The sequence below is a fragment of the Haloplanus salinarum genome (genome assembly GCF_009762275.1).
GTDB lineage: Archaea > Halobacteriota > Halobacteria > Halobacteriales > Haloferacaceae > Haloplanus > Haloplanus salinarum.
Window position 1 is genome coordinate 57,672 of sequence record NZ_CP034345.1, and the last position, 111,212, is coordinate 168,883.

Annotated in this window: 113 protein-coding genes, 4 tRNA genes and 1 pseudogene (2 of these 118 cut by a window edge); 63 read left to right on the forward strand and 55 right to left on the reverse strand. The window is 68.0% G+C overall.

All coding sequences use genetic code 11. The annotated features are described in order from the left end of the window. Positions 1 to 580: the 3' portion of an MBL fold metallo-hydrolase gene (locus tag EI982_RS01530; RefSeq protein ID WP_157687814.1), read on the forward strand. 182 nt of this gene lie to the left of the window's left edge; 580 of the gene's 762 nt are visible here — the last part of the coding sequence; its start codon lies off the left edge, out of view; it ends in the stop codon at positions 578 to 580. Here the strand turns inward: EI982_RS01530 and EI982_RS01535 are convergent, their stop codons facing one another. From EI982_RS01535 to EI982_RS01545, 3 genes are read right to left on the reverse strand one after another with little or no spacing between them, the layout of a single operon-like run. Further along, on the reverse strand, positions 581 to 1,063 hold the full coding sequence (locus tag EI982_RS01535; RefSeq protein WP_157687815.1) for a hypothetical protein: 483 nt from the start codon (positions 1,061 to 1,063) through the stop codon (positions 581 to 583). Between the two features lie 41 nt (positions 1,064 to 1,104). Next, positions 1,105 to 2,193 carry a DNA topoisomerase IV subunit A gene (locus tag EI982_RS01540; RefSeq protein ID WP_157687816.1) on the reverse strand — a complete coding sequence of 363 codons (1,089 nt, stop codon included), beginning with the start codon at positions 2,191 to 2,193 and terminating at the stop codon, positions 1,105 to 1,107. Beyond that, positions 2,190 to 4,598, reverse strand: a complete 2,409-nt coding sequence (locus EI982_RS01545) for a DNA topoisomerase VI subunit B (RefSeq protein ID WP_157687817.1) — start codon at positions 4,596 to 4,598, stop codon at positions 2,190 to 2,192. The genes EI982_RS01540 and EI982_RS01545 overlap by 4 nt, the downstream gene beginning before the upstream one ends. Before the next feature lie 257 nt (positions 4,599 to 4,855). Here EI982_RS01545 and EI982_RS19080 point away from each other — a divergent pair, with 257 nt between their 5' ends. Then, positions 4,856 to 8,461: a DNA gyrase subunit B gene (locus EI982_RS19080; protein ID WP_157687818.1), complete on the forward strand. Its 3,606-nt coding sequence runs from the start codon at positions 4,856 to 4,858 to the stop codon at positions 8,459 to 8,461. Further along, positions 8,458 to 10,929 (forward strand): DNA gyrase subunit A, encoded by a 2,472-nt coding sequence (gene gyrA, locus EI982_RS01555; RefSeq protein ID WP_157687819.1) that lies wholly within the window; start codon positions 8,458 to 8,460, stop codon positions 10,927 to 10,929. The genes EI982_RS19080 and gyrA overlap by 4 nt, the downstream gene beginning before the upstream one ends. A gap of 114 nt (positions 10,930 to 11,043) precedes the next feature. Here the strand turns inward: gyrA and EI982_RS01560 are convergent, their stop codons facing one another. Further along, positions 11,044 to 11,985, reverse strand: coding sequence for an NAD-dependent epimerase/dehydratase family protein (locus EI982_RS01560; protein WP_157687820.1), 942 nt, complete (start codon positions 11,983 to 11,985; stop codon positions 11,044 to 11,046). Positions 11,986 to 12,107: 122 nt separating this feature from the next. Here EI982_RS01560 and EI982_RS01565 point away from each other — a divergent pair, with 122 nt between their 5' ends. After that, positions 12,108 to 12,641: an Rrf2 family transcriptional regulator gene (locus EI982_RS01565; protein ID WP_157687821.1), complete on the forward strand. Its 534-nt coding sequence runs from the start codon at positions 12,108 to 12,110 to the stop codon at positions 12,639 to 12,641. 46 nt (positions 12,642 to 12,687) lie between these two features. Here the strand turns inward: EI982_RS01565 and EI982_RS01570 are convergent, their stop codons facing one another. From EI982_RS01570 to cdd, 4 genes are all read right to left on the reverse strand, one after another. Beyond that, positions 12,688 to 13,866, reverse strand: a complete 1,179-nt coding sequence (locus EI982_RS01570; RefSeq protein WP_157687822.1) for an NAD(P)/FAD-dependent oxidoreductase — start codon at positions 13,864 to 13,866, stop codon at positions 12,688 to 12,690. A gap of 59 nt (positions 13,867 to 13,925) precedes the next feature. Then, positions 13,926 to 14,729: a nucleoside phosphorylase gene (locus EI982_RS01575; RefSeq protein WP_157687823.1), complete on the reverse strand. Its 804-nt coding sequence runs from the start codon at positions 14,727 to 14,729 to the stop codon at positions 13,926 to 13,928. 82 nt (positions 14,730 to 14,811) lie between these two features. Then, a complete protein-coding gene (locus tag EI982_RS18885) occupies positions 14,812 to 14,943 on the reverse strand; it encodes a hypothetical protein (protein WP_257627319.1) in 132 nt (43 codons plus the stop codon). 122 nt (positions 14,944 to 15,065) lie between these two features. Further along, positions 15,066 to 15,479, reverse strand: coding sequence for a cytidine deaminase (gene cdd / locus EI982_RS01580; protein WP_157687824.1), 414 nt, complete (start codon positions 15,477 to 15,479; stop codon positions 15,066 to 15,068). An 80-nt stretch (positions 15,480 to 15,559) separates the two neighbouring features. On the opposite strand from cdd, the gene EI982_RS01585 reads away from it, so the two are divergent. Next, entirely contained in the window at positions 15,560 to 15,775 is a 216-nt protein-coding gene (locus EI982_RS01585; protein ID WP_157687825.1) for a DUF8142 family protein, read from the forward strand. Here EI982_RS01585 and EI982_RS01590 read toward each other — a convergent pair. From EI982_RS01590 to EI982_RS01620, 7 genes are all read right to left on the reverse strand, one after another. Further along, positions 15,772 to 16,356, reverse strand: a complete 585-nt coding sequence (locus EI982_RS01590) for a GNAT family N-acetyltransferase (protein WP_157687826.1) — start codon at positions 16,354 to 16,356, stop codon at positions 15,772 to 15,774. The two genes, EI982_RS01585 and EI982_RS01590, sit on opposite strands and share 4 nt — an antisense overlap. Before the next feature lie 46 nt (positions 16,357 to 16,402). Then, positions 16,403 to 17,767: a short-chain fatty acid transporter gene (locus EI982_RS01595; RefSeq protein ID WP_233255264.1), complete on the reverse strand. Its 1,365-nt coding sequence runs from the start codon at positions 17,765 to 17,767 to the stop codon at positions 16,403 to 16,405. A gap of 138 nt (positions 17,768 to 17,905) precedes the next feature. Next, positions 17,906 to 18,601 carry an AMP-binding protein gene (locus EI982_RS01600; RefSeq protein ID WP_157687828.1) on the reverse strand — a complete coding sequence of 232 codons (696 nt, stop codon included), beginning with the start codon at positions 18,599 to 18,601 and terminating at the stop codon, positions 17,906 to 17,908. Beyond that, positions 18,602 to 19,762, reverse strand: coding sequence for a molecular chaperone DnaJ (gene dnaJ, locus EI982_RS01605; RefSeq protein WP_157687829.1), 1,161 nt, complete (start codon positions 19,760 to 19,762; stop codon positions 18,602 to 18,604). A gap of 51 nt (positions 19,763 to 19,813) precedes the next feature. Continuing rightward, positions 19,814 to 21,730: a molecular chaperone DnaK gene (dnaK, locus tag EI982_RS01610; RefSeq protein ID WP_157687830.1), complete on the reverse strand. Its 1,917-nt coding sequence runs from the start codon at positions 21,728 to 21,730 to the stop codon at positions 19,814 to 19,816. Positions 21,731 to 21,892: 162 nt separating this feature from the next. Next, positions 21,893 to 22,498, reverse strand: coding sequence for a nucleotide exchange factor GrpE (gene grpE, locus EI982_RS01615; RefSeq protein ID WP_157687831.1), 606 nt, complete (start codon positions 22,496 to 22,498; stop codon positions 21,893 to 21,895). A gap of 45 nt (positions 22,499 to 22,543) precedes the next feature. Beyond that, positions 22,544 to 23,284 carry a proteasome assembly chaperone family protein gene (locus EI982_RS01620; RefSeq protein WP_157687832.1) on the reverse strand — a complete coding sequence of 247 codons (741 nt, stop codon included), beginning with the start codon at positions 23,282 to 23,284 and terminating at the stop codon, positions 22,544 to 22,546. Positions 23,285 to 23,386: 102 nt separating this feature from the next. On the opposite strand from EI982_RS01620, the gene cofD reads away from it, so the two are divergent. From cofD to EI982_RS01645, 5 genes are read left to right on the forward strand one after another with little or no spacing between them, the layout of a single operon-like run. After that, positions 23,387 to 24,379, forward strand: a complete 993-nt coding sequence (gene cofD / locus EI982_RS01625; protein WP_157687833.1) for a 2-phospho-L-lactate transferase — start codon at positions 23,387 to 23,389, stop codon at positions 24,377 to 24,379. After that, entirely contained in the window at positions 24,379 to 25,152 is a 774-nt protein-coding gene (locus tag EI982_RS01630) for a tRNA-dihydrouridine synthase (RefSeq protein WP_157687834.1), read from the forward strand. The genes cofD and EI982_RS01630 overlap by 1 nt, the downstream gene beginning before the upstream one ends. Further along, positions 25,149 to 26,018, forward strand: coding sequence for a triphosphoribosyl-dephospho-CoA synthase (locus EI982_RS01635; protein WP_157687835.1), 870 nt, complete (start codon positions 25,149 to 25,151; stop codon positions 26,016 to 26,018). Before EI982_RS01630 ends, EI982_RS01635 begins: the two co-directional genes overlap by 4 nt. Continuing rightward, the gene (locus EI982_RS01640; protein ID WP_157687836.1) at positions 26,015 to 26,623 is read left to right on the forward strand and encodes a DUF447 domain-containing protein; all 609 of its coding nucleotides are present in this window, start codon (positions 26,015 to 26,017) and stop codon (positions 26,621 to 26,623) included. Before EI982_RS01635 ends, EI982_RS01640 begins: the two co-directional genes overlap by 4 nt. Before the next feature lie 24 nt (positions 26,624 to 26,647). Next, the gene (locus EI982_RS01645) at positions 26,648 to 26,842 is read left to right on the forward strand and encodes a 30S ribosomal protein S17e (RefSeq protein WP_157687837.1); all 195 of its coding nucleotides are present in this window, start codon (positions 26,648 to 26,650) and stop codon (positions 26,840 to 26,842) included. 61 nt (positions 26,843 to 26,903) lie between these two features. Here EI982_RS01645 and EI982_RS01650 read toward each other — a convergent pair whose 3' ends face one another. The 9 genes and pseudogenes from EI982_RS01650 to EI982_RS18890 all read right to left on the reverse strand — a co-directional run. Beyond that, positions 26,904 to 28,463, reverse strand: a complete 1,560-nt coding sequence (locus EI982_RS01650; protein WP_157687838.1) for an ATP-binding protein — start codon at positions 28,461 to 28,463, stop codon at positions 26,904 to 26,906. An 84-nt stretch (positions 28,464 to 28,547) separates the two neighbouring features. Beyond that, on the reverse strand, positions 28,548 to 28,802 hold the full coding sequence (locus EI982_RS01655; protein ID WP_157687839.1) for a DUF8022 family protein: 255 nt from the start codon (positions 28,800 to 28,802) through the stop codon (positions 28,548 to 28,550). A 1-nt stretch (position 28,803) separates the two neighbouring features. Then, positions 28,804 to 30,348, reverse strand: a complete 1,545-nt coding sequence (locus EI982_RS01660) for an acyl-CoA carboxylase subunit beta (protein ID WP_157691036.1) — start codon at positions 30,346 to 30,348, stop codon at positions 28,804 to 28,806. Between the two features lie 67 nt (positions 30,349 to 30,415). Further along, positions 30,416 to 31,834, reverse strand: a complete 1,419-nt coding sequence (locus EI982_RS01665) for a sodium-dependent transporter (protein WP_157687840.1) — start codon at positions 31,832 to 31,834, stop codon at positions 30,416 to 30,418. Positions 31,835 to 31,899: 65 nt separating this feature from the next. Next, complete coding sequence (locus EI982_RS01670; protein WP_157687841.1) at positions 31,900 to 33,237, reverse strand: sodium-dependent transporter; 1,338 nt, start codon at positions 33,235 to 33,237, stop codon at positions 31,900 to 31,902. 70 nt (positions 33,238 to 33,307) lie between these two features. After that, positions 33,308 to 34,015: an SDR family NAD(P)-dependent oxidoreductase gene (locus tag EI982_RS01675; protein WP_157687842.1), complete on the reverse strand. Its 708-nt coding sequence runs from the start codon at positions 34,013 to 34,015 to the stop codon at positions 33,308 to 33,310. Between the two features lie 83 nt (positions 34,016 to 34,098). Next, a complete protein-coding gene (locus tag EI982_RS01680) occupies positions 34,099 to 35,106 on the reverse strand; it encodes an NADPH:quinone reductase (protein WP_157687843.1) in 1,008 nt (335 codons plus the stop codon). 55 nt (positions 35,107 to 35,161) lie between these two features. Continuing rightward, on the reverse strand, positions 35,162 to 36,391 hold the full coding sequence (locus tag EI982_RS01685; protein ID WP_157687844.1) for a P-loop NTPase: 1,230 nt from the start codon (positions 36,389 to 36,391) through the stop codon (positions 35,162 to 35,164). Further along, positions 36,388 to 36,555 (reverse strand): annotated as a pseudogene (locus EI982_RS18890) (HEAT repeat domain-containing protein); the annotation flags it as partial. The gene EI982_RS01685 and the pseudogene EI982_RS18890, both read right to left, overlap by 4 nt. 110 nt (positions 36,556 to 36,665) lie before the next feature. Here EI982_RS18890 and sucC point away from each other — a divergent pair. Both sucC and sucD read left to right on the forward strand, forming a co-directional pair. Then, entirely contained in the window at positions 36,666 to 37,811 is a 1,146-nt protein-coding gene (gene sucC, locus EI982_RS01695; RefSeq protein WP_157687845.1) for an ADP-forming succinate--CoA ligase subunit beta, read from the forward strand. 82 nt (positions 37,812 to 37,893) lie between these two features. Continuing rightward, a complete protein-coding gene (sucD, locus tag EI982_RS01700; RefSeq protein WP_157687846.1) occupies positions 37,894 to 38,763 on the forward strand; it encodes a succinate--CoA ligase subunit alpha in 870 nt (289 codons plus the stop codon). 106 nt (positions 38,764 to 38,869) lie between these two features. Here the strand turns inward: sucD and EI982_RS01705 are convergent, their stop codons facing one another. Then, positions 38,870 to 39,712 carry a M14 family metallopeptidase gene (locus EI982_RS01705; RefSeq protein WP_157687847.1) on the reverse strand — a complete coding sequence of 281 codons (843 nt, stop codon included), beginning with the start codon at positions 39,710 to 39,712 and terminating at the stop codon, positions 38,870 to 38,872. A 159-nt stretch (positions 39,713 to 39,871) separates the two neighbouring features. Here EI982_RS01705 and EI982_RS01710 point away from each other — a divergent pair, with 159 nt between their 5' ends. Next, positions 39,872 to 41,059, forward strand: coding sequence for a hypothetical protein (locus tag EI982_RS01710; protein ID WP_199243693.1), 1,188 nt, complete (start codon positions 39,872 to 39,874; stop codon positions 41,057 to 41,059). A 2-nt stretch (positions 41,060 to 41,061) separates the two neighbouring features. On the opposite strand, the gene EI982_RS01715 is transcribed toward EI982_RS01710, so the two are convergent. The 3 genes from EI982_RS01715 to EI982_RS01725 form a co-directional block, all read right to left on the reverse strand. Beyond that, entirely contained in the window at positions 41,062 to 41,265 is a 204-nt protein-coding gene (locus tag EI982_RS01715; RefSeq protein WP_157687848.1) for an FmdB family zinc ribbon protein, read from the reverse strand. A gap of 56 nt (positions 41,266 to 41,321) precedes the next feature. Further along, positions 41,322 to 41,867, reverse strand: coding sequence for a DUF8528 domain-containing protein (locus EI982_RS01720; RefSeq protein WP_157687849.1), 546 nt, complete (start codon positions 41,865 to 41,867; stop codon positions 41,322 to 41,324). Positions 41,868 to 42,189: 322 nt separating this feature from the next. Continuing rightward, positions 42,190 to 42,984 (reverse strand): helix-turn-helix transcriptional regulator, encoded by a 795-nt coding sequence (locus EI982_RS01725; protein WP_157687850.1) that lies wholly within the window; start codon positions 42,982 to 42,984, stop codon positions 42,190 to 42,192. A gap of 213 nt (positions 42,985 to 43,197) precedes the next feature. Between EI982_RS01725 and EI982_RS01730 the strand changes: the two genes are divergently transcribed. Continuing rightward, positions 43,198 to 44,181, forward strand: a complete 984-nt coding sequence (locus EI982_RS01730; RefSeq protein WP_199243789.1) for a DMT family transporter — start codon at positions 43,198 to 43,200, stop codon at positions 44,179 to 44,181. Between the two features lie 705 nt (positions 44,182 to 44,886). Here EI982_RS01730 and EI982_RS01735 read toward each other — a convergent pair. Next, positions 44,887 to 44,960, reverse strand: a tRNA-Thr gene (locus EI982_RS01735). An 11-nt stretch (positions 44,961 to 44,971) separates the two neighbouring features. After that, a complete protein-coding gene (locus EI982_RS01740; RefSeq protein WP_157687851.1) occupies positions 44,972 to 45,457 on the reverse strand; it encodes a GNAT family N-acetyltransferase in 486 nt (161 codons plus the stop codon). A gap of 283 nt (positions 45,458 to 45,740) precedes the next feature. Between EI982_RS01740 and EI982_RS01745 the strand changes: the two genes are divergently transcribed. From EI982_RS01745 to EI982_RS01760, 4 genes are read left to right on the forward strand one after another with little or no spacing between them, the layout of a single operon-like run. Then, positions 45,741 to 46,685, forward strand: a complete 945-nt coding sequence (locus EI982_RS01745; RefSeq protein WP_157691039.1) for a branched-chain amino acid ABC transporter permease — start codon at positions 45,741 to 45,743, stop codon at positions 46,683 to 46,685. Then, the gene (locus tag EI982_RS01750; RefSeq protein WP_157687852.1) at positions 46,682 to 48,076 is read left to right on the forward strand and encodes a branched-chain amino acid ABC transporter permease; all 1,395 of its coding nucleotides are present in this window, start codon (positions 46,682 to 46,684) and stop codon (positions 48,074 to 48,076) included. Before EI982_RS01745 ends, EI982_RS01750 begins: the two co-directional genes overlap by 4 nt. Then, positions 48,069 to 48,893 carry an ABC transporter ATP-binding protein gene (locus EI982_RS01755; RefSeq protein ID WP_157687853.1) on the forward strand — a complete coding sequence of 275 codons (825 nt, stop codon included), beginning with the start codon at positions 48,069 to 48,071 and terminating at the stop codon, positions 48,891 to 48,893. The genes EI982_RS01750 and EI982_RS01755 overlap by 8 nt, the downstream gene beginning before the upstream one ends. Continuing rightward, the gene (locus EI982_RS01760) at positions 48,890 to 49,633 is read left to right on the forward strand and encodes an ABC transporter ATP-binding protein (RefSeq protein ID WP_157687854.1); all 744 of its coding nucleotides are present in this window, start codon (positions 48,890 to 48,892) and stop codon (positions 49,631 to 49,633) included. The genes EI982_RS01755 and EI982_RS01760 overlap by 4 nt, the downstream gene beginning before the upstream one ends. Here EI982_RS01760 and EI982_RS01765 read toward each other — a convergent pair. From EI982_RS01765 to EI982_RS01790, 6 genes are all read right to left on the reverse strand, one after another. Continuing rightward, a complete protein-coding gene (locus EI982_RS01765; protein ID WP_157687855.1) occupies positions 49,630 to 50,934 on the reverse strand; it encodes an ABC transporter substrate-binding protein in 1,305 nt (434 codons plus the stop codon). The two genes, EI982_RS01760 and EI982_RS01765, sit on opposite strands and share 4 nt — an antisense overlap. 78 nt (positions 50,935 to 51,012) lie before the next feature. Further along, positions 51,013 to 51,327, reverse strand: coding sequence for a DUF5785 family protein (locus tag EI982_RS01770; RefSeq protein WP_157687856.1), 315 nt, complete (start codon positions 51,325 to 51,327; stop codon positions 51,013 to 51,015). Between the two features lie 493 nt (positions 51,328 to 51,820). Then, positions 51,821 to 51,904: transfer RNA gene (locus EI982_RS01775), tRNA-Ser, on the reverse strand. 50 nt (positions 51,905 to 51,954) lie between these two features. Then, the gene (locus EI982_RS01780) at positions 51,955 to 52,710 is read right to left on the reverse strand and encodes a DUF2064 domain-containing protein (RefSeq protein WP_157687857.1); all 756 of its coding nucleotides are present in this window, start codon (positions 52,708 to 52,710) and stop codon (positions 51,955 to 51,957) included. A 105-nt stretch (positions 52,711 to 52,815) separates the two neighbouring features. Beyond that, positions 52,816 to 53,457, reverse strand: a complete 642-nt coding sequence (locus EI982_RS01785; protein ID WP_394352056.1) for a uracil-DNA glycosylase — start codon at positions 53,455 to 53,457, stop codon at positions 52,816 to 52,818. Between the two features lie 73 nt (positions 53,458 to 53,530). Next, positions 53,531 to 54,559: an Mrp/NBP35 family ATP-binding protein gene (locus EI982_RS01790; RefSeq protein WP_157687858.1), complete on the reverse strand. Its 1,029-nt coding sequence runs from the start codon at positions 54,557 to 54,559 to the stop codon at positions 53,531 to 53,533. Between the two features lie 159 nt (positions 54,560 to 54,718). On the opposite strand from EI982_RS01790, the gene moaA reads away from it, so the two are divergent. The 15 genes from moaA to EI982_RS01865 all read left to right on the forward strand — a co-directional run bounded on the left by moaA (position 54,719) and on the right by EI982_RS01865 (position 63,015). Beyond that, on the forward strand, positions 54,719 to 55,726 hold the full coding sequence (gene moaA / locus EI982_RS01795; protein ID WP_157687859.1) for a GTP 3',8-cyclase MoaA: 1,008 nt from the start codon (positions 54,719 to 54,721) through the stop codon (positions 55,724 to 55,726). A 168-nt stretch (positions 55,727 to 55,894) separates the two neighbouring features. After that, a tRNA-Ser gene (locus tag EI982_RS01800) sits at positions 55,895 to 55,979 on the forward strand. A gap of 17 nt (positions 55,980 to 55,996) precedes the next feature. Then, positions 55,997 to 56,524, forward strand: coding sequence for a 30S ribosomal protein S13 (locus EI982_RS01805; RefSeq protein WP_157687860.1), 528 nt, complete (start codon positions 55,997 to 55,999; stop codon positions 56,522 to 56,524). After that, positions 56,521 to 57,048 carry a 30S ribosomal protein S4 gene (locus EI982_RS01810; RefSeq protein WP_157687861.1) on the forward strand — a complete coding sequence of 176 codons (528 nt, stop codon included), beginning with the start codon at positions 56,521 to 56,523 and terminating at the stop codon, positions 57,046 to 57,048. The genes EI982_RS01805 and EI982_RS01810 overlap by 4 nt, the downstream gene beginning before the upstream one ends. Beyond that, positions 57,045 to 57,437: a 30S ribosomal protein S11 gene (locus EI982_RS01815; RefSeq protein WP_157687862.1), complete on the forward strand. Its 393-nt coding sequence runs from the start codon at positions 57,045 to 57,047 to the stop codon at positions 57,435 to 57,437. The genes EI982_RS01810 and EI982_RS01815 overlap by 4 nt, the downstream gene beginning before the upstream one ends. Before the next feature lie 4 nt (positions 57,438 to 57,441). Beyond that, a complete protein-coding gene (locus EI982_RS01820; protein ID WP_157687863.1) occupies positions 57,442 to 58,191 on the forward strand; it encodes a DNA-directed RNA polymerase subunit D in 750 nt (249 codons plus the stop codon). Between the two features lie 133 nt (positions 58,192 to 58,324). Further along, a tRNA-Leu gene (locus EI982_RS01825) sits at positions 58,325 to 58,409 on the forward strand. Positions 58,410 to 58,429: 20 nt separating this feature from the next. Continuing rightward, the gene (locus tag EI982_RS01830) at positions 58,430 to 58,780 is read left to right on the forward strand and encodes a 50S ribosomal protein L18e (RefSeq protein ID WP_157687864.1); all 351 of its coding nucleotides are present in this window, start codon (positions 58,430 to 58,432) and stop codon (positions 58,778 to 58,780) included. After that, positions 58,777 to 59,214: a 50S ribosomal protein L13 gene (locus tag EI982_RS01835; protein ID WP_157687865.1), complete on the forward strand. Its 438-nt coding sequence runs from the start codon at positions 58,777 to 58,779 to the stop codon at positions 59,212 to 59,214. The genes EI982_RS01830 and EI982_RS01835 overlap by 4 nt, the downstream gene beginning before the upstream one ends. Continuing rightward, a complete protein-coding gene (locus EI982_RS01840) occupies positions 59,208 to 59,606 on the forward strand; it encodes a 30S ribosomal protein S9 (RefSeq protein ID WP_157687866.1) in 399 nt (132 codons plus the stop codon). The genes EI982_RS01835 and EI982_RS01840 overlap by 7 nt, the downstream gene beginning before the upstream one ends. Before the next feature lie 12 nt (positions 59,607 to 59,618). Next, positions 59,619 to 59,810, forward strand: a complete 192-nt coding sequence (locus EI982_RS01845; RefSeq protein WP_157687867.1) for a DNA-directed RNA polymerase subunit N — start codon at positions 59,619 to 59,621, stop codon at positions 59,808 to 59,810. Further along, the gene (locus EI982_RS01850; RefSeq protein ID WP_049936586.1) at positions 59,807 to 59,986 is read left to right on the forward strand and encodes a DNA-directed RNA polymerase subunit K; all 180 of its coding nucleotides are present in this window, start codon (positions 59,807 to 59,809) and stop codon (positions 59,984 to 59,986) included. Before EI982_RS01845 ends, EI982_RS01850 begins: the two co-directional genes overlap by 4 nt. Beyond that, a complete protein-coding gene (eno, locus tag EI982_RS01855) occupies positions 59,983 to 61,188 on the forward strand; it encodes a phosphopyruvate hydratase (protein ID WP_157687868.1) in 1,206 nt (401 codons plus the stop codon). Before EI982_RS01850 ends, eno begins: the two co-directional genes overlap by 4 nt. Continuing rightward, entirely contained in the window at positions 61,185 to 61,958 is a 774-nt protein-coding gene (gene rpsB, locus EI982_RS01860) for a 30S ribosomal protein S2 (protein WP_157687869.1), read from the forward strand. Before eno ends, rpsB begins: the two co-directional genes overlap by 4 nt. A gap of 85 nt (positions 61,959 to 62,043) precedes the next feature. Next, a complete protein-coding gene (locus EI982_RS01865; protein ID WP_157687870.1) occupies positions 62,044 to 63,015 on the forward strand; it encodes an Rv3626c family coenzyme F420 biosynthesis-associated protein in 972 nt (323 codons plus the stop codon). 2 nt (positions 63,016 to 63,017) lie between these two features. Here the strand turns inward: EI982_RS01865 and EI982_RS01870 are convergent, their stop codons facing one another. The 4 genes from EI982_RS01870 to EI982_RS01885 all read right to left on the reverse strand — a co-directional run bounded on the left by EI982_RS01870 (position 63,018) and on the right by EI982_RS01885 (position 65,939). Continuing rightward, entirely contained in the window at positions 63,018 to 63,245 is a 228-nt protein-coding gene (locus EI982_RS01870; RefSeq protein ID WP_157687871.1) for a DUF8527 family protein, read from the reverse strand. Beyond that, positions 63,245 to 63,622: a nuclear transport factor 2 family protein gene (locus tag EI982_RS01875; protein WP_157687872.1), complete on the reverse strand. Its 378-nt coding sequence runs from the start codon at positions 63,620 to 63,622 to the stop codon at positions 63,245 to 63,247. Before EI982_RS01875 ends, EI982_RS01870 begins: the two co-directional genes overlap by 1 nt. A 63-nt stretch (positions 63,623 to 63,685) precedes the next feature. Further along, complete coding sequence (locus EI982_RS01880; RefSeq protein WP_157687873.1) at positions 63,686 to 65,338, reverse strand: NADH-quinone oxidoreductase subunit D; 1,653 nt, start codon at positions 65,336 to 65,338, stop codon at positions 63,686 to 63,688. 10 nt (positions 65,339 to 65,348) lie between these two features. Then, positions 65,349 to 65,939: a methyltransferase family protein gene (locus EI982_RS01885; RefSeq protein WP_157687874.1), complete on the reverse strand. Its 591-nt coding sequence runs from the start codon at positions 65,937 to 65,939 to the stop codon at positions 65,349 to 65,351. 83 nt (positions 65,940 to 66,022) lie between these two features. On the opposite strand from EI982_RS01885, the gene EI982_RS01890 reads away from it, so the two are divergent. Then, positions 66,023 to 66,691 carry a helix-turn-helix domain-containing protein gene (locus tag EI982_RS01890; protein ID WP_157687875.1) on the forward strand — a complete coding sequence of 223 codons (669 nt, stop codon included), beginning with the start codon at positions 66,023 to 66,025 and terminating at the stop codon, positions 66,689 to 66,691. Here the strand turns inward: EI982_RS01890 and phoU are convergent, their stop codons facing one another. Beyond that, entirely contained in the window at positions 66,692 to 67,375 is a 684-nt protein-coding gene (gene phoU, locus EI982_RS01895; RefSeq protein ID WP_157687876.1) for a phosphate signaling complex protein PhoU, read from the reverse strand. It abuts the gene before it with no gap. Between the two features lie 193 nt (positions 67,376 to 67,568). Here phoU and EI982_RS01900 point away from each other — a divergent pair, with 193 nt between their 5' ends. Beyond that, positions 67,569 to 68,807 carry an RNA-guided endonuclease InsQ/TnpB family protein gene (locus EI982_RS01900; protein WP_157687877.1) on the forward strand — a complete coding sequence of 413 codons (1,239 nt, stop codon included), beginning with the start codon at positions 67,569 to 67,571 and terminating at the stop codon, positions 68,805 to 68,807. Between the two features lie 149 nt (positions 68,808 to 68,956). Here EI982_RS01900 and pstB read toward each other — a convergent pair whose 3' ends face one another. From pstB to EI982_RS01920, 4 genes are read right to left on the reverse strand one after another with little or no spacing between them, the layout of a single operon-like run. Then, a complete protein-coding gene (gene pstB / locus EI982_RS01905; RefSeq protein ID WP_157687878.1) occupies positions 68,957 to 69,832 on the reverse strand; it encodes a phosphate ABC transporter ATP-binding protein PstB in 876 nt (291 codons plus the stop codon). Positions 69,833 to 69,838: 6 nt separating this feature from the next. Next, positions 69,839 to 71,437: a phosphate ABC transporter permease PstA gene (gene pstA / locus EI982_RS01910; protein ID WP_157687879.1), complete on the reverse strand. Its 1,599-nt coding sequence runs from the start codon at positions 71,435 to 71,437 to the stop codon at positions 69,839 to 69,841. A gap of 1 nt (position 71,438) precedes the next feature. Next, entirely contained in the window at positions 71,439 to 72,398 is a 960-nt protein-coding gene (gene pstC, locus EI982_RS01915; protein ID WP_157687880.1) for a phosphate ABC transporter permease subunit PstC, read from the reverse strand. A gap of 54 nt (positions 72,399 to 72,452) precedes the next feature. Further along, on the reverse strand, positions 72,453 to 73,460 hold the full coding sequence (locus tag EI982_RS01920) for a PstS family phosphate ABC transporter substrate-binding protein (RefSeq protein WP_157687881.1): 1,008 nt from the start codon (positions 73,458 to 73,460) through the stop codon (positions 72,453 to 72,455). 308 nt (positions 73,461 to 73,768) lie between these two features. Between EI982_RS01920 and EI982_RS01925 the strand changes: the two genes are divergently transcribed. Next, the gene (locus tag EI982_RS01925) at positions 73,769 to 74,770 is read left to right on the forward strand and encodes a phosphate uptake regulator PhoU (RefSeq protein ID WP_157687882.1); all 1,002 of its coding nucleotides are present in this window, start codon (positions 73,769 to 73,771) and stop codon (positions 74,768 to 74,770) included. Positions 74,771 to 74,860: 90 nt separating this feature from the next. On the opposite strand, the gene EI982_RS01930 is transcribed toward EI982_RS01925, so the two are convergent. Beyond that, entirely contained in the window at positions 74,861 to 75,232 is a 372-nt protein-coding gene (locus tag EI982_RS01930) for a 30S ribosomal protein S8e (RefSeq protein ID WP_157687883.1), read from the reverse strand. A gap of 91 nt (positions 75,233 to 75,323) precedes the next feature. Here EI982_RS01930 and EI982_RS01935 point away from each other — a divergent pair, with 91 nt between their 5' ends. Next, positions 75,324 to 75,803, forward strand: coding sequence for a DUF2240 family protein (locus EI982_RS01935; protein ID WP_157687884.1), 480 nt, complete (start codon positions 75,324 to 75,326; stop codon positions 75,801 to 75,803). Between the two features lie 97 nt (positions 75,804 to 75,900). Here the strand turns inward: EI982_RS01935 and EI982_RS01940 are convergent, their stop codons facing one another. Then, positions 75,901 to 77,007: a guanosine monophosphate reductase gene (locus tag EI982_RS01940; protein ID WP_157687885.1), complete on the reverse strand. Its 1,107-nt coding sequence runs from the start codon at positions 77,005 to 77,007 to the stop codon at positions 75,901 to 75,903. A gap of 98 nt (positions 77,008 to 77,105) precedes the next feature. Here EI982_RS01940 and EI982_RS01945 point away from each other — a divergent pair, with 98 nt between their 5' ends. After that, the gene (locus tag EI982_RS01945; protein ID WP_157687886.1) at positions 77,106 to 77,480 is read left to right on the forward strand and encodes a DUF7993 family protein; all 375 of its coding nucleotides are present in this window, start codon (positions 77,106 to 77,108) and stop codon (positions 77,478 to 77,480) included. A 6-nt stretch (positions 77,481 to 77,486) separates the two neighbouring features. Here EI982_RS01945 and EI982_RS01950 read toward each other — a convergent pair whose 3' ends face one another. Continuing rightward, entirely contained in the window at positions 77,487 to 78,140 is a 654-nt protein-coding gene (locus EI982_RS01950; RefSeq protein WP_157687887.1) for an HAD family hydrolase, read from the reverse strand. A gap of 101 nt (positions 78,141 to 78,241) precedes the next feature. Between EI982_RS01950 and EI982_RS01955 the strand changes: the two genes are divergently transcribed. Continuing rightward, complete coding sequence (locus EI982_RS01955; protein ID WP_157687888.1) at positions 78,242 to 79,480, forward strand: DNA double-strand break repair nuclease NurA; 1,239 nt, start codon at positions 78,242 to 78,244, stop codon at positions 79,478 to 79,480. A 178-nt stretch (positions 79,481 to 79,658) separates the two neighbouring features. Here EI982_RS01955 and EI982_RS01960 read toward each other — a convergent pair whose 3' ends face one another. The 4 genes from EI982_RS01960 to EI982_RS01975 all read right to left on the reverse strand — a co-directional run bounded on the left by EI982_RS01960 (position 79,659) and on the right by EI982_RS01975 (position 82,322). Beyond that, positions 79,659 to 79,997 (reverse strand): DUF7113 family protein, encoded by a 339-nt coding sequence (locus EI982_RS01960; protein ID WP_157687889.1) that lies wholly within the window; start codon positions 79,995 to 79,997, stop codon positions 79,659 to 79,661. 150 nt (positions 79,998 to 80,147) lie between these two features. Then, the gene (locus tag EI982_RS01965; RefSeq protein WP_157687890.1) at positions 80,148 to 81,098 is read right to left on the reverse strand and encodes a LipP1 family hormone-sensitive lipase; all 951 of its coding nucleotides are present in this window, start codon (positions 81,096 to 81,098) and stop codon (positions 80,148 to 80,150) included. A gap of 145 nt (positions 81,099 to 81,243) precedes the next feature. Continuing rightward, the gene (locus EI982_RS01970) at positions 81,244 to 81,768 is read right to left on the reverse strand and encodes a hypothetical protein (RefSeq protein WP_157687891.1); all 525 of its coding nucleotides are present in this window, start codon (positions 81,766 to 81,768) and stop codon (positions 81,244 to 81,246) included. Further along, positions 81,765 to 82,322, reverse strand: coding sequence for a DUF7344 domain-containing protein (locus EI982_RS01975; protein ID WP_157687892.1), 558 nt, complete (start codon positions 82,320 to 82,322; stop codon positions 81,765 to 81,767). The genes EI982_RS01970 and EI982_RS01975 overlap by 4 nt, the downstream gene beginning before the upstream one ends. Positions 82,323 to 82,562: 240 nt before the next feature. Here EI982_RS01975 and EI982_RS01980 point away from each other — a divergent pair, with 240 nt between their 5' ends. The 5 genes from EI982_RS01980 (at position 82,563) to EI982_RS02000 (ending at position 86,806) form a co-directional block, all read left to right on the forward strand. Next, entirely contained in the window at positions 82,563 to 83,084 is a 522-nt protein-coding gene (locus EI982_RS01980; protein WP_157687893.1) for a hypothetical protein, read from the forward strand. 14 nt (positions 83,085 to 83,098) lie between these two features. Further along, the gene (locus EI982_RS01985) at positions 83,099 to 83,692 is read left to right on the forward strand and encodes a DUF1102 domain-containing protein (RefSeq protein WP_157687894.1); all 594 of its coding nucleotides are present in this window, start codon (positions 83,099 to 83,101) and stop codon (positions 83,690 to 83,692) included. A 126-nt stretch (positions 83,693 to 83,818) separates the two neighbouring features. Beyond that, positions 83,819 to 84,343: a hypothetical protein gene (locus EI982_RS01990; protein ID WP_157687895.1), complete on the forward strand. Its 525-nt coding sequence runs from the start codon at positions 83,819 to 83,821 to the stop codon at positions 84,341 to 84,343. Beyond that, complete coding sequence (locus EI982_RS01995) at positions 84,344 to 85,945, forward strand: right-handed parallel beta-helix repeat-containing protein (protein ID WP_157687896.1); 1,602 nt, start codon at positions 84,344 to 84,346, stop codon at positions 85,943 to 85,945. It begins immediately after the preceding gene. 279 nt (positions 85,946 to 86,224) lie between these two features. Next, on the forward strand, positions 86,225 to 86,806 hold the full coding sequence (locus EI982_RS02000; protein ID WP_157687897.1) for a hypothetical protein: 582 nt from the start codon (positions 86,225 to 86,227) through the stop codon (positions 86,804 to 86,806). Positions 86,807 to 86,864: 58 nt separating this feature from the next. On the opposite strand, the gene EI982_RS02005 is transcribed toward EI982_RS02000, so the two are convergent. Continuing rightward, the gene (locus tag EI982_RS02005) at positions 86,865 to 87,344 is read right to left on the reverse strand and encodes an archaellin/type IV pilin N-terminal domain-containing protein (protein ID WP_157687898.1); all 480 of its coding nucleotides are present in this window, start codon (positions 87,342 to 87,344) and stop codon (positions 86,865 to 86,867) included. Positions 87,345 to 87,523: 179 nt separating this feature from the next. On the opposite strand from EI982_RS02005, the gene EI982_RS02010 reads away from it, so the two are divergent. The 8 genes from EI982_RS02010 (at position 87,524) to EI982_RS02045 (ending at position 97,516) form a co-directional block, all read left to right on the forward strand. Next, positions 87,524 to 89,032 (forward strand): CARDB domain-containing protein, encoded by a 1,509-nt coding sequence (locus EI982_RS02010; RefSeq protein ID WP_199243694.1) that lies wholly within the window; start codon positions 87,524 to 87,526, stop codon positions 89,030 to 89,032. Positions 89,033 to 89,037: 5 nt separating this feature from the next. Next, the gene (locus EI982_RS02015) at positions 89,038 to 89,892 is read left to right on the forward strand and encodes a hypothetical protein (protein WP_157687900.1); all 855 of its coding nucleotides are present in this window, start codon (positions 89,038 to 89,040) and stop codon (positions 89,890 to 89,892) included. Positions 89,893 to 89,966: 74 nt separating this feature from the next. After that, positions 89,967 to 91,124 (forward strand): signal peptidase I, encoded by a 1,158-nt coding sequence (locus EI982_RS02020; RefSeq protein WP_157687901.1) that lies wholly within the window; start codon positions 89,967 to 89,969, stop codon positions 91,122 to 91,124. A 50-nt stretch (positions 91,125 to 91,174) separates the two neighbouring features. Next, positions 91,175 to 92,338 carry a DUF5305 domain-containing protein gene (locus EI982_RS02025; RefSeq protein ID WP_157687902.1) on the forward strand — a complete coding sequence of 388 codons (1,164 nt, stop codon included), beginning with the start codon at positions 91,175 to 91,177 and terminating at the stop codon, positions 92,336 to 92,338. A 46-nt stretch (positions 92,339 to 92,384) separates the two neighbouring features. Further along, positions 92,385 to 94,205: an ATP-binding protein gene (locus tag EI982_RS02030; protein ID WP_157687903.1), complete on the forward strand. Its 1,821-nt coding sequence runs from the start codon at positions 92,385 to 92,387 to the stop codon at positions 94,203 to 94,205. 186 nt (positions 94,206 to 94,391) lie between these two features. Beyond that, on the forward strand, positions 94,392 to 95,462 hold the full coding sequence (locus EI982_RS02035) for a zinc-binding metallopeptidase family protein (RefSeq protein ID WP_157687904.1): 1,071 nt from the start codon (positions 94,392 to 94,394) through the stop codon (positions 95,460 to 95,462). A gap of 157 nt (positions 95,463 to 95,619) precedes the next feature. Next, positions 95,620 to 96,108 (forward strand): 50S ribosomal protein L11, encoded by a 489-nt coding sequence (locus EI982_RS02040; RefSeq protein ID WP_157687905.1) that lies wholly within the window; start codon positions 95,620 to 95,622, stop codon positions 96,106 to 96,108. Positions 96,109 to 96,184: 76 nt separating this feature from the next. Further along, on the forward strand, positions 96,185 to 97,516 hold the full coding sequence (locus EI982_RS02045; RefSeq protein WP_157687906.1) for a nickel pincer cofactor-dependent isomerase, group 22: 1,332 nt from the start codon (positions 96,185 to 96,187) through the stop codon (positions 97,514 to 97,516). Between the two features lie 14 nt (positions 97,517 to 97,530). Here the strand turns inward: EI982_RS02045 and EI982_RS02050 are convergent, their stop codons facing one another. Then, complete coding sequence (locus EI982_RS02050; protein ID WP_157687907.1) at positions 97,531 to 98,631, reverse strand: NADH:flavin oxidoreductase/NADH oxidase; 1,101 nt, start codon at positions 98,629 to 98,631, stop codon at positions 97,531 to 97,533. Positions 98,632 to 98,781: 150 nt separating this feature from the next. Between EI982_RS02050 and EI982_RS02055 the strand changes: the two genes are divergently transcribed. The 3 genes from EI982_RS02055 to EI982_RS02065 are packed head-to-tail and all read left to right on the forward strand — an operon-like array spanning position 98,782 to position 103,529. Further along, positions 98,782 to 100,371, forward strand: coding sequence for a COG1361 S-layer family protein (locus EI982_RS02055; RefSeq protein ID WP_157687908.1), 1,590 nt, complete (start codon positions 98,782 to 98,784; stop codon positions 100,369 to 100,371). Next, on the forward strand, positions 100,372 to 102,723 hold the full coding sequence (locus EI982_RS02060) for an efflux RND transporter permease subunit (protein WP_157687909.1): 2,352 nt from the start codon (positions 100,372 to 100,374) through the stop codon (positions 102,721 to 102,723). A gap of 2 nt (positions 102,724 to 102,725) precedes the next feature. Continuing rightward, positions 102,726 to 103,529: a universal stress protein gene (locus EI982_RS02065; protein ID WP_157687910.1), complete on the forward strand. Its 804-nt coding sequence runs from the start codon at positions 102,726 to 102,728 to the stop codon at positions 103,527 to 103,529. Here EI982_RS02065 and EI982_RS02070 read toward each other — a convergent pair. Further along, the gene (locus tag EI982_RS02070; protein ID WP_157687911.1) at positions 103,526 to 104,221 is read right to left on the reverse strand and encodes a molybdenum-pterin binding protein; all 696 of its coding nucleotides are present in this window, start codon (positions 104,219 to 104,221) and stop codon (positions 103,526 to 103,528) included. The genes EI982_RS02065 and EI982_RS02070 overlap by 4 nt on opposite strands. A gap of 187 nt (positions 104,222 to 104,408) precedes the next feature. Here EI982_RS02070 and EI982_RS02075 point away from each other — a divergent pair, with 187 nt between their 5' ends. The 8 genes from EI982_RS02075 to EI982_RS02110 all read left to right on the forward strand — a co-directional run. After that, positions 104,409 to 105,485 carry an extracellular solute-binding protein gene (locus EI982_RS02075; protein WP_233255266.1) on the forward strand — a complete coding sequence of 359 codons (1,077 nt, stop codon included), beginning with the start codon at positions 104,409 to 104,411 and terminating at the stop codon, positions 105,483 to 105,485. 53 nt (positions 105,486 to 105,538) lie between these two features. Further along, entirely contained in the window at positions 105,539 to 106,519 is a 981-nt protein-coding gene (locus EI982_RS02080; RefSeq protein WP_157687913.1) for an ABC transporter permease, read from the forward strand. Then, positions 106,516 to 107,472, forward strand: a complete 957-nt coding sequence (locus EI982_RS02085) for an ABC transporter ATP-binding protein (protein ID WP_157687914.1) — start codon at positions 106,516 to 106,518, stop codon at positions 107,470 to 107,472. Before EI982_RS02080 ends, EI982_RS02085 begins: the two co-directional genes overlap by 4 nt. A gap of 158 nt (positions 107,473 to 107,630) precedes the next feature. Next, positions 107,631 to 108,269 (forward strand): 50S ribosomal protein L1, encoded by a 639-nt coding sequence (locus EI982_RS02090; RefSeq protein ID WP_157687915.1) that lies wholly within the window; start codon positions 107,631 to 107,633, stop codon positions 108,267 to 108,269. Next, positions 108,266 to 109,333: a 50S ribosomal protein L10 gene (locus tag EI982_RS02095; protein ID WP_157687916.1), complete on the forward strand. Its 1,068-nt coding sequence runs from the start codon at positions 108,266 to 108,268 to the stop codon at positions 109,331 to 109,333. Before EI982_RS02090 ends, EI982_RS02095 begins: the two co-directional genes overlap by 4 nt. Before the next feature lie 15 nt (positions 109,334 to 109,348). Continuing rightward, positions 109,349 to 109,693, forward strand: coding sequence for a 50S ribosomal protein P1 (rpl12p, locus tag EI982_RS02100; RefSeq protein ID WP_157687917.1), 345 nt, complete (start codon positions 109,349 to 109,351; stop codon positions 109,691 to 109,693). Positions 109,694 to 109,817: 124 nt separating this feature from the next. Beyond that, positions 109,818 to 111,035: a tripartite tricarboxylate transporter permease gene (locus EI982_RS02105; protein WP_157687918.1), complete on the forward strand. Its 1,218-nt coding sequence runs from the start codon at positions 109,818 to 109,820 to the stop codon at positions 111,033 to 111,035. A gap of 90 nt (positions 111,036 to 111,125) precedes the next feature. Beyond that, positions 111,126 to 111,212: the 5' portion of a MoaD-like domain-containing protein gene (locus EI982_RS02110; RefSeq protein WP_233255267.1), read on the forward strand. It continues 258 nt past the right edge of the window; 87 of the gene's 345 nt are visible here — the first part of the coding sequence; the start codon lies at positions 111,126 to 111,128; its stop codon lies beyond the right edge, outside the window.

The following is a 111,212-nucleotide window of genomic DNA, read 5'->3' on the forward strand; positions in this document are numbered from 1 at the left end:
CAACCTCGTCCTCGTCACGCACGACCACCACTACGACCCCGACGGGATCCGCCGCGTCGCCGCCCCGGACGCCACGCTCGTCGTCTACGAGGGCGTCGACGCCGAGCGCGCGGGTCGGCCGCCATCACCCGAAGCGCTCGCGGAACGGGAGGGGTACGATCTGATCCGGATCGGGGAGCGCGAGCGGGTCGAGGCGGCGGGCGTCCCCGTGCGGAGCCTCCCGGCGTACAACGACCCCGAGGGGTCGCACACGAGGCCGGACGGCTCCGTCGTCCACCCGGAGGGGTTCGGCGTCGGTTACGAGTTCGAACTCGGCGGCGTCCCGGTCTTCTGGCCCGGCGACTCCGACGTGTTACCCCACCACTCGGCTCTCGACGTCTCCCTCCTGCTGGCCAACATCTCGGGATCCGTGTGCATGGATCGCCACGAGGCGGCGTCGCTCGCGGCGGATCTGGACCCCGACCTCGTCTGTCCGATCCACTACGACACGCAGGCGTTTCTGGCCGCCGACTCCAAGGCGTTCGCGGCCGACGTTGCCAGTCGCGGCGTGCCGGTCGTTCTCGACGAAGGGTGGACGTGATCAGGTCTCCGTCGTCCACGACCCGATCCGCTCGAACTCGATTCCGTCCCCCTCCAGCAGTTCCACCAGCGTCGCGTTCCCCCGCGATACGTCGACGAACTCACCGTCGAGATGCGCATCGGGGTGTTCGGCGGGTTCTGGTTCGAAGTGGGCCGTCAGCTCCAGTCCGCTCGGGTGCGCGTAGCCGCGAACGTGTGTCTGCCACCACTCCAATCCGGACGGATGATCGCCGACGTACTGCACTCGCCGCACGTTTACGATTTCGTTGTGGTAGTGGTAGGACATTTCCCATCCCGGTTCGACGAAGCGTTCCCCGAGAAACGCCTCCGCCTCACCCTCGGTCATGTCGACGACGACGGCCGGGTTCTCCGGTTTGGGCTTCGAGAAGAACGTCTTCCGGAGCCACCAGAACGACCACTTGAGCGCCCGGAGCGGCGTCTCGGGCAGGTGACGGAGGCGGCCACGATCGGTGTCGAACGTCATACCGCCCGCTACGCCGTCGAGGGGAATAAGTGTAGTTTGAGCTATAAGATTCCCATCTGATCCAGTCGGTCGGGCAGGTACTCGTCGGTGACGAAATCGAGCCCGCGCGAGGCGAGCGCCTGCTGTTCGGCCTTCTTCCCGATGTCGAGTTGCAGTTCGATCTGTTCCCTCCAGTAGTCGGTGGTGAACCGTGGGTCGTCGAGTTCCGACTCCAGGGCGTTCACGTCGGAGTCGGCGAGGGGATCGGTCGGCAGGTCGTACTCGACGATGTCCTCGGGTTGGATGCCGACGAACTCCGCCTCGGGCGTCGCGAGGTACTCCGAGAGGTGGGCGCTCTTGATGGAGCCGTAGGCGACGGAGCCGTAGATGCGGTACGACCAGGGGTCGCCGTCGGTGAAGACCACCACTGGCAAGTCCAGTTCGTCGTGGAGCCGCTTGGTAATCCGCCGGGTCGCCCGCGCCGGCTGTCCCTTCAGGTGGACGATCAGGGCGTCGTGATCGGTGTCGAAGCCGTTCTCGACGAGGCGGTCGCGCATGCCGCCGGTCTCGACACAGAGGATGAACTCGATGTCGTGATCCAGGAAGTCGATGGTGTCGGGGTTGTTGGGGATCTGATACCCGCCCTCGCCGACGTCCTTCTGACAGTGGATCTCGCGCTCGCCGCGACGGGTCTGCTCGCGCAACTCCAGCGGTCCCATCAGCGTCGCACCCGACTCCTCGGGGCGCATGTGGAAGTCCTCGCGGGTGACGTCGGAGACGATTTCGAGGTCCTCGATCAACTGGTTGGACTCGTCCTGATCGGAGAAGGCGGCCTCGTCGGAGTCCCACGACTCCGAGAGGTAGTAGAGTTCACGCAGTGTCGAGGAACGGCCCTCCTCCAGTTGACGGGCGAGGAAGTCGATGGTGTAGGTGGCCTTCAGGAGCTTCCGGGCCCCCCGCACCGAGTTGGCCGAGCGCGTCGAGGTGCGGTCGCCGTAGACCCACACCCCGCTGTCCTCGTCGTATTCGATGTTGCTCTTGGTCCGCGTCGGGAGGGTCATCTCGGGCACCTCCCCCCGGTCGAACTGGTCGTAGAACTCCGCCGCGAGGTCGATCAACTGCCGTCGTGCGCGTTCGTCCTGAGAACTCATGTGTCCACCGTGAGCTTCTCGCTCTCGACGCCCTCGACGTCCACGTCGAAGGTCGCCCCGTCGCCGTCGCTCACCTCGTAGGTGAGCCGGGCCGTCTCACCCGCCGACACCGACGGGGACCACTGTACGAACCACTCGTCGTCGAGGTCGACCACCGACGCCCCGTCGCTCACCGCGGTCGGCTCCCGGTCGACGATGTCCGTCACGTCGAGGTCCTCGGCGCGCTCGGAGTGGTTCCGCACCGCGAGCGTGACCGTCCCGTCCTCGACCGTCCGCTCGACGAGGACGTTGTTCATGATGCGGCCGAGCGCGCCGTCGATGTTCGGCCGATCGCGGCCCGTCACCGACGCCAGCTTGTCCGCCATCTCGGGCAGGATGCGTCCCAGCACCTCCTGTTTGCGCCGGCGCTTCTCCAGTGACCGCCGGCGGTTGAGGTAGGACTTCAGCTCCCGTGCGGCCTCGCGGATGGCGAGTTCGATCTCGTCCTCGATCTCCGGGACGTTCGCCACCGCGTCCTTCGACTCGCTGGTGAAGGGGACGTTCGTCGACGCGACGTGGACCATCACCACCGCGGGGCCGGAGGGGAGGCCGCGACCCCCCGGCTGATCGAGCCCGTAGTTCCGCCAGCCGATCCCCTTGACGACGTCGGTGACGGCACACGCCCCGCGCTGGTAGACGAGGGGCACGCGGTTGGCAAAGCGCATCACGTCGGCCGAGCCGTCGCTCTCCAAGTCGCCGCCGTAGGCGATGCCCGCCTCGACGATGAATGGGTCGCCGCCGTGGACCTCGGCGTCGCGGGTCGCCGCCGCGTAGAAGTCGGCGTCGAACTCCTTGCGCAGGCCGGCCTCGACGAGTTCGGCCGTGATCGGCGAGAGACAGCCCGTCGGGGGCGCGAGGATGTCCGTCTCGCGCATCGCCTCCAGCAACTCGGAGGCGGTGTCCCGGTCGTCGGCGATGGTCTTCACCTTCGGAAGGTCGTCCGGAACCGTGGACATCACCGACCAGCAGGCCTCGACGACGTTCTCGCGGGCGGTGTCGCCGAAGGTGGCCCCGGTGGCCTCTTCGACCCGGTCGGCCGAGCGGTCGACGTACGCCGCGAGTTCGTCGCGGGTCGCCCGGTGGCGCGGGTCGTCGGCCCCGGCGAACTTGTCCGCGAGCCGTTCGGCCAGCCCCTGGATCGCGGCGTCGTCCTTCCGGGTGCTGGTCGCGTCGTCGATCCGCTCGTACAGCGTCGCGGTCAGGAGATCGGTCCGGGTACACTCGGCCCAGGCCGCGTCGACGGCGTTCTCCCGGACCGTCTCGCCGAACGTCTCGTCGAACTCCGCCTCGGTCGCGTCGGCGAGGTTCCCCACGATTTCGACGAGGTCGTGGTGAGCGATCCGCTCCCGGTCGCCGACCGTCTCCGCGACGCGGGTGGCGAACCAGTCGGTCGCGTCGGCGCTCTTGTTGGCGACGGCGTCGATCAGGGCGTCCTCGATATCGGCCTCGTCGTGTGGATTCGGCGTCGCCCACGCCATCTCGCGGCCGAAGTGCCGGTCCCGGAAGCGATCACACACCTTCGTCGACGTCTTGCCGCCGACGCGGGTGAACTCGCCCTGGAGGAAGCCCGAGACCGAGTACGACTCCGTCGCGTCGAGCATCTTCAGGAGCGTCCCGAGTTCGACGCCGTGGGGATGGGGGCGGATCTCCTCCGTCTCGGCGGGCAACTGGTCGGTGCCGCGCTCGAACTTCAGCGGCTCGTCGAGGCCCGGTTCCCGGAGTTCCACCCGGGCGTGTGGGTTGACGACTGCGGTGTGTTTGATGTAGTCGTGCAGCTGCGACCGGGCGCGCATGTTCGCCTCCATCTCCAACTCGATCCGGGTCCCGTGGGGCCGGTCCCACGACGTGGTGCGCTCGTTTCGGATCTCGGGTTCGTTGTCGTCGGTGTCGATGACGAGTTCGAAATACTGGGCGTCGGCGCTCCCCTTGGTTCGGCTGGTGATCTTCGCGGGCTTGCCGGAGGTGAGCTGTGAGTAGAGGACGGCGGCGGAGATACCGATTCCCTGCTGGCCGCGTGACTGCTCTCGAGCGTGAAACCGGGAGCCGTACAGTAGTTTGCCGAACACCCGCGGGATCTGCTCTTTCGTGATCCCGGGACCGTTGTCCTCGACGACGAGTCGGTAGTAGTCGTCGACCTCGGTGATCTCGACGTAGATGTCGGGGGCGATGCCGGCCTCCTCCGTGGCGTCGAGGGCGTTGTCCACCGCCTCCTTGACGGCGGTCACCAGCCCTCGGGCCCCGGAGTCGAACCCGAGCATGTGCTTGTTCTTCTCGAAGAATTCGGCGATGGAGATGGCCCGCTGGTTCTCGGCCAACTCCTCGGCGATCCCCCCTTCCTCGCCGAGCGTCGACTGGAACGATGTCATCCGTGAGCCTCCCTACCCGGACGACGTTTAAAAGGCCACCGCCAGCGGGGTGAAAGTGATCCGTCCACGTGCGCGCCCGAGCGCGCTCGACTCGGCTCTGCCGGCGAACGCGACGGTTCGCGGCCGGGCTGCCGGCGAACGCCGAACTCAGGTTGTCGAATCGAAACCGGATCTTCGTTTTGGAGTAATCGCAATTGTGGTCGCGCGCACGCGTGCGAGCGTTTAAGGGCTGTGACCGTCTAGCCCGTGTAGATTCTATGGCTGACGAACAAGCGTACGGAGCCGGACAGATACAGGTCCTGGAGGGTCTCCAGGCCGTCCGGAAGCGGCCGGCGATGTACATCGGATCGACGGACTCGCGCGGCCTCCACCATCTCGTCTACGAAGTCGTCGACAACGCCATCGACGAGGCGCTGGCGGGTCACTGCGACGCTATCGACGTGACCGTCCACGAGGACGACTCCGTGAGCGTCTCCGACAACGGGCGCGGCATCCCGGTCGACACCCACGCGGAGTACGACCGGCCCGCCGTGGAGGTCATCATGACCGTCCTCCACGCCGGCGGCAAGTTCGACAACAAGTCCTACCAGGTCTCCGGCGGCCTCCACGGCGTCGGGGTCAGCGTCGTCAACGCCCTCTCCGCGGAACTGGAGGTCATGATCAGACGCGACGGGGCCGTCTGGACCCACCGGTTCGAGCGCGGCGAACCCGCCGAGGGGGCCTTCGAGCGGGTCCGTGACCTCGACCCCGACGAGGAGACGGGGACGACGGTCCGGTTCTGGCCCGACGACGACATCTTCGAGACCAGCGACTTCTCCTTCGAGACGCTCACGACGCGCCTCCGAGAACTCGCCTTCCTCAACTCCGGAGTGGAGATCGGTCTCGCCGACGAGCGGGACGGCGAGTCCGTCACCTTCCGCTACGAGGGTGGCATCCGGGAGTTCGTCGAATATCTCAACGAGACCAAGACTGCCCTCCACGACGAGGTCGTCTACTTCGACGACGAGGAACAGGACATCTCCGTCGAGGTGGCGCTCCAAGCCACCGACGAACTCCAGGGGTCGATCCACGCTTTCGCCAACAACATCAACACCCGCGAGGGCGGCACCCATCTGACCGGATTCAAAACGGCGCTTACGCGCGTCGTCAACGACTACGCGACGGACAACGGCCTCCTGGGTGATCTCGACGGTACCCTCAAGGGTGAAGACGTCCGCGAGGGCCTGACCGCCGTCATCTCGGTGAAACACCCCGACCCGCAGTTCGAGGGCCAGACCAAGACCAAACTCGGCAACAGCGAGGTGCGCGGCATCGTCGAGAGCGCCGTCCACCAACATCTCGGCACCTTCTTCGAGGAGCATCCCGACACGGCGCGAGCCATCGTCGGCAAGGCCGTCGAGGCGGCGAAGGCCCGCCAGGCTGCGAAGAAGGCCGAGGAGCTGACCCGCCGCAAGAGCGCCCTGGAGTCGACGGCGCTCCCCGGCAAGCTCGCCGACTGTCAGTCGAAGGATCCCGGCGAGTCGGAGCTGTTCGTCGTCGAGGGCGACAGCGCGGGCGGGAGCGCCAAACAGGGCCGTGACCGGGAGTTCCAGGCCATCCTCCCGCTCAAGGGGAAGATCCTGAACGTCGAGAAACACCGGTTGGACCGCATCCTCGAGAACGACGAGATCCGGGCGCTCATCACCGCCATCGGCACCAGCATCGGCGAGGAGTTCGACATCGAGGAGGCCCGCTACGAGCGGATCATTCTGATGAGTGTCGACGGCTCCGAACACGGATTCGTCCGGGACGGCGACGGTCGGACACGATTCGTCGAGATCGGATCGTTCGTTGACGAGGTCATCGAGGCGGACGGCGAGGGATACGAGGAGTACGAAGTGCTTTGTTTCGGTCGCGACGACGAGACCACGAAGTTCCGCCCCATCGATCAGGTCATCCGGCACGAGATCGACGAACCGCTGTACAGAATCGAGACGGACTACGGGCGGAACCTGCGGGTGACTGCCTCCCACAGCGTGTTCGTTCACCGGGATGGAGAGATCGAACTCGCAGCAGGCGACGAGATCGCCCCCGGAGATCGGGTCGTCGCGCCACGATCCGTCCCGCTACACGGGGATCGAGACGGCGAGCGGATCGACCTGCTTGCCGAACTCGTCGAGCGTGGCGACGCGTTCGATTCGGAGATTTACGCGCGCGGGGACGGGATCGAAGAGTTGCTCGAACACAGGGTGCGCGAGGAGTACGCCGCGGACGGAGGCGTCGTGGCTCGTGCCGAGCCACGCGTCGACGCCCCGGCGTCGGTTCGGGAGACGCTACGCGCCCAGCGGACGGATGCCGAACTGACACAGCGGGACGTCTGCGACGCAGTCGGCGTCGCGCAACCGATCACGGTTTCGGAGTGGGAACGGGGCCAGTCGCGGCCGACCGTCTCGAACTTCCAAGCATACTGTGAGGCCATCGGCGTCTCCCCCGCCGCAGTGATGGAGCAGGTGTCGGTCGTGGACTCCCTGCTCGACCAGCGGTGGAACGAGCAGTACGAGGGGTCACCTGCGAATCGCGTCACGGAGTACGTTCGCGTCAGCGAACTAACCGAGGACGACCTCGAACACATTCCCGAGGACGCCGAAGTGACGCTCACCCCCGAACACTACGCCGACGAAGCCGTCGATAGATACGTGCAGGTCGACGAGACGCTCCTCGAACTGCTCGGCTTCTATGCCGCCGACGGGTCCAGTTCCCCCCGCAACGGGATTCGACTCGCGATGGGGCCGAACAACCGCGAGCTTGTAGAGAGATACCGCGATGCGTTCGAACACGTCTTCGGGATTCGAGCCAAGCACAGCGAGGCCGACGGTCGCGTCGACGAAGTGAAACTCGTCAACCGCGTCGCCGCGCTCGTCTGGGAGCGGGTGTTCGGCTGCACTGGCGAGACGGCCGCATCGAAGACCGTGCCGGATCTCGTCTTCGACGTGCCGAGGCCGCTCCAGCGCGCGTTCCTGCGGGGTTACCTCCACGGCGACGGGTCCGTCTCGGAGACGAAGCTCTCGTGGACGACCTGTTCGCGCGATCTCGCCAGCGGGATCATGTACCTCCTCTCCGCGCAGGGCGTCGTGGCGTCTCACTCGGTGACGCCGGCGGACGAGATCGGCGGATACGGAACGAACGCGGATCGGCACACGATCACGGTCGCCGCACGCTCCGACCTCGCGGAGATCGACGACGTCTGGAAACACCACCGCGACGGGAATCGACTGCGACCGAAAGTCGAGCACGGTAGCGACAACGAGGGCACCCGCCGGTACCACGAGATCTCCGACGATCTGGTTGCGCTGTCGGTCCGACGCGTCGAACGCGTCGACCCGACCGGGGAGTACGTCTACGACTTCTCGGTCGAGCACGACGAGAACTTCGTCGCTGGAATGGGTGGGCTCTGTGCACACAACACCGACGCCGACGTCGACGGCGCCCACATCCGCACCCTGCTGCTCACGCTGCTCTACCGTCACATGAAGCCCCTGCTGGAACGCGGTTACGTCTACGCCGCCCAACCCCCGCTCTACCGCGTCAGGTATCGCGGCGAGACCTACGACGCGATGAGCGAGGCCGAGCGCGACCGGATCGTCGAGGAGAAATGTAACGGCGAGGCCGACCAGGTTCAGCGGTTCAAGGGCCTGGGCGAGATGAACCCCGATCAGCTCTGGGAGACGACGATGAACCCCGAAAACCGGATCCTGAAGCGCATCTCCGTCGAGGACGCGGCGGCGGCCGACCGCATGTTCTCGATCCTGATGGGCGACGCGGTCGAACCGCGAAAACAGTTCATCAAGGAGAACGCGAGCGACGCGGAGTGGGTGGACATATGAGCTCGGACATCCCCGAGGACTCGGCGGCGCCGGCCCGCCGGGTCGAGACGGCCCGGATCGAACAGGAGATGGAGCAGTCCTACATCGACTACGCGATGTCGGTCATCGCGGGACGGGCGCTCCCCGACGCCCGCGACGGCCTCAAACCCGTCCACCGACGCATCCTCTATGCCATGCACGAGGCGGGCGTCACCTCCCGGGCCTCCCACCGGAAGTCGTCCTCCGTCGTCGGCGAGACGATGGGCGACTTCCACCCCCACGGCGACTCAGCCATCTACGACGCGTTGGCGCGGATGGCCCAGGGCTTCTCGATGCGCGCGCCGTTGGTCGACGGCCAGGGCAACTTCGGCTCCGTCGACGGCGACCCGCCGGCGGCCATGCGCTACACCGAGGCCCGGATGTCACCCATCGCCGAGGAGTTGCTCGCGGACATCGGGAAGGACACCGTCGACTTCTCGACGAACTACGACGGGCGGAAACAGGAGCCCGACGTGTTGCCCGCGGCCTTCCCCAACCTGCTGGTCAACGGCTCCTCGGGCATCGCGGTCGGCATGTCGACGAACGTGCCGCCGCACAACCTCGGCGAGGTGATCGACGCGACGATCCACCTCATCGAGAACCCGGACTGCACCGTCGAGGACCTGATGGAACACGTCGTCGCGCCCGACTTCCCGACCGGCGCGAACATCGTCGGCCGCAACGCCATCTACAAGGCGTACAAGACGGGCCGGGGTCGCCTCCGGGTCCGGGCGGAGATGGAGGCCGACGAGGACCGCATCGTCGTCACGGAACTCCCCTACCAGGCGAACAAGGCGCGCCTGATCGAGCGCATCGCCGACGACGTCAACGAGGGGAAACTCGACGGCGTGCGCGACCTGCGCGACGAGTCCGACCGCGACGGCATCCGCATCGTGATCGAACTCAAGCGCGGGGCGAACCCGGACGTGGTGAAAAACCAGCTGCTCGAATCCCACCTCGAAACGACCTTCGGCGTCATCAACCTCGCGCTGGTGGACGGTCAGCCGAGGGTGCTCGACCTCAAGGAGACCCTGGAGGTCTACCTCGATCACCGGCGCGAGGTCGTCCGCCGGCGCAGCGAGTACGACCTCGCCGAGGCCGAGGACCGCGCTCACATCCTCGACGGGCGACTAACGGCTCTTGAGAACGCCGACGAGGTGGTCGAACTCATCCAGGACGCCGCGGACCGCGACGCCGCGAAGGCGGCGCTGAAAGCCGCCTTCGACTTCTCGGACGACCAGGTCGATCACATCGTCGCCATGCAACTCGGCAGCCTCACCTCGATGGAGACGGCCGCCATCGAGGAGGAGTACGCGGAGGTGCAAGCGCGGATCGACCGACTGGAGGAGATCCTGGACAACGAGTCCGAACTCCTCGGCGTCATCGAGGACGAACTCCGGGAGATCAAAGCCGACTACGCCGACGAGCGCCGCACCCGGATCATCGAGGACGACGGCGAGGTAACCGACGAGGACCTCATTCCCCAGGAGGACACTCTCGTCGTCGTCAGCGAGGACGACTACATCAAGCGGATGTCGCTGTCGGCGTTCGACCCCCAGCACCGCGGCGGCAAGGGGATCATCGGCGCGGACCTCAAGGAGGGCGACCGCGTCTCCTCGGTCTTCCTCGCGAACACCCACGACTACCTGCTCTGTTTCACCAACCGGGGGCAGGTGTACAAGCTGAAGACCTACCAGGTGCCCGAGATGGGCCGCACGGCCCGCGGCAAGTCGGCGGTGAACCTGCTCGACCTCGACGACGGCGAGGAGATCGAAGCGGTCGTCGACTGCGAGAGCCTGGAGGACGACGCGGAGCGCTATCTCACCATGGCGACCCGCGACGGTCGCGTGAAACGCACCGCAGTCGACGAGTTCGGCAACATCCTCTCGACCGGCATCCGGGCCATCCGCCTCGCCGAGGGTGACGCCCTCGTGGACGTCGAGTTGACCGACGGCGACCACGACCTGATCGTCGCCACCGGCGGCGGCATGAGCATCCGGTTCGACGAGAACGAGGTCCGACCCATGGGACGCGACGCCCGCGGCGTCGGCGGCATCAAACTCGAGGGCTCGGATCACGTCGTCGGCCTGGCCGCCGTCGACCCCACGGACCACGACTGGGTGCTGTCGGTGACCGACAACGGCTACGGCAAGCGCTCGCCGGTCGACGCCTACCGACAGCAGTCCCGCTACGGCAAGGGGCTGATCGACATCAAGACCAACGAGCGCAACGGCCCGGCCTGTGCCATCGACGCCGTCGGCCCCGGCGACGACCTCGTGGTGATGAGCGAGGACGGACAGATCATCCGAACGCCCGTCGAGGACGTCTCGACGGTCGGACGCAACACGATGGGCGTCATCGTGATGGATCTGGACGCCGGCGACGCCGTCGCCTCGGTGGCCGTGATCCCCGCCGAGCGGACGGGTGAGGGCGAACTCGACGACGCCTGACCCCACACGCGACGGCCGACGCTCGCCCGACGTGCTCGCGGCGAACGCCACCGCGGGTTCGCCCCGCCCGCCGTGGTCGTCGCAGTGGCTGATCGCGTGAAAATGCGGTCGGCGTCAGTCCTTGTACGGTGCACACACGCGAGCGACGCCCTCCTCGAAGCCCACTTCGGGCTCCCAGCCGGTGGCCTCGCGGAGTTTCGTGGCGTCGGCCAGCGTGTCGTGGACGTAGACAGGCAGCGGGTTCTCGACGTACTCGGGGTCGACGTCGGTGCCGAGTTCGTCGTTGATCATCCCGACCATCGTGTTGAACGTGTAGCTCTCGCCGGTGCCGACGTTGTAGACCCCGTCGAGTTCGTGGTCGGCGACGAGTTCGATGGCTCGGACCACGTCGTCGACGTGGGTGAAGTCACGGGTCTGCGTGCCGTCGCCGAAGAGGACGGGCGACTCGCCGTCGGCGATGGCGTCGGCGAACTGCGCCACCGTGTTCGCGTACTCGCCTTTGTGTTCCTCGGCGCCGCCGTAGCCCTGGTAGACCGAGAAAAAGCGCAGGCCGGCGAGTGTCATGTCGTAGTGGTTGCCGAAGTACTCGCCGTAGCGCTCGCGGGCGAGCTTCGACGCCTCGTAGCAGGTGCGCGCCTCGACGTCCATCTCCTCGGGCGAGGGTTCGGTCCGGGAGCCGTAGATGGAGGAGGTGGTGGCGTAGACGACGGTGTCACAGCCGTCCTCGCGGGCCTGTTCGACCGTGTTGACGAAGCCCTCGACGTTGACGCGCGTGGCCTCGCGTTTGTTCTCCTCGACCATCGTATAGGAGGAGTAGGCCGCGAGGTGGAAGACGACGTCCACGTCGGTCGGTAGGTCGTCGTCGAGGACGCTCCCGTCGACGAACTCGACGGGGCCGTCGGCGTTGCCCTCGGCGTCGACGCCGTCGAGGTTCTCGGGCGTCCCGAGGTGGCAGTCGTCGAGCGCGACGACATCGTTGTCGGCGGCGAGATGGTTCGCCAGGTTCGAACCGATGAATCCCGCGCCGCCCGTCACGAGGACTCGTTTCCCTCTCATGAGGGAAGAGGAATCCCGATAGATGCAAAGCTGTATCGCTTTCGTCACGACGAGGTGGCGAACTCGGACGTCGTTTCCTCACATCCATCGAATTTAATAACGCTAGTCACAAACCCCATGGCATGTCATCAATCGAACTGACCTCGAGTCAGAAGACGATCCTGACCGCCCTCATCAACCTCCATCGCGAGACTGAGGACGCGGTGAAGGGGGAGGACATCGCCGACGAGGTCGACCGGAATCCGGGCACAATCCGCAACCAGATGCAGAGTCTCAAAGCGCTCCAACTCGTCGAGGGCGTACCGGGGCCGAAAGGCGGGTACAAGCCGACGGCCAACGCCTACGAGGCACTCGACGTGGATCAGATGGACGAACCGGCCGCCGTGCCCCTGCTCCACAACGGCGAACCCGTCGACACGGCGAACGTGGGCGAGATCGACCTCTCGTCGGTCCACCACCCCGACCTATGTCGGGCCGAGATCCACGTCCAGGGTTCGGTCCGGGAGTTCCACGAGGGCGACAAGGTGCGCGTCGGCCCCACGCCGCTCTCGAAACTCGTCGTCGACGGGACGGTCGACGGCAAGGACGACACCGACAACATCCTGATCCTGCGGATCGACGACATGCGGGCGCCCGCGGAACAGCCCGAGCACTGAGCACCCGTCCGCGATATCCGCTACCTCGCCATCGCTCTCGGCCCCGTTACATGTCCGACCAGGCGTCGATGGCCCGGCCGAGCGAGGAGACGTCCGCGATCCAGCGTGCGGCGACCGCTTTCTTCAGCAGTTCGGCGCCGACGCCGCCGAACGTATCGATCGGGAGCGGGTCGACCCCGTGGGCGACCGCCTCGTCGCCCACGGAGATGAGCGTCCCCTTGTCGTCGTAGGTCCAGGTCTCGAGCGACCGTCCCTCGACGGCGCGGGCGAGGTTCTCGCCGGCGACTTCGGCGGCCTGCCAGGCGGCCTGTGCGGTCGGCGGCGCGAACTCCTCCGGTCCCTGTTCGATCAGCGCCGTGTCGCCGATGGCGAACACCCGGTCGTCGCTCGTCCGGAAGTCGCGGTCGGCGTACACCCGATTGCTCCGGTCGTCCTTGTCGACGGCCGCGTCTTCGAGTTCGGCCTGTCCCGTGATCCCGCCGGTCCAGACGAAGACGTCGTAGTCGAGTTCGGTCGGGTCCTCGTCCTCGCCGCCGCCGACGTAGATGGTGTCGGCGTCGACCTTCGAGACGAACTCGCCGGTCATGATGTCGACCCCGGCGGCCTCCAGTCGCTTGCGGAGCGCCCCTTGGAGTTCGGGATCGTTGCCGGGGAAGACCTCGTCCAGTCCCTCGACGAGGGTCACGTCGACGGGCGCGCGGTGGTCGTCCCGGTAGGCGGCGACTTCGCCGGCCGTCTGGATACCGGAGAGCCCGGCACCGCCGACGACGACCTGTGCGGGGTCGGAGCGCGTGGCCTCCCCGGCCGCGCCGGCCAGGTCGCGGTGGATCTCCCGGGCGTCGTCGAGGCTCTTGAGCGTGTGGGCGTGTTCTTCGAGTCCCTCGATGCCGTAGAAGGCGGTGCGACTCCCCAGTGCGACGAGCAGGTAGTCGTAGGGGACCGACTTGCCGTCGCGGAGGTGGATCTCCCGTTCGTCGACGTCGATACCCGTGACGCGGCCCTGTGTGAACGTCGTCTCGGGGGGTTTGATCTCGTCGACGGGGATCGATATCTTGGGGGCGACGTTCGTGTCCCGAACGACGCGGTGGGCCTCGTGAAGGACGAGATGATAGTCGTGCTCGGAGATCCAGGTGAGTTCGGCGCTGTCGTCCGCCGCTTCCTCGAAACTGGTGACGGCGCCGGCACCGGCGTACCCGGACCCGAGTACGACGACCTGTGCGGTCATGGCGGACACTCCGAATCCCCTCGTTATAGGGATGTTGGAACGTCGCCGGACGGTACCGACTACAGCGAGAGGTCGGCGTGCCACGCGTCGGCGCCCGACGCCTCGCGTCGCTCGCCCATCCGGTGGAGGAGCGCGGCCGCGAGGCTGCCCACCTCCGCGGCCCGACCCTCTCCCTCGGTCCGGAACTCGCCCGTCGTTCGGTTGGCGAAGACGGTACACACCGCGCCCGCACGGAGCCCGTAGAGGTTCGCGAGCGTCAGCACGGCGCTCGCCTCCATCTCGATGTTCTTGACGTTCGCGGTCCGAAGGTCGTCGAGCAACGAGTCGGTCCCCGGGGCCTCGAACCCCTCGAACCCCGGACGGGCCTGCCCGGCGTAGAAGCTGTCCGTACTCAGGGAGATCCCGCAGTGGTAGTCGTAGCCGAGTCGCTCGGCGGCCGCCACCAGCGCCGAGACGACCGCGTGGTCCGCGACGGCGGGGTAGTCCGGGCGGACGTACTCCTCGCTCGTCCCCTCGCCCCGCACTGCGCCGGTCGTGATGACCAGGTCGCCGACCGATATCTCGGGGTGGATGGCGCCACAGGATCCGACCCGGAGGAACGTCTCCGCCCCGACGCGTGCGAGTTCCTCGACGGCGATGGCGGCGGAGGGGCTCCCGATGCCCGTCGAGGTGACCGAGACCGGTTCGCCATCGTACGCTCCGGTCGCGGTGCGGTACTCCCGGTGGGTCGCGACCGTCTCGGCCTCGTCCCAGCGGTCGGTCACGACGTCGACACGGTCGGGGTCGCCGGGGAGCAACACCGTGTCGGCGACGTCTCCCGGCGCGACTTCGAGGTGGTACTGGCGGTCGGTGTCGTCTGCCATGGGACCCCGTACGGATACGGGGCGCAAATAGCTACGGCGGCTGGACACCTCCGCGGCGGGGGACTCGCAGCCTGACCGCCGGTTACCGGTACTCGGCGGTGACCCAACTACAGGCCGAACAGGCGTGGATGCCTTGGACGTTCAACACGGTGCTCTCACAGGACGGACAGGTCGATAGCTCGGACGGATCGGTGACTCGGCTGGCTTGTGCCATCTTGATAGAACGATGTCATCCGTCTCATAAAAGTCTGCTGTTGGTATGTGTTACATAGACGTAATAGTGTTTAAGGAATGGGTGTATATGGGCAAATAGTTCGATGTACGTTTCGAATTTCGTTATTCGTGACTACGTTCGGCGGATTCGAGAGTTTCGGGACCCATGGTCGCGGGCAGCAGTTCGCCGAGGGTGTACTCGCTGACCGCGTCCCCACCCTCGTCACAGCGGATCGGCAGGTCGTCGTCGCAGAACTCCGCGAGCGTCTGGCGACACATCCCGCAGGGGGTCACGCCGTCGCGGGCACCCGAGGCGACCGCCAGCGCGTCGAACGCTCGGTGGCCACGTTTGACCGCTTCGGCCAGGGCGACTTCCTCGGCGTGGAGGCTGTTGCTGTAGTTGGCGTTCTCGACGTTGCAGCCGGTGAACACGGTGCCGTCGGCGGTTCGAAGCGCCGCGCCGACACGGTAGTCGGAGTAGGGGACGTACGCGGCGTCGAGGGTCTCGCGGGCGCGTTCGACGAGTTCGTCGGTCACGCCCCGTTCGTACACGCGGGGAGCGCATAGGGGTTGTCCCCACCCGAGGGACTTTTACTCGCGGAACGACGAGCCCCACCATGGCACTCTCCGAGGGCGAGGCGTCGACGCCGAACCGCCGACGCGCGGCGCTGGCTGTGACGCCCTTCCTGTTGCTTGGACTCGCGGACGTCGTCCTCCTCCTGGTGTGGGGTATCGAACCCCTCTGGGCCTTCGCTATCCTGCCGCCCATCCTCTTTACGACGGTTCTCGCGTGGCTGGCGTTCAGCACCGACTTCCTCGAGGACCGGACCTAACGGCCGGTGTCGTACTTGTACGTCGCACTGTCCGGGTCGATACCGAAGTCCTCGGCGTCGGCCTCCGACGACTCGGCGCCCGCCTCGTGGGGACTTGCGTTCTTGAACGCCTCCCGCAACCGCGCGGGCATCTCGAAGGCGTCGACGCGGAGGCGCGTCGCGACGGCGTCGGGTTGGACCGACTCCCGCTTCTCGGCCACCCGCTCGCGCATCCGCTCCGGGAGGGCGTCCGACTCGACGGGTTCGAACCCGAACTGGACCAGGTAGTTCGGCCGGTCGGTCACCGAGTAGACGGTGTCGAACCCCTCGGCGGCCGCCGTCTCGACCAGGCGCTCGACGACGTGTGCTCCCACCCCCTGATCACGCCACGTGGGCAGGACGCCGACGCCCGTCAACTCGCAGTAGTCGCCGTCGTCGGTCTTGTGGACGCGGACGCGGCCGAACCCCGCCCGCTCGTTCGTCTCCTCGTCGACCGCGATGACGTAATCCCGGGACCTGAAGGCGACGTCGTCCAAGGCCATCTCCTCGATGTGGTCGAGCAACCAGGCCTCGTCTCGGTTCTTGGCGTCCCGGACGTACATGGGCCGAGGTAGTGAGCGGCGAACCAAAAGGATTTGCCGCGTCGCGTCAGTACGGCAGGAAATAGAGCCCCACGGCGAACACCGGGAACAACACCAGCATGACGACGATGGTGTACCCGAGGATGTCGCGAGCACGGACCTGCGTCAGTCCCAGTAGCGGGATGGCCCAGAACGGCTGGAACATGTTCGTCCACATGTCGCCGACGCCGTAGGCGACGATGGCTTTGCCGGGCGGCACGCCGAGTTCGACCGCCGCGCTTCCGACGACGCCGCCGATGATTCCCCACTCCCCGCCGCCGCTCGGGACGAACAGGTTCATCAATCCGCCGAGCAGCCACGCGATCACCGGGAAGGTCTGTGGCGTCGCCACAGCGAGCAGTCCCTCGGCGATCAGATCCGAGAGCCCGGAGTTGCTGATGATTCCCAGGATTCCGGCGTAGAAGGGGAACTGGAGGATGATCCCGGCCGCGCCCTCGGTTGCGTCACGGATCGTCTCCATGTACGCCGCCGGCGTCTTGTGCAGGAACAGGCCCAGCGCGATGAACGTGAAGTTGAACACGTTGAGGTCGAGCGCCTCGCCGATCCCGCCGGCGTTGACAAAGTAGTTGATGACGTACACCATCATCCCGATGCCGATGAGGTAGGCGACGGCCCGGCTGTCGTTGAGCCGGTCCGCCGGGGACCGGGGGGTGTTCGCCGTGATCGTCGCCCCGTCGTCCGAGTCCGAGACGGCCTCCTCGGGGTCGTCGCCGCGGAGGAGTTCCGGTGCGTACTCCTCGATACCCGTCGCGTCCTCCTCGTCGGGTGCGAGAAACGCCAGCACTGGGATGACTGTCACGAACACCAAGACGGCGATGCCGAACGCGTAAATCGTGAACACACTCTCGTTGAGCGGGACGATGCCGATGATGTCCTGGAAGGGGTGATCCTCCGTCGCCGACAACAGCCCCGCACTCGTCGACGGGCCGACGTGCCAGATGGTCTGGCTCGTGTAGCCCGCGGCACAGAGGATGGGATAGTGGAACGTCTTCCCCCGCTCGTGGCCCGCCCGTGCCACGAAGATGGCGAAGATTGCCCCCACGATGAGGCCGATGCCCCAGTGGAAGTAGCCGAAGATCAACGCGACGGCTGCCACGAGGGCTGCCGCCTGGGTGTTCGTGTCCGGGACTGCGGCGAGGCGATCCAGATAGCTACTGACGAAATCCGAGTCGGCGACAGCGTACCCCGTGACCAGAATCAACACCATCTGCATCGCGAAGGTCAACAGGGTCCAGAAGCCGTCGTACCAATTCTGGATGTTCTGGTAGGGACCGTCGGGTGTAAACGCGATTGCGGCTACGTACGCGATCAGCGTCAGGATCACCGCGAACAGGAACGGACTCGGGATCCACCTCTCCGACCAGTCCGCCATCGATCGACCGAACGATTGTACGCGCTGTCGTGTTGACATCGATACTCGCATCCGACATGATCTTTGGATATAAAGGTGTGGTGTCGGGTGACGTGAGTCACCCCTCCAAGGCGCGGACGTTCGACCCCGTACCGCTGCTCACACCGAACCGAGAGCGATCCGACGCTCCTCGGGAACCGGATCGTCACTCACCGCGACCGGTGCCGCCGCCTCGGCGCCGGGCAGGACGACCGTTCCGCCCGCGAGCAGCGGGGCGAGCACCCCCGCGACCACCGCCCGCGGGTCGGCGAGCGACGCCCGGAGCGCGACGGCCGTCCCGGCGTCCAGTCCCGCCGCGTCGACGACGTCCTCGGCCCGCGTCAACAGCTCGCGGTGTGACCACGCCCGCTCCCCGTCGAGCAGGGCCGGGTCGTCCGGCGAGCGCTCGCCGGGGGGCATCGCGGGGTTCTCGCTCCAGACCACCCCTTCCCAGTGGGTCGCCGTCGCCGCCGCCGGCGCCCCGCCGTAGACGCAGACCTTCCGCTCGCCGCCGTCGAGTTCGGCCTCCCGGTCGACGTGTCCCATCACGACCCGCGCGTCGGCGTCGACGTCGAACGCGACGGGGGCGCCGAGCGACGCCGCACCGAACAGCGTCTCGACGACCTGTGGTGCCGGGTCGGGCGCGAGTGCGACCCGCGCCCCCTCGTGGACGCCCAGGTGGCTGAGCGCGTGGCCGGCCTTCCAGGCCGTCGTACAGAAATCGCGGTAGCTGACCGCTCGGTCGCGGGTCACGACCCGCAACGCGATCCGTTCGCTTCGCCGGTCACGGCCGACTAGATCCCCGAGGACGCGCATCTAGAAACTGCTCTTGATCCGCTCGAAGAAGCCCTCTTTCACGTCGACCTCCTCGCCGCCGGCCTCGGCGAACTCCTTGAGAGCCTCGCGTTGCTCCTCGTTCAGGTCGTCCGGCGTCACGACCTGCACCTGTACGTAGAGGTCGCCGCGGCCCCGCCGTCGGAGTCGGGGCATTCCCTTCCCCTTCAGACGGAACGTCTCGCCGCTCTGGGTGCCCGCGGGCACGTCCATCTCGACGGTGCCGTCGAGGGTCGGCACCTCGACGGTGTCGCCGAAAGTGGCCTGCGGGAAGGAGATGGGATGCTGGTACTGCAGGTCGTCGCCGTCGCGTTCGAAGTCCGGATGGTCGGCGACCGACACCTCGATCAGCAGGTCGCCGTTCGGCCCGCGGTTCCGCCCCGGCGCGCCCTCGCCCTCCATCCGCAGGGTCTGTCCGTCCCGGATCCCCGCCGGGATGTCGACCGAGAGCGTCGACTCCTCGCGAACCTGCCCCTCGCCGTCGCAGGTGGCACACGTCTCGCTGTAGAGGGTGCCGTCGCCGCCACACTGCCGGCAGGTCCCCGTCTGTTGCATCCGGCCGAACGGCGTCTGTTGTACCTGTGTGACCTGCCCCCGGCCGTCGCAGTTGGGACACGTCCGCGCGTCGGCGTCGGGCGGGTGGCCCTCGCCGTCGCAGTCCGGACACCGCGACGGCCGCGTGACGCTGAACTCGCGTTCGACGCCCTCGAAGGCCTCCTCGAGGTCGAGGTCGAGCGACGTGCGGAGGTCCTGCCCCTGTCGGGGCCGGTCCCCGCCCCCGCCGCCGCCGCGGCCGCCGCCGAAGAACTGCTCGAAGATGTCCTCGAAGCCGCCGGCGCCGCCACCACCCGCGCCGCCGAAGGGGTTGCCGCGTGCGCCGTCGGCCCCGCCGCCGCCGTCGAAGCCGCCGCGCTTCTCGGCCTGTTCGAAGCGCTCGTGACCCATCCGGTCGTACGCCTGTCGCTTCTCCTCGTCGGTGAGCACCTCCTTTGCCTTCTTTGCCTTCTTGAACTTCTCCTCGGCGTCGGGGTCGTCGCTCACGTCCGGATGGTACTCGGAGGCCTTCTTCCGGTACGCCGCCTTGATCTCCTCCTCGGAGGCGTCCTGGGACACGCCGAGCACGTCGTAGAAATCCTCTGTCATCAGTTATCCTTTCGTACCGTCCCTACCTATTTCAAAAACGCGGCTCGGGGACTACGCGTCCTCGTCCTCGTCGTCTTTCTCCTCGAAGTCGGCGTCGACGTACTCGTCGTCGGCACCGGGGCCGGCACCCGCGCCGGGGCCGGCACCCGCACCTGCACCGGGGCCGGCACCCGCACCGCCCATGCCCGCACCGGCACCGCCGGCGCCGGCCTGGGCCTGCTGGGCCTGCTCCTGGTACATCTGCTTGCCGATCTCCTGGAGTTCCTCGGACAGCGTCTCGGTCACGTCCTGCAGTTCCTCGGCCGTCGCGTCCTCGTCGTCGAGGGTCTCCTCGACGTCCGCGATGGCGTCCTCGACGGACTCCCGGATCTCGTCGTCGATCTCCTCCTCGTTCTCCTCGAGGAGCGTCTCGGCGCGCTGGATCGCACCCTCGGCGTCGTTGCGGGCCTCGATCCGCTCGCGGCGCTGCTGGTCCTCCTCGGCGTGTTCCTCGGCCTCATTCTGCATGCGCTCGATCTCCTCGTCGGAGAGGCCGGCGCCGCCCTCGATGGTGATCGACTCGGCGTTGCCCGAGCCCTTGTCCTCGGCCTCGACGTTGACGATGCCGTTCTCGTCGATGTTGAAGCCGACCTCGATCTGGGGCGTACCGGCGGGCGCCGGCGGGATGCCGGTCAGCTGGAACTCGCCGAGCAGTTCGTTCTCCTCGGCGATCTCGCGTTCACCCTGGAAGACCCGAACCTGCACCATCGTCTGGTTGTCCGCCGCGGTGGTGAAGATCTTCGACTCCTCCGTCGGGATGGTGGTATTCTTCTCGATCAGCCGCTCGAACAGGCCACCCTTGACCTCGATCCCGAGCGACAGGGGCGTCACGTCCAGCAGGACGATGTCGTCGACCTCGCCGCCGAGGACGCCGCCCTGGATCGCCGCGCCCAGCGCGACGGCCTCGTCGGGGTTGACGTTCTTCTTCGGCTCCTGGCCGACGAGGTCCTCGACTTTCTCCTGGACCTGCGGCATCCGCGTCGATCCGCCGACGAGGATGACCTCGTCGATGTCGTCTTTCGAGTAGCCCGCATCGGAGAGTGCCTGCTCGGTCGGCTCGACCGTCCGCTCCAGCAGGTCGCTCGTCAGCGACTCGAACTTCGCGCGGGTGAGCGACGTCTCGAGGTGGATCGGGCCGTCGTCGGTCGCGGTGATGAACGGGAGGTTGATGTCCGCCTCCTTCCGCGAGGAGAGCTCTACTTTGGCCTCCTCGGCGGCGTCCTTCAGCCGCTGGAGCGCCTGGCGGTCCTCGCGGAGGTCGATGCCGTGGTCGCTCTCGAACTCCTCGGCGAGGTGGTCGATGATCGCCTCGTCCCAGTCGTCGCCCCCGAGGTCGTTGTCCCCGTTGGTCGCGACGACTTCGTAGACGCCGCCGCCCAGATCGAGGACGCTCACGTCGAAGGTGCCGCCCCCGAGGTCGAACACGAGGACCGTCTGGTCGGACTCGTCGTCGAGGCCGTAGGCCATCGACGCCGCCGTCGGCTCGTTGACGATGCGCTCGACCTCGAAGCCGGCGATCTCGCCGGCGTCTTTGGTCGCCTGGCGCTGCCGGTCGTTGAAGTACGCCGGCACCGTGATGACCGCCTTCTCGACCTCGTCGCCCAGGTACTCCTCGGCGTCCCGCTTGATTTTCTGGAGGATCATCGCCGAGATCTGTTCGGGCGTGTACTCGTCGTCGTCGATCTCGACGGAGTAGTCCTCCTCGCCCATGTGGCGTTTGATCGACTGGATCGTGCGCTCGGGGTTCTGGACGGCCTGGTTTTTCGCCGGCTTCCCGACGAGTCGCTCGTCGTCCGTGAACGCGACGACGGAGGGAGTCGTTCGGTCGCCTTCGCCGTTTACGATGATCTCCGGATCGCCGCCCTCCATGACCGCGAACGCGCTGTTCGTGGTCCCGAGGTCGATTCCCAGAATCTTGTTGCTCGCCATCTTGTCCTTGATTACCGGTTTAGTTCGGTTAAAGGTTACTAGACGGCCCGAGCTCCCCGTCCAGAGCGGGTCGCTCCCGTCCCCCGATTTATCGCTCGCTGGTCGTCCTTCACCAACACCATTTATGTAGAACTGCAATCCGCCGGGTTCGCTCCGGCCGCGCTACGCCGACCCGTCGCTGACCGTCACCTGCGCCTCCTGGATGACCGATCCCGCCATCTCGTAGCCCGGACGGAACACCTCTGCGATGGTTCCCTCGGGGTGGTCGCTCTCGACTTTCATCATCACCTCGTGGCGGACTGGGTCGACCTCGTCGCCGGCCGACGGCTCGATGGCCGTTACGTTCTCGGACTCGAGGACGCGGTCGAGCGACGCCAGCGTCGACTCCACGCCGTCGCGGATGTCGACGTCGTCGTCCTGTTCGAGCGCCCTGACCAGGTCGTCCCGCACCGGCACCAGCCGGGCCACGAAGTCCTCCGTCGCCCGTTCTTTGAGCTCCTCCTTTTGTTCCTCGGTGCGCTTCTTGTAGTTCTGGAAGTCGGCCTGCTTGCGTTTCAGTCGCGACTCCAAGTCGTCGGCACGGTCCCGTTCCGCTTCGAGGTCCGCTTCGAGAGCCTCGATCCGTGCTTCGAGGTCCTCGACGGCCGCACCGAGGTCGGCGTCGTACTCGGCGACGCGTTCGGCGAGGTCGGCCTCGGCCGACTCGCCGTCGTCCACTTCGGGAGCGTCGCCGTCAGTCGTCGTTCCGTCGGCCGCATCCTCTTGCATGGTCGAACGAAACGCCTCGGGTCGCTTAAGACTTGCAGAACGCGCTCACTGATACATCCCGAGCGGCCGCGCCTGCGAACTCGTCTCGTCGGCCTCCTGCATCTGCCGGGCTAGCCGCCGCTTGGCCTTTCTGATCTCCGCCGCGCGGTCGATCAACTCGTCGACCGGCACCTCCGTCCCGAGCAGCGGCCCGATTCCCTCCTGGAGGAGGTGCGCGGCCGCCTGCGGGTCCGGGAAGTTCGGCGTCGACCCCACGATCAGTCCCACGGCTCGCCGACCGGTCCGCACCGCGTGGTTCAGGAGTGCGCCCGTCGGGCCGGAGACGAGTCCCGACTCCGCGGGGGATTCGATCCCCACGGCCGCGAGACTCTCGCTCCCGCCGGCCGTGCCGACGCCGTACAGCGCCGGCGCTGTCCCCTCATCGCGCTCCCGACCGATCCCGCTCAGGTAGACGTGTGTCCCGCCGTCGTCGTCCCACGCCGACAGACACTCGGCGAACTCCAGGGCGGCCGGCGGCGTGACCGGCACGTCGCTTCGGAGGGCGAGCAGGTCGCGCTCCGCGTCGGCGTACAGCCGAACCGGCGTCACCAGCTCGCGGTCGTCGTCCTCGTAGGTCGCCACCGGCGGCAGTCCATCGCAGTGGACGTTCGCGTAGTGCACCATGTCGAACGTCTCCGCGAGGTGGTCGGTGGCGAGTTTGCCCACGAGGCCGACCCCCGGCAACCCCTCGACCAGCGTCGGATCGTCGAGCGATACGTCGTCGCGGAGTACCTCGATGTCGCTCATGCGTGACCCTTCGACCGGCGGTTCCGTAAGCGTGGCGCGTGACCGACCGGGGGGTCCGACCCGACCCCAAAGGCACAAATCCACCCGTCCGCTACGGCGCGCATGGTCACGTTTCTCGCCGGCGGGACGGGTACGCCCAAACTCCTCGACGGCGTGGACGCCGCCTTCGACCCCGAGGCGGTCACCGTCGTCGCCAACACCGGCGACGACGTGGAACTCGGCGGTCTGCTGGTCTGTCCCGACCTCGATACCGTCCTCTTCCAGGGCGGCGGTGTCCTCGATCGCGGCCACTGGTGGGGGATCGAGGGCGACACGACCGCGACCCACGACGAACTCGTCCGGCTGGCCGACGCCGCCGACCTCTCCCGGGGGCCGCGGTATCTGCCCCCCGACCGACAGACCGCCGGCCGCCGACTCGCCCGCTGGCGGCGCTTCTCCGCCGTCGCCGAGTTCATGGAGATCGGCGACCGCGACCGGGCGGTCCACCTCACCCGCACCGGCCTGCTGGACGAGGGTCGCAGCCTGACCGAGGTGACGCGTCGCCTCGCGGACGCCTTCGACCTCACGGTCGACCTCCTGCCGATGAGCGACGATCCCGTGGCGACGATGGTTCACACCGAGGCGGGCACGATGCATTTCCAGGAGTACTGGGTGGCACGCCGGGCCGCCCCCGCCGTCGAGGACGTCGAGTTCCGCGGCGCCGCCGACGCGACCCCAACCCCCGCGGTCCGTGCTGCCCTCGACGAGCCGGTCGTGATCGGCCCGTCGAACCCGGTCACCAGCGTCGGCCCCATCCGCGCGCTCCCGGGCGTCGAGGACGCCCTCGCGGACACACCGGTCGTCGCCGTCTCGCCCTTTATCGAGGACCGCGTGTTCTCCGGGCCGGCCGACGACCTCATGCGCGGCGTCGGGCGCGATCCCTCGACCGCCGGGGTCGCCGACGCCTACCCCTTCGTCGACGCGTTCGTCCTCGACACCGACGACGGCACGACCCTCGACCGCCCGGTCGTCCGCACCGACACCCGAATCGACGGCCCGGCGGACGCCGAACGCGTCGTCCGCGCCGCCGCGGCGGCGCTCGCGGAGGTGGCCTGATGCTCGCCCTCGCGAGCCTCAGCGGCGCCGCCGACGCCGCGTGGGCGCGGGGCGGCGCCCCCTTCGCCGACCTCGCCCTCCTCGGCGGCCTCGCCCTCGACTCCGAGGCCCGCGAGGCCGCCCGCGGCCTGATCGCCCGCGGCCGCGAGGAGTTCCTCCCCGACGACCCGCTCTCCTTCGCCGACGACGAACTCGCCGCCCTCGCCGACGCGCCGATCCGCCCCGGGCTGAACGTCCGGAGTACGGCCGCCGGACCGATCCGGGAGGCCGCCGCGACGTGTGCCCGCCACGACGCGGTTCTGGAGATCAACGCCCACTGCCGGCAGTCGGAGCTGTGTGCCGTCGGCTGTGGCGAGGCGTTGCTCCGCGATACCGACCGCCTCGCCCGCTACGTCGCCGCCGCGGCCGAGACGGGCACAACCGTGAGCGTGAAGGTCCGCACCGAGGTCGACGGCGTCGACCTGCCGGCGACGGCCCGCCGGGTCGCCGACGCGGGCGCCGATATCGTCCACGTCGACGCGATGGACAGCGAACCGGTCGTCGCCGACGTCGCGGCCGCGGCCCCCGAGGCCTTCGTCCTCGCGAACAACGGCGTCCGCGACCGGACGACGGCGTGGGAGTACCTCGCCTACGGCGCCGACGGCGTCAGCGTCGGCCGACCGAGCGACGATCCGGCGATCCTCCGACGGGTCGCCCGCGCCGTCGACGACTGGGACCGCCGGGCCGAGGGACCGTCGGCCCCGGCCCGCAACGACGGAGGGGTGCGGGAATGACCGACGACCGCCCGTCCCACCCTCGACCCGGGATGTCGCCGGTCGATCACGCGGAACTCGCCTTGCTGCTGGAGGTGGCGAGCACGCCCAAGCCGGGCAACGTCGACCGCCGCCGCGACCACGACGACCTCCGGTTCGAACACTTCCTCGCGGGCGCCGTGGGAGCCAGACCCGGACTCCGCGAGGCGGCCGATCCGGACCGCCCGCTCGGCGACGCCTTCGAACGGGCGGTCCGGGGCATGAGCCAGCAGGACGGCGACAACACGCAGTTCGGCTGTCTCCTCCTGCTCGTCCCGCTGGTCCGTGCCGCCGCGACGGACCGCCTCTCGCCGGCCGGCGTTGCGGGTGTCGTCGACGCCACGACCGTCGACGACGCCGTCTCCTTCTACCGCGCGTTCGAACACGTCGAAGTGGCGGTCGACGACCCGCCGCCGGACGCGGCGGCCCTCGACGTGCGCCGCGGCGCCGACGCGGCGCCAGCGATCAGGGAGCGGGGACTGACGCTCGCGGACGTGATGGACCTGAGTGCGGACCGCGACGGCAACGCCGCGGAGTGGACGGGCGGCTTCGAGCGGACGTTCGCGGCCGCCGAAACCGTCCTCGACGACGAGGGGCCGGTCACCGACCGACTGGCCCGCGCGTTCCTCGACCTGCTGGCCGAGCGCCCCGACTCGCTCGTGGCGACCGAACACGGTCGGGACGTCGCCGAGGCGGCGAGCCGGCGGGCCGCGGCCGTCCGCGACGATCTCGACGCCGCCGAGGAGCTGGCCGAGCGGTTCCGTGCCGAGGGGATCAACCCCGGGACGACCGCCGATCACACCGCTGCGGCGGCCTTCGTCGCGCTCGAACGGGGGGTGCCGGTGTGACGACCCCCGACGGCTGGCCGGTCGACCTCGCCGGCGTCACCGAGTCGGTCGCGGCGACCCTGGGCCCGAACGACCGCTGGAACCAGGCGGCGCTCGGCCTCCACGCGCCCGAGGGTCCGGACGACCCCGTGACCGCGACCACGTGGGGGCACACCCGGACCCGCGGCAACTTCGAGCGACGTGGCGGCGGCGTCGTCCAGTTCACGACCGATCCCCGGGAGTTCGTCGACGCCGCCCTCGACGTGACCGAGACGGACGAGCCGGTTCGGGCTGGCGCGGCCGCGTGGGTGGAGGTGACCGTCGAACGGCTCGACGAGGGGGAGGAAGGGGGCACCGAGTGGGTCCGCTGGGCGCTCGACCCCGGCGAGGCGACGGTGCGCGAGCGGCGGGTACCGACGATAAACCGCGGGTTCTACGCCGTCATCGACGCGACGGTGGCGGCCTCGCGGCTCGACGTGCCGGCCTACGACACCGACGCCCTGCTCGACCGCCTCGCGTACTTCGCCGAGACGGTCGAGCGCTGCGGCGGGCCGGCGGAGCGTGCGGCCTTCGACCGGGTCGACGAACTGACCGGCTGGCGGGCGCGGCGGAACGAATCGCTTTAGTGGCCCAGCGGCACAACTGTCGGTATGGCCATCAAACCCAAATACGTCAAACAGCTCGGCGGGCTCCTGCTGGAGCGATATCCGGAAGCGTTCAACACCGACTTCGAGACGAACAAGGAGAGTGTCACCAAACTGACGAACGTCGAATCCAAGGGCGTTCGCAACCGGATCGCGGGCTACATCACGCGCAAGAAAGCGGGCGCGGCCGCCCAGGCCTGATACTGTCGGCTGTACGTCGAGCGACTCCTCCTCCTCCCCGCGAGCCGCGGCGCCGGCCGGATCAGTCGGCGGCCCGCGGGAGTTCCACGTGGAAGACGACGCCGTGGGGTTCGTTTTCGGTCGTCCGCACGCAGCCGCCGTACCTGTCGACGAGCACGTCGACGATGGAGAGGCCGAACCCGCCCCAGTCGCGGCCGTGCGAGAAGCCGCCGCCGTCGAACAATTGCTCGCGCCGTTCGGCCGGGATGCCGACGCCGTCGTCGGCGAAACGCACCGTGACCGTCTCCGCGTCCGCCTCGACGTCGACGGTCACGTGGACCGACTCGGTGTCGTTGTGTTCGACCGCGTTCGTCAGGAGGTGATCGAACACGGTCTCGAGCATGTCGTCGGCACGGACCCGGAGGGGCCGGTCGGGCGGCGACCACTCGACGGTCGCCCGCGGGTACGTCTCTCTGACCGTCCCGATGGCCGCCGAGAGCGGGTCGCCCACCGGGATCGCGCGTTCCGCGGATGCCTCGGTCACGTCGCTCGCCAGCCGTCGGGCGGTCTGGACGAGGTCGACGATCTCCTCGCTCCGGTGGCGGGCCATGTCGACGTCCTCGCGTCGGCCGTCCGGGACGTCCTCGGCCAGTACGTCGAGTTTCGCCAGCACGAGGTTCATGCCGTTGAGGATGTTGTGCCTGAGCAGTCGGTTAAGGAACTCGACGCGGGCGCGCTCCTCGCCCAGTTCCTGCTCGCGACGGGTGCGCTCGGTCACGTCCCGCAGCGCCGAGAGGTGACGCCCGGGCAGGACGTTCGCGGTGGCGGCGAAGGCGACGGTTCTGATCTCGCCGTCCGGGCGGCGGAGTTCGATCTCGCCGCGTTGGCTCCCCTCGTCGAGGAACGCCGACCACTGTTCGTCGACGTCGACGTCTTCGGGCGTGAAATCGACGACCCGCTTGCCGATCAGTTCCGAGCGTTCGAGGCCGAACAGGTCGGCGGCCGCGGGGTTGGCGGCCACGTATCGGCCCCGGTCGTCGGTGACGACGAGGGCGTCGAGCGTCCCCTCGAACACCGCCCGGAACTGGCGTTCCCGCTCGCTCAGCCGGCGGTGGCGGGTCCGGGCTCGCAGGTCGTACCGGCTGATTAGGAGTCCGGCCACGGCGCCCGTGGCGGCGATGTCGTAGGCGAGGAACCACGGCGACTGGACGACGTGGCCGTGGCCGACGTGCATGATGAGGACGTACAGCGCCACGAGTCCGGCGCCGACGAGGCCGACGAGGACCCAGAACGCCGTCACCATCGGGGCCGTGTCGTCGTCGTTCCACCACCGGAGCCAGGCGCCCGTCATCATCAGCGTGGCGCCGAAGGAGAGCGGCAGCAGATCACCCAGTAGGCTCTCGATGGCGGCCCCGTGACTGAACAGGTGATAGACGGGGATACCGACCAGCAGCAGGCCGACGCCGGCGACGACGCCGCTCCCGAGACGCCGACGCCACGCGACGGACAGTCCGCCGAGAGGGGCTTCGAGCCCCCCGGTCAACCACCCTCTCCGGGGTCGCTTGGCGAGGAGCCCGGCGAAGTCGCCGCCGACGGGGTCTCCGACCGCCCTCTCGTCGGCGCTCCCCTGTTCGTCGCTCACGGCTCCAGCTTTCGAACGGGGTCCGTATATGCGTATTGAAACGTGTATCCTCCGAAACGTGTCAACGGATGTCGGACGATCGGCTCAGAGTCGGTCGGTGCGACCCGCGGCCGTCCAGCCGTCCGTCGGCGCCCCGTCGGGGACGCGAACCGACCGGCTCTGGAGGCCGTCGATCCGCCCGGCGAAGGTCCAGCGGCGCCCGTCCCAGCCCTCGTCGGACGGGGTCGTGGCGGCCGCCGCCGCGGCACGCTCGCCGTCACGGACGTGGGCTCCGACGGCGGCCGCGATGGCCGCGGCCTCCTCCGCGTCGGCGTCGGCGGGGACGTCGAGTTCGTACATCTCAGATCGGGATGTTGCCGTGTTTCTTCTCGGGGTTCGAGACGCGCTTGGTCGCCAGCATCTCCAGGTCGTCGATCAGGCGCGTCCGGGTGTCCTGGGGTTCGATCACGTCGTCGATGAACCCGCGGTCGGCGGCGGTGTAGGGGTTGGCGAACTCCTCGCGGTACTCCTCGACGAGGTCCTGGCGGCGGGCCTCCGGATCGTCGGCCGCGTCGAGTTCGTCGCTGTAGAGGATGTTCACGGCCCCCTCCGGTCCCATGACCGCGAGTTCGGAGCTCGGCCACGCGTAGTTGACGTCCGCGCCCAAGTGTTTCGACGCCATGACGCAGTAGGCGCCGCCGTAGGCCTTCCGCGTGATGACCGTCAGTAGCGGCACGGTCGCCTCGGAGTAGGCATAGAGCAGTTTCGCGCCGTGGCGGATGATCCCGCGGTGTTCCTGGTCGGTGCCCGGCATGTACCCCGGAACGTCGACGAGCGTGAGGATGGGCACGTTGAACGCGTCACAGAAGCGGACGAACCGCGAAGCTTTCATGCTGGCGTCGACGGTGAGGGTGCCGGCGTTCGACCGGGGCTGGTTGGCGACGACGCCCACCGAGCGGCCGTCGAGGCGGCCGAAGCCGACGACGACGTTGCGCGCCCAGTCGCCGTGGATCTCGAAGAAGGAGCCCTCGTCGACGACGGCGTCGATCACGTCGGTCATGTCGTAGGGCTTCTGTGGTTCGTCGGGCACCACGTCGACGAGTTCGTCCGCCGGGCGATCCGGGTCGTCCCAGGGGTCGAGCCGCGGCGGATCCTCGACGTTGTTCTGGGGGAGATAGGAGAGCAGGCGACGGATGTTGTCGAGGGCCGTCTCCTCGTCCTCGAAGGCGCGGTGTGCGACGCCCGTCTCCGAGGCGTGGGTGGCCGCCCCGCCGAGTTCCTCGAAGGTGACCTCCTCGCCGGTGACGGTCTTGATCACGTCCGGTCCGGTGATGAACATGTGGCTCGTGTCCTTCACCATGAAGACGAAGTCGGTGATGGCGGGGGAGTACACCGCGCCGCCGGCACAGGGACCCATGATGCTCGAAATCTGGGGAATGACGCCGCTGGCCTGCTGGTTACGGTGGAAGATGTCGGTGAAGCCGGCGAGGCTGCGGACCCCCTCCTGGATGCGGGCGCCCGCGGAGTCGTTGAGGCCGACGATGGGCGCGCCGACGTCCATCGCCTTGTCCATCACCTTACAGATCTTCTCGGCCATCACCTCGCCGAGCGAGCCGCCGAAGACGGTGAAGTCGTGGGCGAAGACGAAGGTCTTGCGCCCGTTCACCTCGCCGTAGCCGGTGACGACCCCGTCGCCCGGCAACTGCTTTTCCTCCATGCCGAACTTGTGAGTTCGGTGGGTCCGGAACTGGTCGAACTCCCGGAAGGTGCCGTCGTCGAGGAAGTAGTCGATCCGCTCGCGGGCGGTCATCTTCCCCTTCGAGTGTTGGGAGTCGATCCGGTCCTGACCGCCGCCGAGGAGCGCCCGCTCCCGCTTCTCGCGGAGTTCCTCGATCCGCTCGTCCATGGTCATGGCCCACCACCTGTCATGATACGTTAAAGGTTCGACCGGCGGCAAAAGGATTCCGCCGCCCTCACACCGCCACGCGGCCGCGTCGGAGGCCGATTAACGCGATTCCGGCGCCGACGACGGCGACGGCGGCGCCCACGGTCGGCCAGAACCCGATCCGGGCGTCGAGGCCGAGGGTCGTCATGAGCGTGAAGACCAGAAAGAGGGGGATAGCCACGCCGACGGCGAGCAACCAGGGGGTGCCAAAGCGGGTCGCGATCGGCCCCGCGCCGGTCGCGTACTCCGCGACCGCGTCGCGGCCGAGGACCCACCCCGCGAACAGGAGGAAGGCGATCAGACCGCCGGTGAGCAGGAGGTCGACCAGCGTCCCGGCGACGAAGTCGAAGAGCGCGGGCCGGAGGGCGGTGATCGTCCCCGTCGTCGCGATCAGGGCCAGCAACGCCCCGACGGCCCGCCGCCGCGACCACCCCGCCTCGTCGACGAGGACGGCGACCGGAATCTCCAGCATGCTGATCGAACTCGACAGCGCGGCGAAGGCGACGACGCCGAAAAACAGGATCGCGAGGAGTTCGCCGCCGGGCAGGGCCGCGAACGCGCCCGCGATGCCGACGAAAAGCGCCCCTGGACCGCCACTCCCCGGATCGATCCCCTGGGAGAAGAGTAGCGGAAAGACCACGAGGCCCGCGATGACGCCGACGCCCGTGTTGAGGAGGGCGATGACCGACCCGTCGAAGGGGAGCGACCGGTCCTCGTCGAGGTAGGAGGCGTAGGTGATCATGGTGCCCGCGCCGACCGAGAGGGTAAAGAGCGCCTGCCCGGCGGCGGGCCCGAGGATCGAGAAGAAATCGCCCCGGATCGTCCCGAGGTCGAAGGCGAGAAAGAAGTCGTAGCCGGCGCCGGCGCCCTGGCGTGTCGACACCCAGACGGCCATGCCGACCAGGAGCGCGAGCACCGCGGGCATCATCACCTTCGTCCCGAGTTCGATGCCGCGGCGGACGCCCCCGAGGACGATCAGGCCGGTGAGGGAGAGAAAGAGCAGGTGGAAGGCGGCGGCCTCGACGCCGAAGGAGACGGCCTCGAAGTACGCGCCCGGATCGGCGAGGTAGGCTGCGCCGCCCGTGACGGGGCCGGTCAGCGAGACCAGCAGGTAACGGAGGATCCAGCCGCCGACGACGCCGTAAAAGGAGAGGAGCGCGACGCCGGTTATCGCGGAGACGCCGCCGACGGCGGCCCAGCGGCGCGACCCGGAGAGGTCGCCCAGCGCGCCCATGGGATTGCGGCGGGCCCGGCGGCCGATGACGAACTCCCCGAGCAGTCCCGGGACGCCGACCCCGAGGACGACGACCAGGTAGACGAGCAGGAAGGCACTGCCACCGTTCTCGGCGGTCATCCAGGGGAACCGCCAGATGTTCCCCAGTCCGACCGCGCTCCCCGCGGCGGCCAGGATGAAGCCCGTGCGCGTACCCCACGTCTCTCGTGCCATTAGCACACCGTCGGTGAACCCCGGTAAAGTGGGTTTCGTGTCGTGAGTCGTCAACGGAGCGAGGCTTAGACGACGGCCTCGGCGAGCAGTCCCGCCCGGACCGCGAGCGACTGTAGGCCGAGCAGGAGCGTCACCAGGACGCCGAGGGGGACGACCGTGCGGACGAACCAGAGCCACGCGACGGCGCCGCCCTCGCCCAGCCCGGTGCCTCGACGGAGTTCGGCGACGGCGTCGTCGGTGTCGACCCAGCCGACGAAGAGGAGCAGACAGAGCACCGACAGGGGGAGCAGGAGGTTGTAGGCGATGGCGTTGTACCACGAGAGGATCGGCAGGCCGAAGGCGCTCGGGACGCCGAGCGCGAAGATGGCGGCGCCGAGGGCCACCGCTAGCGTCGAGCGCGAGCGGTCGGTGTTGTCGACGAGGTAGGCAGTGACGACTTCGAGCAGGCTGATCGCCGAGGAGAGCGCCGCTAGCAGGAGGACGACGAAGAAGACGACCCCGAGGAGGCGTCCGGCGGGCAACTGCGCGAACGCGCCCGCGAGAGTGATGAACGCGGCGCCGAGGCCGCCGCTCCCGGGTTCGATCCCAAGCGAGAAGAGGATGGGGAAGACGACCAGGCCCGCCAGCAGGCCGACGAACGTGTTGAGGACGACGATGGTCGCGCCGTCGGCCGGCAGCGAGTCGTCGCGGCCGAGATAGGAGGCGTAGGTGAGCATCGCCCCCATCCCGAGCGAGAGGGTGAAGAAGGCCTGCCCGACCGCGGCCGGGAGGATGCTTCCGATGTTCGCGACCAGGGTGTCGATGTCGGGCGAGAGGTAGTAGGCGTAGCCGGCGCCGCCGCCGTCGAGGGTCACGGCCCAGACGGCGAGGCCGCCGAGCAGGAGGACGATGCTCGGCACCATCAGTTTCGTCGACCGCTCGATGCCGTCGGTCACCCCGAGGGCGACGACGCCGACGGTCAGCGCCATGAAGACGGCGTGCAGGCCGACCGCGTCGGGGCCGGCGGCGATGGCGCCGAAGTACGCCTCGGAGCCCGAGAAGTACGCACCCGTGGCGCTCCCGACGATGTACCGGATCACCCAGCCGCCGACGACGCTGTAGAAGGCGAGGATCCAGAACGCCGAGAGGGTGCCGAGGACGCCGACGACACGCCAGTCTCGATGGCCGAGGCGGGCGAAGGCGTCGATGGGGTTTCGCTCCGCGCGGCGACCGATCACGAACTCCGCGAGCATGGCGGGAAAGCCGATCAGGAAGACGGCGGCGAGGTAGACGACGATGAAGGCGGCGCCCCCGTTCGCGCCCGTCTGGAACGGGAACTGCCAGACGTTGCCTAGGCCGACGGCGCTTCCGACGGCCGCGAGGATGAAGCCGACCCGCGTCGCCCACGTCTCTCTCTGTGACATGGTCCGGCTTCCGCCACCACGGAAAAAAGGATCACGATCCGCCGTGACGACCGCCACCGGCCGACGTGCGTCAGGCCTCGCCGTAGACCGGGACCGCCGCGCCGCTGGTGGCCGCCGTGGCGTCCGCGGAGAGTGCCAGCACCGTCCGCGCGATGGTCGCGGGGTCGACCCACGTGTCGTGGTCGGCGTCGGGCATCATCTCGCGGTTCATCGGCGTGTCGATGACGCTCGGCATGACCGCGTTCGCCCGCACGACCCCCGCGTTCTCCTCGGCGATCGTCTCCGTCAGGAGGCGCACCCCCGCCTTCGAGGCGCGGTAGGGGCCGTCGCCCTCGCCGCCCGAGAGCGACGACCGCGACGAGACGCTCACGACCGTCCCTCCGCGCTCTCGCAGGTGCGGGAGCGCGTGTTTCGACGCCAGGAACATCGTCTTCAGGTTCACGTCGAGGAGGAAGTCGAACGTCTCGGCGTCCGTCTCGTGGATCGGGTCGCCCCCGCGCCACGTCCCCGCGACGTTACAGAGGTGATCCAGGCGACCGTGCTCCTCGATCACCGCGTCGACGACGCCCCTGACGTCGTCCTCGTCGGTGAAGTCGCCCCGATAGTAGTCCACCACGTCCGGATCGACGAGCGAGTCCTCGTCGTCCGGCGCGACGATGTCCGCCCCACAGACGGTCGCCCCGGCGTCGTCGAACGCCGTCGCGATCGCGCTCCCGAGCGCACCGCTCACGCCCGTGACCAGTACCACCCGATCCCCGAAGTCGAAGGATGCCGACATGGGGAACTGTTCGGCGTGGCGACACAAAAGCCCGCGGGGGCTCGTCCGCCGAGGCCGCCCGCCCGGGACCCGGCGACCGACGATCAGGGCGTGACCACGAGCTTGCCGAGGAAGCTCTCCGACATCACGTCCCGCTGGGCCTGGGCCACGTCGTCCAGGTCGTAGGTGCGTGCCACCTGGATGTCGAGTTCGCCCTCGCCGAGCAGGGTCGCGACCCGTTCCAGCGGCCGACTCAGATCCGGCGTGTTGTACATGCTCATGAACTGGAAGGTGAGGTCCTTCCCGCGGGCGGCGCCGTCGTTCGTGAAGCCGACGGCGGGGTCGTTCTCGCCGATGCCGACGATCCGGGCGTCGTGGGCGGCCACGTCCGCGTCGAACTGCAGGTAGTCGTCGAGGCGGTGATCGAGGATGACGTCCGGGCCGCCCGCGCTCGCCTCCTCGACGGCCTCCCGCAGGTCGTCGCGGGCGTAATCGAGGACGGCGTCGGCCCCGAGGGCTTCGAGGCGGTCGTGGTACTCCGGCGCGGCGGTGGTGACGACCCGCGCGCCGGTCGTGGCGGCGAGTTGGACGGCCGCGTGGCCCACGCCGCCGCTCCCACCGTGGATCAGCGCCGTCTCGGCGGGTTCGAGGCCGGCGTGGTCGATCAGCGCCCGCCAGGCGGTCACGGCCGCGACCCCCGCCCCGCCGGCGGCGACGGGGTCGGCGCCGGCGGGGAGTTCGACGACCCGGTCGCTCGGCACCGCGACGTACTCCGCGCAGGTGCCGTAGTGGTCCTTGTTCAGGCCGGTGGCGACGACGGCGTCGCCGGCTTCCAGCCGGCTTCCCGAGGAGCGTGGCTCCTCGCTGTCGCCGGCGTCGATCCCCACGACGTCCGGACCGACCGATACGGCCTCGCCCGCGGCGTCGACGCCGGTGACCATCGGCAGGGTGAACGGCTCGTAGCCCCCTTCGCGGAAGTACGTGTCCACGGGGTTGACCCCCGCCGCCGCCACCTCGATCAGGACCTCGTCCGCGGCCGGCTCGGGCCGGTCGACCTCGTCGACTCGCAGTACCTCGGGACCGCCGTACTCGTGGTATCGGACTGCGCGCATGTGTCCGTCGCTACGGAGAGGGACCGAATAAATGGCGGGTAGTCGCCGTCGGCACTCACCGTTCCGCTTCCAGCACCCAGGCCGTCGGCGTCGCGCGCCGCACGTCGACGTCGAGTGCGTCCCGTGGCGTTTCGGCGAGACGGCTCAGGAACCCCGCCACTGGCGTCGGATCGCGGTCGCTGACGAGGACGAACCGCTCGCCCGGCGCCAGCGACTCGAACCGTTCGCGCACCCGCTCCTTTCGCTCCTGGGGAGCCACCCCGCGGATGTCGACGGCGTCCGCGGGCACGTCGACCTCGCCCGCGTGCTCGACGGCGTCGGCGACGCGGTCGCCGAGGCGCTCGATCACCGCGGGCACCGACCCCGGTTCGGGGCGCCCCTGCAGGTCGTGGGTGAAAGGGAGTTCCGCGAGGACCGGCGCGTCCAGGTCCCCGAGCCCGTCGGCGGCGAACAGGTCGTTGGCCTCGCCACAGCAGTCACAGACGTACTCGGCCATGTTGATCACGGCGCCCAGGACGGGCACCTCGTTGTCGCGGAACAGTTCGACGGTGCGTGCGGTGTCGGCGACGGCGGCGTGGAAGGGCGTGGTGACGACGACCACGCCGTCGACGGGGGTCTCCTGGAGCGTCGTGAGCACGACGTCGCCCGTCCCCGGCGGCAGGTCGATCACGAGGACGTCCTCGTTTCGCCACGCCGTGTTGGTGAAGAGATCCGAGAGCGCGTCGTGGGCCATCGCGCCGCGCCAGGCCAGCGGCGTCCCCGACTCTATCAGACCGACGCTCATCACGTCCATCCCGCCGCGGCGGACCGGCAGGGGGTCGCCCTCCTCGCTGGAGTGGACGGGGCCGCTCAGATCGAGCAGGGTCGGCACGTTCGGCCCGTGGATGTCGGCGTCGAAGAGCGCGACGTCGTGGTCGGCCGCGAGCGCACAGGCCAGGTGGGTCGCCACCGTCGACTTGCCGACGCCGCCTTTCGCGCTCGCGACGGCGATCACCCGGTCGAAGGCCTCGACGCCGGCACGTCCCTCGCTCGACGGCGCCGCCTGCTCGACGTGGACGCTCTCGACGCCGTCGACGTCGTCCACGGCGCGGAGGATCGCCTCGATCACCCCCTGACTCGTCTCGCCGTCGAGGGCGGTCAGGTCGGTCTCGACCGTCACCTCGCCGTCCGCGACGGCGACGTTCTCGACGAACCCCGCCTCGAAGACGGAGAGGTCCGCCGCGGGGTCGCGTACCGTTCGGAGCGCCGCTTCGACTCGGTCCGTGAGTGTCGTCCCGTCGGTCATAGGTCTGGCATGCGGTTGAGTCGGTCTTCGCCGGGCAGGAGGCGGCCGTCGTTCTCCAGCGCGCCGAAGTTGCGCCGGAACCGCGCGGGGTCGGCCTCCAGAGCGCGCTCTGCCGTCTGGGCCACGACCGTCGCCGGATCGTCGGTCATCTCGCACTGACGTCTCGCGTCCGATCGATCGGATCGGCCGCCGGTCCGGCGGCGTGGACGCCGCGACGGCCCCGTTCGACCGGTACTACTAACTCCCGGTCGCCGGTACCCCTGGACGATTCGACATGAGACTCCACGAGTATCAGGCGAAGGGTATCTTCGCCGACGCCGGGATCCCGACGCCCGACTCCCGGCTGGCGACGAGCGTCGACGAGGCCGTCGACGCCGGGGCCGAACTCGGCTACCCGGTGGCGGTCAAAGCACAGGTCCACGTCGGCGGCCGCGGCAAGGCCGGCGGTATCGAGATCGCGACCGACGACGACGAACTCCGGGAGGCCGCCGACGCCATCCTCGGGATGGACCTCAAGGGCTACCACGTCGACCGCGTCCTCGTCGAGTCGGCCGTCGACTTCACGAACGAACTCTACCTCGGCGTGACGATGGACCGCGGCGAGGGCGAACCCGTCGCGATGGTCTCCTCCGAGGGCGGCGTCGACATCGAGTCGGTCGCCGAGGAGACGCCCGAGGCCATCGCCCGCGAGGCGGTCGATCCCGCGTTCGGTCTCCATCCCTACCAGGCCCGGAAGGCCGTCTACGAGTCGGGGATCCCCCGTGACGTCTCCCGTGCGGTCGCGAGCGTCCTCGAGACGCTGTACGACCTCTGGGAGAGTAAGGACGCGAGCGAGGCCGAGATCAACCCGCTGATGGTGACCGACGGCGGCGACGTCGTCGCCGCGGACGCCGTGTTGAACGTCGACGACGACGCGCTCTTTCGCCACCCCGACCTCGCGGACATGGAGGAGGAGTCCTACACCGACGACCTCGAACGCAAGGCCGGCGAGTACGGGTTCGACTACGTCCGCCTGTCGGGCAACGTCGGCATCATCGGCAACGGTGCCGGCCTCGTGATGGCGACGCTGGATCTCGTGGACCACTACGGCGGCGACCCCGCGAACTTCCTCGACATCGGTGGCGGCGCCAAGGCCGAACGCGTCGCCAACGCCCTCGATATGGTCTTCTCAGACCCCAACGTCGACTCGGTCGTGTTCAACATCTTCGGCGGCATCACCCGCGGCGACGAGGTGGCCCGCGGCATCAACGACGCGCTCTCGCAGTTCGACGAGATCCCCAAACCCGTCGTGGTCCGCCTCGCCGGCACCAACGCCAGCGAGGGGATGGAGATCCTCGACACCAGCCTCGTCCAGGTCGAGGGGACCCTAGAGGACGCGGTGCAACGTGCCGTCGCCAACGCCGAGGAGGTCGATTCATGAGTTCCGTCGATCGCTTCCTCGCTCGCGGTGCTCGCGAGACTGTGCTCGACGACCTCACGCTCACCACCGGGGGGTGGTTCGCGTGAGCGTCCTGGTCGACGAGGACACCCGCGTCGTCGTGCAGGGTATCACCGGTGGGGAGGGGAAGTTCCACGCCGAGCAGATGATCGAGTACGGCACGAACGTCGTCGCCGGCGCGGTCCCCGGCAAGGGCGGCCAGGAGGTCGCCGGCGTCCCCGTCTACGATACGGTCCACGAGGCCGTCCGCCGGGAGGACGCCGACGCCTCCGTGGTCTTCGTCCCGCCCGCGTTCGCCGCCGACGCGCTGTTCGAGGCGCTCGACACCTCGCTCGACTTGGTCGTCGCCATCACGGAGGGCATCCCGACCCAGGACATGGCGAAGGTGAACCGCCGGCTCTCGGAGACGGACACCTACCTCGTCGGCCCGAACTGTCCCGGCGTCATCACGCCCGGCGAGGCGAAACTCGGCATCCTGCCCGGCAACATCTTCTCGTCGGGGAACGTCGGCCTCGTCTCTCGGTCGGGGACGCTCACCTACCAGGTGGTCGACAACCTGACGAACCGCGGCATCGGCCAGACGACCGCCATCGGCATCGGCGGCGACCCGATCATCGGCACCTCGTTCATCGACGCCCTCGAACTCTTCGAGGCCGATCCGGAGACCGAGGCCATCGCCATGTGCGGCGAGATCGGTGGCGAGGACGAGGAGGCGGCCGCGAAGTACATCGCGACCGAGATGGACACGCCCGTGGCGGCCTTCATCGCCGGCCGGACGGCCCCGCCGGGCAAGCGCATGGGTCACGCCGGCGCCATCGTCTCCGGGAGCGGCACCGGGACCGCCGAGAGCAAGATCCGGGCGCTCAACGACGCCGGCGTCCCCGTCGGCGACACCCCCGACGAGGTAGCGGACCACATCGAGGGCTACCTCTGACGTCCTCCCACGGCTAAAGCCTCGGGTTGTCGCCTCGCCACCGCTGTAACTCCTTCGGGTTCGGTCGCCAGTCCGCGACCGTGACCGGGCCGTCGACCGTCGGGGACTAGTCGGTCGCCTCGTCGGCTGGCGGATCCGCGGTCGCGTCCCCGTGCTCCGGTTCGGGGAGGGTCGACAGCGGTCCCCGGTGGGTCGACCGGTAGCCGAGGAGGACGTCGTGGCCGTCGCCGGACATGAGGACGGGCCAGAACTCCTCGTCGGCGACCAGGTCCTCGCCGTCGACCGTCGCGAACCGCTCGCCGGCGGGCACGCGCTCGAAGTTCTCACCGCGGAACCGGTAGGTCCGTCCCGGTTCCTTGTAGATGGGTTCGGTCACCTCGTAGACGTCCGGATCGGGCGCGGGGGGGTCGCCCGGGAGGACGTCCGCGGTTTGGAGGAAGGCGACCAGACAGTCGTAGGCGTTGTCGACGGCGGCAGCCGAGCCCTGGTGGCCCGCCTCGATGTCGACGAACCCGGGCAGTTCGACCGAGCGGCCGTCGGCGACGACGGTGAAGTCGACGACGGACTCGACGGGCAGGTGGGCGACGGCCTCGCGTTTCCGCTCGTTCAGATATGCCACGTTGGCGAAGGGGCGGTCGTAGGAGACGGTCGAGTGGATGCCGAGTGCGACACAGCCCCGCACCTCGTCCATGAGTTCGGCGGCCAGTCGCTCCTCGTACTGGTCGCTCTCGGGGTCGCCGGGCAGACACCGGTTGAGGTCCGTATCGACGTACCGGACCCCCCGCTCCAGGGCGTGCTCGTTGGCGACGATCAACTTCGCCGGGCGGTCGACGTCGGGCTCGGATTCGAGGAAGCGCTCGATCGCACGGGCGCCACAGGGCTCGTCCCCGTGGACCGCGCCGACGACCGCGACCTCGGGGGCCCCGTCACCGACCGTGTGGACCTGCATGGCCGCTAGTGGGATATCCGGCCCCGAAAAGCTGTCCCATCGCTCCCGACGATAACAAGGTTGATACCCGTCGCCGGGGACCCTTCGCCCCATGAGACTCCGAGTCAACCGTCGGGAGGTGGAGGGGGTGGCCGGGACGCCGACCGGGCGCCCGCAGCGGTGATCCGATCGCCGCCGCGGGCCGTCGCCCGCCGTCTCGCCGCGACCGACCGCCTGTCGACCGCCCAGCGGGCGATCCTGGGCTACTACGCCGAGAGCGGTCGCTTCGACTACCGCGCGCTCCGGATCAAGTCGGCCGTCGACGACACGCTCGAGGCAATCCTCGACGACGTGTACGCCGACATCGAGGACGCCGTCGCCGCGGAACTGGGCGTCGAGACGGTCGACTTCGAGTACGAGACGAAACTCACGCTCCCGGCGGAGCTAACGCTCGGCTACCTGTACCGGCGGGCCATCGCACGCTCGACGGCCGGGTACGACCCCGTCGCCGACGGGGCAACCGGCCTGCGCGGCCGACTGGGCCGTGTCGACCCCTCTGCGGCCGCCAACCGCGAGGCCAGGGAGTACGTCGAACGCGCCGAGGAGGCAACCGCGCTCATCGTCCAGGCGCTGCTCGACGGCGACATGCGCGATGCCATCAACGACGACGAGTTCGAGGACTTCGAGGTCCGCGTCGACGGCGGGACGGAGGTCGACCGGGAGCGCGTCGCGGTGGCCGCCCAGGCACACCTCCAGTCCGTCGTCGAGGCGGCGTTCGACCGGGCCCCCGACGCGGTGCGGGTCGCCTACGACGACGCCGTCGAGCGATCCGAGGCCCACCAGGAGCAGGACGACCGGTTCCGCGAACTGCTCGCCGACGCCCTCGACGGCGACGCCGACGCCGTCGAGCGTATCGAGTCCGAGTACAAGTTCGCGTCCGTCCCCGAGGACGCCCCCTTCGAGGGCGACGAGCGGGACCTCCCGTACCTCCGGACCCAGTACGACCGCGTGGGCGTCATCTACCGCGGGATGTTGGACGCCTACCGCGGCATCGGCTTCGAGATTCCCGCCGCGTTCGGGACGTCCATCGTCCTCGCGATCATCGGCGCACAGATCTGGCTCGACGACGTCGACGACTACCGCGACGACGTGGCCGAGGGACAGCTCACGCCCGTCACCGCCGAGTACGCCCTCACGGACGACGACGCGACGGCCTACGAGAACGTCGTCGGCATCACGGAGCGGTACTTCGACCTGGCGCGGAACCACGCCGCTGAGGCGGGGTCGCCGCTCAACGGAATCGCCATCGAGTACATCCTCCGCTCGGGCGATCCGGGGCGGCTCCCGGGAAGCGACGCCGACGCGTAGCCTCACCCGGGCGCGCCGCCGCCGCCGCCCGCGTACATCCGGCCGACCTCCTCCAAGTCGGACGAGCCACACTCCTCACACGTCGCTTCGTCAGCCTCCGCGTTGGTCGTGAATGTCGTACCGCAATCCTGACACTCGTAGTCGTAGAGAACTGTCTCCTCGTCGTCGGGTACCAACAGTTCTTTCACCTTGTCCATGAGGCTCATGCGTCACCACCACCCCCACGTTATCGATTATCATGCATAATTGTTCGTGTTCTCCGTCAGCTTCGCCCGAGGTCGAGAGTCGACCCGTCCGTGACCAGGACGCCACGTTCGACTGCCGTCTCGAGGATGCGCTCGCACTGGGGTTCCGACACGTCGTACGCACCCGTCACGATGTCGACCAGTGTGGCCCGTTCCATCGGGAACTCGCGGTTCTGGAGGAGGCGAAGCACCGTGTAATACTCCTCGGGGACGTCGCCGTCGGGGTCCGACTCGCTCGTCGTCGTGGATCGCTCCCGTTCGTCGTCTTCCCGATCCGCCGACTCCGATGCCGTCTCGCTCGTCGACTCCGATGCCGTCTCGCCGGCGTCGGACGCGAAAGTGACCTCCTGGAGCGACGCGGGCTCGGGATCGGCCGTCCCCGCCGTCGACGCGGATTCCCCGGCCAGCGGTTCGAGCATCCGGCGGAGTTTCTCGTGACAGGTCGAACACAGGACCGCCGACCGGCCGTCGCCGCCGGTGTCGAGGCGCTCCGGCACCACCTCGTACTCGCGAAGCGAGTCGCCGACGCCGCCACAGAAGTAACAGGACCGCAACTGAACCATACGATTATCTCCGCGGGCGCGTGCTAAGTGTTTCCGGTCCCTCGGCGGCGACGAACCTGACCGATCGTCCGTCTATATTGCGAGAATCAGTATGTGTGTGATCGAACACGACGAAAACGTTAATTATCGTGGACGTATAGGCCGTGACGATGGCACGCTACGTCTGTCCGGGGTGCGACCGGGAGATCGAGGCGGGGCCGTTTCGGGTGACCTGTCCGACCTGCGGGGGACGGCTGGTCAACTATCGACGCTCCCGGTCCTGACCGGCGGCGTCGCGTGTTCGGGTGGACGGGAACCGCTGCCCCACCGACCGGTGCTCGACTCAGTGGGTGAGTTCGTCCGGATCGACCCGCTCGGCGGTCTCCCAGTACGCTTCGAAGGTCTCGCGTGCCCAGTCGCGAACCGCCGGGTCGTCGGTGTCGACCGACGCCTGCAGGATGCCGTTCTCGTCCCGCAGAAGCATGTGGACCGCGCCGTCCGCGACGGTCACCGCCAGCGGAATCTCGCCGTCGCGGACCCGCACCGTCGCCGACGAGGTATCGATCAGCGAGCCGAGACGGCGACGGAGGCCGGCGTCGTCGGCGACGGCGTCCAAAGCGCTCCGCGAGAAGACGCCCTCGAAGGTCGTCTCGCCGGCGCTCACCCGCTCCTCGATCACCCGGAGGCTCCCCTCGTTGAACGCGTGGGAGAACACCCGCACGTCCGCGGCGGTCCGGAGGAAATCGAGCACCCGCTTGACCGGCGCGTTCGGCTTCGTGCCGCTCGGGACGGTGATCGTCGCGTCCTCGAACCGCCGCAGGTCGAAGCCGAGTTCGTCGGTCGGAAGATAGCGGACGATCGGCCGGAGTTCGCCCTCGATCTCCAGGATCGCCAGCAGATCGAGGAAGCCGTCCGCGATCAGTTCGCCCGTCGCGGTGGCGACGTACCCACCCTCGACCCGCCGGATCCACGACCGCTCCTCGAAGTCCCGTAGGATCCGCCCGAGCGTCGCCTGGGAGGCGCCCGTCGCCACCGCGAGGTCCGTGCGCGTGTGGGACTCCTCCGCGAGCCGTCGGAGGACAGCCACCCGGTTCGGCGAGAGCGCCAGGAACTCGATCTCCGACAGTGCGGACTCCATGATCGCAGTCGTCCCCGTGACGACAAACCACTTTCGCCCCCTGAAATCGTTGCACCTCACGAACGGATCGGACGGACTGCGCTCCTTTCTTACCGTGAAAATTTTTACGAATTAAACTATAGGGCTCCGTCGCGTACGGTGAGCTATGAACCGACGACGGCGGATCTCGATCTGCGGAACGGGCGGCGAACGGACCTTCGCTGGGGGCGGAGAGTGAGCGCGGCGGATCGCCGCTCGCTTCTGGCCTTCGCGGTCACTGGCGTCCTCTTTGGAGGGACCTTCGTGGCGGCCAAGGCCGGACTCGCGTACTTCCCGCCCCTGCTTTTCGTCGCGCTCCGGTTCGACGTCGCGGCGGTGGCCCTCCTCGGCTACGCGGCGCTGACGACGGAGCGGGCGAACCTCGTCCCTCGGACGTGGCGGGACGCGGCCGGTATCCTCGCGACCGGCGTGTTCGCCATCGGGATCACGAACGCCTTGCTGTTCGTGGGCCAGGAGTACACCACGAGCGCCGTCGCCGCCATCGTGTTCAGCCTCAACCCCATCCTGACGCCCGTCTTCGCGTCGCTCTTGCTGGCCGACGAACGGCTCTCGCTCCGCGGCGTCGGCGGCATGGCGCTGGGGTTCGTCGGCGTCGCGCTAGTCGTCAACCCCGATCCGGCGACGCTGATGGCCGGCAGCCTGGGCAAGGCCATCCTCTTTGCGGGTGCGGTGAGCGGCGCCCTGGGCAGCGTCCTGATCCGGTGGTCTGGCGGCGGCCTGTCCAGTACGGTACGGACCGCTTGGGGGCTCCCCATCGCGGCGCTCTGCTGTCACCTGTTCAGCCTGGGTGCCGGCGAGTCACCCGCCGCCATCGCGTGGACGCCCGAGGCCGTCGCAGCCCTCGCCTACGTCGGTCTCCTCGCCGGTGGGGTGGCCTACATCGCCTACTTCGGTCTCCTAGACGCCGCGGGGGCCATCCGGTCGAACCTGGTCTTCTACCTGGTTCCCGTAATCGCCGCCATCGGCGGGTGGGCGTTCCTCGGGGAGACCATCTCGACGGCCGCGGTCGTCGGGTTCCTGACGGTCTTCGCCGGCTTCGCGGTGATCGGCAGCGAGTCGGTCGACCTCCCGACCCTGCGGCGCCGGGCGAGCGAACGGTCGCCCGACATCGTCGACGCGCCGGCGGCGGACGAAACCCGCGGCATCGAGGCCGACTGACGCCATATCACGCGGCCCTGCTCGGCCGACGACCTCCTCGCCCCGAAATATAAGTCAGTTGGACTGAACGATTGATCGGGGAGACGGTCGGTGCCGGCAGGCCCTGGGGCGGATGGCACCCGCCGATGCGACATGCCCGCATCGTGATCCGGAACGTCCACCCTGCTCACGAAAGCCGTGTTACCGTCTCCCCGTGCCGACACCGGCCCCGCCGACACCGTCGCTCGCTCGGACTCCGTGGCCGGGGGACTACTGTCGGCCGGCACCGGTCCACGAACGCGGCCCGCCCAGATCCGACGGGTCGGTGCAGTCCGCCGTTCGGTCGGTTCGTTGTGAGTATCTTCGAAACTATCGGGGTATTAGTGTCGTCGAGTTAACCGGTTTGACGGGGGCCAGTCCCGTCACATCGTTCGGACGTCACGTCGGCCTCCAGTCATCGCATCCGCCTCTCGGCGGCACGTCAGGGCCTCGCCACCCCCTCCGCGTGCCGCCGATCTCGTCACTGCGCCGTCCCGCTCCCGACGGCATCGGTGCCGTCATTTTTCGGCCCACGTCGTGCCCGGTATTCCGTATGCCGGCGAACGTGATCCGTGCCGTCTCTCCGGTCGAGCCCTCACCCGACGCTCGCCGTGACTCGTGGCATCGCTCGGAATCGACGACGGGGCGGCCCGCCGTTCGCCGCGTCGCCTCGGAGAAGGTGTCAGGAGCCAGGGGTGGGATTTGAACCCACGAAATCTCGATTACAAGTCGAGTGCATGAACCGCCCATGCTCCCCTGGCGCGCCGACGGGTTATCGGTCCCCGCGGGAGCGTTTATCGTTTTCGACCTCACGCTCGAACTCGACGCGGTGTGGACGGTAGCCCCGCCGTTCGTACAGTCGGATCGCCCGCTCGTTGTCCGCCAGTGCCTCCACGCTGACGGTGTCGGCCCCCCGATCACGGAGCGTCGCCTCCGCGGCGTCGAGCAGGGAGGTCCCGATGCCCTCGCTCCGCCGCTCCGGAACGACGTAGAGGTCGTTGACGACGCCGCGGGTCAGGTCCTGGACGAGCGAGCCCCGTTCGACGGCGTAGTGAACGAAGCCGACGATATCGCCGCCGTCGCGGGCCACGTCGAGTCGGTCGTCGGCCGCGGCCCGCGCCATCGCCGCCCTGATCGGCTCCCGGTTCGCCGCGGCGCGGAGGTGCGACCCGTGCCGTCGCTGGTCGCTCGCCAGCGCCACCCAGAGGTCCGCCACCGCCGCCGCGTCGCCCGGCTCCGCCGGTTCGACCGTCCACATATCCCCCCTTCGCCGCCGCCGCCGAAGTCAGTTCCGTCCCGGCGGCCTGCGACCGCCTATCACTCACCTGAAAGAAAGGTTTATGTCCATGTCACGTTCCCACACAGGACGAATGGGACTCACGGAATCGCTCACGGGCCGGTGGCGACTGACGGCTGACCGGGTGTTGGCGGCCGTCTTCGTCGCGGTCGGCCTCCTGTTTCTCGCTGATCTGTTCTGGGGGCTGCTCATTTCGGGATCGATATCTTTCTCGCGGCTCGGCTCCCTCGTCTGGGACGGCGTGATGCGCGGCCTCGTGATCGGTCTCGCCGGTATCGGGCTCTCGATGACCTACAGTATTCTGAACTTCGCGAACTTCTCGCACGGCGACTACATCACCAGCGGCGCGTTCGCGGGTTGGGCGACGACCTACCTGCTCGCCGGGCTGGGACGGGCCGACGTCGGGTCACTCCTCCTCGTCGGCGCCGGCGGCTCCGTCCTCGGCGGCGCCCTCGGCATCGGCGTGACGACCACGCCCGTCGCGGTCGTCGCCGGCATCGTCGTCGCCGGCGTCGCCACGGTCCTGTTGGCGCTGGCGCTCGACCGCGTCGTCTACGAACCGATCCGCTCCGAGAGCGGGATCACCCTCCTCATCACGAGCATCGGCGTCGCCTTCGCCCTCCGGTATCTGATCCAGTTCGTCTTCGGCTCCGACGTCCGCGGGACGACCGCCGCGGGCGCGATCCCACAGATATCGCTGTACTTCGTCGACGGCGCGGTCCGGATCGACGCCCACGACGTCACGCTCCTCGCGGTCACCGCGGGGCTGATGCTCGGCGTCCACCTCCTGCTCCAGACGACGAAACTCGGTAAGGCGATGCGGGCGATGTCCGACGACGAGGACCTGGCCCGCATCACCGGTATCCCGACCGAACGGGTCGTCCGCGCCACGTGGATCATCGGCGGTGGCCTCACCGGCGTCGCCGGGTACGTGTTCGTCCTCTGGAAGGGGACCCTCGGGTTCAACGACGGCTGGTTGCTCCTGCTTCTGATCTTCGCCGCGGTCATCCTCGGCGGCATCGGCTCCATCTACGGCGCCATCGCCGGCGGTCTCGTCATCGGCGTCACGGCCTCGGTCTCGGTGCTCTGGATCCCCTCCGCGTTCTCCCGTGCGGCCGCCTTCGTCGTCATGATCGTCATTCTCCTGGCCCGTCCCCAGGGCCTGTTTTCCGGGAGGTCGACCGCATGAGTACCGCCGACTCCGCCCGCCGACTCTGGGAGGCGGACGCGGTCAAGCTCCTCGTCGTCATCCTGGCAATCTACGCCGCCTATCTCCTGAGCGGCCTCGTCCTCGGTTACAGCCTCCGCGGACAGCTGAACTCCCTCGCCTCGCTCACCTTCTACATCGGCGTCTTCGCCACCCTCGCACTCGCTTTGAACCTCCACTGGGGGTACACCGGCCTGTTCAACATCGGCGTCGTCGGGTTCATGGCCGTCGGCATCTACGTGATGGCCTTCGTCTCGAAGCCCCTCTACGGCTCCGGGGGTGCGGCACAGGTCGGCGGCCTCGGACTGCCCATCCCGGTCGGCATCCTGGCCGGGATGACCGCTGCCGCCCTCCTCGGGTTCGTCGTCGCACTCCCCGCGCTCCGCCTGCGGGCCGACTACCTCGCCATCGTCACCATCGCCATGTCCGAAATCGTCCGCTTTACGTTCCTCTCCTCGACGTTCCAGCGGTTCCAGTTCCCCTACACGCTCGCCGGCGACACGACACGGGTCGGCTTCGGCGGCGGCAGCGGGCTCATCCTCGATTTCCCCGATCCCCTCCTGACGCTGATCGACGCCCTCGGCCTCGCCGGCGTCTACGGCGGCCTCGTTTCCCTCGTCGGCACCGTCGTCCCGAACAACCCCGACCCGATCGTCCACAGCCTCGTCTACGGGGTCGTCCTCCTCGGGGTCGTCGCCGGCTTCTTCTGGCTCCTGAAACGGACCGGCGAATCCCCGTTCGGGCGCGTGCTGAAGGCCATCCGGGAGGACGAGGACGTGGCCCGCGCCCTCGGCAAGAACACCGGTCGGTTCAAGATCACGTCGTTCATGCTCGGCTGTGCGCTCATGGGCCTGGTCGGTATCCTCTGGTTGATGGGACAGGGTGCCGTCACGCCCAACTTCTTCCGGCCGCGGCTCACTTTCTTCGTCTGGATCGCACTCATCATCGGCGGCGCGGGCTCGAACACCGGGAGCGTCATCGGCGGCGCCGTCTTCGCGGCCGTCCTCTATCAGGGGCCGCTCTACTTCCAGAACCTCGTCACGAGCGTCTTCCAGCCCGGCGACGCCCCGGGGAGTTTCGGCCCGGCGGTCGCGCCGCTCGTCGCGAACCTGGATCCCGTTCCCTTCCTGCTCTACACGCTCGACTCCGTGCGTCAGCTCCAGCTCGTGGTCATGGGCGTCGTGTTGATCTGGCTGATGCACAACCGCCCCGAGGGGATGCTCGGCCACCGGAAGGAGACGGCCGCTGCCATCCCGCTGATGGGTCGGGCGGGTGGGGGCGAGGGTGGCGACGGTGGTCGCTCCGACGCCGACGCCGTCGCCACCGATCCGACGCCCGCGGGCGACGCGAGCGGGGGCGAGACGGATGAGTGACGCCGCCGACGGTGCTGGCGACGAGGGTCGCTCGCGCCCCGAGGTGACCGACACGCCGCTCCGGGTCGAGGGGCTGTCCAAACGCTTCGGCGGGATCACCGCCGTCGACGGCGCCACCTTCGAGGTGGAGCGTGGCACCCTCACCGGTCTCATCGGGCCGAACGGCGCCGGCAAGTCGACGACGTTCAACCTGATCACCGGGATGCTCACGCCCGACGCCGGCACGGTCACCTTCGACGGCGAGGATATCACCGGGCTCGAACCGTACGAGATCGCCGATCGCGGCCTCGTGCGGACGTTCCAGATCGCCCGCGAACTCCAGGAGATGACGGTCCTCGAGAACATGATGCTCGCGCCGAAGGGACAGCGCGGCGAGCGGCTCTGGCGGTCGGTCCTCCCCGTCGCCCGCAGGGACGTCGTCGACCAGGAGACCGAACTACTGGAGCGGGTGTGGGAGATCCTAGAGTTCTTCGAGATCGAACACCTCGCCGAGGAGTACGCGGGTAACCTCTCGGGCGGCCAGCGCAAACTGCTGGAGATGGCGCGTGCACTGTTGACCGATCCGGACGTCCTGCTCCTCGACGAACCCTTCGCGGGGGTCAACCCCACGCTCGAACGCCGACTGCTCGATCACATCCACGAACTTCGGGACCGGGGCTACACGTTCCTGCTCGTGGAACACGACATGGACCTCATCATGGAGAACTGCCGCCACGTGATCGTGATGCACCAGGGCCGGATCCTGACAGAGGGGACGCCTGCGGAGGTCAAACGCGACGAGGCGGTCATCGAGGCGTACCTGGGAGGTGACGTATGAGCGCCGACGCGGAGGTGGACGCCGACACGGCCGCCGACGATCTGCTCGTCGTCCAGGACCTCGATGCGGGCTACGGCGACCTCCAGATCCTCGACGGCGTCGACCTCGCCGTCGGCGACAGGGAGTACGTCACGGTCGTCGGGCCGAACGGCGCCGGCAAGTCGACGGTGATGAAGTCCGTCTTCGGCCTCACCACACATATGGGCGGGTCGGTTCGGTTCGACGACACGGACATCACCGGGCTCGACCCCGAGGAGATCATCTACGAGGGGATCGGGTACGTGCCACAGTCGGACAACGTCTTCGCCTCGCTCTCGGTCCGGGAGAACCTGGAGATGGGGGCGTACATCCTCGACGACGTCCCCGAGGAGCGGTTCGAGGCGGTGTTCGAGCGCTTCCCGATCCTCGAGGAGCGATCGACCCAGACCGCGGGTACGCTGAGCGGCGGGCAGCGACAGATGCTCGCGATGGGGCGGGCGCTGATGCTCGATCCGGAACTCCTCCTCCTCGACGAGCCGAGCGCGGGGCTGGCGCCGGATCTGGTCGACGAGATGTTCGACCGCATCGACGAGATCAACGACGCGGGGACCGCGATCCTGATGGTCGAGCAGAACGCGAAGGAGGCGCTCCGTCGGTGCGACCGGGGCTACGTCCTCGCCAACGGGACGAACCGCTTTACCGGCGACGGGCGGACGCTCCTCGACGACGAGGAGGTGCGCCGGGAGTTCCTCGGCGGTTAGCTCGACAGGGCCGTCTCGATGACCGAAGAGTACGACGACTCGCCGATGTTGAACGCCACCTGATCCGTGACTGTCCCGCCGAAGGTGTCCTCGAACACCCCGGTGAACCGCTCGGAGAGTTGCTGGCCGTAGTCGTTGTTGACGTAGAGCGTCGCGGCCGTCGAGTTGCCCAGTCGTTCGGAAGCCACCTGTGCCATCACGCGCCCCTGCAACTGGTCGGACGGGGCCGTCCGGAAGATGTAGTCGTCGTCCTCGAGGTTGGTGACCGAGAGCGCCGTACTGGAGGGCGAACAGCCGACGATCTGGTTGGGGATGAACACCTCCTGTGAGACGGGGACGTTCACGCCCGAGGACGCCGACCCACAGACGCTCGGCATCCCGGCGTTGACGAGCGACTCGGCCGCCGTGACGCCGGACGACGGCGACGTCTGGGTGTCCTCGACCTGGGCGTTGACTTCGAGGTCGAGATCCGAGTCGTTGACCTGTCGGGCCGGCAACTGCGCCGCCTGGATCATGGGGCCACCCACGGAGGCGAGGTCGCCCGTCTCCGGCAGGAGGATGCCGACGTCGATGGTCCGTCCCATCCCGCCCGGGCCGCTGTCGGCGCTCGGCCCGCCGCCCTCGGGGTTCTCGCCCTCGAAGTTCTGGACCTCGATCCGACTCGTGCCCTCGGTGTCGGCGCCCTCGAACTCCCAGATGGAGTAGGCCGCCGAGGCGGGGTCGCCCGCCTCGTCGAAGTTCGTCGCGCTGGAGGCTCCTTGGTAGTTGATGTCGTCGCCGTTGGCGGCCGCTTCGACGGCGTCGAGGAAGTTCTGGGGGCCGTACTCGTCGCCCCCGGGGTTGGCAATCCGGCGCATCTGATCGCGGACGGCCGTGCCGTCGTTCTCGCCCGCCGCCGCGTTGGCGAGGATCTGGATCGCGACCGAGTCGTACGACTGGGAGGTGAACACACCCGGCGACTCGCCGTACTGTTCCTGGAACAGCGAGTTGAACGCCTCCTGGTTCGGGCCACCGGCGGCGGGCGCCGTCCCGATGACGTTCTCCATGTCGTTGCCGACCTGGCCGGGCATGGTGCCGTCGCGGAGGCCGTCGGGAACCAGGATGTCGTGGTCGCCGCTCGCCATCGAGTAGTAGTCCCGGAACAGCTGGATCCCGCTCTCGGGGTAGCCGATGACGACGAGCATCTCCGGGCCGCCGCCGTCACCGCCGTTTCCACCGCCGCCGATGCATCCCGCGAGACCGAGGGTCCCGGCCGTTCCGGTCCCGACGAGGAACTCGCGCCGTCCGATATCGTGTACCATACCCACAGTAACGCTCGGATAATTTATAAAAGCTTCCGAGAACCGTGTGCAGTCGGTCGGCTGCCGGGCCGGCCCCGCTCAGGCGTCGCCCACGAACTCCTCGGCGCCCTCGTAGAACCAGTGGCCGTTCTCGCGCATCGCCGTCCCGAGAGCGCGGTGGAGCTCCGTGAAGTCGTCGAACTCGTCCGCCTCGACGTTCTCGAAGATATCGCGCACGGAGACGACCGTCTCGAAGTCGATCCGGACGGGGTCGTCGCCGTACTCCGCGACGAACGACGCGACGTCGAGCGGGAAGTCCTCCTCTTCGTCTACCTTCTTCGCGATGACGGCGTGACCGTACTTGCGCCGGCCCTCGCTTCCCTCCTCGCCGTCGGGGTCGTGTGGCCAATCCATACCGGCCCCTGGGACGGGCGGCCCAAAGCCGTTACGTTCGGTCCGGTCGCCGAGGGCGGGTCACCACGGCGTGAACCGGTGTACCTCGCGGGCGTGTTCGAGAAGCTCCTCCGTCGAGTCGAACGTCTCGCCACACCCGCACCGGTGCAACGACGCCGAGGTCGACCCCTGTGTCGACATGGATAACCCTACGCCCGCCGGGTATATAATTATTGTTCATGTCGTTTGGTGGCGCGTGTCGAGGGAGACGGTCACACGGGCCGCGGTCCTCGTAGGGTTCGCGAGACTGCGGTGGGAGTCCCGCGAGCGAGGTACCCGAGCGAGCGGGACAGCAGCGACTGGTCGAGACGAGCGCCGCGAGTCGAGGGAATTCGGTGGGACTGGGATTCGAACCACGGTCGGACGCCTCTTTGCTCGCTTTGCTCGCAAGACTGCGACCTCCCTGATTCGAATCCCAGCGACCGCTTTTCGCTCGCTATCGTTCGCGAAAAGACGGTGGGACTGGGATTCGAACCCAGGAAGCCGTGAGGCTACCTGCTTTCAAGGCAGGCGCAATAGGCCGCTCTGCCATCCCACCACGGTCGGCCGTTCGGCATCGTCCCGCTAAGGCCTGTCGGTCCCCGGTCGTCAGTCCCGGGCTAGCCGCGGTTCGCCGTCGTCGTGGACGACCCGGAGACCCGTTCGATCGATGAAGGCGGCGGTGTTCGCGGGGACGATCCGTTCGGCCGCGACCCGCGCGTTCAACGCCGGCACCACGTCGAGCAGGTCAGTCCCCGTCTCGACGACGGGCTGAATCGGCAGGAAGTCCACCTCGTGGCCGGCCGCCCGGCTGCGGTCGGTCACCGTCTCCAACGCGGGCGCCGCGAAGGCGTCGGCGAAGTCGATCGGTTCGGTGAAGCCGGCGTAGTAGGTCCGACCGCGAGTCGACACGCCGAGGACGGCCTCCGCGCGCCGGAGCTTCATGGCCGCGTTGTCGACGAGCGTACGGGTGAGAAACGGCGCCGTCGGCTCGACGACGGCCGCCGAGGTGACTCCCTCCTCGCGGAGGAGGTGCGTAATCGTGTTGCCCGCGCGGGCGTCGAACGTCGACCCCACCTGGGGCTCGAACCGCACCTCGCCGGGGTCGTCGAGCGCCGCGGCGGCGAGCGCCCGCACCTCCGCCGCGGCCGCCGTGTCGGTGACGTGGTCCGCCGGCAGGAGTTCGTCGGGTCGGTAGTTGACGAGCAGGTCGGCCCCCGATTCGGAGACGGCGACGAGGACGTCCCGGAGCATCGCGGCGTAACACTCCGCGGCCTCCGCCTCGGTCAACGGACTCGTCGCCGCGAGGTCGGTGGCGACCAATCCCTCACGAGGAGGGGCCGCCATGACGGCGATGGTGGTCATGTCACCCGCTCGTGGCGGCGTGGCCTTGAACGCGCCGGTCCGGTGACGACCGGCTCGTACTGTTTACCGTAAGTTCTTACCGGTAAACGGTTACAGTAATCCGTATCAGTCGCGGGCGCCGCTCCGGCCTTTCGTCTGTCGGTAATCGCGTCCGAGGACCGACTCGGCGACGTGTTCGACGAACGCTTCGGTCTGCGCGTCGGTCTGGTCGTCGAGCGCCCGCATGGGCACGAGTTCGAACCCGCGGCCCCGGATCGTCGTCGCGTGACACGCCTCGACGTCCAGCGATTCGGCGTCCCGCGTCGTGTGTTCGACCGCCACCTCCCGGAGCGCGAGTTCGCCGACCGGGACGATGATCTCCGGGTTGATCATGCGCAGGTCCGCGGTCAGGTAGGGGTCGCAGGTGCCGACTTCCTCGCTCGTCGGCCCGCGGTCGGGGTGACGACAGCGCGTGAGGTAGGTGAGATACGCGCCGTCGAGTTCGGGTTCGGCGGCGTCCGGCGGCGAGTTCGAGAACCCGAGTTCGCCGAGGATCCGCTGGAGGCGACGGCCGGCGCCGTCGCCGGTGAAGGGGACGCCGGTTCGGTCCGCGCCCGGTCCCGGACGCCCACCGACGAACATGAAGTCCGCCGCGACGTCGCCGTACCCGTGGACGACGTTCGTTCGCACGTCACAGAGGTTCGGACAGTTCCGACAGTCGGTGTCCATGCCGAACGGGTTGTCGGGGTCTTCCTGTGCTGGGTTCACACGCCGTTCTCGCGCCCCGGACACAAAAGCGGTCGGCCGGGGTTGGTGCGGCGGCTCGTCCCGTCGACGGCCCTCAGGTGTCCGAGACGCGGCGACGGTTGACCACGCCGACGTTGTTGGCGACGTCCTCGGTGATGACACGGAAGGCGTCGGCGGTCGGATTGTCCTCCTTCAGAACCATCGGCTCGCCGCCGGTTCTGATCTCGGGGTCGAGGGGGACGCCGCCGAGGTAGGGGAGCTTGTTCGCCTCGGCGAGGCCGCGGCCGCCGCCGGAGCCGAACACGTCGTGTTCCCCGCCGCAGTCCGGACAGACGAACGAGCTCATGTTCTCGATCAGACCGAGAACGTTGGTGTCGTGGCGGCCGAACATCCGGATCCCCTTGCGGGCGTCGTCGACGGCCACCTCCTCGGGCGTCGTGACGATGACCGCGCCCGTGAGCGGGAGGGTCTGGAGGATGGTGAGCTGCGTGTCGCCCGTCCCCGGGGGCAAATCGAGGACGAGGTAGTCGAGCTCGCCCCACTGGACGTCCTCGACGAGTTGGGTGAGCACCTGGTGGACCATCGGGCCGCGCCAGATCACCGGGTCGTCCTCGCCGACCATGAACGCCATGCTGATGAGTTTCACCCCGTAGCGCTCGGGCGGGATGATGGTGTCGTCGTCGGTCGCAGTCGGCGGATCCTCGGAGTCGAGCATCCGTGGCACGTTCGGGCCGTAGACGTCGGTGTCGAACAGGCCGACGCGGGCGCCGAGTTTCGACAGGCCGGCCGCGAGGTTCACCGCGACCGTCGATTTGCCGACGCCGCCCTTGCCGGAGGCGACGGCGACGACGTTTTTCACGCCCGGCAACACTTCGTCGTCCCGGAGTTCGGCCGGCCGCTTCGCCGTGAGTTCCACGTCCAGTCCGGCGTCGGCGAGCACCTCGCGGACGTCGGCGGCGATGGCGCTCTCCGTCGGGGCGTAGGGCGCCCCGAGCGCCAGCGACACCTTGGCGGTCCCGGCCTCGACGGCCACGCCGTTGACCAGTCCCAGCGACACGATGTCGTCGCCGAGATCTGGGTCCTCGACCCGGCCGAGCAGCTCCCGTACGTCGGCTTCGTCCATGCGGTAGCCTCGGCGTGAACGTCGGATAAGGGTTTTGTCGACCTCCCCTCGGTGAAACCGAGGATGCGAACTCGGGCGACGGTATGTAACTGAATGCGGTTACACTACCCCCGATAAAACGTCTCCATTTAAGCCTCTCCGGACGAACTATCGGGTAGAATGCTGGAGGACGACTTCGGGCGCGAGGTTTCGGGCGTGCGCGTCTCGCTCACCGACCGCTGTAACTTCGACTGTGTCTACTGTCACAACGAGGGGCTCGGGGACACCCGGGGTCCGATGGATCCACAGGACGACGAGATGTCGACGGACGACGTCGTCCGGTTCCTCGAGGTCGCCGCGGAGTTCGACGTCGACAGCGTGAAGTTCACCGGCGGGGAGCCGATGCTCCGGGGCGACTTGGAGGAGATCATCCGCCGGACTCCCGACTCGATGGAGGTGTCGATGACCACCAACGGGACCTACCTGCCCGGGCGGGCGCCGGACCTGGTCGACGCCGGTCTCGAACGGGTCAACGTCTCCCAGGACGCTCTCGATCCCGACGCCTTCGCCGAGATCACGAAATCCGGCGCCTACGACAAGGTGATGGAGGGCGTCGAGGCGGCCCTCGACGCGGGGCTCGACCCCGTCAAACTGAACATGGTCGTCTTCGAGCACACCGCGGGCTACGTCGAGGACATGGTCGAGCACGTCGCCGAGAACGACGGCCTCCAGCTCCAGTTGATCGAGTACATGCCCGAACTCACCGGCAAGCCCGAGTGGAACATCGACATCGGGCGCGTCCACGACTGGCTGGCCGATATCGCCGACGAGATCGAACACCGCGAGATGCACGACCGGAAACGCTACTGGGTGAGCGGAACGGATCCGGACGGCCCGACCGCCCCGCCGGCCGAGCGTGGCATGGTCGAGATCGTCGACCCCGTCGAGAACCCGACGTTCTGTGCCAACTGCCACCGCGTCCGCGTCACCCACGAGGGTTACCTCAAGGGCTGTCTCAACCGTAACGACGATCTCCGGTCGATGGGCGAGATGACGAAAGCGGAGATCCGGGAGACGTTCCGGGAGACGGTGGCCAACCGCGTCCCCTACTACGGCGAGTACATGGTCAAGAACGACCGCGGCGAGTGGGAAGTCAACGACGAATACCTCGGCACGCCGACGGTCTGAGCCGCTCGCCCCGCGGACGCGTCCGCCGACCGCCCGTGTAACCGCGCCCCACGCCCCCTTCCTTTCGTGATGTTTAAGTACCGTCCCCGGGTTGATCCGAGTGCATACGCTGCAGGGGCGTCCGGCCCCGAGTCCGAGTAGGGCGACGATACGAACACGAACGCAGGTGTTGCGGTAGCCAAGCCTGGCCCAAGGCGCAGGGTTGCTAACTCTGTGGCGTCAAGCCTCCGGGGTTCGAATCCCCGCCGCAACGCTCGCACCCAGATATCCATGAGTGCAGAAGAACCACAGGACGGCTCCCCCGAGGACGACGAAGACCTTCGGTACTTCGTCCGAATCGGACAGACCGACCTCGACGGGACGAAGGCCGTCGAGCGGAGCCTCACCGACATGAACGGCATCGGCAAGCGCACGGCGCGCATCGTCGCCGACGCGGCCGACGTGGATCGAACCGCCACGCTCGGGCGCCTCGACGACGACGAAATCGACCGCATTATCGGGGTCGTGGAGAACTTCGGCGACGAAGTCCCGGAGTGGATGGTGAACCGCCGGAACGACTTCTACACCGGCGAGAGCAGCCATCGAGTCGGCTCCAACCTCAGTCAGACGCGCACGCAGGACATCAACCGGATGAAGATGATCGACTCCTACCGTGGCGTCCGACACAAGCGCGGACAGAAGGTGCGCGGCCAGCGGACGAAGTCCACCGGCCGCACCGAAGGCACCATCGGCGTCAACGTCGAGGCCATCAAGGAAGACATGGCCGAAGAGGAAGCTGCGGAGGAAGACGAAGCATGACGACCGGTAAGAACACCAAGTTCTACGAGACGCCGAACCACCCGTACCAGGGCGAACGCATCGCCGAGGAGGCGGACCTCCTCGGGCGCTACGGCCTGAAGAACAAACAGGAGTTCTGGCGCGCCCAGTCCGAACTGCGCGAGATGCGCCGCGAGGCGCGACGACTGCTCGGCGACGCCCAGGGCGACGTCGAGGTGGCGGCCGAGGCCGGCAGCGAGTTCGTCGCCCGGCTCCAGCGACTCGGCATCCTCGACGAGCAGGACGACATCAGCGACGTCCTCTCGCTCGAAGTGACCGACCTGCTCGAACGACGGCTGCAGACGGTCGTCTACCGGAAGGGGCTGGCAAACACGCCCCAGCAGGCCCGCCAGTTCGTCAGCCACGGACACGTCACGGTCGACGGCGCCCGCGTGCGGACGCCCTCGAAGAAGGTGGAGGTCGACGAGCAGCCGACCGTCGCCTTCGACGAGAACAGTCCGCTGGCCGACGACCTGCACCCCGAACGCGCGGAGGCCCAGGAATGAGCGCCGAAGAACCGCAGGACAAGTGGGGCATCGCCCACGTCCACGCGTCGTTCAACAACACGCTCATCACGATCACCGACCAGACCGGCGCGGAGACGCTCGCCAAATCCAGCGGCGGGACGGTCGTGAAACAGAACCGCGACGAGGCGTCGCCGTACGCGGCCATGCAGATGGCCGAAGTGGTCGCCGAGGAGGCCCTCGCGGCCGGCCTCGAGGGCGTCCACGTTCGCGTCCGTGGCCCCGGCGGCAACGGCAACAAGTCCCCCGGGCCGGGCGCACAGGCGACGATCCGTGCGCTCGCCCGTGCCGGCCTGGAGATCGGCCGCATCGAGGACGTGACGCCGATGCCGCACGACGGCACTCGCGCGCCGAAAAACAGCCGCCTCTAACATCATGGTAGCCGACTTCGAGGTCGAGTTCATCGAACGCGACGATCGGAACGCACGCTTTCTCGTCCGGGGCGCGTCGCCGGCCTTCGCCAACGGCATCCGCCGGGCGATGATCGCCGACGTGCCGACCTTCTCGATCGACACCGTCCGGTTCGTCGAGAACTCGTCCGTGATGTTCGACGAGATGATCGGTCTCCGACTGGGACTGGTGCCGCTGACGACCCCCCTCGACGACTTCGAGGTGGGCGAGACGGTGACGCTTGCCCTGGACGTCGAGGGCCCGGCGACGGCCTACTCGGGCGACATCGAGACGTCCGACGCCATGGTCGAACCCGCCGACGACAACATCCCGATCATCGAGCTCAAAGAGCAACAGCGGATCGAACTCGAGGCGGACGCCGTCCTCGATACGGGCCGCGAACACGCCAAACATCAGGGCGGCGTGGCTGTCGGCTACCGCCACCTCCAGCGCGTCGAGGTCGTCGGCGACGCCGGCGAGTTCGACGAACAGGAGCCGAACATCCTTCGCGGGGTCATCGAGACCGAGGACGGCGAACTCGTCGCGACCGACGAGTTCGATCACGACCTCACCAACCGATACCCCGGCAAGGAACTGGAGGTACACGACGTGCCCGACGCCTTCGTCTTCCACGTGGAGACGGACGGGTCGTTCAGCGTCGAGGAACTGGTCACGCGCGCCGCCGAATCGATCGGCGCCCGCGCGGCGGAACTAGAGACGAAAGTCGCAGTCTGAGACCCCACGATGCCCCGAACACCACCTTCGACGTCCGCACCCGCGCCGACGGCCACGGCCACGAGCGCCGTGGCCCGGCGGGGTACGGGAATCGAAACTGGTTTGAAGGGGCGACCGATACTGCGACATGCGTGCAGGGATAGCCAAGTCAGGCCAACGGCGCAGCGTTCAGGGCGCTGTCCCATAGGGGTCCGCAGGTTCAAATCCTGCTCCCTGCACTCCCTTCTGGAGGTAGACAATGAGTAAGACCAATCCGAGACTCAATAGTCTCATCGCCGAGTTGAAGGCGGTCTCTCGCGAGTCCGGTGCCGGTGTCTGGCAGGACGTCGCGGACCGCCTGGAGAAGCCACGGCGCACCCACGCGGAGGTCAACCTCGGGCAGATCGAACGGTACGCCCGCGAAGAGGAGACCGTCGTCGTTCCCGGTAAGGTGCTGGGAAGCGGTGTGCTCGAAAAGAACGTCACCGTCGCGGCCGTCGACTTCTCGTCGACGGCGCGACGGAAGATCGAACAGGTCGGGGCGGCCGAGCGACTGGAACACGTCGCCGAGTCGAACCCCGAGGGCTCCAACGTCCGGGTGATTCGATGAGCCTCGCCGAGTTCGACGCCGACGTGGTCGTCGACGCGCGGGACTGCATCATGGGCCGGGTCGCCAGCGAGGTGGCCCAGCGCGCCCTCGCCGGCGAGACGGTCGCCGTCATCAACGCCGAGGACGCGGTCATCACCGGCAACGAGGAGTCCACGATGGAGACCTACCGCAAGCGTGCGGAGCTGGGCTCCGACAGCGGGCCGTACTACCCAAAGCGGCCGGACCGCATCTTCAAGCGGTCGATCCGCGGAATGTTGCCCTACAAGAAGCCGCGCGGTCGCGAGGCGTTCGAGAACGTCCGCGTCTACGTCGGCAACCCCTTCGACGAGGACGGCGACGTGCTCGAGGGCACGTCGCTGGATCGCCTCTCGAACATCAAATTCGTCTCCCTCGGAGACGTCTCCGAACAACTGGGTGCGAACGTCACATGGTAACCAACACGAGCGGCAAGAAGAAGACGGCCGTCGCCCGCGCCACGGTGCGCGAGGGCGAGGGTCGCGTGCGCATCAACTCCCAACCCGTCGAACTGGTCGAACCGGACCTCTCGAAGCTGAAGATGCTGGAGCCGTTCCGCATCGCCGGCGACGACCTCCGCGATACGGTCGATATCGACGTGAGCGTCTCCGGTGGCGGCTTCGCCGGACAGGCCGACGCCGTCCGAACTGCCATCGCCCGCGGGCTGGTGCAACATCACAACGACGCCGAACTCCGCGACGCGTTCATGGAGTTCGACCGGTCGCTGCTGGTCAACGACGTTCGCCAGTCCGAACCCAAGAAGTGGGGCGGTCCCGGTGCGCGGGCCCGCTACCAGAAGTCCTACCGCTGAGGTGATCCACCCATGATGATCCCAGTCCGGTGTTTCACGTGCGGGAAGGTCATCGGCGAGCACTGGGAGGAGTACCAGGCTCGCCTCGACGAGGGTGAGGACCCCGCCGAGGTGCTCGACGACTTGGGCGTGAGCCGACACTGCTGTCGGCGCATGTTCGTCTCGCACAAGGACCTGGTCGACGTCGTCTCCCCCTACCAATGAGTCAGGGACGCTACAACCGATACGAGAAGGCACGCATCCTCGGGGCGCGAGCCCTGCAGGTGTCCTACGGCGCGCCGGTGCTCGTCGAGACGGAGCAAAGCGAGCCGATCCTCGTCGCGGCCGAGGAGTACGACGCCGGGGTGCTCCCCTTCACGGTCAGGCGGGAGGGCAAATGACGCTGATTCGCTCGGTGAGCCTGCGTCGGATCCTCGATTCGCGGGGCAACCCGACCGTCGAGGCGGACGTGTTGACCGACTCCGGCGGGTTCGGACGTGCGGCTGCACCGAGCGGTGCATCTACGGGCGAGTACGAGGCCATCGAACTCCCGCCGGGCGAGGCCATCGCGTCGGCCCGCCAGCACGCCGTCCCCCGTCTCGTGGACGAGGTCCACGCGGGCAACCAGCGGGAGGTCGACGCGGCCCTGCGCGGCGCGGACGGCACCGACGACTTCTCGACGGTCGGCGCCAACAGCGCCGTCGCCATCTCCATGGCGGCCGCGAAGGCCGGCGCCGACGTGCTTGGGGCACCGCTCTTCCAGCACCTCGGCGGGACCTTCCGCGGTGGCGACCTCCCGATCCCGCTGGGGAACGTCCTCGGCGGCGGCGAGCACGCCAAGGCAGCCACGCACATCCAGGAGTTCCTCGCCGTCCCGCACGGCGCGCCGAACGTCTCGGAGGCCGTCTTCGCCAACGCGGCGGTCCACGACCGGATCGGCGAGTTGCTCGACGAACGGGACATGCCCGCCGGCAAGGGCGACGAGGGCGCGTGGGCGCCCGCGGTCACGGACGCCGAGGCGTTCGATATCGTGGCCGCCGCGACCGACGACGTCGCCGCGGACGTCGGCTTCGACGTAGCGGTCGGTCTCGACGTGGCGGCGTCGGAACTCTACGACGCCGAGAGCGAGGTCTACCGCTACGGCGACGTCGAGCGGACGCCCGACGAGCAGGTCGACTACATCGCCGACTTGGTCGACGAGTACGACCTCGCGTACGTCGAGGACCCGGTCGAGGAGGACGACTTCGACGGCTTCGCCGACCTGACCGACCGGGTCGGCGACCGGACGGTCCTGTGTGGCGACGACCTCTTCGTCACCAACGTCGAGCGGCTCCGTCGCGGGATCGACGAGGGGGCGGGCAACGCCATCCTCGTCAAGCCCAATCAGATCGGGACGCTCTCGGACGCCGTCGACGCGGTGGAGCTCGCGACCCGTAACGGGCTCGAGGCCGTCGTCTCGCATCGCTCGGGCGAAACCGAGGACACGACTATCGCACACCTCGCCGTGGCGACCGGCGCCCCCTTCATCAAGACGGGCACGGTCGGCGGCGAGCGAACCGCCAAGCTCAACGAACTCATCCGCATCGCGGAGGACGCTGTATGACTGACAACGACAACGAACTCGCCGACGTCGAGGACGAGGAGGCGGCCGACGAGGCGCCCGACCCCGACGCCGGTGCCGTGGAGACGGAGGAACCGACCGCCGAGGCGGCCGACGAGGCCCCCGAGGCAGAGACGGACGACGCCGAGGACGACGCCTCGCCGTTCGACGAGAACGTGATGCCCGACGACGAGGCCGACCTCCTCATCCCGGTCGAGGATTACCTCGGCGCGGGGGTTCACATCGGGACCCAGCAGAAGACCAAGGACATGGAGCGGTTCATCCATCGCGTCCGTGACGACGGGCTGTACGTGCTCGACGTGAGCCAGACCGACCGTCGCATCCGCACGGCCGCGGACTTCCTCGCGAACTACTCGCCCGAGCAGGTCCTCGTGACCTCCTCGCGCCAGTACGGTCGCTTCCCGGCCGAGAAGTTCGCGGAGGCCATCGGCGCCCGCGCTCGCACCGGGCGGTTCATCCCGGGGACGCTGACGAACCCGGACTACGACGGCTACATCGAGCCGGACGTGCTGGTCGTCACCGACCCCATCGGCGACTCGCAGGCGGTCAAGGAGGCCATCACGGTCGGCATCCCCGTCATCGCCATGTGCGACTCGAACAACCAGCTCAGCAACGTCGACCTCGTCATCCCGACGAACAACAAGGGTCGGCGCGCGCTGTCGGTCGTCTACTGGCTGCTCGCCAACGAGACGCTCGACCGCCGCGGCGCCGAGCCGGCCTACGCCCTCGACGACTTCGAGGCGGGCATCTAAGCCGCGACCGAGTCACTTTTCGGGACGTCACGGCTCACAGCGGCCGCTACGGAAGCGTTTTCACGCACCCACCGTACCGTCGGGTATGGACATCTTCCGGAGCGTGCGCACCGTCACCGGCGCCTCGGGGACGGGCTACGTCGACTGGTCGGCCGTCGCCGACGCGGCCAAGGACGGGACGGCGCCGGGCGAGTTGACGCTCACCGACGCCGAACGCGAGGGGTACGCGACCGACGTCCGCGACGCCCGCGACCGACTGCGTCGGCTGGGCGGCGTCGAGTTCGACCTGCCGGAGACCGTCGAGATACAGAACCGCCACCACTGGATCGACGCGAACGTCGACACCTTCCGGCGGGTGATGGCGCCGATGGAGGCCAAGGGACCGGAAGTCCTCCTTCCCGACGTCTCTCGGGTCGTCAACACTGGGACCTGTACCCTGTTGCTCGCCTTCCTCGGGCGGAACGTCCTCGGGCAGTACGACCCCCTCCTCCTCGCGGAGGCCGACCCCGCCGACCGCGAGCACTGCCTCTATTTCGTCCATCCGAACATCGTCTCGGTGGCGGACGACCTCGACGTCTCCCGCCCGCGGTTCCGGCGCTGGATCGCCTTCCACGAGGTGTCCCACGCCGCGGAGTTCGGCGCCGCGCCCTGGCTCTCGACGCACCTCGAAACCCGACTCGAACGCGGCATCGACGGCCTGGTCGCGGGGGACCTCGACCGCGAGGCCTTCCGGGAACTCGATACGGCCATGACCGCCGTCGAGGGGTACGCCGAGCTGTTGATGGACCGCGCCTTCGACGACGACTACGCGGACCTGCGGGCGAAACTCGACGCCCGCCGACAGGGTGGCGGTCCGGTCGCCCGGCTGGCCCGGCGCCTGCTCGGCCTCGGTCTGAAGCGCCGACAGTACGAGCGCGGCGCCGCCTTCTTCGAGGCCGTCGCCGACGCCCGGGGACTGACGGGTGCGAGCGCGGTGTGGGACCGCCCGGAGAACCTACCGACCGACGCCGAACTCGACGCCCCCGAGCGGTGGTTGGCACGGGTCGACGGGGCGTAGCCTCAGCGCCGCCGCGCCGATCGCCAGTCACGGCCGACCCGTCCGAGGTATCCGAGGAGGAGGCCGCCGACGAGGAGACCACCCAGGGTGGCGAGGAGCCCCTGTACCGGCGTCGCGCCCGCGGCGAGGGCGACGAATCCGCCAGAGACGCCGACCAGCGCGACGAAGCCGAGTTTGAGCCGCCGGGAGGCGGCTCGCCGGTCGTCCTCGGAGAGGCTCGGCCCGACCATCACCCGTCGACGTACGGCGTGCTCACGTGCATGCCGACGAACAGCCATTCCTCGTCCCGCGGTTCCAGCGTCCCGCTCCACCGGGTCGAGAGCGCGTACTCGTGGTCGGCCGCCCGGTCGGTCCAGGCCATGGACACCGAGTCCGAGAAGTAGGCGTGGCCGTCACGCTCCGTCACCCGGAGGTCACGGCTCTCGACGGTCCAGTCCTCGGTCGTTCGGGTCTGCTCGCGCAGGCCCTCGGCGACGGCGTCGTAGCCGACGAGTCGCTCGCCGACGCCGAACTTCACCACGTCCGGGCGTTCCGCGAAGTAGGGATAGAGCGGTTCACCCCGACGGAGCGCTTCGTAGTACTCGCGGATCGTCGCCGCGGCGTTCATGCGCGGACCGTCTCGCCGACGGCTGTTAACTCTTTCAGCCCCGACCGGCCGGACCCGGTCACGTCATCGGTCGACTTCGCCCATTATCGTATCGAGGCTACCGAGTGTCGCGATGAGGTCGGGCACGTACTCACCGTTGGACATCTCCGGAAGCGCCTGCAGGTTGGAGAACGACGGGCCTCGAATCTTGAACCGGGCGGGTTTCTCGGTGCCGTCGGCACGGATGTAGACGCCGAGTTCGCCTTTCGCGGCCTCGACGGCGCGGTAGATTTCGGCGTCGTCGTCCGGGCGGATGGTCCGCGGGACGTTCGACTGCACCCGCCGTTCGTCTTCCGGCCAGTCCTCCAGGCGGTCGACGCACTGCTCGATGATCTTCGCGGACTCCTCGATCTCGCGCAGGCGGACGAGCAACCGGGCGTAGTTGTCACGGCCGTCCTCGACGGCGACGTCCCAATCGAGTTCGTCGTAGTAGCCGTAGGGGTCGTCGCGGCGCAGGTCGTAGTCGATGCCCGACCCCCGGGCGACCGGGCCGGTACAGCCGTACTGCTTGGCCACCGCCGGTGGGAGGACGCCCGTATCGACGGTGCGAATCTGCAGGATTTCGTTGGCCGTGAGGAGGTCGTGATACTCCTCCAACCGTGTGGGGAGGTCGTCGAGGAACGCGCGAACCTGCTCGACGAACTCCACCCGGGGTTCGGGCAGATCCCAGGCGACCCCCCCGAGACGGAAGTAGTTGAACATCAGGCGCTGACCCGTCAGCTCTTCGAGGATGTTCTGCACCGACTCGCGGTCGTTGATGGCGTACATGAACGTGGCGGTGAAGTCACCGACGACGTCGAGGGCGTACGTTCCGACCGCGAGCAGGTGCGAGAGGATACGCGACAGTTCCGCACTCATCGTCCGGATGACCTGCGCGTACTCGGGGACGTCGATGTCCGCGAGGTCCTCCGCGGTCCGGGCATAGGCCCACTCGTTCAGTAGTCCCCCGCCACCCCAGTCCCAGCGATCCGGATACGGCATGATCTGGTACCGGTACGTCCCCGACTGAGCCATCTGTTCCTCACACCGATGGATGTAGCCGATGTCCGGGTCCACGTCGACCACCTGTTCGCCGTCGAGGACGGTTTCGAGGTGCAACACGCCGTGGGTCGCCGGGTGATGGGGGCCGATGTTGAGAAACATCGTCTCCCCGCGTTGGTCGTCGTCGCCGACCGGATTCGCGTTCTCGTCGTAGCGGACGACCTGTGGCCGGTTCCGATCGTAGTCGCGGGAGAGCGGGTGACCCTGCCAGGTTTCGGGCAGGAGGATACGACGCAGGTCAGGGTGATCATCGTACTCGATGCCGACCAGGTCGTAGGCCTCCCGCTCGTGCCAGTTCGCCGTCTCGTAGACCGAACTCCCGCTCTCGGAGACCGGCGACGACTTCGGTGCCGGGACGACGACGCTCACTTCGTCAGTGGGATCGTCGTACTTCCGGAGGTGATAGATGGTCTCGTAGCGGTTCTCGTACTCCTGGGCGGTGACACACGAACAGTGGTCGAATCCGGCCGCGCCCCGGAGCGTCGACAGCGCCGCCCGCACCTCGTCGGGACGCACGACGAACGCGGGTGCGTTCAGGTGGGTATCACGGCCGACCGTGTACGGGGAGAGCAGGTCGGCGAGGGATTCGTCGGTCGCTGACGATTCGAGCCGTGGTTCCGGGTTTCGTGCCGTCATAAGAGGGGGATCAGTTCGGCAGTTCGTCGTCCTCGGCCCCGGAGAACGTGGAGGGGTCGACGAACCGTGGAACGCGGGCGACGTAGCGATCGTATTCCTCGCCGAACTCGGCCCGCAGATGTGGTTCCTCGGCGCGCGGCAGAAGGAGGACCCAGCCGACGTGGACGGCGGCGAGGGCGGCGACGAGTGCCGAATCGACCGCGAGGCCGAATCCGATCACGCCGACGATCATGCCGAGGTACTGTGGGTTGCGCGTGTAGGCGTACGGGCCGCCGGTGTAGAGTTCACCCGTCACGCCCATCGTCTCCGCGGAGCGCATCGTCCGTGCGCCCCAGACGAAGACGGCGGTGCCACAGAGTCCGAAGCCGACTCCGACGGCGGCCACGGCCGGTGGGAGTCCCCACCCGTTCCAGTCGAGGACGGCCGTCGCGAGGAGGGCGACGTCGAAGACGCCCACGAGCGTCCAGTGGACGTAGTACGCCGGCGTCCGGTCGCCGGGCGGCCACCACTCGTGGTCGGTCAGGAGCGTTCCGAGCACCAGGACGTATACGCCGGCGGCCGACAGCAGTCCGGCCCCGAACGCGAGTCGGATCGGCGTCATGGATCGGCGTTGGGCGCGACGCCGGGAGTCGAAACTGCCTCGTGGATGAGGTTTTTTATTTATTGCCGTCCGAAGCCCGGGCGATGAAGTACGCCCGACTGCGGGTGCACCACGACCCCGAACGGCGTCACCCGATGCACTCCTTCGAGATGCATCACGACGACATCGAACGGGCGACGCTCCTCCACTGGAACACGGTCCTCGACGGGACGAACGCGATGGTGTTTCGGATCCGGGGCGACCCCGAGCCGTTCCGTGCGAAACTCGACGCGCGGGCGGCGACGGTGGCCTACGCCCTCACCGACCCGGTCGACGGCGTCTTCTACTGCTGTGTCCGCGACCGGGCGACGGATGCGGACCGGCGCTACATCGACGCCTTCGCCCGGGGGACGCTCGTCGTGGTGCCGCCGGTCGCGTTCGAACCGGACGGCACGACCCGGGTGACGCTGGTCGGGACGCCGGCCGACATCGACGCCGCCGTGGAAGCGTTGCCCGCGGGGATGCGGGCGACGGTGGAGTCGGTCGGCCCGTACCGCCGTCGGGCCGGGCCGTCGGGGCCACGACTCACCGACCGCCAACGCGAAGCCGTCGCGGCCGCCGTCGACTGCGGGTACTACGACTCGCCGCGCGAGGGGACGGTGGCGGACGTGGCCGCGGCGCTCGACGTCGCCCCGGGGACGGCGGCTGAACACCTGCGGAAGGCGGAGGCGACGCTGATGCGGCGGGCGGTCGGCGGGGCGACCGACGCGTGATCAGTACAGCAGTTCGTCGTCGTTCTCGACCATGTAGAGGGTGCGTGCCGCGACGTTGACGGCGTGGTCGCCGACGCGTTCGAGGTCGCGGATGGTGAGCAGGAGGCGGGAGACGTCCTGCATCAACGTCTCGATTTCGGCGTCGTCCTCGCTCTCCCCGAGGTAATCGCCTTCGATCAGGTCGCGGACGACGAGTTCGCTGGCGGCCTCGCACATCGCGTCCACCTCCTCGTCGCGGTCGGCGACATCGTAACACAGGTCGACGTCCTCGTCGGCGTAGGCGCTCATCGCGTCGTCGAGCATGTCGAGGGTCGCCCGTCCGATCCGTTGCATGTCGACGTCCGGGAAGAGGTCGCGTTCGGCGTCGAGCGTGTACCCGCCGAGGTTCACCGCGAGATCCGCGATGCGTTCGAGGTCGGTGATGATCTTGAACGAGGCGGCGATGAAGCGCAGGTCGCTCGCGACCGGCTGCTGGAGGGCGATGAGGTCGACACACTCCCCCTCCAGTTCGAGGTACATGTCGTTGATCTCGGCGTCGCCGTCGATCACCTCCCGGGCGATCCGTTCGTCCTTCCGTTCCAGGGCGTCGAGCCCCGTCCGCAACCGCTCCGCGACGACTTCGCTCATGTAGAGAACGTCGTCGCGGAGGTCCTCGAGCGACGACTGATAATCCGTTCGAGCCATACCAGTACACTCTCCTCGACCCCCCTAAGCGTTATCCCCCCGTCAATAGTCCTCTATCTTCCTGCTAGGAGAGAATCCCGCCGTTTACGCCGGGAGTGAATCCGACACTTCCTACGCAGTCCACCGTCGATGACAGACCGGATAGTCCACGCCAATCCGTGTCATTAAATAATTGTTTCGACATAGGCTATGTATGGCGATTCAGGTCACGCGCACCTTCGTTGGTTCCATCCAGAACCACCGGCAGGTCTGCGATGGCCTCGACTCGCTCGGGGATTCCGCCTCGAAGATCTGGAACGTCGCACGATGGACAGCCCAACGAGTTTGGGACGCAATCGGTACGATTCCCAACGAAGGTTCGCTTAAATCGTATATGAAGAACCGCTCGTGCTGGAAAGACTTGAACGCACAATCCAGTCAGAAAGTCATTGAAGAACTTTCTGACGCTTTCCAGTCGTGGTTCGACCTACGACAGAAAGACGACAAGGCAAATCCGCCCGGCTACCGGAAACACGGCGACGAACGACCACGTTCCACGGTTACGTTCAAAGAAGACGGGTTCAAACACGACTCCGAGAACAATCGAGTTCGACTCTCGAAAGGCTCGAACCTGAAGAAACACTTCTCGGACTTCTTGCTCTGCGAGTACCAGACTCGTCCTGACGTTGACCTCTCGGTGCAGAACGTTCGTGCGGTCTGGAACGGTGACGAGTGGGAACTGCACTTCGTCTGTAAAGTCGAACTCGAAACAAACGACCCAGCAGGTGACGAAGTGGCCGGTATTGACCTCGGTATCACAAATATCGCTACGGTCGCGTTCCCGGACGAATACGTTCTCTACCCCGGTAACTCGCTCAAGCAGGACAAGCACTACTTCAAGCGTGCTGAGTACGACACGGAAGGTGAGAACGGCCCGTCTGAGAAGTCGATGTGGGCACGTCAGAAACTCACTGACCGTGAGACGCACTTCTACCACGCCCTCTCAGACGCCATCATCACAGAGTGTGTCGAACGCGGTGTGGGCACGCTCGCAGTAAGTTGGCCCGAGACTGTTCGAGAGTCCGACTGGGGGAAGACAGGCAACAAGAAACTCCATACGTGGGCCTTCGACCGCATCTTCCAGTACCTCGAATACAAGGGCGAAATACGCGGTGTTGAGGTGCTAAAGGAGAACGAGTGGGACACCTCGAAGACCTGTGCGGCGTGTGGAGACGACACGAAAGCGAACCGTGTTGAGCGAGGGTTGTACGTCTGCCAGTCGTGTGGCTTGGTCGGGAACGCAGATTGCAACGGAGCGGAGAACATGCGGCAGAAGATAACTCCGAATCCTCACGGTGAGGATAGGAGTAACGGCTGTGTGGCACAGCCATCGACACACTTGTTCGACCGCGAGAGCGGGACGTTTCACACGAGAGAACAAGTCGTGTCGTAGACCGGCAAATATCCCACCTGCGGTACGGGAAGCCCCGCCGTTCACGGCGGGGAGGATGTCACGGAGGAATATATAGAAACGGGCGGCGATCGTCGCCGATCCACCACGTACCGGTTCCCGGGCGACCGCCGACGTCGGGGACGACCCGATCAGCCGAACTTCCCGGTGATGTAGTCCTCGACCCGCTGGCTGTCGGGGTTCTCGAAGATCTTCTCGGTGTCGTCGAACTCGACGAGTTCGCCGCCGGTGAGGAAGACGGCGGTCTTGTTCGAGATGCGGGCGGCCTGTTGCATGTTGTGGGTGACGATGACGACCGTGTACTCCTCGGCGAGTTCGGAGATGAGGTCCTCGATCTTGGAGGTGGCGACCGGGTCGAGCGCCGAGGCGGGTTCGTCCATCAGGATCACCTCGGGGTCGGGGGCGATGGCCCGGGCGATACAGAGCCGCTGTTGCTGCCCGCCCGAGAGGTCGAGGCCGGACGTGTCGAGTTGGTCCTTGACCTCGTCCCACAGCGCCGCCCGCTTCAGGGAGTCCTCGACGATTTCGTCGTAGTCGCCGTCCTTGTTCTGGATCTTCAGGCCGTAGGCGACGTTGTCGTAGATGCTCTTGGGGAAGGGGTTGGGCGACTGGAACACCATCCCGACGCGCCGACGGAGCGCGACGGGGTCGACGTCGTCGTCGTAGACGTTCTTCCCGCGCAGATAGAGGTCGCCCTCGACGCGTGCGGCGTCGATCATGTCGTTCATCCGGTTGATACACCGGAGGAAGGTGGACTTCCCACAGCCCGAGGGGCCGATCATGGCCGTCACCCGATTCTCCGGGATTTCGAGGCTGATGTCCTGAAGCGCCTGATCGTCGTTGTACCAGACGTCGACGTTCTCGGCGCGGACGACGGGGTCGCCGCTCATCGTCGGGCCGGACGCGGCGACGCTCTCGCTTACGTCCGTCCGGATGGCCATGTCGTCAGTCGTCGGATCGTCGGTCGATTCGTCGGCCGCGTACTCCTGGTTCGGGTTGTCTGTCATGGGTAGTTACCGGTCGCTCTGGTACTTGTTTCGGAGGACGATGGCGATGGAGTTCATGCTGAGCAGGACGACGAGGAGGACCACCACGCCGGCCGGGACGGCCGCCTGATAGAACGGGTCGCTGGCGAAGAGGCTCGCCCAGGCGTACACCTGCAGGGGCATCGCGCTCACCTTCGAGGAGAGCTCCGTCGGCAGGGAGAAGAGGACGTTCGGCGCGCCGATCATGATGAGTGGCGCCGTCTCGCCGATTGCCCGGCCGAGCGCGAGGATGGTCCCCGTCAGGATTCCGGGGAACGCCCGCGGGAGGACGACGTTCTTGATCGTCTGCCAGCGGGTCGCCCCCATCCCGTACGACGCCTGGCGCATGGAATCCGGGACGCTCCGGAGCGCCTCGCGCGCGGAGATGATGACGATGGGGAGGATGAGGAGCGCGAGCGTCGCCCCGCCGATCAGGACGGTCCCGGTCGGCTGACCGAGGTACGTGACGAACACGCCGAGCCCGAGCAACCCGTAGACGACGGAGGGGACGCCCGCCAGGTTCGAGATGTTGACGTCGATGAAGCGGGTGAGGCGGTTGTCGGGAGCGTACTCCTCCAAGTACACCGCGGCGCCGACCCCGAGCGGGAAAGAGAGGGCGGCGACGGTCACCATCAGCAGGATCGAGCCGCCGATGGCCGGATAGAGGCCGGCGTCGGCGGCGGTCCCGCTGTGGGCGCTGGTGAGGAACCCCCAGTCGACCCAGGACTGCGGGCCGGCGAACCCGAGGGCGTCGACGGCGACGGCCCCGACGACCGTCCCGCCGAGGATCACGGCGGCGAACCCGAGGCCGGCGCGTCGCTCGGGGAAGCGGCGCACGTGGCCGACGGCGTAGCCGCCGGTCGGAACGATGGCGACCGCCAGGACGACCGTCGCCGGCACCGGCGTGACGCCGACGAGCGCCCCGACGAACGCGCCGAGGCCGACGGCGGCGAGGGCGACGCCGACCGCGGCCAGCCGCCGACGCCGGCCGTCATCGACGGCGGCGTAGCGGCCGACGACGAGTGCGATGGGCGTGCCGACCGAGAGCGTCAGCAACACGCCGTCGCTCGGGTAGACGGGGAGCGACGTGACGAGGCCGGGGACGAACAGCACCGACAGGAGGACGGCCGCACCGGCGGCGACGAAGCGTGCGAGGAAGGGAAGCCGCCGGTCCAAGCGCTCGATGCCCACGACGCCGACGAACGCGAGACAGAGGGCGAAGACGTAGGCGAACCAGGTGATCGGTTCGACGATATCGACGAAGAGCATCGCCACGCCGCCCGCGAACATGGTGCTGACGGCGAGCGTGCCGACGACGGCCCCGCCGAACCGGAAGGAGGCCGGGTCGGTCCGGAAGAGGTACGCCCCGACGGCGAGCGTCGGGAGGACGAGCGTCAGGAGGAAGGTGAGGTGCCACCCCGGATCGGCCGTCAGGGGCTGGATGGCGTCGTTCGCGACGTAGATCAGCAGGACCGTCAGCGCGACGATGCCGAACAGCGTCGCCGCGAGCAGGAGATACCGGAAGACGGTGCCCACGGTCCGGCTGACGTGGCCGAAATCCTCGATCTTGCCACGTTCGGTCGCCATCTCAGTACTCCTCCCGGTACCGCTGTGCGACGAGGTCGCTGATGACGTTCATGACGAGCGTGATGACGAAGAGGGTGAGGCCGATGGCGAAGAGGCTCCGGTAGGCGACCCCGCCCCCGGTGATGTCGCCGGTCAGCAGGTTCACCATCGCGGCCGTCATCGGGAGTGCCCCCTCCAGGTACGCGGCGGGATTGAGTGGATTGAGGAGGTTCGCCTGTGAGCCCGCGGCGACGGTGACGGCCATGGTCTCGCCGATGGCTCGCGAGAGCGCGAGGATAAAGGAGGAGAAGATGCCCGAGAGCGAGGCGGGAACGACGATGCCGACCGAGACGTCGAACTTCGTCGCGCCCATCCCGTAGCCGGCCTGCCGCAGCGAGTCGGGCACCGCCGACATCGCGTCCTCGCTGATCGAGGCCACCATCGGAATGATCATGATGCCGACGACGATGCTCGCAGAGAGCATGTTGAACGTGCCCAGCCCGGGGATGATCGTCTTGAGTGCGGGCGTGATGTAGACGACGGCGAAGAAGCCGTAGACGACCGTCGGCACCCCGGCCAGTACCTCCAGTGCGGGCTTCAACACCGAGCGCGCACGCGGGGTCGCATACTCGCTGAGGTAGATGGCCGTCGCGACGCCGAGGGGAAGCGAGACGGCCGCGGAGCCGATGGTGATCGCGAGCGTCGCCGACACCAGCGGCAGGACGCCGAACTGTTCGTTGTTGATCACCCACTCCGTGCCGGTGAGGAAGTCGACGACCGACGCGGTCGCTCCCTCGACGCCCATCAGCGGGGCAGTCACGGTGAAGAACTTCGCCGCCTCGGTGGTCAACAGGACGATGATGCTGACCGTGGTGACGATGGACAGCACCGCACACAGGAAGAAAAACGAGCGCGTCAACAGCTCCTGTGGCGCGTTCTCCGTCCGCCGGGTGAGGTCCTGTGTCAGGTCGTCCGTACTCATCTAGTGTGTGGTCGGATTCACGCTCGGTCGAAAAACCCTTCGTTCGGGCGTCGCTCAACCCTGCGCGTTCTCGATGGCCGATTCGAGGGCGTCCATCGCGGCTTGCTGATCCTCGTCGCTGAGGGGGACGTAGCCGACTTCGTCGGCGACGATCTCCTGACTGGTCGAGTTCTCGATCCAGTAGCGGGCGAACTCGGCGACGTGTTCCTCGGCCAGCGACTCCTGTTTGGCGTAGGTGAAAAGCGGCCGGGACAGGGGCGTGTACTCGCCGGCTCGAGCGGTCTCCAGCGACGGCTCGGTACAGCCGCTCCCGTCGTCGACGCCGAGGGCCGTCACGCGGTCCTGGTTCTGGGAGTAGTACGCGAAGCCGAGATAGCCGATGGCGTTCTCCGAGCCCTCGACGCCCTGGATGATCGTGCGGTCCTGCTCGGTCGCGGAGTAGTCCTGGCGGTGGCCCGGGCCCTCCTCGCCGATGATGGCCTCGATGAAGTAGTCGTAGGTCCCCGAGGCGTCGGTCGGGCCGTAGAGCTCCAGTTCCTGGTCCGGCCAGTCGTCGTTCACGTCGCTCCAGTTGGTCGGCGGATCCTCGGCCGACCAGATCTGGCGGAGTTCCTCGACGGTGATGCAGTCGATGTCCATCTCGTTGTTGACGACGATCGTCAGTGCGTCCGTGGCCACGGTGAACTCGACCGGCGTGATGTCGTTCTCCGAACACGCCTCTTCCTCCGCGGATTGGATCGGGCGGGAGGCGTTGTTGAAGTCCGTCCGACCGGGGCAGAAGTGGTTCGCGAACCCGCCACCGGAACCGGTCGACTGGATGTTGACGTTGACTTCGGAGTGTTCCTGCTGGAATCGCTCGGCCATCGCCGTCGCCAGCGGGAAGACGGTCGAACTACCCGCGATGTCGATGGTGCCGGAGAGCTCCCCGTCGCCGCCGTCGCCGCCGTCGCCACCGTCGTCGCCGCTCTGCGTACAACCGGCGAGGGCGAGCGCACCGGCCGAGCCGGCCGCGGTCAGGAACTTTCGGCGCGATGCGGACCCACCTGCGGGTTCGTCAGTCATCACCCGTCAGTGGCCGACTGTGACGTAAGTACCCTTCTATTATAACTATATAGATCTACGTACGGCAACCGATGACGATGGTCCCATCCGGGGCGCTCGCCGCCGGATTCGCGAGCCACAGCTCGATATCCGATCGACGAGAATCTCGGAGCCTTATTCCGGTTACTCCGCCTATAGGGCGATATGTGGCTCGGTAGCGGCCACCCGTACGGGCCGTCACCCCTGGTGGAGTGGCGATCCAGCACGCTCGGTTAGAGGAGTATATAGATATGGATGGTTTTATTTCTCCCCGCCGGTTTCCTTCGCGTATGGTCGAGACCCGCAAGGTGCAGGTGACGGGCGGATCGACGTACACGGTATCGATCCCGAAAGACTGGGCGACCGACAACGGAGTCTCCGCGGGAAGCGAGGTGGCCTTCTACCCCGAGGGTGACTCGCTTTTCATGACGCCCCGGACCGGCGAGGAGCGGACCGAGGGGACCCTCGACATCGGCGATCTGGACGGCGAGGAGCTCATCCGGGCCGTGATGACGATGTACGTCAGTGGATTCGACATTATCGCCTTGGAGAGTACCCGCATCACGACCGACCAGCGGCGAACGATCAGGCAGGCGACCCAGAGCCTCGTCGGCCTGGAAGTCCTGGAGGAGACCCGTGACCGGGTGGTCATCCGCGACCTGCTCGACTCCTCCGAGCTGTCGATCAACAACGCCGTCACCCGGATGCGACTCATCGCGCTCTCGATGCTTGAGGACGCCGTGCGGGCGCTGGTGGACCTCGACGCCGACCTGGCCCGCGACGTCATCCAGCGCGACGACGACGTCGACCGTCTCTGGATGGTCGTCTCCCGTATCTTCCGGGCGACCCTCCGGAGCCCCCGTGCCGCCGAAGAACTCGGCGTCACCCGCGAGGTGTGTTTCGACTACCAGTCCGCGGCCCGACAGCTCGAACGCATCGCCGACCACGCGACCAAGATCGCCCACCTCTCGCTCGAGTTCGAGGAGCCGGTTCCGGACGACGTCGCCGCCGCCCTCGACGAGCTTCACGACGACGCCTCGGCCGTGACCGACGCCGCGATGGACGCGCTCTTCCTCGACGAGAGCGACGAGTCGACGCGCCGCGCCAACGAGGCTCGGGAGTCGGTTCAGGGCATCGATGGGCACGCCCGCTCCATCGACGAACTCCTGCGGGAACTCGACCCGACGCGGGCACAGCTACTGGGGCTGGTCGTCGACTCGCTGTCACGGAGCGCCGACTACGGGGGCAACATCGCCGAGACGGCACTGCAGAAGGCGGCACCGACGCCGTAGCCGGCGTCTCATCCCGTTTATTGTAAGTCATCACCGGTGGTTCGCCGGACTTCCCCGGCGAATCACCGGGAAACAGTTACGATAACCGTCTCAGTCCAGCAGAACCGCGTTGACCTGACCGGTCTGACCGGGACGGGACGTGACGCGGGCCCGACCCTCGCTCGTCTCGATGATGGCGCCCTTCGTGAGGATGTTTCGCCGGGCGTAGTTGGTGTTCGAGGGGTTCTCGACGACGTTCTCGATTTCGGCCTCGACGGTCTCGCCGCTGTCGGCGACCTGGGCGACGTTCGTGGCGAGCGCCCGCGTCTTCGTCTCCGTCCCGCGGGCGTCGATGGTCTGGAACCGGGGTTCGCCGACCGTCGTTTCGGCCGGCTGACGGCCCAGCTGGTACCGCTTCTTGTTTCGGAACGGCCGGAGGCGGCCGCCCGTCCGCTTGCGCGTGGAGCGTCCCTGGTCTTTCATACGGCTATCCAGTCCTAGCAGCTACTTGAATCGCTCGGAACGCGGAGCCGGAACGGATAGGGTTTAGTGGGCTGCCCCCGCCTTCTGGGGCATGAGCCTCGAAACCGCGGTGGCGGCGCCGTTCCGCGACCGGGGGCGGTCCCGGCTCGACGAGGGGGAGTTCGTCGTCGCCCTCTCCTTGGACCGGGACTGGTTCACGCCCGATCAGGCCAAGCGCCTCGTCGACGTGGCGGCCGGCCGCGGCCTCCTCGCCCGCGAGGGCGACGACCTGGTCGCGTCGTTCGACCCCTCCGCCGTCACCATCCCCTCCGGGTTCGTCCCCGACGAGTCCGTCCTTCGGGAGCAGTCCGCGTTCGAGCGCGTACTCGCCGCACTCGTCGAGGCCGGCGTCGAGAAACAGGAGGCCGTCGCGGCGATCAACGAGCGACAGCGCGAACTCGGCGTCACCATCGAGGCCGCGGCCGTCCTCTACGCCCGCCGCCGGGGAATCGACGTCGACGCCGCCGCCGACCGCGCCCTCGCCGACCTCCGGGAGGGGACCGAGTCGGAGTCGGACGCCGACTCCGCGTGATCGTCGCCGATCCGTCATACTGTTTATTGTACGTCATTACCGGTGGTTCGCCAGCACAGTGCGGCGAACCACCGGTACACTGTTACAACAATCCGTATCAGTCGTCGCCGTCGGCGGCTTCGGCCCCCGACGCGCGGGCACCGCTCGCCTCGCTCTCCACCGAGACGCCCTCCCAGTCGTGGTCCGCGTGGAACCCTTCGCGCTCCCGCGCGCTCGCAGCGACGCGGACGAACTCGGCCCGGTCCCGAGCGTGCGGGATCGTGTGGCCGCCGCAGTAGGAGAGCCCGGACCGGACGCCGGCGAGGAACTCCCTCGCGACGTCCGCCACGGGTCCCTTGTACGGCGTCAGCGCCTCCACGCCCTCGTCGGCATCGACGTCCGCTCCCTTGTCGTCGCGGTCCTCCGCCGCGGCGGTGGTGGCCATCCCTCGGGAGCGCTTGTACCGCGTGCCGTCGACTTCGACGACGGCTCCCGGGGCCTCGTCGGTTCCGGCGAACAGGCTGCCGAGCATCACCGTGTCCGCCCCGGCCATCAGCGCCTTGGTCGCGTCGCCCGAGTTGCGGATGCCACCGTCCGCACAGATCCGCACGTCTAGGTCCGCGGCGGCCCGCGCACAGTCGTCGACGGCGGTCAGCTGTGGCACCCCGGCGCCGGCCACCTTCCGCGTCGTGCAGTGTGACCCCGGACCGATCCCGACTTTCACGCAGTCGGCCCCCGCGGCCGCGAGGTCCTCGACGCCCGCGGGCGTCGCGACGTTGCCCGCCGCCAGGTCGGTGTCGGGGAACGCCGCCGCGACCCGCTCGACGGCGGCGAGCGCGCGTTCGAGGTGGCCGTGTGCGACGTCGACGACGAGGACGTCGACGCCAGCCTCGACCAGCCGCTCACACCGCGAAACGTAATCCTCGTCGAGGCCGACGGCTGCGCCGACCTGAACGCCCGCGTCGACGACTCGCTCGACCTCTCGGGCCTGCTTCTCGGGTGAGAGAAAGCGGTGGATCACGCCGAGACCCCCGGCGCGCCCGAGTTCGGTCGCCATCTCCGCCTCGGTGACCGTATCCATCGCCGCGGAGACGAGCGGCGTCGCCAGTTCGACCCCTGGCGTGAACGCCGTCGCGAGGTCGACATCGTCCCGGCTGTCCACCGGGGATCGCTTCGGCACCAGCAGGGCGTCGCCGTAACTCAGCCCCGTTCGAAGGTCGTTCATTCCCCTACAAGGAAGGCCGCGCGGAGGCTTAAACCCCTCGTCGCGGTACGCTTGCCGGAACGGGGAGCCTTGAAACGGCTCCGGCCCGTTTTCGACCCATGGTCGACTCCACGCTCGCGGACGGCGTCCGCATCGCACAGTTGCTCGCCTCCGATCTGGTCGGCCACGAGGGCCGCCTCGCGACCGTGTCGGTGACCGACGCCGACCCCGAGGTCGACCCGACGACCGACGGCAGTCGCGCGTACGTGGTGCGCGCCGGCGACGACCCGCTGGCGACGGCGTTCGTCCACCCCGAACGCGTCCGCCTCGACTTCCGGCTCGCCCACGAGTCCGTCGTCGAGGCCGCGAACGAGGCGGGTCTGCGAGTCCGCCCGAAGGCCGTCGAGCCGCCGCGAACGGTCGTCTTCGTCGAAGACGGCGCCGAGGTGAAGCGCGTCCTGTCGGTCTTCGAGCGCGCGGTGGCCGCCCGTTGACCCGGGCTACCGCGAGGACAGGATCCGCGGGAGCCGTGCCGCCAACTCGTCGCGCTCGACGTGTGCGATGGCCGCCGGATCGGGGTCGGGGCCGCCGGGGAACGTCACCTGCACCGCGTCGAGGCCGGCGGCCGTCGCGCCCCGCACGTCCGCCTCGACGTCGTCGCCCACGAACACCGTCGCCGCGGCGTCCGTGTCGAGGGCGTCGAGGAGCCGTTCGAAGGCGGCCGCGTCGGGCTTGCCCGCGCTCAAATCGCCGGTGACCAGCGCGGCGTCGAACCGGTCGCTCCACCCGAGGACCCGGAGCTTCGACCGCTGTGCGACGACCGGCCCGTTCGTCAGCAGGCCGAGTCGGTACCGCCGTGCGAGCCTCGTAAGCATCGATTCGACGCCGGAAACGGGCGATAGCGCCTCGTTCACCCGCTCGCGATACGCCCGGGCCAGCGCCGCGGGGTCGACGTCCGTCCCGTCGAGGAGGGTCTCGAACACCGGTTCCCGACTCCGTGCAGTCAGGTTGTCGGCGTGGGCGTCGAGATACGCTTCCCGGGAGCGGGCCGGGGCGTCGACCGCCCGAAGCGCCGACGCCAGCAACGTCTCGCGGTCGACGTTCGTCACCGCGAGCGTGTCGTCGAGGTCGAACGCCACCGCGGCCGTATCCATACCGTCGCCTATCCGGGCGAGGCGTATGAGCGTGCCGCCTTCGGCGGCCCGTGATCGAACCGATCGGGTGGGTATTTGTGTCCCCGTCCGGTTGGTTCCCCATGACCCTCGATCCGGTCCACGTCGACGGTATCGCCGACCTGGCCGGCCGCCTCGCTCGCCGGGTCGACGACACCGACCACGACGACCTGGCGCGGACGGCGTTCGAGGAGTTCCTCGACCCCCTCCGGGCCGACGGCCGGACGGTGATCGATCCGCTCGGCGAGCGCCGTCTCCGCTCGGTCCCCGTCGACGACGTCGCGCTGATCGATTCGCCCTACCCGACCGTCCACGGCCTCGACTCCGGCACCATCAACCCGACCACGTTCAAGAACGGACTGGTTCTCGACGTCGCCCACGCCGCGATGGCCGCCGAGCCGTCCGACCTCGACCTGCACCGCGCCCGGAGTCTGGTGACGACCGTCCACGCGAACGATCCGACGCTCGCGCTCGGGACCGACTGGGCGCGCCGCGACGAGGGCTACTTCCGGAACAAGATCCTGCACGCCCCGCGCGTGAACCGCTACGCCGAGGGGGTCGTCCACGCCCTCGCGCTCTACCTCGCTGAGAGTTCCCACGCCCTCGAACACGCCGATGTCGTCGACGACTGTCTGCTCCTCGACGGTCCGCTCTACCCGAAGGAACTCCTCAACTGGCAGGACCGGGACGCCGAACTCGGCGCGCTGGCGACGGAGGCCAAACCCCGAGCGATCGTCGAGAACTACGTCCGCCTCGTCGAGCGACTCCTGGACCGGGACGTCGCCGTCGCGGGATTCGTCAAGAACCCCTCGCCGAAGTTGATCACCCGGACGCTCCGCGAGAACGGCGTGGACGCGCCGTGGGTCGACGACACCGCCCTCTTCACGCGCCTGCTGGAACCCGACGGCGACGAGGGCCGACCGACGGATCGACTCACCTTCACCAACTGGTTCCGGTCCCGAGGGGGGTCCGACCGAACGCTCGCGGCCGACGGCGACGCCCTCGGCGTCGACCGACGCCGCGACCCGGCCGACTACGAGGTGACCTTCTTCGTCGTCTACGACCCCCGCGAGGACCTCTGCTATCGCGTCGAGGCCCCCGCCGGCCTCACCCGCGACCCCGACGCCCGGGATCGACTCACGCGGCAGATCCTCCGGGACGTAGCGACCGCCCGCGGCCCGCCCCCGGTCGTCGAGCGGGCGGACGCGCTGGCCCGAATCGGCGTCGACGAGAAGGCCGCGCTCCGGCGCAAGTTCGAGGAACGACTCGACTCGCCCTTCGTCCGGACCTACGACGACCACCGCTGGGGCGAGGAGTTCTGAGTCCGTCAGCGCGCACTCATACGATGACGAGTCGTTAGCGATCGTTCGTCAGGACAGTCCGGCGAACCACCGGTGAACAGTGACAATACTCCGTCTCATACTGTTTATTGTAAGTCGTTACCGGTGGTTCGCCAGAGTGGTCCGGCGAACCACCGGTAAACAGTTACAATAATCCGTATCAGTCGATCGGATCGGCTTTCTCCATCTCGATCGACACCGTCGACTCGGGGACGCCGACCCGCGCGAACTGTGTCCGCAGGTGCTCTTTCGCGGCCTCGATGGCCTGCTCCCGGGTGTCGAACCCGCGCGGCATCGGCGACTCGAAGGCGACCTGGATCTCCTCACCGTCGATGCGGGTGGTCGACCCGCCGCTCTCGACCTCGTAGAACTCGTCGCAGACCCAGACGTAGGCTGCGTCCTCGTCGGGCGCGCCACGGAAGCTCGGCGCCCGCTCACCCCGCTCGTAGACCGTCCCCGTGAGCGTCGTGTCCCCACCCGTCCCGCGGATCAGTAACATTACCGTGAATACGCGCGCGTTACATAAAAGACGTGTGTGGCGGCTATCGGCGGCGAGAATCGCCGCCTCATCCTGTTTATTGTGCGTCAGTACCGGTGGTTCGCCGGACTGTCCTGGCGAACCACCGGTGAACAGTTACAATAATCCGTATCAGTCCCGGCCGAAGGCGGTCGCCAGTCCGTCGGCGATCACCCGCCGTGCGTCCCGCGCCCGGTCGAGGTCCGGGAACGAGGCGAACACGTGGACCATCCCCGGGTAGTTCTCGTGGGTGACCGAGACGCCCCCCTCGCGCAGGCGGTCCGCGTACGCCGCCCCCTCGTCCCGCAGCGGGTCGTAGCCGGCGGTGATCACCGTCGCCGACGGCAGTCCCGACAGATCCCGCGCCCGGAGCGGCGACGCGTAGGGGTTGGCGCCGTCGATATCGTCGCCCAGATAGCGCTCCCAGTACCAACGCATGCTCGCCCGGGAGAGCAGGTATCCCGCCGCGTTCTCGTCGTAGGACGACGTGTCGAACGCGTAGTCGGTCACCGGGTAGAGCAACACCTGGTGGGCGAGTTCCGGCCCGTCGCGCTCCCGCGCTAGCAGCGTCACCGCGGCCGCCAGGTTACCGCCGGCGCTGTCACCCCCCACCGCCACCCGGTCCGGGTCGCCGCCGACGATTTCGGCGTACTCCGCCGCCCACGCCGTCGCCGCGTAGGCGTCGTGGACCGCCGCCGGGAAGCGGTGTTCCGGCGCCCGCCGGTAGTCGACCGAGACGACGACACAGTCGGCCGCCTCGGCGAGCAGACGACAGAGTCCGTCGTGAGTGTCCAGGTCGCCACGGACCCACCCGCCGCCGTGGAGGTACACGAACACCGGTCGGGCCCCCCCACCGGGCGGCGTGTAGGTCCGGATCGGCAGCGACGTCTCCGGATCGTCCCCGGGTCCGGGAATCGAGAGGTCACGGACCGTGAGGTCGTCGTCCGGCGGCTCCTCGGCGACCAGCAGGTCACGGAGCGCCTCCCGGGCGCCCTCGACCGAGAGCGAGGCGGTCGGCGGCAGATCGACGCGGTCGAGGATCGTTTCCGCTTCGGGGTGGAGGTCGGGAGCGCGGCCGGTCACGGGCGATCACTCCGCGTGGTTCGGACGAGTGTCATGGCTCGGTGGAGCGGTCCGCGTTACTATAAACTCCCGGCGTCGAGTCGTTCGTCGACCGACGCCCAGCCAGTCCGCTTTCGCTCCCTCTTCGTCACCCCCCACCGACAGCTCAGTTGCGACCGTACGTTCCGGGGCAGTCGACCTCGTACGTTCGTGTCGCCCCGGAGACGCCGACGTTCGGTCCGGTTGCCGAGTCGATTTCGACGTGCAACGAGTCGGCACCGGAGACGTTGTTGGCGGTGGGTGGTTTCACTTGTATTCCGGCCGAGTCACCGGAATCGTACGGTCCCCAAAAGGTCAGGTCGGCCGACTCGCCCGGCCCCAGTTGTTCGGCCTGCCCGCCGGTACCGACACGGACGTAGCCGTCGACCGCCGTGACCGTGACGTCGATCCGTTCGACGGTGGTGTTCTCGGGGAACCGGTTGTGAACGAAGCCCTTGTTGTTCCCGACGCCGTGGCCCATCCCGCACTGGAGGCTGCCGTCGAGTGCCAGATACGCCTCCGACGGTTCGGCGACGGTGACACTCACGCTCCGGTCCGCCGAGGCGGCGGAGTATCCGCCGACACCGAGGGCCATGCTCGCCGCTACGCACAGCGCGAGCACCGCCACGATCCGTCGGCGTCGACGGCTCATCCCTCGACTTCCGGCGGTGGTCCCTCCGAGCCCAGTCGCATCCCGCGGGTGTAGTAGGTGTGAACCAGCGCCAGTGTGGCGATGGCGACGATCGTGAACATCGCCAGGCTGGCGTCGCCAATCCCAGCCAGCACCGGCAGGTCGAGCGCGTGACCGAGCGTCACCACCCCAGTCAACGTCCCCACTCCGAGGTAGTAGAGGCTCCAAGGCACGTCGTGGCCCTGAACGACCTCCAGGTAGAGGTCGACGTCGTCCGCGTCGTCGGTGAGCTCTACCTCGCCGGCGCGCTGGTCGAAGATCACCAGGTTCAGGTCCTCCATCTTCGGGAGGTGGAACTGCTGGAGCGACGTGTAGACGTTCTTGCGCGCGTCCGACCCCACCGCGGCGACGTCGATGCCGTTCTCCCACGCGGCGACGTGCTCCGCGAGCGTCCCCAGCGCCGCCCGCGGCCCGTTCCGCTGCAGGTAGTGGATGACGAACCGCCGTCGTCGGTTGCTCAGTACCTCGTAGACGTCGTCCCGTGCGAGACTCGTTCCGTTCGACGTACCCCCCATACGTATCGAACTAGCGTCACATCCCCCTGTCACATAAGTAACCGCCGCCGACGGGTCTTTCAGGCCCGTCCAACACCCACTCAATCCCGGCTTGAAACGACGTCAAACGGTCGTTGGCTCCCGTCAATCGAGCCGTTGAACCGGTTCTACGACTTCGTTTCCGTCGTTTCAATCGCCTCACAACAAGGTGGATGGATGTACAGGGGTGAGACGTGCTCCCGACGGGGCACGTGACCAACTATGGAACGGCGAAAATTCATCGCGACGATGGGATCGATCGCTGCCGGCGGGGCGGCGACGGTAGGGACAGGTGCGTTCACGAGCGTGGAAGCGGATCGAAGCGTGGACGTCGCAGTCGAAGACGACGCCTCCGCCTACTTGGGCCTGGATACGTCCGGTGACGCGAACGATCAGTACGTCTCCGGACAGGGCTCGGGAGAAATCGTCATCGACTTCGACGACAGCGGAAACAGCGGAACCGGTGTCAACCCGAACGCCAACACCGTCCTCGAGAGCGTGTTCCAGATCGAGAACCAGGGCACGCAGGAGGTCGATGTCTCGCTCTCCGGAAGCGGTATCTCTATCCAAGGTCAGGGCACCGAGATCTCGGCACCCGGTAGCGATGGCATCGCTGCCTCCCTGTCCGACGATGCCGGTGATGCCACGCTCGGGACGGGCGATTCGATCGACGTCGACTTCGCGGTCAACTCCGGCACGTCCGACCTCTCTGGAACGCTCACGATCGACGCGGACGCGACGTAATGGACTGATCCAACATGAAGCGTAGACAACTGTTGGCCGGTGTCGGGATGGCGGCTGCTGGAAGCACCGTGTTCGGTACCGGTGCGTTCACTAGCACGACCGCCCAGCGCTCCGTGTCGGTGGGCGTTGCCAACGAGGAAAACGCGTACCTCTCGCTGGACGACGAACTCCCCCAAGGACGCACCGAAAACGCGTCGATCTCCGAGGACATCCAATCCCAAGGCAACGAGCTCGTCCTCGATTTCAACGGGAACAACATCGGCGGTGGTCAGGGTGTCGGCAAGGACTCCATCTACGAGTTCGACAACATCTTCGTGATCGAGAATCAGGGGACGCAACCCATCTTCGTCCAGATAGATAACGTGGACATCGACGGCAACGGTGCCCAGAGCGGCGCTTACCTCGAGTTCTACGTGACCGGTGATAGCAACCGGGATCGGATCGACGGGTCAACCCAGGAACTGGAACTCCCCGTTGGGACGCCGGCCTACATCGGCGCACGAGTCGTCACCGATGACAGCACCACCCTCGGAACGTTCAACAAGGGTACGACTGTCCACGCGCAATCCGACAGTTTCCTCGGTAGTGGCACCCCGGTCAGTCCCTGAGACCATCCGCAGTACAACCCACATCGGTCTTCACGGCTTCCGGCTTCGCCGGAGGATCGTGACACGGTTCCCCGTGACGGCGGTTCGACTCCGCCGGTGGGCTTCGCCTGAGAGGGCGGTGACATCATGAACAGACGACAGCTCTTGGCGATCATCGGTGCCATCGGCGGTACTGGCGCGGTCGTGAACGGAACGGGTGCGTTCACGACCGTTCAGGCGAACCGCGACGTGTCCGTGTCGGTCACGGACGACGCACTGGCGTATCTCGCCATCGACGACACGGGTAACGCGAACGACGAGTACGTCAGCGAAAGCGGCGGTGGCGAGTTCGGGATCGATCTCACGGGAAGCAACACGACCAGCGGCGGCGGGTCCGGCGTCAACACCGACGCCGTCACCGTCATCGAGGACCTCTTCGAGGTCCGGAATCAGGGGACTCAGGACGTGGACGTGTCGGTGACGCCGCTGACGTTCGTCGACACGAATTCGGGCAACACGCTGATCGTGTTGGTCGTCCCCGACACGAACTTCCCGACGGTGAATCTCTCCCCGGGGAACGCCGAGACGTACAGCCTCGTCGTGGACGTGTATCCCGGCGGCACGAACACGAGCGTCGACGACACCATCACCGTCTCGGGGGTGGCTCCGTAGATGGCACTGACGATCAAGGACTTCGTCGAACAGGAGGATGGGCTGACCCTCGACGACGTGCCGCCGCGAGTGCGAAAGCGGGTCAACGACGCGCTCCAGGACCTGACCGGCGGCGGCGAGGGCGGCGCCGGGGCGCCACAGAACCCCGACGCGATCATCGTCAGCAAGAACCTCGACGGCCGGGACGGGTTCAATCAGATCGGGGCGGCGGTCGACAGCGCCGAGTCCGGAGCGACCATCTTCGTCGAACCCGGCACGTACACCGAGGACGTCCTCGTCGATGTCGACGACCTCACCATCGCCGGTGCGGAGGGAACCCCGACCATCGAATCGACGGGAACGGGATACCAAAGCGAGGGGGACCCCATCGCACCCCTCGAAATCGTCGGGACCGGCGTGGAGGTCCGCGACGTCGCGGTCCAAGCGGTCGACGGCGAGGGGTACGGATACGGTATCCAGATCAGCGGCGTCTCGGGTGCGTCCGACACGACGCTGATGGACGTCCGGGTCGACGGCTCCTCCGGCTTCAACACCGGCGAGTTCGGAACCGGCGTTCGGGTTCGCGGTGCGCCGAACACGGTCCTCGACGGGGTCGTCGTGAACGGTGGCTCGGACGTCGACTACGGGATCCGCGTCCAGCACCCCGACACCGAAGTCGTCGGCTGTACGGTCAACAACTGCAACCGCGCCATCGACGTCCAGTCCAGCGATCAGGTCGTCCGGGACAACACGATCAACGGGATCACCGAGAGCAGTCCCGGCGGGTTCTACAAGGATCCGTTCGACGACGGACTGGAGGACGACGAGTTCCCGAGCGGGAAGGGCATCCGCGTCTCGACGACTCCGGCCGGATCGAGCAACACGATCGAGAACAACGACATCAACGACTGCGGGCTCGGTATCGAGGCGTTCGGTTCGGACAGCACCCTCAGCGGCAACAACATCACGGGTTGTTCGACCGGGATCGTCGTCGCGGACGGTGCGTCGAACTACACGATTTCAGGCAACACCATCGAAGACGGCAGCGGCCGCGGCATCAGCGTCTTCAGCGGGTCGACGGACGACCACCTGATCGAGAACAACACCGTCAGGAACCAGGGCTCCGGGGTCGTCCTCAGCGGTGCCGACGACAACACGCTCGCGGGCAACACTCTCGAAGACAACACGTACAACGGCATCTGGCTCAACGACGGGGCCGGCAGTGCGACCGGCAACACCATCGAGGACAACACCGTCTCGAACAACGGGTTCGGATCGGGGAGTCCCTACCCCGGCATCTTCCTAGGTAACGCCGAAGACACCACGATCCGGAACAACGACGTCGACGGCAACGCGGCGCAGGGAATCTACGCCTTCGAGTCGTCGGGCACCGTCATCGACGACAACACGTTGGCGAATAACGGCGAGGGTGCGGGCGAGTTCGTCTACTCCGGCATCCTACTCTGGACCGTCACCGACACGACGGTCACGAACAACACGCTGACGGACAACTACTACCGCGGTATCTGGGCCGAGAACTACACCGACCCGCTCACGATCAGCGGGAACAGCGTCACGCTCCGTGATACGTCCTACGATCCGATCGTCACCAACGCAGCATGACTACGAACGACACCACCACCTCGGACGACGAGACGAACAGTTCGGACGACCGAGAGATGCTGAAACCGGAGCCACCGCGGGGCGGCACCCGTTCGTCGGACGGGTGACGACTCGTCTCCGGCACCCACGCTGTGTGTGACTCCTCGGGCGATCCGGGGGAGTGGCGGTTCGATTCCGTCGGTGGGCTTCGCCCGCGAGGGTGTGACGACCGATGATCCGAACATCACGCATGCGAACCGACGCGCGGAGTCCTCGGGACCTCGAAGGGGTGACCGAATAATGCCCGACAGACACGGGCCGATGCGGGTGGTGTATCAGCAGGGCATACCTGGCACCAACTGGGAGTCCTTCGAAACCAGTGCATCGAACGACACGCTCGACCGGATCACCCTGGGGATACTGGAGCTCGATCCCGAGTGGCTGGCCGATACGCTCGAGACGAGCGAAATCGACGCCGTCGAGCGCGAGTTCGGCGTCGTCGTCGAGGCTCCCGGGGACGGCGGGGAGACCGAACTCCCCGCCGACCGGTTCGACGTGGAGCGGTTCGAGGGATCGGCGACGTTCACGGACGGCGGGATCACTGGCCTCTACTACAAGGTCGAAGTCGCCGACACCGACGACGGCGACGTGACCGGGTTCCGAGTCGAGGCGACCAGCGACGACGGCGCCACGGATTCCTTCGAACACCTGCCCGACGGACCGGACTCGGGGGCGCCGGAGCGCTCGAACTTCGAAGTCGGGTTGTTCACGGATCGGATCGTCGAAGGACCCATCACTGTCACCCTGAGTGCCGCCGACGAGGACTCCGCGGGCTCGTTCGTGGGGTTGACGACCGTTCAGTTTCCGGCGACGGCGGAGTGAGGAGTCTCCGGGGTCCGGCCGGGACCGTCGGATCGGACGTACGACCGGGGGCAACGTGTCACGCCGACGGCCCCTCCCACCGCGCGATCACGTCGCTGTGTTGGCCGTCCTCGCTCGTCCAGAGCAGTTCGATCCGGGCGGTCGCGAGCGTGTCGATGGGGCTGTTCGTCCAGACGCGGACCCGCTCACCCGCGTCGACCGGATCGACGACGACGTCGACCCAGTCGGTCGCGTACCGCTGTTCCGTTCCGCCGTCCATGTAGTACACCACCACCTCGACCTGCTCGGGGTCGAACGTATCGCCCGACGTGTGGACGACGCGGACGACCTCACAGGGATCGATCGCACAGTTGGGGTCGCTGACGCCCGTCTCGTACTCGAAATCGAAGGCGGCCTGTGGTGGGGCCGGCCCGAGCGATCCGGCCAGTCCAGACACCAATACCCACAGCGTCGCGGCCAATAGGACGACCATGCCGACCAACAACACGACGCCGACGGTGTTCGATACGCCTCTGTCTTCGGTTCGTAACGCGTTCATCGTGGGGGGAAATCGATCGGTCGTTCTCGGCGAAACTGTCTACCTGACGACGTAAAAGTCGCGGGGGCGAATTATCAGCGGCAAGAACTGAGGCGGTGGCGACCGTTTCAATCGGTATGATACCCGGTTCAAACACCCTATACTGAAGCGTCGGGAGTTCGATGTTCCACTGTCGTCCGATGAGCCGAGTCATCGCGCGTCTCGCCGTGGGCGTTCTGATACTGTCCGCCGCCACCTTCGCCGTCGGGACCGGCGCCTTCCCCGGAGCGTCGGATCCCGTCGGGGAGGAGGTGTCACTCTCCCCGTCGTCGGGACCGAACGGGGGGTATGCCTACCTCGCCGACGGCGAACTCGTCGTCGACCTCACCGCGGCCAATCCGAACCTCGAGGGCGACGGTGTGGGCGTCGACGCCGTCACGATTCTCGACGACGTGTTCGTCGTCCACTACGGCGGCGAGCGGTTCGCACGCATCTGGATCACGCACGGTTCGGAGTCGGTCACTCTCCGGGCGGACGGTCGGCCGATCCAGTCCGAGGCCAACGCCGTCGTCCTGCCGGCCAACGGATCGACGACCGTCGGGATGCGAGTCGACACGACCGGAACCACCGACGGGCTGTTGGAGGACCTGACCGTCCACGCGCGGGTCGCCGAACCGGGCGACGTCGACGCCGAGGCCACCGGGGGAGCCGCCACGTCGGACGACAACCGTTCGGTCAGTTCCTACGCGCCGAGCGACGACGCTCGGGAGTTCACCGTAACGAACGCGCCGGCCGGGGCGCCGGTCACGCTCGATACGGACCGACTGGTGGTCGACGCCATCGAGACGGAGACGCTCACCCTCGACCAGTTGGTCGTGACCGGCGACGGCGGCTCGATGTCGGTCGATGTCCGGGTGCTCGAGGGGACGGAGCGACCGGACGCTAACACCGGGATCAGTGCCCTCGGGGCAGTCGAAGTGACGGACGGAGGTTCGGTCGAGTCCGCCACGCTCCGATTCAGTGCCGCGCCGGCGTATCTCGAGGCCAGAGGAACCACCGCCGACCGTCTCGTGGTCCGACACAGCGACGGTGGCGGCTGGCACTCACTCGACGCGAGGTACGTCGGCATGCAGAACGGCCGTGCGGTGTTCGAAGCCGAGTCGCCCGGGTTCTCGACGTTCGTGGTGGGCGTCCGAACCCCCGACCTTCGGATCGTCGACGCAGGTCCGCAGCGCTCGACCGTCGTGCCAGGCGAGCCCTCGACGGTCGCGGTGTCTGTCCGGAACGACGGCCTCGCGGCCGGGGAGCGAAACATCAGTCTGTCGATCGACGGCGAGCGAATCGACACGCGCGCCGTCGAGTTGGCACCCGGCGAGACGGCGAGAGTTCGGTTCACCGTCCAGCCACGGTCGCCGGGGCGGTACGCGGTGGGCGTCGACGGGGTCGACGCCGAGACGTTCGTCGTCGCGGCCCCGACGACGGACGCCCCGTCCGGTGCCACACCGGTCGACGAGGACGGCACGGAACGCGAATCGCCGACCCAGTCCTCGACCCTTCCGTCACCGACCCCTGCCGATCGGACGAACGCGTCGGTCAGCGAACCCGCGACACTCGACCCGTCGTCGATCGCGTGGCTGTCCGGGATCGTCTCGATCTCGCTCGTAGCGTTACTGATCCGCCGTCGACGCGGTGGAACCGGCGGAGGGTGACTGTCGTGTCGCTCCGCTCGACCGACGATCCGCCGTTCGGCGCCGTTGTCGTCGACCTCGTTCGGGTCCGGGACTGCCTGGCGCTCGCAGCCGTCCCGGCAGCGTTGCTCGGCATCTTCCTGTTACCGGAATCGAGTCGCCGCTCGCTGACCTTTCTCTACGCTTCGCCCACTCTCACGACGGCGTTCGCCGCACACTTCGTCCACTTCCGGGTCACACATCTCGCCTCGAATCTGCTCGGGTACGGAGTGTTCGCCGGTGTCGCGTATCTGCTCGCGGTACTCGCCGGTCGGCGGCGACTGTTCGGGGCCGCGACGGGAACCTTCCTGCTAGCACTCCCCCCCGTGCTCTCCGCGTTGAACCTCGCCCTTCCCCGCCGTGCCGTCGGGTACGGATTTTCGGGCGTGAACGCTGCGTTCGCTGGCCTTCTCGCTCTCCTGATTCCGATCTATGCCCGGGCGAGACTCGCCTCGTGGATCGAGTTCCGGCACGCACCGGCCGTGTTTTTCGTCGTCATCGCCATCACACCCGTCGTCGCCCTCCCCCCCTCGACGACGAGTCTGGGAATCACGCTGACCTGTGGGGTGCTCGGAACGTACTACGTCCACGCTCTCGAGACGGACCGCCGACGAGCCGGGGGTGTAGAGACGGCGGGATCGACGCGGGGCTGGCTCGACCTCCTCGTCGTCGCGACCCTCCTGTGTGTCGGATTCCCGTTCGTCGGGTTCGGTGCCGGTGCCACCGGGTCGGCGACGGTTCCGAACGACTACGTCCATCTACTCGGGTTCTGTCTCGGATTCATCGGCCCGTACGTGTGTCTGGTGCTGGAGCTGTTCGATACCGACGGATCGACCGGATAGTGGCGATCGGTGACGGCAGACGGGGTGAGCGGAGAGGTTTTTTATCGGCTCGACGTAATCGTCCGGTGAATCGAATGTCTCCCCGACGCATGCTCTCGGTCGCGGGGGAGGTCCTCGCCATCGTCGTCGTCGTCGCGCTCGTCGCCGGACAGGCGCTCGGCTATCCGGTGTTGCTCGGGTTCGTCGAAACCGGGAGCATGGAGCCGACGTTGAACCCCGGCGATGGGTTCGTCGCCATCCCGACGGCCATCGACGGCGACGTCGAGGAGGGTGACGTGATCGTCTTTCGGGCCGAACAGATCCAGGGTGGTGGTCTCACGACCCATCGGATCGTCGGCGAGACGGAGCGGGGCTACGTCACCCGCGGTGACGCCAATCCATTCACCGATCAGGACGGCAACGAGCCACCGGTGAAGGATGCCCAAATCGTCGCCAAGGCGTGGCAAGTCGGCGGCTCGGTCGTCGTGATTCCACACCTCGGGACGGCGGTGATGGGTCTCCAAAGCGCCGTCACCGACACCCAGCGGACGGTCGCGTCGGTGACGGGGAGCCGATCCTTGCTCGGGACCCAGGGACTCACGTACCTGTTGCTCGGTCTCTCGGTGCTTCTGTACCTCTTCGATCTGTTCGTGACCGACGGAACGGACCGCGACCGAAGCCGATCCCGCAGTCGGGACCGGGGGCTGTCGTCGAGGGTCATCGTCGCCGGACTCGCGGCGCTGATCGTTCTCACCGCGACGGCGTCGATGGTGGTTCCCGCGGGAACCCAAGAGTTCGGCGTCGTGAGCGCGGACTTCGACTCGAAGAATCCGACGATCATCCGACAGGGGACCGCCGAGTCCCTCACCTACCGCGTCCCCAACGCCGGCGTCGTCCCCGTCGTGGTCTATCTGACGCCCGCCAGCGAGGGTGTCGAGACGACTCCCGAACGGCTTCGCGTCCCCGGTCGATCGAGCGCGAACGCGACGCTGACGCTGTCCGCTCCCCCGGAGACGGGGTACTACCGTCGGTACGTTTCGGAGTATCGCTACCTCGCCGTTCTGCCTCCGTCGGTGATCGACGCCTGTTACCGAGTCCACCCGTGGCTGCCGATCTTCGTCGTCGACGCCGTCATCGGCGTCCCCTTTTACTTGTTCGGGATGTCGCTCGTCGGCTCCGGCCGGCTCCGCTCTCGCTCCCGTTCCCGTGACGGCGTCTCGACCCTCCGGCGACTGTTGAGGCGGTACGGGTAATCCCGCCGCCTCCTCAAGATTCTTGTAGGGGTATCGGGAAAAAGCGCCACATGCCACGGGAGTGGGGGGTGCGCGGACGGATCCTGCTGGACGAGTGGTTCGCGGTCTTGGTCCTGGTCGGCGTGGTACTGATGGCGGTCGGCGGGTACGCGACGTACACAGCCTACGAGGCTCCCGGAACGACGACCGAGCAGCGACAGGTCTCCTCGTGGGAGGCCAACGGAACTTACGAGACGAGGGCAGCGGTGACGGAGCCGAACCCGCTGTATTCGGTCGGCACCGAGCTTTCGAATCGACCCGCGTACTTCCTCTCCATCAGTCCGCTCGTCGAGGGGACGTTCCGGTTCGGCTACCAGGCGACCGACGGTGGGAGCGTGGACGTGACCGTCCAGCAGACGTTGATACTCCGCGCGGTCGAATCCCAGCCGACTCAGAGCGGGGAAGAACGTATCGAGTTCTGGCGGCTCACCGAACCACTCGGGACGACGCGCACGACCGGCATCGAACCGGGCGAATCGACCGAACTCACCTTCGAACGCAACGTCAACCGGACGTACAACCGGATGACGAACATCTCGGAGCGGCTCGGCGGGACGCCCGGTACGATTCAGATGCTCGTCGTCTCGACGGTCGAGTTCGAGGGCACCGTCAACGGGAACGACGTGGCGCGGACGGCGGACTACCGGCTCCCCGTTTCGGTCAGTGGGACCACCTATCAGGTCGGCGCCGTCGAGGGTGAATCGCTCGACGGATCGACGACCGAACCGTTCACCCGGCAGCGGACGTACGGACCGGCGTACCGGATCGGTGGCCCGGCCGCGCTGATCGTGGGCTTCCTTGGCCTCGCCGGCCTCGCGTACGGACGGTACGACGATCTGTTCGCCGTCTCCGAAGCCGAGCGTGCGACACTGCAGTTCCGATCGACTCGCGAGGAGTTCGACGACTGGATCACGACCGCACGGCTCCCCGCGACCGTCAGCGACCGTCCCCGGGTCGAAGTCGACGGACTGGAGGGTCTCGTCGACACGGCCATCGACCTCGACGCCCGCGTGTTCGAGGACCCCGAGGACGGCAGTTTCTACGTCGCCGACGACGGCCTCCTGTACGTGTGCGAACCGCCGACGAGCGGCCTCGATACGATTCTCGAGGGCGACTCCACGGCGGAGGCAGTCGAGGACGACGGCGACACGGGGGATACGGACGACGACATCTGACACCCTCGCCGAAAGGGGTTTCATCCCCACCTCCGTGGTAGTGGACATGTCCGACCTCGGGGATTTCACGGAGGTGTCGCCCGGCGACTCGCCGGACGACGAGGCGACAACCGACGAGGCGACGACGGCCGAGGCGTCGCGGGCGACCGACGACGCGACGGCCGACGACTTCGACACCTACGACGTCTCGCCGAGCGGCGCCGACCACGGCCTCGGCTCCATCTCCGTCTCCCAGGGGCTCCGCGTCGCGGAAGACGGCGACGACACGGCGCTGAAGGCCTTCATCACCAGCGACAATCGCGAGTCGGTCCGCCTCGGGAAGTACGTGATCGTCCCCTATCCGGACGACGAGACGCTCTTCTGTCGCATCACGGCCCTCGAGTACGCCCAGGAGTTCGAGGCCGACGACGCCACCGAAATCCACGCCCGGCGGGCGATGCGCCGCGACGACTTCGCCGAGCGCGACTACAAGTTCGTGGCGGCGCTGGATCCCGTCGCGGTGCTGTTCTCGGAGGGCGGGGAGTTGAAACGCCGGATGACCGACCGGGTGCCGAAGCCGGGGGCGGTCGTGAGCGAGGCGACCGACGCCGAACAGATCAAGACGGGGCTGGCCATCCCCGCCGACGGCGTCTTCCTCGGGCACCTCGCGGTCGGCGGCGAGACGGTGCGGACGGCGGCGACGCCGCCGACCATCGACTACCGACTCACGGACGACTACGCGGACGGCGACCCGCTGGTCTTCCGGCACACCCTCGTCGCCGGCGGCACGGGGTCGGGGAAGACCCACGCCTCGAAGAACGTCCTCCGGCAGTATCTCGACTCGTCGTACCCGATGGACGACGGCCGCGAGGTGCGGACGGCGGTGGTCCAGTTCGACCCGCAGGACGAGTACGCCCAGATGCACGACGACAACCCGTCGATGGACGACGACTTCGCCCGGCGACTGGACCGTGAGGGAGTGGCCCACGGCGGCCACGACGACACCGTGGCCCTCGTCCCCGAAGTCGACGGGGCGTCGTACGACGGCGCCACCCACCGCGCCGAGCAGGTTCCCTTCACCGTCCCCTTCCGGATGGTCCGTCGGCGGCCGTGGCTGGTCGCGGGTGCCCGTCTCAACGACAACCAGTACCAGGCGCTCGACTACCTCCTCGACCGCTTTTTCCGCGACTACGGCGACGAAGCGACCTACGACGCCTTCACCTCCTTTCTCGACGACCCCGGCCTCCGGGAGGAACTCGACGAGTCCGGGCGGATCCACGAGGCCACCTTCGACGCGGTCCGCCGGCGGGCGCTCGGGTCCGCGTTCGCGCGGGTGTTCGACCGCGACGCCCGCCCCGTGACCGATCTGGTCCACGAACTCGTCCGCCCCGGTGGCCTGACGGTCGTTCCCACGTACCACGTCACCGATTCGCGCGCGACCGAACTGGTCGTCCTCGCGGTGGCCAGCCTGCTGGTCGACGAGAAACTGTCGAACGACCCGGACCACGAGCGGATCAAGGAGACGCCGCTGATCGTCGGGATGGACGAGGCACACAACTTCCTGACCGACGCCGAGAGCGTCCAGGCCCGGAAGGTCATCGGGAAGTTCACCGAGGCGGCAAAGCAGGGCCGCAAGGAGCGACTCGGCCTCTTTCTCATCACCCAGGACCCACAGGACATCGCCGACTCGGTGTTCAAGCAAGTGAACACGAAGTTGGTGCTCAATCTGGGCGACGAGGACGCCATCAGCAGCGTCAACATCCCCTCGACGCTGGAGGACAAGGTGCCCTACATGGAGAAAGGGCAGATGGTCGTCTACTCCCCGGACAACTCCGAACCCGTCGAACTCACGGGCCTGCCGACCTGCGTGACCCGACACGGCGACTGATACGGATTATTGTAACTGGTTACCGGTGGTTCGCCGGAACGTCTCGGCGAACCACCGGTAATGACTTACGATAAACAGTATGAGACGGGCGTCGTCGCCGGCGGCGGCGCTCCCGACGGGCCCGCCGAGGAACGATCCGAGCCGCCGGATCGCTGGGTTCTTGCCTGCACCCCCGTACCGGGAGATATGTCACTCGACCCGGACCGCCGGGCGTTCCTGCACCGCCTCTTGGAGACGCCGAGTCCCTCGGGCTTCGAGACGCGCGGGCAGCGCGTCTGGCTGGACTACGTGGACGAGTTCGCCGACGAGGTGCGGACCGACGACTACGGCAACGCGGTGGCGATCCACCGCGGCGATCCGGACGTCGATACGTCCTTTGCCGTCGCCGGCCACGCCGACGAGATCGGATTCATCGTCCGCCGGATCGACGACGACGGCTACGTCCGCATCGGCGCCATCGGCGGCGCCGACCGCACCGTCTCCAAGGGCCAACACGTGACCGTCCACGGCGACGACCCCGTGCCCGGCGTTGTCGGGCAGACGGCGATCCACCTCCGCGAGACCGGCGAGGAGAGCTACGACGACATCGGCGAACAGTACGTCGACGTGGGGGCGACCGACGGCGACGAGGCCCGCGACCTGGTCTCGGTCGGCGACCCGGTCACGTTCTCGACGACGGTCGAGGAGCTCCACGGGTCGCGGGTGGCGGCCCGCGGCCTCGACAACCGGATCGGCGTCTGGGCGGCCGCCGAGGCGCTCAGGCGCGCGGCCGCGGCCGACGTCGACGCGACGGTGTACGCCGTGAGCACGATCCAGGAGGAGGTCGGCCTGCAGGGCGCGCGGATGGTCGGGGTCGACCTCTCGCCGGACGCGGTGGTCGCGGTCGACGTGACCCACGCCACCGACTCGCCGGGCATCCCCGAGAAGCGGCGGAGTCCCGTCGAACTGGGCGAGGGACCCGTCGTGTCGCGGGGGAGCGCCAACCACCCCGTCCTCGTCGACCTGGCGCGAACGGTCGCCGACGACGCGGACGTGGACGTCCAGTTGCAGGCGACGGGCACCCACACCGGCACCGACGCCGACGCCTTCTACACGGCGAGCGGGGGGACGCCGTCGCTGAGCCTCGGCCTGCCGAACCGCTACATGCACACGCCGGTCGAGGTGATCGACGAGACGGACCTCCGCGATCTGGGGGCGTTGCTCGGCGCGATGGCCGAGCGAGCGGACGATCTCGAGGACTTCGCGGTCGACGTGTGATCGCCCCGTGATACGGATCATTGTGACTGGTTGCCGGTGGTTCGCCGGACCGTCTCGGCGAACCACCGGTAACGACTCACAATAAACAGTATGAGAGGGGGATACGGCCGTGAACCGAAAGAAAACCGTTAAAAGTCGCCCCCGGGTTTGATTCGGTATGGCTGGAACTATCGAAGTGCTCGTTCCCGGCGGCGAGGCCACCCCTGGCCCGCCGCTCGGGCCGGAACTCGGTCCGACGCCGGTCGACGTACAGGCCGTCGTCCAGCAGATCAACGACGAAACCGACGCGTTCGACGGCATGGAAGTCCCCGTCACCGTCGACTACGACGACGACGGCTCGTTCACCATCGAGGTGGGCGTCCCGCCGACGGCCGAACTCATCAAGGACGAGGCCGGCTTCGAGACGGGAAGCGGCGAACCCCAGGAGACTTTCGTCGCCGACCTGACCGTCGACCAGGTGCAGAAGGTCGCCGAGCAGAAACAGTCCGACCTGCTCGCCTACGATCTGAAAAACGCCGCGAAGGAAGTCGTCGGCACCTGCGTCACGCTCGGTGTCACCATCGAGGGGAACGACCCCCGGCAGTTCAAAGAGCGCATCGACGACGGCGAGTACGACGACCAGTTCGCGGACGAAGCGGCCGCGTAATCGGGACACACCGTCGCGTCCGGCCGATCGGCGCGGACACCGAGGGTTTCTTTTCCACGTCCGCGCTATCCCCGGTATGAACGATTCCCTCGTCGTCCCGGAGGACACCGTCGCGACCGCCGTCGGCGAGACGACGTTCCCCCGCATGGGCGTGATCGAGCAGATCTGGGAGACCGACCCCATCCCGATCGAGGAAATCGAGGGACGGGCCGCGGCTGCCGTCGACGACCTCGACTTCTCGGACGTCCCCGACGGCGGGGAGGTCGCCATCGGCGCCGGTAGCCGCGGCATCGCGAACCTCGGGAGCATCGTCAGCGGCGTCGTCGCGGGCGTCCGCGACCGGGGATACGAGCCGTTCGTCTTCCCCGCCATGGGGAGCCACGGCGGGGCGACCGCCGAGGGACAACGCGAGAAACTCGACACGCTCGGGGTGAGCGAGGAGACCGTCGGCTGCGAGATCCGGGCGACGATGGACGTCGAGACGGTGGGCGAGACGCCCGAACGGGGCGTGCCGGTGTACGCCGACGCCAACGCCGTCGCCGCCGACGCCATCGTGATGGTCAACCGGATCAAACCCCACACGGACTTCGGGGGCGAGGTGGAGAGCGGCCTCTCGAAGATGCTCGTCATCGGCATGGGCAAACAGCGCGGGGCGAAGATGGCCCACGACTGGGCCGTCGACTGGAGCCTTCGGAACATGCTGCCCGAGATTGCGAGCCAACTGCTGGAGGCGCTCCCCGTCGCCGGCGGCGTCGCCATCGTCGAGGACGAACACGACGACACGACGCTGCTCGAGGGCGTCCCCGCCTCGGACTTTCTGGAACGCGAGCGCGAACTGCTGGAGACGGCCGAGCGGCGGATGCCCAAACTCCCGTTCGACGACCTGGACGTGCTCGTAGTGGACCGGATCGGCAAGGACATTAGCGGACAGGGAATGGATACGAACGTCACCGGCCGCCGCCACTTCACGATCAACGAGCCCGAACCCGAATCGCCCGACGTGAAGCGCATCTATCTCCGGGGGCTGACCGAGAAGACGAAAGGTAACGCCATGGGGATGGGGCAGGCGGACTTCGTCCACCGGGACGTGAAGGCGGGACTCGACTGGCCGAAGGCGCTCATCAACGCCATCACCGCGAGCACCGTCCGCGGCGTCCGACTGCCGCCGGTCGTCGAGAACGACCGCGCGGGGCTCCGGGGGGCGCTCGGGACCATCGGTCCCGTCGCCGGCGACGAGGCGCGGGTCCTGCGGGTCACCGACACGATGCGACTGCAGCGATGTTACGCCTCCGAACCGCTGATCGAGGCGGCGCGCGACCGCGACGACCTGCGGGTGATCGCCGAGCCGGCGGCACTCGCGTTCGACGACGGCGGCGAGTTCGTGGCGCCGACGCCCGGTGAGGACTGAGACGGCTCGCCCGCTCAGAAGGCGCGGTCGTACTGGACCGGCACCTCGATGCCGTCGGCGTCGAGTCGGTCGAGTTCCCGGGCCGCGTGCAGCGCGAAGTACGGGTCGCGGAGGTGTTCGCGGCCGACGATGGCCAGGTCCCCGCGACCGTTCCGGATCAGGGCGTCGGCCTGTTCGGCGGTCGTGATGCCGCCGACGGCGCCCACCGCGATATCGGCCTCGGACTCCTGTCTGACCCGTCGAGCGTAGCGTTCCTGATAGCCCGGTCCGGTCGAGGGGATCGACTGATCGGGGTGGATGCCGCCGGCGCTCACGTCGATCAGGTCGACGCCGAGGGGCGCCAGGTCGTCGGCCAGACGGATCGAATCCGCGACGGTCCAGGAGTCGCGGTCGTCGAGCCAATCGGTCGCGGAGATCCGGACGAACAGCGGGTCGTCGTCGGGCCACACCTCGCGGATCGCGCTCGCCACCTCGCGGAGGAGGCGGGTCCGATCCTCGAAGCACCCGCCGTAGTCGTCGTCGCGGTCGTTCGCGACCGGCGAGAGGAACTCGTGGAGCAGGTAGCCGTGTGCGGCGTGGATCTCGGCGACCTCGAAGCCGGCGTCGTGGGCGCGCTCCGCGGCCGCGCGGAAGGCGTCGATCACGTCGCCGATATCGTCGTCGGTCATCCGTCGTGTCGCCGTCTCGCCCTCCTCGTAGGGCCACGGCTCGGCCGAAGGGGCGACCGTCTCCCAGCCGTCGCCGCCGGTCAGCGGCCGACTCCCCTCCCACGGACGGGTCTTGGAGGCCTTGCGACCGGCGTGGGCCAGTTGGATGCCGGGGACGCTCCCCTGGTCCCGGATCGAGGCGGTGACGTCGGCGAGGGCGTCGGCGTGGGCGTCGCGCCAGATTCCGAGGTCGTGGGGCGTGATCCGCCCGCGGGCCTCGACGGCCGTCGCCTCGGTCATCACCAAGCCCGCGCCGCCGACGGCCCGACTGGCTAGGTGGGTGTGGTGCCAGTCCGTCGGGAGTCCGTCCCGACCCTCACAGGAGTACTGACACATCGGCGAGACCATCACTCGGTTCGGAACCTCGGTGCCGCGTAGCTCGAGCGGTGTGAAGAGGTCTGCTGTCACGTCCGTCACGTGGACATCGAGGCCGATACGCGTATCGAAATCGACGAGCGTACTGCTCAGTGGTAGTGCAAAATACTCACATTATAGAGGGGGATATAGCGTCGATTGCGACGGCCTTATTAGGTAGTATTGTGTATATTGAGCACAACAATGAGTTCAATCGGTCGAGACGGACGCGCCGCAGTGACGGCGCTCGTGGTGCTGTTCGTGATGTCCGCCGTGGTCGCCACCCCGGCTGCTGCCGCGACGTACAGCGAGAATCAGGAGCCGGAACTGGTGACGTCGGTCCAGGGATCGAACGTGCTCACACCCGGCGAGACGACGACCCTGCAGATCGGGGTCCAGAACCGCGGCACCGCAGTGACGAATTCCCAGGGTGAGACGTCGAAGCTCGCCGACGCCTTCCGGACGGCGGGCGTGACGCCGGGGGCCGCGATGGCCACGACGGCGTCCGTCGAGTCGGGGTCCGCTCCCGTCACCCTCCGAACTGGCGAGCAGCCGGTCGGAACCATCTCACCCGACGGAACGCGGCAGGCCTCGCTCGAACTCGAAGTGGCCGAGGATGCGAGTCCCGGCACCTACCGACTGCCCGTCACGCTCGACTTTCAGTACGTCCGTGCCGTCAGCGTCGACGACGACGACACGTACGTCACCCGCCGGGATCAGACGACCCGGACCTACGTGACCGTCCGGATCGAACCGGCCGTCAGGCTCGGCGTGGAATCGCTCGACGGCGAGAGCCTCAACGCCAAGGAGGACGGTCGCGTCGTGGCCACCGTCCGCAACGAGGGCTCGGAGACGGCGAGCGACGCCGAACTCGTTCTCGGGGAGAGCGACCAGTTGACCCCGCGGACCAACGGCCTCTCGTTGGGCACGCTGGAACCGGGCGAGACGGGAACCGCGTCCTTCCGCGTCGGCGTTGCCGACACGGGGTCGACCGACACGTACACCGTTCCGTTCCGACTGCGGTACGAGGACAGCAACGGCGTCGTCCGGGAGTCACAGGTCCGCACCGGGGAAGTGACCATCCGGGACGCGCCGAGCTTCGATCTCTCGGCGACGACGACCGATCTCTACGTCGACTCGACGGGCGCGGTGGCCCTGTCCGTGACCAACACCGGCGACCGCCCGGTGCCCAACGCACGGGCCGTGTTGCGTCCGTCGGAGCCGTTCTCGCCCCTCTCGACCGACGCCAGCCTCGGCACGCTCGATCCTGGAGAGACGGCAACGGCGCGGTTCAAACTCGAGGTTGCCGACCGAGCGATCCCCCAGGAGTATCCGCTCGCGTTCACCGTCGTCTACGACGACACGTACCAGGACCCCGTGGAGAGCGATCCGTTGACCATCCCGGTCGAAGTCGGCCCGGAAATGACCTTCGAGACGTCGGGGTCGCCGACGGTGGCCGCCGGTTCGACCGAGACGGTCGAGGTGACCGTCACCAACACCGGTGACGGGACGATGCACGACGCTGTCGCTCGCATCAACGCCAACACGCCGTTCGAGACCGACGACGATACGGCGTATATCGGCGAGTTGGCGCCCGGCGAGTCGCGGACGGTCACCTTCACCGTGAGCGTCGACGACGCGGCCACGTCCAAGGCCTACTCGCTCGATACGACGATCAAGTACGACAACTCCTTCGACCGGACCGTCGTCACGAACGTCGAACCGACCGCCGTGGAAGTGACCGATCGGCAGGGTGGCCTGCTCGCGTCCATCCTGCGTTTCCTGGGTCTGTAGATGTCCGACATCGGCACCCGCGTCAGGGACGGTCTCGAACGGCTCGGTGAGCGGAGTGCCCGCGACCCCCGGCCGGTCGTCGCCGTCGTCGTCGTCCTGATCCTCCTCTCGGGTGGGGTCGCAGCCACCTCGCTCCAGATGAGTATGGGGATGACCCTCTACATCGACGACGACTCGCAGACTGCAACGGAGTGGGAGGGGCTGAAAGACGACTTCGAGACGGGGAACAACGTCTTCGTCGTCGTCGAATCCGATCGGCTGTACGATCCGGAGACGATACGGGCTATCGACCGGCTGGACCGACGATACACCGGCCTCGACGAGACGACTCGGGTGATCAGCCTCGCCGACCTCGTTCGGGCAGGCAACGACGGGCGGATTCCCGAGACGGAGACCGGCGTCCGCCGCGCACTCGATCGGGCGACCGACCGGAACCCCGAACTGGCGGGAATGGAACGGCAGGTCGTCCCCGAGGCCGGCACGACGATCATCCTCGCCGACTACGGCGACGTCGGGACGTTCGATCGGGGGCGGCTGCTCCCCCAGCGTGGCGCCGACATCGTCTACGGCGAGATCCAAGAGGAGACGGAACTCGCCGCGCTCCCGCCCGGACTGTCGGTGACCATCACCGGCCAGCCCGTCTTCGAGAACGCCGCCTTCGGGCTCATGTTACCGGAGATGATCACGCTGTTCGCGGGCGCGTTCGCGCTCATCTTCGGAGTCGTCTATCTGGTCATGCGCTCGAAGGTCGAGCGTGGCTGGCACGTCTTCCTCCCGCTGGGGACGGCCATGACCGCGCTGATCTACATGACCGGCGCGATGGGCGTACTCGGCTACAACTTCAACGCCATCATGCTGGGTGTCATGCCCATCGCGCTCGGTCTGGGTATCGACTACGGCCTCCAGATCCAGACCCGCTATCTCGAAGAGCGGTCGAACGGTCGGGCGCCCGTCGAGGCGGCGGGGCAGGCCACTCGGACCACCGGCCGGGCGCTGCTGATCGCGATGGGCACCACCGTGGTGGGGCTGGGCTCGCTGCTCGTCTCCGCGGTGCCCCCGGTCCAGCAGTTCGGGGTCACGAGCGCCGTCAGCGTCGCCGCGAGTATGCTCCTCTCGGTGACCCTGTTGCCGGCCTTGCTGGTCCGATTCGATGCGGGCGCGAGCGAGTCCGAGACGGGGACACGGGACGCCACGGACGGCGAGACGGAGTACGACCGGCTCGAAGCCGCGATGGGGGCGGTGACCCGACGGGTGACCGCCGGGCGGCCGCTGGTGACGCTCCTGATCGCCTTCCTGCTGGTCTCCGGGGGCGCCTACGCCTACCCGCAGGTCGAACCTCGCCAGCAGATGATGGACTTTTGGCCCCAGAACCTCGACGCCAAGGAGGATCTGGAGCGCTTGGAGGACACCGTCGAGGGGTCGAAAGTCATCTACGTCGTCGTCGAAACAGATCAGGCGTACACCCCCGAGACGTTCCGGGAGGTGGCCACCTACCAGCGGTTGATGCTGGAGAATCCGAACGTGAATGCGGTGAGAAGCCCGGTGACGACCGTTCGGATGGAAAACGGCGGATCGATCCCCGAGACCCAGCACCGACTCGACGGTAGTCTCGAGGCCGCAAGCGAGGGACCGAACGCGATCCGTGATCCGGCGGACCAGCCGAGTAAACTGCTCTTGACCTTCTACGTCGACGACGTGGAGGGCGAGCCGGTCCGGACGCTGATCGACGAGTTCCACGGCAACGCCGACTACACCCTGACGACGGCCGATCAGGTGCAGGTGACGGGCAAGCCCGTCCTCAACCGGAACGTCATCGAGAACGTGACCGCCGGACTGACGCCGATGACGCTGTTGAGCTTCACGCTCGGGTTCGTCTTCCTGGCCTTTGCCTTCCGCTCGGTGAAGATTTCGGCGACCCTGATCGCCGCCGTCGCCGGCAGCGCCGCGTTGCTGGTGACGGGAGCGATGTATCTGGTCGGCGTCCCCTGGAACCCCCTGACGATCACGATGTCGTCGTTGACCCTCGGGATCGGCATCGACTACGGCGTCCACGTGTTCGAGCGCTTCGAATACGAGGTGGCCGAACGGGGACGGTCGCGGGTCGATGCCGCGACGACGGCGGTCGCGAAGCTCTCCAGGCCGGTGCTCGGGTCGAGTTTCACCACCATCTTCGGGTTCGGCGTCCTCACCATATCGCAGTTCCCCGTGCTCGCGAACTTCGGGGTGACGACGGTCTTCGCCATCGCGTTATCGCTCGTCGCCGCCTTCGGCATCCTGCCGGCGGCGCTGGTAACGGTTCGGCTGATCGAACGGGGCGAGTCGACCACGCCCGCCGATCCGGCGGGGAACTGATCATGTACGAGAACATCCTGATCCCGACCGACGGCAGCGACGCCGCGACGACCGCCGCCCGCTACGGGCTGTTCCTCGCCGAACGGACCGGCGCCACGGCGCACGTCCTCTCCGTGGTCGATCCGGACCGCTACGGGACCGACATCGTGGGTGACGTCGACGACCTAGTCCGCCGCCAGCAGTCCCGCCTCCACGACCGGGCCCACGGGGTCGTCGACGAGGTTGCGGCGTTGGCCCCCGTTCCAGTCGAGACACACGTCGTCGAGGGGCGCCCGCGGCGGGTGCTGGCGACGGCTATCCGGGAACGGGACATCGACCTCGTTGCCATGGGGACCCACGGGCGATCCGGCGTGGACCGCTACCTGCTGGGGAGCCTCGCCGAGCACACGCTTCGGACTGCCGGCGTTCCCGTGCTCGTGACTCGGGACGGCGACGTCGACGAGCCGGAACTGGCCGACATCGTCGTTGCCACCGACGGGAGCGAGGGCGCCGAGCGCGCGGGCGAGCACGGTATCGCCGTGGCGACGGCCACCGGTGCGCGGCTGCACACCCTCACCGTCGACGACGACGACACGCCGGCCCGGCGCCTCGCCGACCGGGCTCGTGACGTCGGAATCGAGGCCACCGCGACCGCTCGCACCGGGCGTCCACACGAGGCTATCGTCGCCTACGCCGACACCGTCGAGGCCGACTTGGTGGTCCTGGGGACCCACGGCCGAACCGGCGTCGAACGGGTCCTGCTGGGCAGTGTCGCCGAGCGGACCGTCCGGACGGCGCCCGTACCGACCATGGTCGTCGGTCCCTAGGCCGTCCGGACGCCCCGCGTGGCGGTGGCCTTGAACGAGGCGACGACCGGTGTCCCGCGGTGGAGGTTCAGTTGCTCGACGCTGGCGACGGTGACGAGGGCCGCGAGCGACACCCCCTCGCCCACCTCGACGGTGACGTGAGCGACGGCCTCGCCCCGGTCGACGGCGAGGACGGTCCCCTCCAGGCGGTTGCGGGCGCTGGTCCGATCCTCGTCGGGCGATCGGGAGGGACTCTGTAACGTCACTGCGTCGGCGCGGAGGGTTAGCCGGGCCTCGCTCCCGTCGTCGCTCCGCGGGACGAGCGCCCCGAGGGTCCCCGCCGCCGTCTCGACGGTCGCCAGTTCCCCGTCGCGGTCGACGATCCGTCCCGAGAGGACGGTCTCCTCGGTTTCGGCGACGCCGCTGAACTCGGCGCTGAGCCGATCGTACCGGTTCAGTAGCTCCCGTGCGAGGTCCGTCAGGTGGCTGCCGCCCCCACCCGACCCGCCCCGCTTGCGTGCCACCAGGTCGCCGAAGGCCCCCTCCAGTTCGACGATCCGCTGTTGGGCCCGCGAGTACGAGCGGCCGAGTTCCGTCGCGGCGGCGTTGATCGACCCGTGGTCGTCGATGGCCCGCAGGAGGACGACGTCGCGCTCGGCGAGTGTCACGTCGTCCCGTCCGATCCGGGCATCGAACTCGGTCGAGAACTCCATACGTTCCGCACGGGGGCCGTTCAAAAAGGTGTTGTCGTGACCATCCCGGCGGCGATCAAAGACGTTATATCACATAAAACACAACGCCGTTGTGCTAACAATGAAACAACGGAAAGATGCGCCGAGCTGGCTGCAAGCACAAAAAGAGCACTGGAAGCAGGTCGTTCGGGGACGATCGCGCCGCGACGTGCTGAAGGGGCTCGGCGCGGCCGGGATGGCGGGGCTCGCCGGCTGTTCCGGCGGCGGTGGTGGCGGTAGCGATCCGACGGCAACTGCGACGGCGACCGAGGAGTCGATGGACTCCGGCGGCGAGGCGACGGACACGCCGACCGAGACCAGCACGCCGGAGTCCGAAGTCAGCGGTTCGATGACCATCTTCCACGCCGGTAGCCTCGCGGCGGCGTTCAGCGAGGCCGAACCGACGTTCGAGGAGGAGTACGGCGTCGACGTGAACCGCGAACCGAAGGGATCGGTCGCCTCGACCCAGAAGATCACCCAGCAGGGTCGCCGGGCGTCCGTCCTCGGAACCTCCGACTTCCGGCTCATTCGGGACCGAATCGTCCCCGACTACGGCGACTGGTACACCATCTTCACGACGAACTCGATGTCGATCCAGTACCGCGAGGACTCGCCGGGCGCGGACGAAATCTCGAAGGACAACTGGTGGGAAGTCCTGTCGCGCGACGACGTGACCATCGGCCACTCCGACCCCGCGGTCGACCCCGGCGGCTACCGTGCGGTCATGACCCAGCAACTCGGAGCCGAGGAGTTCGACGGGTCGTCGCTCTACGACCAGTCCACCTACGAGAAGCTCCGCGAGAACTCCACCGTGCCGACGGGAACGGAGACGAAGCTCAAAGGGCAACTGGAGTCCGGTGCCCTCGACTACGCCTTCTACTACCAGTCCATCTCCAGTACGGCGGACATGCCCTACATCGACCTCCAGCCCCAGGTCGACCTCTCGCAGGCGACGAGCGAGTACGCGGAACACTACGCGAAGGCGGAAGTCGAAACCGACAGCGGGACGTTCACCGGCGCCCCAATTGCGTACGGGATGACCGTCCCGAACGTCGCGCCCAACCCCGAAGCGGGCGCCGCGTGGATCGAGTACTTCGGCAGCGACGCCGGTCAGTCGGTGCTCGAAGAGTTGGGGCTCGTCCCTGTCGACCCCATCGTCGTCCCCCAGAGCGGTCAGGACGCCGTGCCTGATCGGGTGATGAACGTGGCCAGCGCGAAGAGCAACCTCGGTCCGCTCGAACTGTAACGGAGCTCCCCGCTCCGACACAGCTATGTTTCTGAATGGAAATAACGATAGCAATGGCTACGAGTACTGAGGCGCGATTCTCGTTGGACGGGGTCGGGCGCGTATCGCTGGCCGTGGCGTTCGTCGTGATACAGGGACTCGCCTTCGCCGGCGCGTACACCATCGGTCGATCGACGTGGTACGCCTTCTTCATGATCGGCAGTACGGCGGTCACGGCGTACCTGCTCCGGCGCGACTCCTTCGTCGTCGCCGCTGCGACGATGGGGAGCATCCTGATGGTCGCGCTCGGACTCCCGTTGTTCATGTTCGTCGCGCGACAACAGCCGTCCATCGTCGTCGAGAAGGCGCTCAGTTCAGACGTCCATCGGATGCTCTATCTCGGCATCTACGGTCCGCTACTGGCAGCCATCGTCAGCCTGGCGTTCGGCATCCCGCTCGCACACCTGTTCTCGGAGGGGTTCGCCGGCCAACAGTTGGTCGAGAGTCTCGTCGACCTGCCGCTGGTCGTCCCCCACAGCGTCGCGGGCATCCTCATCCTCTTCGGCTTCGGGAAGGGCGGCGCCTTCCCGAACGTCACCGTCCTCGGGAGCATGATCGGGATGGTGCTCGCGATGACGTTCGTGAGCGCCCCCTACGCCGTCAACGCTACGCGCGAGGCGTTCGAGTCGATCAACGACCGGCTGGAGTACGCCTCGCGCATCCACGGCGCGAACCGCTGGGACACGTTCCGCCGGGTGACGGCCCCCCTCGCGATTCGGGGGATGATCACCGGCGGCGTCCTCGCGTGGGCACGCGCCGTCTCCGAGTTCGGCGCCGTCGCCGTCGTCGCCTACTCCGTCTCCTTCTTCTACCCGCCGTCCGGCGGTGAGGTGACGACCCAGCACGCTCCCGTGTTCGTCTACGGGACGTACCTGCAGGGCGGCCTCGCCGAGAGCGGTGCGGTCGCGTTCATCCTGCTCTGTGTCTCCGCGCTCATCTTCCTGATCATCCGCTATCTCACCACCGACAGCACGACGACCGGAGGCGTCGTATGAGCCTCCACGCCGACGTGTCGGCGATGTTCTCCGCCGACGGGGCGGACTCCTTCCACGTCGACGCCGAAATCGAGGTAGAACGGGGCGAGAGCCTCGTCATTCTCGGCCCCAGCGGAAGCGGAAAGACGCTCCTGCTGGAAACCGTGGCGGGCTTTCATCGCCACGATGGCCCCGTCACGCTCGACGGGGCGCGGGTGAGTGACACCGACCCCGAAAACCGGGACTTCGGGTTCGTCTTCCAGGACTACGCGCTCTTCCCGCACATGACCGTCCGCGAGAACGTCGACTTCGGGAGTCGCTACCACGACGACACCCGCGACCCGGACGCCCTGCTCGCGGAACTCGGCGTGTCCGGACTGACCGACCGCTACCCGCCCACGCTCTCGGGCGGCGAGAAACAGCGGGTGGCACTGGCCCGGGCGCTCGCGATACGACCCGAGGTCATGCTGCTCGACGAGCCGCTGGCGGCGCTCGACGTACCGACCAGACAGGCGCTCCGCGACGATCTCGCGGACGTGCTGGCGGACGCGACGGCCATCTATGTGACGCACAACCGGACGACTGCGCGTGCTCTCGCGGATCGCCTCGTCGTCATGAACGACGGGGGGGTCGTCCAGAGCGGGACGCCCGAGGAGGTATTCCACCGGCCGGAGTCGCCGATGGTCGCCCGGTTCACCGGATCGAACGTGATCGACCTCGACGACGCGCCGTCGCTCCGCTCGGCGCTCGACGTGGGGGGCGACGACGTGGTGACGATCCGGCCCGAATCGGTCGGCATCGGCGACGACGGCGACGTTCGCGGGACCGTCGAGCGCGCCGTCCGCGAGGACGCGACCACCCGCGTGACCGTCGAGGCGTTCGCCGAGCGAGCGCCCGCCGTCGGCGACGAAGTGTGGCTCACGCTCCCCGAGAGCGACATCCACATCTGCCGACGAGCGGCGCCGAGGGCCTGACTCCGACGGTCGCGTACGCCGCCGAAACGCCCGTCTTCGGCGTCGTCGTCGTCGGTGCTTCGACGGACTTAAGTCCGACATCCTCCACCTTCCGATGAGACAGGCCCACGCCTGTTTCACTGACCCGTAGGAGCGCAAGCGTACTACGGAGGTGAAAGATGGCAGATACAATAGAGCAAGCAGTCTCTCGCGCACTCGACGAGGCACCGCCGCGGAACTTCCGCGAGACGGTCGACCTCGCCGTGAATCTGCGCGACTTGGATCTCAACGACCCGTCGAATCGCGTCGACGAGAGCGTCGTCCTGCCGGCCGGTACCGGCCAGGAAACGCAGATCGTCGTCTTCGCAACCGGTGAGACCGCCCTCCGTGCAGAGGAGGTCGCGGACGACGTCCTCGGCCCCGACGAACTCGAAGACCTCGGGGACGACGACGACGCCGCGAAGGACCTCGCCGACGAGACCGACTTCTTCGTCGCGGAAGCGCCGATGATGCAGGATATCGGCCGGTATCTCGGGACCGTCCTCGGGCCGCGCGGCAAGATGCCGACGCCGCTCCAGCCCGACGACGACGTCGTCGAGACGGTCGAACGAATGAAGAACACGGTTCAGCTCCGGAGCCGCGACCGCCGCACGTTCCACACGCGCGTCGGCGCGGAGGACATGGACGCCGAGGAGATCGCGGACAACATCGACGTCATCGTCCGCCGCCTGGAGGCGGCCCTGGAGAAAGGACCGCTCAACATCGACTCCATCTTCGTCAAGACGACGATGGGGCCGTCCGTGGAGGTCGAAGCATGAGCGAGAGCGAGGCCGCCCGGAAGACCGAGACGATCCCGCAGTGGAAACGCGCGGAGGTCGACGAACTCGTCGACTTCATCGAATCCTACGCCAGCGTGGGGATCGTCGGCGTCACCGGCATCCCGAGCCGACAGCTCCAGAACATGCGTCGCGACCTGCACGGGAGCGCGGAGGTCCGGATGAGCCGGAACACGCTTCTCAGTCGCGCGCTCGACGAGGTCGATCAGGGCTACGAGGACCTCTCCGGGTACGTCTCGGGGCAGGTCGCCCTCATCGGCACCAACGACAACCCGTTCGGTCTCTTCCAGCAACTGGAAGCCTCGAAGACGCCCGCCCCGATCAACGCGGGCGAGGTCGCCCCCAACGACATCGTGATCCCGGAGGGCGACACGGGGGTCGATCCCGGTCCCTTCGTCGGCGAGCTCCAGCAGGTGGGCGCCGAAGCCCGCATCATGGACGGGTCGATCAAGGTGACCGCCGACTCGACGGTGCTCGAAGCCGGCGAGGAGGTCAGCGACGAACTCGCGAACGTCCTCGGCGAACTGGGGATCGAGCCCAAGGAAGTCGGGCTCGACCTCCGGGCGGTCTACTCCGAGGGCGTCCTGTTCGAACCCGAGGAACTCGCCATCGACGTCGACGAGTACCGCGCCGACGTGGAGTCGGCCGCGGCCGCCGCGCGCAACCTCTCGGTCAACGCGGCCTACCCGACCGCCCGCACCGCGGGCACGCTGCTGGCCAAGGCGGCCGGCCAAGCCAAGTCGGTGGGTCTCCACGCCGCCATCGAGGACCCCGAGCTGATGCCGGACCTCGTGGCCACCGCCGACAGTCAGGTGCGCGCCCTCGCGGCACACATCGACGACGACGAGGCGCTCCCGGAGGAACTGCGCGGCGTGGAAGCGCCCGCGGCGACCCCGGAGACCGAGGCCGACGAGGCCGAAGACGACGAATCGAGCGACGAAGACGACGCGGACGCCGACACCGACACCGACGCCGACGCCGACGACGACGACGACGACGACGACGGCGGCGACGCCGGCGAGGGTCTCGGCGCGATGTTCGGCTAACTACGGAGACAACCAATGGAATACGTTTACGCAGCACTCATCCTGAACGAGACCGGCGAAGAGATCAACGAAGACAACGTGACCGCGGTCCTGGAGGCCGCCGGCGTCGACGTGGAGCAGTCCCGCGTGAAGGCGCTGGTCGCCGCCCTCGAGGACGTCGACATCGAGGAGGCCATCGACACGGCCGCCGCCGCGCCCGCCGCCGGCGGCGCCGCCGGTGGCGCCCCCGCTGGCGACGACGACGATGACGACGAGGGCGACGAGGCCGCCGACGAGGCCGACGAAGAGGAAGCGGCCGAGGAAGAGGACGAAGAAGACGAAGAGGCCAGCGGCGAGGGCCTCGGCGAACTCTTCGGCTGATTCGGTCACGACCACCCGATTCTTTCGCGACGCCACCCCCGCGAGCCACGCGGCCGTCGTCCGCGGCTCGCGGGGGTTCGCCGCCCCGGAGATTGAAACCCGATGCCGCGGCCACCGCCGCGGGATGGGCCTCGCCACGCCGGCCGGTGTCACCACGCTCGGCTACGTCCTCGTGGGCGTCGCCCTCGGGACGTGTAGCGGGCTGACGCCCGGGCTACACGCGAACAACTTCGCGCTGTTGCTCGCGTCCGTCGTGCCCGCCCTCCCCGGCCCGCCGCTCGCCCTGGGGGCGGCGATGCTCGCGGCCGGCGTCGTCCACACCTTTCTCGACGTGGTGCCGGCGCTGGCACTCGGGGTTCCGGACCCCGCCACGGCGGCGGTCACGCTCCCCGGCCACCGGCTGGTCCTCGACGGCCGGGGACGGGAGGCGCTCCGACTCTCCGCGCTCGGGAGCGGGCTCGCCGTCCTCGTCGCGCTCCCCGTCGCCGTCCCGTTGACCCGCGTCGTCGACGCCGTCTACCCGACGCTCCGTCGACACCTCCCGCTCGTGCTCGCCGGCGTGGCGCTCGTCGTCGTCGCTACCGAACCCACCTGGCGGCGACGCCTCGCCGCCGTGGGAACCCTCGCCGTCGCCGCCGGCCTCGGGTGGGCGACGCTCGCCCTCGATCCGGCCGGACCGGCCGCCGCCGGGAGCGTCCTCGCGCCCCTGTTCGCCGGGCTGTTCGGGGCCCCCGTGTTGATCGAGGCCCTGGAGGGCGAGGGTGTCCCGCCACAGGCCGAACCAACGGTCTCCCTCGGCCGGCGGACGGTCCTCGGGACGGCGGGCGCCGGCGCCGGTGCGGGCGCGCTCGTCGGCTACCTCCCGGGCGTCTCCGCGGCCGTCGGGACGGTCCTCGTCCTCCCGGTCGTTCCCGGTCGCTCCGGCGCGCGCGGCTTCCTCGTCGCCTCCAGCGGCGCCAACACGGCGAACACCGTCTTCGCCCTCTTCGCCCTCGTCGCGCTGGGTACGCCCCGCACCGGCGTGATGGTCGCGATGGAGCGAGTCGACGCCACGGGGCCCCTCCTCCCGCTCGTGGGAGCGACCTGTCTCGCGGCCGCCGCCGGCTTCGCCCTCGTCGTCTCCGTCGGCGACGCCTACCTCCGGACGGTCGGCCGCCTCGATTACACCCGCGTGTCGCTCGGGACCGGGTGTCTGCTGGTCGCCGTCGCCTACCTGTTCGCGGGCGTGGTCGGGCTGGCGGTGTTCGCGCTCGCGACGTTCGTGGGCCTGCTCCCGGTCGTACTCGGCGTCAGGCGGGTCCATCTGATGGCGGTGCTCGCGCCGGCCGTCGTCCCGTCGTGATCGAGCCGGCCGCCGCCGACTCCCGGATCGGGGGAATCGGCTCTCATGTATACGTCTTCACAGGTCGAAGGAACACGTGGGTGAGCGCCGATGAGTACACTGACACTGACACGGGCCGACCGGAAACGACAGGCAGCACTCGACGCGATTCCGCCGATCGAGCGGTCGGAAACCGGC

Coding starts and splice junctions, on each gene's coding strand:
- EI982_RS01830 (WP_157687864.1), top strand. CDS start 58,430: ATGAGTAAGACCAATCCGAGACTCAATAGTCTCATCGCCGAGTTGAAG.
- EI982_RS02105 (WP_157687918.1), top strand. CDS start 109,818: ATGGGCCTCGCCACGCCGGCCGGTGTCACCACGCTCGGCTACGTCCTC.
- EI982_RS01835 (WP_157687865.1), top strand. CDS start 58,777: ATGAGCCTCGCCGAGTTCGACGCCGACGTGGTCGTCGACGCGCGGGAC.
- EI982_RS02040 (WP_157687905.1), top strand. CDS start 95,620: ATGGCTGGAACTATCGAAGTGCTCGTTCCCGGCGGCGAGGCCACCCCT.
- EI982_RS01585 (WP_157687825.1), top strand. CDS start 15,560: ATGGCACTCTCCGAGGGCGAGGCGTCGACGCCGAACCGCCGACGCGCG.
- EI982_RS01750 (WP_157687852.1), top strand. CDS start 46,682: ATGAGTACCGCCGACTCCGCCCGCCGACTCTGGGAGGCGGACGCGGTC.
- EI982_RS01560 (WP_157687820.1), bottom strand. CDS start 11,985: ATGAGAGGGAAACGAGTCCTCGTGACGGGCGGCGCGGGATTCATCGGT.
- EI982_RS02090 (WP_157687915.1), top strand. CDS start 107,631: ATGGCAGATACAATAGAGCAAGCAGTCTCTCGCGCACTCGACGAGGCA.
- eno (WP_157687868.1), top strand. CDS start 59,983: ATGACGCTGATTCGCTCGGTGAGCCTGCGTCGGATCCTCGATTCGCGG.
- EI982_RS01635 (WP_157687835.1), top strand. CDS start 25,149: ATGACCGACGACCGCCCGTCCCACCCTCGACCCGGGATGTCGCCGGTC.
- EI982_RS01665 (WP_157687840.1), bottom strand. CDS start 31,834: ATGGCACGAGAGACGTGGGGTACGCGCACGGGCTTCATCCTGGCCGCC.
- pstB (WP_157687878.1), bottom strand. CDS start 69,832: ATGACAGACAACCCGAACCAGGAGTACGCGGCCGACGAATCGACCGAC.
- EI982_RS01720 (WP_157687849.1), bottom strand. CDS start 41,867: ATGGTTCAGTTGCGGTCCTGTTACTTCTGTGGCGGCGTCGGCGACTCG.
- EI982_RS19080 (WP_157687818.1), top strand. CDS start 4,856: ATGGCTGACGAACAAGCGTACGGAGCCGGACAGATACAGGTCCTGGAG.
- EI982_RS01810 (WP_157687861.1), top strand. CDS start 56,521: ATGACGACCGGTAAGAACACCAAGTTCTACGAGACGCCGAACCACCCG.
- EI982_RS02055 (WP_157687908.1), top strand. CDS start 98,782: ATGAGTTCAATCGGTCGAGACGGACGCGCCGCAGTGACGGCGCTCGTG.
- EI982_RS02080 (WP_157687913.1), top strand. CDS start 105,539: ATGGCTACGAGTACTGAGGCGCGATTCTCGTTGGACGGGGTCGGGCGC.
- EI982_RS02030 (WP_157687903.1), top strand. CDS start 92,385: ATGTCCGACCTCGGGGATTTCACGGAGGTGTCGCCCGGCGACTCGCCG.
- EI982_RS01575 (WP_157687823.1), bottom strand. CDS start 14,729: ATGGCAGACGACACCGACCGCCAGTACCACCTCGAAGTCGCGCCGGGA.
- EI982_RS01875 (WP_157687872.1), bottom strand. CDS start 63,622: ATGAACGCCGCGGCGACGATCCGCGAGTACTACGAAGCGCTCCGTCGG.
- EI982_RS01945 (WP_157687886.1), top strand. CDS start 77,106: ATGGTCGACTCCACGCTCGCGGACGGCGTCCGCATCGCACAGTTGCTC.
- EI982_RS01930 (WP_157687883.1), bottom strand. CDS start 75,232: ATGAAAGACCAGGGACGCTCCACGCGCAAGCGGACGGGCGGCCGCCTC.
- EI982_RS02035 (WP_157687904.1), top strand. CDS start 94,392: ATGTCACTCGACCCGGACCGCCGGGCGTTCCTGCACCGCCTCTTGGAG.
- EI982_RS01680 (WP_157687843.1), bottom strand. CDS start 35,106: ATGCGCGCAGTCCGATACCACGAGTACGGCGGTCCCGAGGTACTGCGA.
- EI982_RS01620 (WP_157687832.1), bottom strand. CDS start 23,284: ATGAGCGACATCGAGGTACTCCGCGACGACGTATCGCTCGACGATCCG.
- EI982_RS01925 (WP_157687882.1), top strand. CDS start 73,769: ATGGTCGAGACCCGCAAGGTGCAGGTGACGGGCGGATCGACGTACACG.
- EI982_RS01630 (WP_157687834.1), top strand. CDS start 24,379: ATGCTCGCCCTCGCGAGCCTCAGCGGCGCCGCCGACGCCGCGTGGGCG.
- EI982_RS02070 (WP_157687911.1), bottom strand. CDS start 104,221: ATGGAGTTCTCGACCGAGTTCGATGCCCGGATCGGACGGGACGACGTG.
- EI982_RS01815 (WP_157687862.1), top strand. CDS start 57,045: ATGAGCGCCGAAGAACCGCAGGACAAGTGGGGCATCGCCCACGTCCAC.
- EI982_RS01870 (WP_157687871.1), bottom strand. CDS start 63,245: ATGGTCGGGCCGAGCCTCTCCGAGGACGACCGGCGAGCCGCCTCCCGG.
- EI982_RS01820 (WP_157687863.1), top strand. CDS start 57,442: ATGGTAGCCGACTTCGAGGTCGAGTTCATCGAACGCGACGATCGGAAC.
- EI982_RS01540 (WP_157687816.1), bottom strand. CDS start 2,193: ATGAGTTCTCAGGACGAACGCGCACGACGGCAGTTGATCGACCTCGCG.
- EI982_RS01845 (WP_157687867.1), top strand. CDS start 59,619: ATGATGATCCCAGTCCGGTGTTTCACGTGCGGGAAGGTCATCGGCGAG.
- EI982_RS01745 (WP_157691039.1), top strand. CDS start 45,741: ATGCGCGGCCTCGTGATCGGTCTCGCCGGTATCGGGCTCTCGATGACC.
- EI982_RS01670 (WP_157687841.1), bottom strand. CDS start 33,237: ATGTCACAGAGAGAGACGTGGGCGACGCGGGTCGGCTTCATCCTCGCG.
- EI982_RS01865 (WP_157687870.1), top strand. CDS start 62,044: ATGGACATCTTCCGGAGCGTGCGCACCGTCACCGGCGCCTCGGGGACG.
- EI982_RS01645 (WP_157687837.1), top strand. CDS start 26,648: ATGGCCATCAAACCCAAATACGTCAAACAGCTCGGCGGGCTCCTGCTG.
- EI982_RS01715 (WP_157687848.1), bottom strand. CDS start 41,265: ATGAGCCTCATGGACAAGGTGAAAGAACTGTTGGTACCCGACGACGAG.
- phoU (WP_157687876.1), bottom strand. CDS start 67,375: ATGGCTCGAACGGATTATCAGTCGTCGCTCGAGGACCTCCGCGACGAC.
- EI982_RS01655 (WP_157687839.1), bottom strand. CDS start 28,802: ATGTACGAACTCGACGTCCCCGCCGACGCCGACGCGGAGGAGGCCGCG.
- EI982_RS01535 (WP_157687815.1), bottom strand. CDS start 1,063: ATGACGTTCGACACCGATCGTGGCCGCCTCCGTCACCTGCCCGAGACG.
- EI982_RS01770 (WP_157687856.1), bottom strand. CDS start 51,327: ATGGATTGGCCACACGACCCCGACGGCGAGGAGGGAAGCGAGGGCCGG.
- EI982_RS01805 (WP_157687860.1), top strand. CDS start 55,997: ATGAGTGCAGAAGAACCACAGGACGGCTCCCCCGAGGACGACGAAGAC.
- EI982_RS02085 (WP_157687914.1), top strand. CDS start 106,516: ATGAGCCTCCACGCCGACGTGTCGGCGATGTTCTCCGCCGACGGGGCG.
- pstC (WP_157687880.1), bottom strand. CDS start 72,398: ATGAGTACGGACGACCTGACACAGGACCTCACCCGGCGGACGGAGAAC.
- dnaJ (WP_157687829.1), bottom strand. CDS start 19,762: ATGACAGAGGATTTCTACGACGTGCTCGGCGTGTCCCAGGACGCCTCC.
- EI982_RS02060 (WP_157687909.1), top strand. CDS start 100,372: ATGTCCGACATCGGCACCCGCGTCAGGGACGGTCTCGAACGGCTCGGT.
- EI982_RS01565 (WP_157687821.1), top strand. CDS start 12,108: ATGTCATCAATCGAACTGACCTCGAGTCAGAAGACGATCCTGACCGCC.
- EI982_RS01960 (WP_157687889.1), bottom strand. CDS start 79,997: ATGTTACTGATCCGCGGGACGGGTGGGGACACGACGCTCACGGGGACG.
- EI982_RS01755 (WP_157687853.1), top strand. CDS start 48,069: ATGAGTGACGCCGCCGACGGTGCTGGCGACGAGGGTCGCTCGCGCCCC.
- EI982_RS01995 (WP_157687896.1), top strand. CDS start 84,344: ATGGCACTGACGATCAAGGACTTCGTCGAACAGGAGGATGGGCTGACC.
- EI982_RS01840 (WP_157687866.1), top strand. CDS start 59,208: ATGGTAACCAACACGAGCGGCAAGAAGAAGACGGCCGTCGCCCGCGCC.
- EI982_RS01570 (WP_157687822.1), bottom strand. CDS start 13,866: ATGACCGCACAGGTCGTCGTACTCGGGTCCGGGTACGCCGGTGCCGGC.
- EI982_RS01955 (WP_157687888.1), top strand. CDS start 78,242: ATGACCCTCGATCCGGTCCACGTCGACGGTATCGCCGACCTGGCCGGC.
- EI982_RS02095 (WP_157687916.1), top strand. CDS start 108,266: ATGAGCGAGAGCGAGGCCGCCCGGAAGACCGAGACGATCCCGCAGTGG.
- EI982_RS01970 (WP_157687891.1), bottom strand. CDS start 81,768: ATGAGCCGTCGACGCCGACGGATCGTGGCGGTGCTCGCGCTGTGCGTA.
- EI982_RS01590 (WP_157687826.1), bottom strand. CDS start 16,356: ATGTACGTCCGGGACGCCAAGAACCGAGACGAGGCCTGGTTGCTCGAC.
- EI982_RS01760 (WP_157687854.1), top strand. CDS start 48,890: ATGAGCGCCGACGCGGAGGTGGACGCCGACACGGCCGCCGACGATCTG.
- EI982_RS02010 (WP_199243694.1), top strand. CDS start 87,524: ATGAGCCGAGTCATCGCGCGTCTCGCCGTGGGCGTTCTGATACTGTCC.
- EI982_RS01985 (WP_157687894.1), top strand. CDS start 83,099: ATGAAGCGTAGACAACTGTTGGCCGGTGTCGGGATGGCGGCTGCTGGA.
- pstA (WP_157687879.1), bottom strand. CDS start 71,437: ATGGCGACCGAACGTGGCAAGATCGAGGATTTCGGCCACGTCAGCCGG.
- EI982_RS01920 (WP_157687881.1), bottom strand. CDS start 73,460: ATGACTGACGAACCCGCAGGTGGGTCCGCATCGCGCCGAAAGTTCCTG.
- dnaK (WP_157687830.1), bottom strand. CDS start 21,730: ATGGCGAGCAACAAGATTCTGGGAATCGACCTCGGGACCACGAACAGC.
- EI982_RS02005 (WP_157687898.1), bottom strand. CDS start 87,344: ATGAACGCGTTACGAACCGAAGACAGAGGCGTATCGAACACCGTCGGC.
- EI982_RS01880 (WP_157687873.1), bottom strand. CDS start 65,338: ATGACGGCACGAAACCCGGAACCACGGCTCGAATCGTCAGCGACCGAC.
- EI982_RS01940 (WP_157687885.1), bottom strand. CDS start 77,007: ATGAACGACCTTCGAACGGGGCTGAGTTACGGCGACGCCCTGCTGGTG.
- EI982_RS01890 (WP_157687875.1), top strand. CDS start 66,023: ATGAAGTACGCCCGACTGCGGGTGCACCACGACCCCGAACGGCGTCAC.
- rpsB (WP_157687869.1), top strand. CDS start 61,185: ATGACTGACAACGACAACGAACTCGCCGACGTCGAGGACGAGGAGGCG.
- EI982_RS01980 (WP_157687893.1), top strand. CDS start 82,563: ATGGAACGGCGAAAATTCATCGCGACGATGGGATCGATCGCTGCCGGC.
- sucC (WP_157687845.1), top strand. CDS start 36,666: ATGAGACTCCACGAGTATCAGGCGAAGGGTATCTTCGCCGACGCCGGG.
- EI982_RS01740 (WP_157687851.1), bottom strand. CDS start 45,457: ATGTGGACGGTCGAACCGGCGGAGCCGGGCGACGCGGCGGCGGTGGCG.
- EI982_RS18885 (WP_257627319.1), bottom strand. CDS start 14,943: ATGGCACAAGCCAGCCGAGTCACCGATCCGTCCGAGCTATCGACCTGT.
- EI982_RS01935 (WP_157687884.1), top strand. CDS start 75,324: ATGAGCCTCGAAACCGCGGTGGCGGCGCCGTTCCGCGACCGGGGGCGG.
- EI982_RS01900 (WP_157687877.1), top strand. CDS start 67,569: ATGGCGATTCAGGTCACGCGCACCTTCGTTGGTTCCATCCAGAACCAC.
- EI982_RS02020 (WP_157687901.1), top strand. CDS start 89,967: ATGTCTCCCCGACGCATGCTCTCGGTCGCGGGGGAGGTCCTCGCCATC.
- EI982_RS02065 (WP_157687910.1), top strand. CDS start 102,726: ATGTACGAGAACATCCTGATCCCGACCGACGGCAGCGACGCCGCGACG.
- EI982_RS01885 (WP_157687874.1), bottom strand. CDS start 65,939: ATGACGCCGATCCGACTCGCGTTCGGGGCCGGACTGCTGTCGGCCGCC.
- EI982_RS01685 (WP_157687844.1), bottom strand. CDS start 36,391: ATGACCGACGGGACGACACTCACGGACCGAGTCGAAGCGGCGCTCCGA.
- EI982_RS01790 (WP_157687858.1), bottom strand. CDS start 54,559: ATGGACGAAGCCGACGTACGGGAGCTGCTCGGCCGGGTCGAGGACCCA.
- rpl12p (WP_157687917.1), top strand. CDS start 109,349: ATGGAATACGTTTACGCAGCACTCATCCTGAACGAGACCGGCGAAGAG.
- EI982_RS01850 (WP_049936586.1), top strand. CDS start 59,807: ATGAGTCAGGGACGCTACAACCGATACGAGAAGGCACGCATCCTCGGG.
- EI982_RS02045 (WP_157687906.1), top strand. CDS start 96,185: ATGAACGATTCCCTCGTCGTCCCGGAGGACACCGTCGCGACCGCCGTC.
- cofD (WP_157687833.1), top strand. CDS start 23,387: ATGGTCACGTTTCTCGCCGGCGGGACGGGTACGCCCAAACTCCTCGAC.
- EI982_RS01595 (WP_233255264.1), bottom strand. CDS start 17,767: ATGGCGGACTGGTCGGAGAGGTGGATCCCGAGTCCGTTCCTGTTCGCG.
- EI982_RS01600 (WP_157687828.1), bottom strand. CDS start 18,601: ATGCGCGTCCTCGGGGATCTAGTCGGCCGTGACCGGCGAAGCGAACGG.
- EI982_RS01725 (WP_157687850.1), bottom strand. CDS start 42,984: ATGGAGTCCGCACTGTCGGAGATCGAGTTCCTGGCGCTCTCGCCGAAC.
- EI982_RS01765 (WP_157687855.1), bottom strand. CDS start 50,934: ATGGTACACGATATCGGACGGCGCGAGTTCCTCGTCGGGACCGGAACG.
- EI982_RS02025 (WP_157687902.1), top strand. CDS start 91,175: ATGCCACGGGAGTGGGGGGTGCGCGGACGGATCCTGCTGGACGAGTGG.
- EI982_RS01675 (WP_157687842.1), bottom strand. CDS start 34,015: ATGTCGGCATCCTTCGACTTCGGGGATCGGGTGGTACTGGTCACGGGC.
- grpE (WP_157687831.1), bottom strand. CDS start 22,498: ATGCAAGAGGATGCGGCCGACGGAACGACGACTGACGGCGACGCTCCC.
- EI982_RS01660 (WP_157691036.1), bottom strand. CDS start 30,348: ATGGACGAGCGGATCGAGGAACTCCGCGAGAAGCGGGAGCGGGCGCTC.
- EI982_RS01950 (WP_157687887.1), bottom strand. CDS start 78,140: ATGGATACGGCCGCGGTGGCGTTCGACCTCGACGACACGCTCGCGGTG.
- EI982_RS02000 (WP_157687897.1), top strand. CDS start 86,225: ATGCCCGACAGACACGGGCCGATGCGGGTGGTGTATCAGCAGGGCATA.
- EI982_RS01990 (WP_157687895.1), top strand. CDS start 83,819: ATGAACAGACGACAGCTCTTGGCGATCATCGGTGCCATCGGCGGTACT.
- EI982_RS01780 (WP_157687857.1), bottom strand. CDS start 52,710: ATGACCACCATCGCCGTCATGGCGGCCCCTCCTCGTGAGGGATTGGTC.
- EI982_RS01975 (WP_157687892.1), bottom strand. CDS start 82,322: ATGGGGGGTACGTCGAACGGAACGAGTCTCGCACGGGACGACGTCTAC.
- EI982_RS01545 (WP_157687817.1), bottom strand. CDS start 4,598: ATGACATCGTTCCAGTCGACGCTCGGCGAGGAAGGGGGGATCGCCGAG.
- EI982_RS01705 (WP_157687847.1), bottom strand. CDS start 39,712: ATGCAGGTCCACACGGTCGGTGACGGGGCCCCCGAGGTCGCGGTCGTC.
- gyrA (WP_157687819.1), top strand. CDS start 8,458: ATGAGCTCGGACATCCCCGAGGACTCGGCGGCGCCGGCCCGCCGGGTC.
- moaA (WP_157687859.1), top strand. CDS start 54,719: ATGCTGGAGGACGACTTCGGGCGCGAGGTTTCGGGCGTGCGCGTCTCG.